Annotated in this window: 105 protein-coding genes and 2 pseudogenes (2 of these 107 running past the window's edge); 97 read left to right on the top strand and 10 right to left on the bottom strand. The window is 42.2% G+C overall.

The features are described from left to right. Both gltA and DW650_RS02610 read left to right on the top strand, forming a co-directional pair. Positions 1-1,059, top strand: the 3' portion of a protein-coding gene (gene gltA, locus DW650_RS02615; RefSeq protein ID WP_118208999.1) for an NADPH-dependent glutamate synthase. The gene continues 327 nt to the left of window position 1, outside the view; 1,059 of the gene's 1,386 nt are visible here — the last part of the coding sequence; its start codon lies off the left edge, out of view; it ends in the stop codon at positions 1,057-1,059. A gap of 258 nt (positions 1,060-1,317) precedes the next feature. Next, on the top strand, positions 1,318-3,855 hold the full coding sequence (locus DW650_RS02610; protein ID WP_118208998.1) for a cation-translocating P-type ATPase: 2,538 nt from the start codon (positions 1,318-1,320) through the stop codon (positions 3,853-3,855). 106 nt (positions 3,856-3,961) lie between these two features. Here the strand turns inward: DW650_RS02610 and DW650_RS02605 are convergent, their stop codons facing one another. The 3 genes from DW650_RS02605 to DW650_RS02595 are packed head-to-tail and all read right to left on the bottom strand — an operon-like array spanning position 3,962 to position 5,855. Beyond that, a complete protein-coding gene (locus DW650_RS02605; protein ID WP_117919129.1) occupies positions 3,962-4,795 on the bottom strand; it encodes a hypothetical protein in 834 nt (277 codons plus the stop codon). Then, positions 4,789-5,487, bottom strand: a complete 699-nt coding sequence (locus tag DW650_RS02600; RefSeq protein WP_199536174.1) for an ABC transporter ATP-binding protein — start codon at positions 5,485-5,487, stop codon at positions 4,789-4,791. Before DW650_RS02600 ends, DW650_RS02605 begins: the two co-directional genes overlap by 7 nt. Further along, positions 5,487-5,855: a GntR family transcriptional regulator gene (locus DW650_RS02595; RefSeq protein ID WP_117919133.1), complete on the bottom strand. Its 369-nt coding sequence runs from the start codon at positions 5,853-5,855 to the stop codon at positions 5,487-5,489. Before DW650_RS02595 ends, DW650_RS02600 begins: the two co-directional genes overlap by 1 nt. A 309-nt stretch (positions 5,856-6,164) precedes the next feature. On the opposite strand from DW650_RS02595, the gene DW650_RS02590 reads away from it, so the two are divergent. The 11 genes and pseudogenes from DW650_RS02590 to DW650_RS02540 all read left to right on the top strand — a co-directional run bounded on the left by DW650_RS02590 (position 6,165) and on the right by DW650_RS02540 (position 16,931). Further along, the gene (locus DW650_RS02590) at positions 6,165-6,926 is read left to right on the top strand and encodes a flagellar filament capping protein FliD (protein ID WP_241070967.1); all 762 of its coding nucleotides are present in this window, start codon (positions 6,165-6,167) and stop codon (positions 6,924-6,926) included. Continuing rightward, the gene (locus DW650_RS02585; protein ID WP_117919137.1) at positions 6,926-7,636 is read left to right on the top strand and encodes a hypothetical protein; all 711 of its coding nucleotides are present in this window, start codon (positions 6,926-6,928) and stop codon (positions 7,634-7,636) included. Before DW650_RS02590 ends, DW650_RS02585 begins: the two co-directional genes overlap by 1 nt. A gap of 311 nt (positions 7,637-7,947) precedes the next feature. Continuing rightward, positions 7,948-8,930 (top strand): annotated as a pseudogene (locus tag DW650_RS02580) (hypothetical protein). 431 nt (positions 8,931-9,361) lie between these two features. Beyond that, on the top strand, positions 9,362-9,841 hold the full coding sequence (locus DW650_RS02575) for a DUF2975 domain-containing protein (RefSeq protein WP_117919139.1): 480 nt from the start codon (positions 9,362-9,364) through the stop codon (positions 9,839-9,841). 93 nt (positions 9,842-9,934) lie between these two features. Then, the gene (locus DW650_RS02570; protein WP_117919141.1) at positions 9,935-10,153 is read left to right on the top strand and encodes a helix-turn-helix domain-containing protein; all 219 of its coding nucleotides are present in this window, start codon (positions 9,935-9,937) and stop codon (positions 10,151-10,153) included. 101 nt (positions 10,154-10,254) lie between these two features. Beyond that, positions 10,255-11,766: a DUF4153 domain-containing protein gene (locus DW650_RS02565; RefSeq protein WP_243102842.1), complete on the top strand. Its 1,512-nt coding sequence runs from the start codon at positions 10,255-10,257 to the stop codon at positions 11,764-11,766. Between the two features lie 111 nt (positions 11,767-11,877). Then, positions 11,878-13,095 (top strand): BMP family ABC transporter substrate-binding protein, encoded by a 1,218-nt coding sequence (locus DW650_RS02560; RefSeq protein WP_118208997.1) that lies wholly within the window; start codon positions 11,878-11,880, stop codon positions 13,093-13,095. A gap of 14 nt (positions 13,096-13,109) precedes the next feature. Beyond that, positions 13,110-14,816, top strand: coding sequence for a methyl-accepting chemotaxis protein (locus tag DW650_RS02555; protein WP_243102841.1), 1,707 nt, complete (start codon positions 13,110-13,112; stop codon positions 14,814-14,816). A gap of 42 nt (positions 14,817-14,858) precedes the next feature. Then, positions 14,859-15,368, top strand: a complete 510-nt coding sequence (locus DW650_RS02550) for an NUDIX hydrolase (protein WP_118208995.1) — start codon at positions 14,859-14,861, stop codon at positions 15,366-15,368. Positions 15,369-15,560: 192 nt separating this feature from the next. After that, complete coding sequence (locus DW650_RS02545) at positions 15,561-16,040, top strand: methylglyoxal synthase (RefSeq protein ID WP_117919149.1); 480 nt, start codon at positions 15,561-15,563, stop codon at positions 16,038-16,040. A gap of 15 nt (positions 16,041-16,055) precedes the next feature. Then, positions 16,056-16,931: a DegV family protein gene (locus DW650_RS02540; protein ID WP_117919151.1), complete on the top strand. Its 876-nt coding sequence runs from the start codon at positions 16,056-16,058 to the stop codon at positions 16,929-16,931. Positions 16,932-17,096: 165 nt separating this feature from the next. Here DW650_RS02540 and DW650_RS02535 read toward each other — a convergent pair whose 3' ends face one another. Further along, the gene (locus DW650_RS02535; protein WP_118208994.1) at positions 17,097-18,446 is read right to left on the bottom strand and encodes an MATE family efflux transporter; all 1,350 of its coding nucleotides are present in this window, start codon (positions 18,444-18,446) and stop codon (positions 17,097-17,099) included. Between the two features lie 159 nt (positions 18,447-18,605). Here DW650_RS02535 and DW650_RS02530 point away from each other — a divergent pair, with 159 nt between their 5' ends. From DW650_RS02530 to DW650_RS02495, 8 genes are all read left to right on the top strand, one after another. Then, on the top strand, positions 18,606-19,487 hold the full coding sequence (locus tag DW650_RS02530; protein WP_118208993.1) for a LysR family transcriptional regulator: 882 nt from the start codon (positions 18,606-18,608) through the stop codon (positions 19,485-19,487). Positions 19,488-19,652: 165 nt separating this feature from the next. Beyond that, positions 19,653-20,933 carry an adenylosuccinate synthase gene (locus tag DW650_RS02525; protein ID WP_117919157.1) on the top strand — a complete coding sequence of 427 codons (1,281 nt, stop codon included), beginning with the start codon at positions 19,653-19,655 and terminating at the stop codon, positions 20,931-20,933. Positions 20,934-20,950: 17 nt separating this feature from the next. After that, positions 20,951-21,553, top strand: a complete 603-nt coding sequence (locus DW650_RS02520) for an HAD family hydrolase (protein ID WP_118208992.1) — start codon at positions 20,951-20,953, stop codon at positions 21,551-21,553. Positions 21,554-21,734: 181 nt separating this feature from the next. Further along, positions 21,735-22,682 carry an ABC transporter ATP-binding protein gene (locus DW650_RS02515; protein WP_118208991.1) on the top strand — a complete coding sequence of 316 codons (948 nt, stop codon included), beginning with the start codon at positions 21,735-21,737 and terminating at the stop codon, positions 22,680-22,682. Beyond that, positions 22,682-24,802: a Gldg family protein gene (locus DW650_RS02510; RefSeq protein ID WP_117919163.1), complete on the top strand. Its 2,121-nt coding sequence runs from the start codon at positions 22,682-22,684 to the stop codon at positions 24,800-24,802. The genes DW650_RS02515 and DW650_RS02510 overlap by 1 nt, the downstream gene beginning before the upstream one ends. After that, complete coding sequence (locus tag DW650_RS02505) at positions 24,802-25,452, top strand: DUF4340 domain-containing protein (protein WP_117919165.1); 651 nt, start codon at positions 24,802-24,804, stop codon at positions 25,450-25,452. The genes DW650_RS02510 and DW650_RS02505 overlap by 1 nt, the downstream gene beginning before the upstream one ends. A gap of 268 nt (positions 25,453-25,720) precedes the next feature. Beyond that, complete coding sequence (locus tag DW650_RS02500; RefSeq protein ID WP_241070969.1) at positions 25,721-26,167, top strand: MarR family winged helix-turn-helix transcriptional regulator; 447 nt, start codon at positions 25,721-25,723, stop codon at positions 26,165-26,167. Next, the gene (locus tag DW650_RS02495; protein WP_118208990.1) at positions 26,164-27,525 is read left to right on the top strand and encodes a citrate/2-methylcitrate synthase; all 1,362 of its coding nucleotides are present in this window, start codon (positions 26,164-26,166) and stop codon (positions 27,523-27,525) included. The genes DW650_RS02500 and DW650_RS02495 overlap by 4 nt, the downstream gene beginning before the upstream one ends. A gap of 22 nt (positions 27,526-27,547) precedes the next feature. On the opposite strand, the gene DW650_RS02490 is transcribed toward DW650_RS02495, so the two are convergent. Then, positions 27,548-27,763, bottom strand: a complete 216-nt coding sequence (locus DW650_RS02490) for a hypothetical protein (RefSeq protein ID WP_241070970.1) — start codon at positions 27,761-27,763, stop codon at positions 27,548-27,550. A 239-nt stretch (positions 27,764-28,002) separates the two neighbouring features. On the opposite strand from DW650_RS02490, the gene DW650_RS02485 reads away from it, so the two are divergent. The 18 genes from DW650_RS02485 to DW650_RS02400 all read left to right on the top strand — a co-directional run bounded on the left by DW650_RS02485 (position 28,003) and on the right by DW650_RS02400 (position 45,690). After that, positions 28,003-28,506, top strand: a complete 504-nt coding sequence (locus DW650_RS02485) for an SEC-C metal-binding domain-containing protein (protein WP_117919172.1) — start codon at positions 28,003-28,005, stop codon at positions 28,504-28,506. Between the two features lie 74 nt (positions 28,507-28,580). Then, positions 28,581-28,805 (top strand): hypothetical protein, encoded by a 225-nt coding sequence (locus DW650_RS02480; protein WP_241070971.1) that lies wholly within the window; start codon positions 28,581-28,583, stop codon positions 28,803-28,805. A gap of 173 nt (positions 28,806-28,978) precedes the next feature. Next, positions 28,979-29,296, top strand: coding sequence for a DUF1540 domain-containing protein (locus tag DW650_RS02475; protein ID WP_117919176.1), 318 nt, complete (start codon positions 28,979-28,981; stop codon positions 29,294-29,296). 217 nt (positions 29,297-29,513) lie between these two features. Next, positions 29,514-30,101 carry a zinc dependent phospholipase C family protein gene (locus DW650_RS02470; protein ID WP_118208988.1) on the top strand — a complete coding sequence of 196 codons (588 nt, stop codon included), beginning with the start codon at positions 29,514-29,516 and terminating at the stop codon, positions 30,099-30,101. A gap of 181 nt (positions 30,102-30,282) precedes the next feature. Beyond that, positions 30,283-30,450: a Spo0E family sporulation regulatory protein-aspartic acid phosphatase gene (locus DW650_RS02465; RefSeq protein WP_117919180.1), complete on the top strand. Its 168-nt coding sequence runs from the start codon at positions 30,283-30,285 to the stop codon at positions 30,448-30,450. 269 nt (positions 30,451-30,719) lie between these two features. After that, positions 30,720-31,154 carry a division/cell wall cluster transcriptional repressor MraZ gene (gene mraZ / locus DW650_RS02460; protein ID WP_117919182.1) on the top strand — a complete coding sequence of 145 codons (435 nt, stop codon included), beginning with the start codon at positions 30,720-30,722 and terminating at the stop codon, positions 31,152-31,154. Positions 31,155-31,165: 11 nt separating this feature from the next. Then, positions 31,166-32,104: a 16S rRNA (cytosine(1402)-N(4))-methyltransferase RsmH gene (rsmH, locus tag DW650_RS02455; protein ID WP_118208987.1), complete on the top strand. Its 939-nt coding sequence runs from the start codon at positions 31,166-31,168 to the stop codon at positions 32,102-32,104. 15 nt (positions 32,105-32,119) lie between these two features. After that, positions 32,120-32,623, top strand: a complete 504-nt coding sequence (locus DW650_RS02450) for a hypothetical protein (protein WP_118208986.1) — start codon at positions 32,120-32,122, stop codon at positions 32,621-32,623. 44 nt (positions 32,624-32,667) lie between these two features. Then, a complete protein-coding gene (locus DW650_RS02445; RefSeq protein ID WP_118208985.1) occupies positions 32,668-34,719 on the top strand; it encodes a peptidoglycan D,D-transpeptidase FtsI family protein in 2,052 nt (683 codons plus the stop codon). Positions 34,720-34,798: 79 nt separating this feature from the next. Beyond that, positions 34,799-36,526 (top strand): peptidoglycan D,D-transpeptidase FtsI family protein, encoded by a 1,728-nt coding sequence (locus DW650_RS02440; RefSeq protein WP_243102840.1) that lies wholly within the window; start codon positions 34,799-34,801, stop codon positions 36,524-36,526. Between the two features lie 74 nt (positions 36,527-36,600). Then, on the top strand, positions 36,601-37,554 hold the full coding sequence (gene mraY, locus DW650_RS02435) for a phospho-N-acetylmuramoyl-pentapeptide-transferase (protein ID WP_118209043.1): 954 nt from the start codon (positions 36,601-36,603) through the stop codon (positions 37,552-37,554). A 30-nt stretch (positions 37,555-37,584) separates the two neighbouring features. Continuing rightward, positions 37,585-38,949, top strand: coding sequence for a UDP-N-acetylmuramoyl-L-alanine--D-glutamate ligase (gene murD, locus DW650_RS02430; protein ID WP_118208983.1), 1,365 nt, complete (start codon positions 37,585-37,587; stop codon positions 38,947-38,949). A 47-nt stretch (positions 38,950-38,996) separates the two neighbouring features. Continuing rightward, positions 38,997-40,115, top strand: coding sequence for an FtsW/RodA/SpoVE family cell cycle protein (locus DW650_RS02425; RefSeq protein WP_117919193.1), 1,119 nt, complete (start codon positions 38,997-38,999; stop codon positions 40,113-40,115). A 2-nt stretch (positions 40,116-40,117) separates the two neighbouring features. Then, positions 40,118-40,873 (top strand): cell division protein FtsQ/DivIB, encoded by a 756-nt coding sequence (locus DW650_RS02420; RefSeq protein ID WP_117919195.1) that lies wholly within the window; start codon positions 40,118-40,120, stop codon positions 40,871-40,873. 115 nt (positions 40,874-40,988) lie between these two features. After that, on the top strand, positions 40,989-42,188 hold the full coding sequence (ftsZ, locus tag DW650_RS02415; RefSeq protein ID WP_118208982.1) for a cell division protein FtsZ: 1,200 nt from the start codon (positions 40,989-40,991) through the stop codon (positions 42,186-42,188). A 208-nt stretch (positions 42,189-42,396) separates the two neighbouring features. Next, the gene (locus tag DW650_RS02410) at positions 42,397-43,188 is read left to right on the top strand and encodes a sigma-E processing peptidase SpoIIGA (RefSeq protein ID WP_330414569.1); all 792 of its coding nucleotides are present in this window, start codon (positions 42,397-42,399) and stop codon (positions 43,186-43,188) included. A 31-nt stretch (positions 43,189-43,219) separates the two neighbouring features. Beyond that, positions 43,220-43,951: an RNA polymerase sporulation sigma factor SigE gene (gene sigE / locus DW650_RS02405; protein WP_117919201.1), complete on the top strand. Its 732-nt coding sequence runs from the start codon at positions 43,220-43,222 to the stop codon at positions 43,949-43,951. A gap of 128 nt (positions 43,952-44,079) precedes the next feature. After that, entirely contained in the window at positions 44,080-45,690 is a 1,611-nt protein-coding gene (locus DW650_RS02400) for an MBL fold metallo-hydrolase RNA specificity domain-containing protein (protein WP_118208981.1), read from the top strand. Here DW650_RS02400 and sigG read toward each other — a convergent pair. Next, on the bottom strand, positions 45,687-46,466 hold the full coding sequence (gene sigG / locus DW650_RS02395; RefSeq protein ID WP_118208980.1) for an RNA polymerase sporulation sigma factor SigG: 780 nt from the start codon (positions 46,464-46,466) through the stop codon (positions 45,687-45,689). The two genes, DW650_RS02400 and sigG, sit on opposite strands and share 4 nt — an antisense overlap. A 155-nt stretch (positions 46,467-46,621) precedes the next feature. On the opposite strand from sigG, the gene DW650_RS02385 reads away from it, so the two are divergent. The 21 genes and pseudogenes from DW650_RS02385 (at position 46,622) to DW650_RS02285 (ending at position 70,301) form a co-directional block, all read left to right on the top strand. After that, positions 46,622-46,930 (top strand): hypothetical protein, encoded by a 309-nt coding sequence (locus DW650_RS02385; protein WP_241070973.1) that lies wholly within the window; start codon positions 46,622-46,624, stop codon positions 46,928-46,930. Between the two features lie 54 nt (positions 46,931-46,984). Next, positions 46,985-47,830, top strand: a complete 846-nt coding sequence (gene dapF / locus DW650_RS02380) for a diaminopimelate epimerase (RefSeq protein ID WP_117919211.1) — start codon at positions 46,985-46,987, stop codon at positions 47,828-47,830. Between the two features lie 21 nt (positions 47,831-47,851). After that, positions 47,852-48,103 (top strand): PqqD family protein, encoded by a 252-nt coding sequence (locus tag DW650_RS02375; protein ID WP_117919213.1) that lies wholly within the window; start codon positions 47,852-47,854, stop codon positions 48,101-48,103. Between the two features lie 13 nt (positions 48,104-48,116). After that, complete coding sequence (locus tag DW650_RS02370) at positions 48,117-50,294, top strand: NAD-dependent epimerase/dehydratase family protein (RefSeq protein WP_118208978.1); 2,178 nt, start codon at positions 48,117-48,119, stop codon at positions 50,292-50,294. Further along, complete coding sequence (locus tag DW650_RS02365; RefSeq protein ID WP_118208977.1) at positions 50,291-51,202, top strand: hypothetical protein; 912 nt, start codon at positions 50,291-50,293, stop codon at positions 51,200-51,202. Before DW650_RS02370 ends, DW650_RS02365 begins: the two co-directional genes overlap by 4 nt. A gap of 8 nt (positions 51,203-51,210) precedes the next feature. Further along, a complete protein-coding gene (locus tag DW650_RS02360; RefSeq protein WP_118208976.1) occupies positions 51,211-53,613 on the top strand; it encodes an amino acid ABC transporter permease in 2,403 nt (800 codons plus the stop codon). Positions 53,614-53,643: 30 nt separating this feature from the next. Beyond that, positions 53,644-55,518: a DUF2194 domain-containing protein gene (locus DW650_RS02355; RefSeq protein WP_243102839.1), complete on the top strand. Its 1,875-nt coding sequence runs from the start codon at positions 53,644-53,646 to the stop codon at positions 55,516-55,518. 2 nt (positions 55,519-55,520) lie between these two features. Continuing rightward, entirely contained in the window at positions 55,521-56,963 is a 1,443-nt protein-coding gene (gene pelF / locus DW650_RS02350) for a GT4 family glycosyltransferase PelF (protein WP_118208975.1), read from the top strand. 3 nt (positions 56,964-56,966) lie between these two features. Further along, positions 56,967-58,421, top strand: coding sequence for an exopolysaccharide Pel transporter PelG (pelG, locus tag DW650_RS02345; RefSeq protein ID WP_118208974.1), 1,455 nt, complete (start codon positions 56,967-56,969; stop codon positions 58,419-58,421). Beyond that, positions 58,418-58,801: a DUF2304 family protein gene (locus DW650_RS02340; RefSeq protein ID WP_118208973.1), complete on the top strand. Its 384-nt coding sequence runs from the start codon at positions 58,418-58,420 to the stop codon at positions 58,799-58,801. The genes pelG and DW650_RS02340 overlap by 4 nt, the downstream gene beginning before the upstream one ends. Beyond that, positions 58,773-59,996 (top strand): glycosyltransferase, encoded by a 1,224-nt coding sequence (locus tag DW650_RS02335; RefSeq protein ID WP_118208972.1) that lies wholly within the window; start codon positions 58,773-58,775, stop codon positions 59,994-59,996. The genes DW650_RS02340 and DW650_RS02335 overlap by 29 nt, the downstream gene beginning before the upstream one ends. Positions 59,997-60,031: 35 nt before the next feature. Then, positions 60,032-60,829 (top strand): glycosyltransferase family 2 protein, encoded by a 798-nt coding sequence (locus tag DW650_RS02330; protein WP_118209041.1) that lies wholly within the window; start codon positions 60,032-60,034, stop codon positions 60,827-60,829. Next, on the top strand, positions 60,804-62,042 hold the full coding sequence (locus tag DW650_RS02325) for a DUF4874 domain-containing protein (protein WP_118208971.1): 1,239 nt from the start codon (positions 60,804-60,806) through the stop codon (positions 62,040-62,042). Before DW650_RS02330 ends, DW650_RS02325 begins: the two co-directional genes overlap by 26 nt. Positions 62,043-62,060: 18 nt before the next feature. Continuing rightward, a complete protein-coding gene (locus DW650_RS02320; protein WP_243102838.1) occupies positions 62,061-63,047 on the top strand; it encodes a glycosyltransferase family 2 protein in 987 nt (328 codons plus the stop codon). 42 nt (positions 63,048-63,089) lie between these two features. Continuing rightward, positions 63,090-64,634, top strand: a complete 1,545-nt coding sequence (locus DW650_RS02315) for a lipopolysaccharide biosynthesis protein (protein WP_118208970.1) — start codon at positions 63,090-63,092, stop codon at positions 64,632-64,634. Further along, complete coding sequence (locus DW650_RS02310) at positions 64,618-65,883, top strand: nucleotidyltransferase domain-containing protein (protein ID WP_118208969.1); 1,266 nt, start codon at positions 64,618-64,620, stop codon at positions 65,881-65,883. Before DW650_RS02315 ends, DW650_RS02310 begins: the two co-directional genes overlap by 17 nt. 14 nt (positions 65,884-65,897) lie before the next feature. Next, a complete protein-coding gene (locus DW650_RS02305) occupies positions 65,898-67,319 on the top strand; it encodes a DUF4832 domain-containing protein (RefSeq protein WP_118208968.1) in 1,422 nt (473 codons plus the stop codon). Between the two features lie 60 nt (positions 67,320-67,379). Next, a pseudogene (locus DW650_RS20565) lies at positions 67,380-67,496 on the top strand (glycosyl transferase); the annotation flags it as partial. A 107-nt stretch (positions 67,497-67,603) separates the two neighbouring features. Beyond that, positions 67,604-67,984: a hypothetical protein gene (locus DW650_RS02295; RefSeq protein WP_117919237.1), complete on the top strand. Its 381-nt coding sequence runs from the start codon at positions 67,604-67,606 to the stop codon at positions 67,982-67,984. A gap of 106 nt (positions 67,985-68,090) precedes the next feature. Next, complete coding sequence (locus tag DW650_RS02290; RefSeq protein ID WP_243102837.1) at positions 68,091-68,396, top strand: hypothetical protein; 306 nt, start codon at positions 68,091-68,093, stop codon at positions 68,394-68,396. Between the two features lie 138 nt (positions 68,397-68,534). Further along, entirely contained in the window at positions 68,535-70,301 is a 1,767-nt protein-coding gene (locus tag DW650_RS02285; RefSeq protein WP_118208966.1) for an ABC transporter ATP-binding protein, read from the top strand. An 11-nt stretch (positions 70,302-70,312) separates the two neighbouring features. Here the strand turns inward: DW650_RS02285 and DW650_RS02280 are convergent, their stop codons facing one another. Further along, positions 70,313-71,506, bottom strand: coding sequence for a PqqD family protein (locus DW650_RS02280; protein ID WP_118208965.1), 1,194 nt, complete (start codon positions 71,504-71,506; stop codon positions 70,313-70,315). Between the two features lie 127 nt (positions 71,507-71,633). Between DW650_RS02280 and DW650_RS02275 the strand changes: the two genes are divergently transcribed. From DW650_RS02275 to DW650_RS02235, 9 genes are all read left to right on the top strand, one after another. Beyond that, positions 71,634-72,080: a S24/S26 family peptidase gene (locus tag DW650_RS02275; protein ID WP_118208964.1), complete on the top strand. Its 447-nt coding sequence runs from the start codon at positions 71,634-71,636 to the stop codon at positions 72,078-72,080. A gap of 136 nt (positions 72,081-72,216) precedes the next feature. Next, positions 72,217-72,711: a QueT transporter family protein gene (locus tag DW650_RS02270; protein WP_015520593.1), complete on the top strand. Its 495-nt coding sequence runs from the start codon at positions 72,217-72,219 to the stop codon at positions 72,709-72,711. A 279-nt stretch (positions 72,712-72,990) separates the two neighbouring features. Further along, positions 72,991-73,689, top strand: coding sequence for an N-acetylmannosamine-6-phosphate 2-epimerase (locus DW650_RS02265; protein ID WP_015520595.1), 699 nt, complete (start codon positions 72,991-72,993; stop codon positions 73,687-73,689). Positions 73,690-73,691: 2 nt separating this feature from the next. Beyond that, positions 73,692-74,969 (top strand): transporter, encoded by a 1,278-nt coding sequence (locus tag DW650_RS02260; protein WP_118208963.1) that lies wholly within the window; start codon positions 73,692-73,694, stop codon positions 74,967-74,969. Positions 74,970-75,005: 36 nt separating this feature from the next. Next, a complete protein-coding gene (locus DW650_RS02255) occupies positions 75,006-77,156 on the top strand; it encodes a hydantoinase/oxoprolinase family protein (RefSeq protein ID WP_118208962.1) in 2,151 nt (716 codons plus the stop codon). Further along, positions 77,119-77,841: a hypothetical protein gene (locus DW650_RS02250; RefSeq protein WP_118208961.1), complete on the top strand. Its 723-nt coding sequence runs from the start codon at positions 77,119-77,121 to the stop codon at positions 77,839-77,841. The genes DW650_RS02255 and DW650_RS02250 overlap by 38 nt, the downstream gene beginning before the upstream one ends. Continuing rightward, positions 77,825-79,141, top strand: a complete 1,317-nt coding sequence (locus tag DW650_RS02245; RefSeq protein ID WP_015560674.1) for an FAD-dependent oxidoreductase — start codon at positions 77,825-77,827, stop codon at positions 79,139-79,141. The genes DW650_RS02250 and DW650_RS02245 overlap by 17 nt, the downstream gene beginning before the upstream one ends. Positions 79,142-79,237: 96 nt before the next feature. Next, the gene (locus tag DW650_RS02240; RefSeq protein ID WP_117919254.1) at positions 79,238-80,137 is read left to right on the top strand and encodes a MurR/RpiR family transcriptional regulator; all 900 of its coding nucleotides are present in this window, start codon (positions 79,238-79,240) and stop codon (positions 80,135-80,137) included. Beyond that, a complete protein-coding gene (locus DW650_RS02235) occupies positions 80,130-81,089 on the top strand; it encodes an ROK family protein (protein WP_117919256.1) in 960 nt (319 codons plus the stop codon). The genes DW650_RS02240 and DW650_RS02235 overlap by 8 nt, the downstream gene beginning before the upstream one ends. A 111-nt stretch (positions 81,090-81,200) precedes the next feature. Here DW650_RS02235 and nagB read toward each other — a convergent pair whose 3' ends face one another. After that, positions 81,201-81,920 (bottom strand): glucosamine-6-phosphate deaminase, encoded by a 720-nt coding sequence (gene nagB, locus DW650_RS02230; protein ID WP_117919258.1) that lies wholly within the window; start codon positions 81,918-81,920, stop codon positions 81,201-81,203. A 209-nt stretch (positions 81,921-82,129) separates the two neighbouring features. Here nagB and argS point away from each other — a divergent pair, with 209 nt between their 5' ends. The 13 genes from argS to trxA all read left to right on the top strand — a co-directional run bounded on the left by argS (position 82,130) and on the right by trxA (position 93,625). Further along, entirely contained in the window at positions 82,130-83,917 is a 1,788-nt protein-coding gene (gene argS, locus DW650_RS02225) for an arginine--tRNA ligase (RefSeq protein ID WP_117919260.1), read from the top strand. A 131-nt stretch (positions 83,918-84,048) separates the two neighbouring features. Continuing rightward, positions 84,049-84,741: a hypothetical protein gene (locus DW650_RS02220; protein WP_117919263.1), complete on the top strand. Its 693-nt coding sequence runs from the start codon at positions 84,049-84,051 to the stop codon at positions 84,739-84,741. A gap of 121 nt (positions 84,742-84,862) precedes the next feature. Beyond that, positions 84,863-85,768, top strand: a complete 906-nt coding sequence (gene spoIIIAA, locus DW650_RS02215; protein WP_117919265.1) for a stage III sporulation protein AA — start codon at positions 84,863-84,865, stop codon at positions 85,766-85,768. After that, positions 85,762-86,280 (top strand): stage III sporulation protein AB, encoded by a 519-nt coding sequence (locus DW650_RS02210; protein WP_118208960.1) that lies wholly within the window; start codon positions 85,762-85,764, stop codon positions 86,278-86,280. Before spoIIIAA ends, DW650_RS02210 begins: the two co-directional genes overlap by 7 nt. 52 nt (positions 86,281-86,332) lie before the next feature. Beyond that, positions 86,333-86,527 carry a stage III sporulation protein AC gene (gene spoIIIAC, locus DW650_RS02205; protein ID WP_006857619.1) on the top strand — a complete coding sequence of 65 codons (195 nt, stop codon included), beginning with the start codon at positions 86,333-86,335 and terminating at the stop codon, positions 86,525-86,527. 79 nt (positions 86,528-86,606) lie between these two features. After that, the gene (gene spoIIIAD, locus DW650_RS02200) at positions 86,607-86,990 is read left to right on the top strand and encodes a stage III sporulation protein AD (RefSeq protein ID WP_186899561.1); all 384 of its coding nucleotides are present in this window, start codon (positions 86,607-86,609) and stop codon (positions 86,988-86,990) included. Beyond that, on the top strand, positions 86,987-88,153 hold the full coding sequence (locus DW650_RS02195; RefSeq protein WP_118208959.1) for a stage III sporulation protein AE: 1,167 nt from the start codon (positions 86,987-86,989) through the stop codon (positions 88,151-88,153). Before spoIIIAD ends, DW650_RS02195 begins: the two co-directional genes overlap by 4 nt. Before the next feature lie 37 nt (positions 88,154-88,190). Then, positions 88,191-88,760, top strand: a complete 570-nt coding sequence (locus DW650_RS02190; RefSeq protein ID WP_118208958.1) for a stage III sporulation protein AF — start codon at positions 88,191-88,193, stop codon at positions 88,758-88,760. After that, positions 88,757-89,362, top strand: coding sequence for a stage III sporulation protein AG (locus DW650_RS02185; protein WP_117919272.1), 606 nt, complete (start codon positions 88,757-88,759; stop codon positions 89,360-89,362). The genes DW650_RS02190 and DW650_RS02185 overlap by 4 nt, the downstream gene beginning before the upstream one ends. Further along, positions 89,359-90,183 (top strand): SpoIIIAH-like family protein, encoded by an 825-nt coding sequence (locus tag DW650_RS02180; protein ID WP_118208957.1) that lies wholly within the window; start codon positions 89,359-89,361, stop codon positions 90,181-90,183. Before DW650_RS02185 ends, DW650_RS02180 begins: the two co-directional genes overlap by 4 nt. Positions 90,184-90,441: 258 nt before the next feature. Next, positions 90,442-91,599, top strand: a complete 1,158-nt coding sequence (locus DW650_RS02175; protein ID WP_118208956.1) for a phosphopentomutase — start codon at positions 90,442-90,444, stop codon at positions 91,597-91,599. A gap of 24 nt (positions 91,600-91,623) precedes the next feature. Then, positions 91,624-93,213 (top strand): peptide chain release factor 3, encoded by a 1,590-nt coding sequence (locus DW650_RS02170; protein WP_118209040.1) that lies wholly within the window; start codon positions 91,624-91,626, stop codon positions 93,211-93,213. 85 nt (positions 93,214-93,298) lie between these two features. Further along, a complete protein-coding gene (gene trxA / locus DW650_RS02165) occupies positions 93,299-93,625 on the top strand; it encodes a thioredoxin (protein ID WP_118208955.1) in 327 nt (108 codons plus the stop codon). Positions 93,626-93,726: 101 nt separating this feature from the next. Here the strand turns inward: trxA and DW650_RS02160 are convergent, their stop codons facing one another. After that, positions 93,727-94,098 (bottom strand): DUF3783 domain-containing protein, encoded by a 372-nt coding sequence (locus tag DW650_RS02160; RefSeq protein ID WP_118208954.1) that lies wholly within the window; start codon positions 94,096-94,098, stop codon positions 93,727-93,729. Between the two features lie 1,020 nt (positions 94,099-95,118). Here DW650_RS02160 and DW650_RS02155 point away from each other — a divergent pair. The 13 genes from DW650_RS02155 to groL all read left to right on the top strand — a co-directional run bounded on the left by DW650_RS02155 (position 95,119) and on the right by groL (position 109,868). Then, positions 95,119-95,889 (top strand): SDR family NAD(P)-dependent oxidoreductase, encoded by a 771-nt coding sequence (locus tag DW650_RS02155; protein WP_118208953.1) that lies wholly within the window; start codon positions 95,119-95,121, stop codon positions 95,887-95,889. A gap of 484 nt (positions 95,890-96,373) precedes the next feature. Then, positions 96,374-96,733 carry an ArsR/SmtB family transcription factor gene (locus DW650_RS02150; RefSeq protein WP_117922636.1) on the top strand — a complete coding sequence of 120 codons (360 nt, stop codon included), beginning with the start codon at positions 96,374-96,376 and terminating at the stop codon, positions 96,731-96,733. Between the two features lie 44 nt (positions 96,734-96,777). Further along, a complete protein-coding gene (locus DW650_RS02145; RefSeq protein ID WP_117922635.1) occupies positions 96,778-96,996 on the top strand; it encodes a cation transporter in 219 nt (72 codons plus the stop codon). A gap of 236 nt (positions 96,997-97,232) precedes the next feature. Continuing rightward, entirely contained in the window at positions 97,233-99,116 is a 1,884-nt protein-coding gene (locus tag DW650_RS02140) for a heavy metal translocating P-type ATPase (RefSeq protein WP_118208952.1), read from the top strand. Between the two features lie 169 nt (positions 99,117-99,285). Then, positions 99,286-99,618, top strand: a complete 333-nt coding sequence (locus DW650_RS02135) for a DUF6110 family protein (RefSeq protein ID WP_117922633.1) — start codon at positions 99,286-99,288, stop codon at positions 99,616-99,618. Between the two features lie 157 nt (positions 99,619-99,775). Continuing rightward, positions 99,776-101,851 carry a heavy metal translocating P-type ATPase gene (locus tag DW650_RS02130; protein WP_118208951.1) on the top strand — a complete coding sequence of 692 codons (2,076 nt, stop codon included), beginning with the start codon at positions 99,776-99,778 and terminating at the stop codon, positions 101,849-101,851. 63 nt (positions 101,852-101,914) lie between these two features. Further along, positions 101,915-102,625: a fibronectin type III domain-containing protein gene (locus tag DW650_RS02125; protein ID WP_118208950.1), complete on the top strand. Its 711-nt coding sequence runs from the start codon at positions 101,915-101,917 to the stop codon at positions 102,623-102,625. A 153-nt stretch (positions 102,626-102,778) separates the two neighbouring features. Continuing rightward, complete coding sequence (locus tag DW650_RS02120; RefSeq protein ID WP_118208949.1) at positions 102,779-103,915, top strand: hypothetical protein; 1,137 nt, start codon at positions 102,779-102,781, stop codon at positions 103,913-103,915. Positions 103,916-104,059: 144 nt separating this feature from the next. After that, complete coding sequence (locus DW650_RS02115) at positions 104,060-105,508, top strand: 4Fe-4S dicluster domain-containing protein (protein WP_117922629.1); 1,449 nt, start codon at positions 104,060-104,062, stop codon at positions 105,506-105,508. A gap of 213 nt (positions 105,509-105,721) precedes the next feature. Next, positions 105,722-106,504, top strand: coding sequence for a Cof-type HAD-IIB family hydrolase (locus DW650_RS02110; RefSeq protein WP_117921725.1), 783 nt, complete (start codon positions 105,722-105,724; stop codon positions 106,502-106,504). 21 nt (positions 106,505-106,525) lie between these two features. Then, on the top strand, positions 106,526-107,671 hold the full coding sequence (locus tag DW650_RS02105; protein WP_118208948.1) for a DUF2974 domain-containing protein: 1,146 nt from the start codon (positions 106,526-106,528) through the stop codon (positions 107,669-107,671). A gap of 227 nt (positions 107,672-107,898) precedes the next feature. Then, entirely contained in the window at positions 107,899-108,183 is a 285-nt protein-coding gene (gene groES / locus DW650_RS02100) for a co-chaperone GroES (protein WP_006857823.1), read from the top strand. A gap of 62 nt (positions 108,184-108,245) precedes the next feature. Next, positions 108,246-109,868 carry a chaperonin GroEL gene (groL, locus tag DW650_RS02095; protein ID WP_117921728.1) on the top strand — a complete coding sequence of 541 codons (1,623 nt, stop codon included), beginning with the start codon at positions 108,246-108,248 and terminating at the stop codon, positions 109,866-109,868. A gap of 302 nt (positions 109,869-110,170) precedes the next feature. Here groL and DW650_RS02090 read toward each other — a convergent pair whose 3' ends face one another. Continuing rightward, positions 110,171-111,259 carry a pyridoxal phosphate-dependent aminotransferase gene (locus tag DW650_RS02090; protein ID WP_118208947.1) on the bottom strand — a complete coding sequence of 363 codons (1,089 nt, stop codon included), beginning with the start codon at positions 111,257-111,259 and terminating at the stop codon, positions 110,171-110,173. An 88-nt stretch (positions 111,260-111,347) separates the two neighbouring features. Between DW650_RS02090 and DW650_RS02085 the strand changes: the two genes are divergently transcribed. Further along, entirely contained in the window at positions 111,348-114,881 is a 3,534-nt protein-coding gene (locus DW650_RS02085) for a DUF5717 family protein (RefSeq protein ID WP_243102836.1), read from the top strand. Positions 114,882-114,905: 24 nt separating this feature from the next. Beyond that, positions 114,906-115,343, top strand: partial view of a DUF5716 family protein gene (locus DW650_RS02080; protein ID WP_117921732.1) — the start only. 801 nt of this gene lie beyond the right edge of the window; only the first 438 of its 1,239 coding nucleotides appear in the window; the start codon lies at positions 114,906-114,908; its stop codon lies beyond the right edge, outside the window.

Genomic DNA, 115,343 nt, shown 5'->3' with positions numbered 1-115,343 from the left:
GTTGCAATTGGTAAATTGGAACGTTTTGTTGCTGACTGGGCAAGAGAACACGGCATTAAACCGAAAAAAGCAGAGAAGTTAAACGGACATAAAGTTGCAGTCATTGGTTCCGGTCCTGCAGGTTTAACCTGTGCCGGTGATCTGGCAAAACTTGGTTACGATGTAACGATCTTTGAAGCACTTCATGAGGCAGGCGGTGTATTGATCTATGGTATTCCGGAATTCCGTCTTCCGAAACAGAAGGTTGTTGCAGCAGAGGTTGAAAATGTAAAAGCACTCGGTGTTAAGATCGAGACAAACGTTGTCATCGGTAAATCTGTTACGATCGATGAACTGATGGAAAATGAAGGGTTTGAGGCTGTATTTATCGGTTCCGGTGCCGGACTTCCAAGATTTATGGGTATTCCTGGAGAACAGGCAATGGGTGTATTTTCTGCAAATGAGTTTCTGACCAGAAATAACCTGATGAAAGCATTTAAGGATGAGTATGATACACCGATCAAAGCCGGCAAGAAAGTCATTGTTGTCGGTGGTGGTAACGTTGCTATGGATGCTGCAAGAACGGCAAAGAGACTTGGGGCAGAGGTACACATTGTATACCGTCGTGGTGAGGAAGAACTTCCGGCGCGTGTTGAGGAAGTACATCATGCAAAAGAAGAGGGAGTGATCTTTGATCTGCTCCAGAACCCGACAGAGATCCTTGTAGATGAGAATGGCTGGGTTAAAGGTGCGAAGGTCATTAAGATGGAACTCGGTGAGCCGGATGCATCCGGAAGAAGAAGTCCGGTAGAGATTCCTGGATCTGAATATGAGATCGAGGCAGATACCGTGATCATGTCACTTGGAACTTCCCCGAACCCGCTTATTTCTTCTACTACAAAAGGTCTTGAAATCAACCGCAGAAAATGTATCATCGCAGAAGAAGAAAATGGTGCTACTTCAAAGGCAGGTGTATTTGCCGGTGGTGATGCTGTAACCGGAGCTGCAACTGTAATTCTTGCCATGGGTGCAGGAAAAGCTGCCGCAAAAGGTATTGATGAATATTTAAGCAATAAATAAAAATAACTGCGAAGAAAGATATATTTAAGAAAAATGCCGGAATCAGTGATAAAAAGCTGATATCCGGTACTTTTTTGTTAGAAATTGTATCAGATATCTAATTTTTTTATAAATGTTTCTTAACACATCTAAAATATTCATTAAATCTTACCTAAAACCCACTTTTTTTCAAAATAATGGTTATACTTGTAAGCAAAGTTATGATGAATTGTAAATGCGCCAGAGTGATAGTGAGTAAATACTAAGAGGTATGGCTATATGGAGGAAAACGTGAACCAGACAGAGAAAGAAATGGCAGAAAACGAGAAGCAGAAACAGGCAGAAAAAGCAGTGACAGAAAACAAAAATCAGAAACAGGCAGAAACAATCCGGGGACTGACCGCACAGCAGGTGGCAGAGCGAATGGAAAAAGGTCTCTGGAATAAAAAAGCAGAGTCGGCTACAAAGACGACAAAAGAAATTATAAAATCAAATGTATTTACATATTTTAACCTGATATTTTTAGTGATCGCGTTATTGTTAATCGGCGTTGGTGCTTTCCGTGACCTGACTTTTCTTCCGATCATCATTGCAAATACATTGATCGGTATTGTGCAGGAAATCCGTTCTAAAAAAGTACTGGATGATCTTTCTATTTTAAACAGTCCTAAAACAAGGGCGATCCGGGATGGCAGTAAAAAGGAGATTCCCGCGGATGAACTGGTACTGGATGATATTGTGGAGCTTTCTGCGGGTGGACAGATACCAGCGGATGCGGTTGTGTTAAACGGACAGTTAAATGTCAATGAATCACTTCTTACCGGTGAGTCAGATGAGATCGTAAAGAAAAGCGGGGACGAACTTCTGTCCGGCAGTTTTGTGGTGTCAGGAAGCTGTCTTGCACGACTGACAAAGGTTGGAGAAGAGTCTTACATATCGAAATTGACCCATCGGGCAACCCAGACAAAAGAAGGGGAACAGTCAGATATGATCCGTTCTTTAAACCGTCTGGTACAGGCAGTTGGTATTGTAATCATTCCGATCGGTGTGGTTCTTTTTGTGCAGCAGTTTGTGTATGCAGGTACTCCTTTGCGGGACAGTGTAACAAGCATGGTGGCTGCGATCCTTGGTATGATACCGGAGGGACTTTATCTGTTAGCAAGCGTTGCTATGGCGGTAAGTGCCATGCGTCTGGCAAAACAGCAGGTTTTAATTCACGACATGAAATGTATTGAGACGCTAGCGAGAGTGGATGTACTCTGTGTGGACAAGACGGGAACGATCACAGTTCCTGACATGGAGGTAGATACTTTTGTTCTCACAGAAGATCTGATGAAAACGGTTCCGGATGGAGATGATGGTACCAGGGTTTATGTCGATGCAGGAGACAGGGAAGAACAGGAACAGAAATATCGACAGGTCAGAGAAAAAATCGCTGAATTTGCTGTAAACATGAATGCAGATAATGCAACGATGGAGGCGGTCAAAGCATACTTTAAGACAGGGAATACCGTGAATATAAAAAAAGCAGACAAAGTGTTTGCATTTTCATCCAAAACAAAGTACAGCGGAATCATTTCCGGGGGAGACAGTTATCTGATCGGGGCACCAGAGTTTGTGCTTCGGGAAGATTATGAGCATTATAAAGAAAAAATTGAAGCATACAGTGAGAAAGGATATCGTGTCCTTGTGTATGGCAGATACGAAGGAGTTTTAGACGGACAGAAACTTACAGAAAAGGCATTGCCGGTTGCATTTATCATGCTGACAAATGCCATTAGAGAGGGGGCAAAGGAAACCTTTTCCTATTTTACAGAGAGAGGTGTTGAGATCAAGGTAATTTCCGGTGATAATCCAAAGACAGTTGCAGAGATTGCACAAAAAGCCGGAATCTGTGGTGCAGATAACTACGTGGATGCTTCCACACTGACGACGGATGAGAGCATTGCGCAGGCAGTGATGAAATATCAGATTTTTGGCAGGGTGACACCGGATCAGAAGTTAAAATTTGTGGAAGCACTGAAAGCACAGGGAAGAACAGTTGCCATGACAGGCGATGGCGTCAATGATGTGTTGGCACTAAAGGATGCGGACTGCAGTATTGCGATGGCATCGGGGAGCGAGGCGGCATCACAGGTGGCGCAGCTTGTGCTGCTGGATAATGACTTTTCGAGGATGCCATCAGTAGTGATGGAAGGCAGAAGAGTGGTAAACAATATTCAGCGTTCAGCAAGTTTATATCTGGTAAAAAACATATTTTCCATGCTGCTGGCAGTATTTTCCATGATTTTTATGATCAATTATCCATTGGAACCATCTCAGATATCATTGATCAGTATGTTTACGATCGGCATACCATCCTTTGTGCTTGCGTTAGAGCCGAATAAAGACCGTATACAGGGACATTTTATGACAAATGTATTATTAAAGGCGTTGCCAGCCGGACTTACTGATTTTCTGGCTGTCAGCAGTCTGGTGCTGTTTTGTCAGGAATTTGGTGTAAACGAAGGAGATATATCAACGTCCTGTACGATCCTGGTCGCCATTGTTGGATTTATGATCTTATATCAGATCGCAAAACCAATGACAATCGGGCACCGCGTGTTAATGGTGGGAATGGTTGCCGGATGGCTGTTCTGCATGATATTTGTCAGCCATCTGTTCGCAATCAGGGATATCTCAATGCAGTGTATGATGCTGACAGCGGTATTTGCAATCGCAACGGAACCGGTTTTACGTTATCTGTCGAAATTTGTGGAGTGGCTGCGTGGAAGTCTGCTGGTATTGAAAAAGAAGATACACCGGGTGACAGCATAAAATGGGATAATGCTTTGGTAAGAAATAACAAGATAAAGAAATAGCCGCCCCGGTTTGAAAGACGGAGCGGCTGTTCAAGTGAAAGTAGTGATTTTGGAATGAACGGTTATTCCAGATTCAGATGTTTTTTAATAATAACCATGCACACGATATAGAAAATCACACATTCGATGATCGAAAAGAGCAATCCGGAATGCAACATAGAAGAAAAGGCTGTACCGAATGCAGCGTTTTCAGAGACATCATAGACAGCGACATTGATGTTATTCATGAAACCGAAATATCCGGTAAGTACCATGAGGATGGAAGCTGCGATCTGACCTAACATGTAAAACACAATTCCGGCACCGATGGAAGCACCTATTTTATGTTTTGTAAAAAGCTGGCCGATAGAACCGCTGGCGAATACCATCAGAAGATACTGCAGGCAGGATATGATCATGGAAAGAATCATATAAATAATAAAGGTATGAAATGGTATGCCAAACAGATTTTTGAAATCTGCCATAGCCATATAAAAGTCTGAATCAAACGAAAATCCTCTGTTTGCTGCGCAGCCTAAGAAAATGATCGACAGAAACAGGATGATTAAGGATAACATCAGCCAGCAAAAGGAAACGAACAGTTTTACATTGAACGTCGACATCTGACCAACCGGCAGTGTGTGTGTCAGGTATCCCTGATCGGAATACATGGTTTTATAAAAATGAACACACATATATACGTAGCTTACCACGAAAAGTGCAAATACACCAAGTACATAAAATACCATAGCTGCTGTAAAGAAAATCTCCTGTATCTGGTTCGTCATACCTGCAGGATCACTGTTACTGTACATGGCAATGCAGCCGAGAATGGTGACGAATGCCATGATGCCGTAGATGATGAACATTAATTTGTATGTGTTTTTAAATTCGTATTTCAATAATTTTCCTAACATCTGAATACCTCCCGGAACAGTGCATCGATGGATTTGCCTTCCTCGGCGCGGATATCATCAACGGAAGAGGAAAGACGGATCTGTCCATTCTGGATAAAAACGACCTGATCTAAAATATTTTCGATATCAGCGATCAGATGTGTGGAGATCAGGATAGAAGCAGACGGATCATAATTGGTTAAGATCACATCTAAAATATAATCTCTTGCAGCAGGATCGACACCCGCGATCGGCTCATCTAAAATATATAATTCCGCTTTCCGGCTCATGACAAGGATAAGCTGTACCTTCTCTTTGGTTCCTTTTGACATGCTTTTTAGAGAATCATTTGGATTAATATTCAGTTTTTGCAGCATATCGTAGGCGCGTTCCCTGTCGAAATCTTCATAAAAGTCCTGAAAGAAAGCGATGACTTCTTTCACACGCTGGTTCATGTTCAGGTAAGTGTGATCCGGCAGGTAGGAAATGTGGCGTTTACTCTCGACACCGATCGGATTTTCTTTGTAATAGAGTGTGCCGGAAGTCGGGGTTAAAAGTCCGTTGATCATTTTAATCAGTGTTGTTTTTCCACTGCCGTTTGGACCGAGAAGTCCTATGATATGACCACTTTCGATCGAAAGATCAATGTGATCGATCGCAGTTTTATTGCCAAACTTTTTCGTAAGATCTTTACATTCAAGTAATGTGTCCATCATTTTTCTCCTTTCATGGTCTGATCGATCATAGCCAGAATTTCATTTTCCTGAAAGCCGAGCTGCTGCATAAATGAGAGCAGTTCTGTAATTTTATCTTTTGCAAGTGTTGATTTTAATTCATCGATCATGGAAGTGTCCTCCGTAATAAAGCGTCCTGTTGTCCGTTGTGAGAAAACAAGACCGGTTCGTTCAAGTTCTGAAAAAGCCTTCTGCATCGTATTTGGGTTTACCGCTGCTTCGGCAGCAAGATCACGGACGGAAGGCAGTTTGTCTCCGGGTTTATATTTGCCGGAAATGATGTCCATTTCGATCCGCTCTACGATCTGTATGAAAATAGGGCGGTCGGAATTAAGGTTCCATGCCATCGTATCACCTCGTTTCTTTGTACTAATGAAATAATACAATAGTACAAGAGGAGTGTCAAGAATTTTTTTGTAAAGTATTTTTAATTTGTGACGATATAAATGATATAACAGAAGAAAGCTAAGGATGGCGTCTGATTTTCAAGGAATGAAATAACCGGGAAACAGGCGCCATTTTTGCGTTGCTTTCCAGCGCATTTCAAGTTTGTGCGTAAGCACAGATCTTGCGTGTGAAAAATGTATTTTTATACTGAACCCTCCGGGGGAGCGCTTATCTGTTATAAAATGAGTTGTGAAATGGGGAAAATGAGTATGAGAGTTGGGAACAGATTAAACAGCACCATTGTGCGTGCGCGGATGAACCGTATTGCAAAGACAAGAATATTTTCGACAAAACAGCAGAGAACAAAAAAGAGTATTTCAGGAAGTTCGGGTCAGTCGATCAGTCAGCTTCTTTCAAAATTAAATGCAAATAGTGGGAAAACATCATCTGCGGCGCAGTTGATCGCAAACAGAGACCAGACACTTTTATACAGTGGAATGGAGACGGCTGCGGAACGTGTGGAAAAACGGTTGGGGAAGTTTTTAAAAACAGATGGTACTTCTGTATTTGACGGGGAAGATGAGGCAAAAGTGAAAGAGAATGTGACAGATCATATAGAGTCATTTGTAAATGACTATAATTATCTGATGAAACGTCTTACACAGTCCGGCGACAGCGTGGATTCAAATTTTGCCAAAAAGCTGAAGAATTATGCAAATGCGGAAAATAAAGAACTCCGTGAGATCGGAATTACGATAAATGGTGACGGAACATTAGAGCTGGATGAAAAGAAATTAAAGGCAGCCGACATCAGCCAGATAAAGAAAATGTTTGCCGGTGAAGATGGGTTTGCCGAAAAAGTGTCAGATCTGTCAGGACAGATCAGCAAATATGCAAAAGAAAAGGTGACGGAACTCGAAAAATCAAATGTGACGGCGAGCAGTAACTATAACCGTTATGCACGCTATACAAACGGCACACAAAATAGCAGCAGTTATTATAACAATGGCTATTATAACAGTAAGGCATAATGACAGAGCAGTTTTATGGGGATGACTCTGTCAGAATAAAAAAGACCGCAAAAGAAGAATGGGTGCAGTCCGAATTCAGGGAACAGGAGAGATACCGGAGGAATTATTATGGTACGATTTTTCTTGAGATTTTGTTAGATAAGATGCAACAGAAAGAAAGGGTACTGTATATTGAGACGGTAAAAGCACCTCGGGTCGTGCGCATAAAGCGGAGAAAAAAAGATCTGGATCCGAAAAAATGTGATGAAGTGGAGCGGCAAAAAGAGACTGTCACAAAAAACTGTGATGCGCACAAGCCAAAAGAATCGATGGTATCCGGAACACGGTCTGTGCCGCCTGCACAGAATGTGCAGGATATGCCGGTCGTACCGGAAATAAGATTGTCAAATGGATCGGAAGAGCAGAGAAGGGGTTCGCATGCGGAGCTTATGATAAGTACTGGTATGTCACAGGAAAGTCGAAACGCAGGCAGCAGTCCGGGTGGAAATCAATGCTCTACGGCGTATTCCATGGAATGTTGTTCTGTGAAATATTGTTCCATGGAAGGGTGTTCCATGGAATCTTCCGCGAGTGTTTCAAAAACCGGACTTACTCCGGTTCAAAAAGAAACGATTCTTGTGTGGGCGTCGGGAGATATTTTAGAATTGACTGTGATGTCAGAACTGCCGGAAATATCGGGAACTTATAATGCGCGGGCGTGTATGGTGTAGGTGCGGCTTAACTGCCGTTGCCTGCATTACAGGTGCGAACAGCAGCGCTTTTTGTGTAAATTGCACAAGAAAATTCAAATGAGTTGCATACTAAGGATGACGTATGATAAAATAACTCAAAGCATATTTCTACGATGCAGACATCTATCCGGTGCTATAATTACGAATCCGGCAATTCTGTCTGTATGACTATCAGGATGTATACATCCGTCTAAAATTCAAAAAAACATTTCAGAAATCTATGCTTTTTATCCACAAAAATGAAAAGCGGGAGATCTGGATGAGCCTCCTGCACACAGGAGGAACCGAATATGAAGAAGAGCACACAGGTATCAGAAAAGATACCGACAGCCAACCGTCAGTACAAAGACACTGTATTCCGCATGCTGTTCTCAGAGAAAGAGAATCTCTTATCCCTGTACAACGCAGTGACCGGAAACCATTATCAGAATGCGGAAGCCCTTAAGATCGTCACGTTGGAAAACGCAATCTATATGGGAATGAAAAATGACCTGGCATTTATGTTAGAGACGAATATTTATCTCTATGAACATCAGTCAACGATCAATCCCAATATACCATTGCGGGATCTGATCTATATTGGGATTGAGTATCAGCAGTTTGTGAACGATAAGTCACTGTATTTGTCAAAGCTGCAGAAGATTCCGGCACCGAAGTTTATGGTGTTTTATAATGGAACGGATGCAGTGGACGACCGGGTCGAACTGCGTTTGTCTGAGGCATATGAGCATCTGGCTGGAGAGCCGGATTTAGAGTTAAAAGTTCTGATGCTGAATGTGAACGAAGGACACAACAAAGACCTGATGGAACAGTGTCAGACATTGAAGGAATATGCCATTTATGTTGCGAGAGTCCGAAAATATGCATCAGCGCTGAATCTGAATGATGCAGTTGAAAGGGCAATCACGGAATGCATCAAAGAAGGAATCTTAGTCGATTTCTTGCGGAAGAATCGCTCGGAGGTAATGTGAAAAATGAGATTTTTCACATGCAAGTTTGTACTTACGTCCAAACTTGTTATGCGCAAAAGACAGCGTAAAAAGGAGAAAAGATGGTAAGTATATTAGAGTATGATAAAGAATGGGAAGAAAAGAAACTCCGAAAGGCAGAATATGAAGCTGGTAAAGAGGAAGGCAAAAACGAAGGAATTGAAATAGGCAGAGAAGAAGCTATGGCAGAAATGATTCACAATATGATTAAGTCCGGCTTCCCAATAGAAAAAATCATAGACGCAACTGGAAAAACACTCTCAGAAATAGAACAATATTTATAATCGAGCAGATAAAGACGACGTTATTCGGAATATGTACAGATTGGGTTATTCTACAGAAAAGATTGCCGAAGATGTTGATAAAACTATAGAAGAAGTGGAAAAAATATTTAAGGAATAATCAACGATGATATCGGATTAAAAAATAATGCAATGAGCGGTAAATAACAAAATCCTCTATAAACAGAAAAACAGGTGGCAGGTAGCATCTGGCTGTTTATAGGGGATTTTATTTGTTCTGACGAAAAAGGATGAAAAAGTACAAATATTATTTTATAATAAAACTTTATTGATATACGATAAAAACATATTGCAAAAAATAAAATATATGTGTATAATAAAATGCAGGAAGAAGCAAGTTTGGATTCAGCATTTTTGCAGTCAAAAACTTGAAAGCTGAATTGAAAAATGAATCAGAAAAAGGAGAAGTATTTATGCAGCAAAAAGAAATTTCACGATGGTTAAAAGCAATCACAATTGTACTGGCACTGATGGGAGCGGTGTTTTTTCTGTATATTATGCCGGTACTTGCGATATCATGGAGAGATGCGGATGAAACACTGGCGTATCTTTTTATGCCGGGACTGTTGTACGGCTGGTGCATAGGGGTGATCTGTTATGCGATTCTGTACCAGTTCTGGAAAGTATGTGTGCAGATTGGAAAAGATAATTCATTCTCGAAAGAAAATGCAAGATGTTTTCGAAATATCAGCCATTTCGCATTACTGCTTGCGGTTGTGTGGTTTGCAGGAATTGTTTTTCTGGTATTTTTAGCAGTCAGACAGCCGGGAGTCAGTATTTTTATGATTACTGCGGTTTTGATTTCAGTTATGATATCCATTTTGGCAGCAGCATTATCACATCTGATTCTGAAGGCTTATGAATTAAAACAGGAAAATGAACTTACGATATAATGAGAGCAAGAGAGTCAACATGCTTGTATGATTGACGAACGACGAATTGGATCATGTGCTGATTTTGCACATGATATAGTGAAGGAGAGAAAAATGGCAATTATCATAAATATAGATGTAATGCTTGCAAAACGGAAAATGAGTGTGACCGAACTTTCGGAAAAAGTAGGCATTACAATGGCAAATATTTCCATACTGAAAAATGGAAAGGCAAAAGCAATCAAAGTGGACACTTTAAACAAGATCTGCCGGGCATTGGACTGCCAGCCGGGAGATATTTTAGAATATGTTAAAACAGATGAGGAAACTTAACGTTTTGTGTGAAATGAAGCGGAATCATAACAGGTTATGGAAAGATGAAGCGGGAACATGACAGTTTATTGGAGAAGGAAGAAGAGAAGGGAGCATAAAAAATGGATCAGAATCTTACAGTCAGTTACGAGGAGCAAAAAGCGCAGTGGCAGGAAAAAAGAAAACAGCAACAGAAAGAAAATGCGGAGATTTTTAAGAAACTTGCGCCGGCAAGTTTTGTTTACGCACTGATCTATACGGTCTGTATTTACAAAAATATGACAGGAGCTGCAGTGCTTCTGTGGGTTGCGGCAACGATCGGATATATTTGTTACATCGTTAAAACGGTAAAAGAAAGGAAAATTTTTAACACAACAATATTTTTCGCTGCATATATGCTGATTCTGGCGGTCAATACATTTACGACCGGAAATGAGTGGATTATCTGGATGAATTATTGCTGGATTTTTGCATTCACAGTGTGCTTCCTTATACGAAATCTGGCAGATAAAAATCAATGGGATTTTTGGGAGTATCTGTGCAGTGGAGTAAATGCTGTATGTGGAGCGATTAGCAGTATTACAAGACCATTTGGTGATGGAAACGATTTTATCCGTTTACGTGAGAAGAAGGAAAATGGAAAAGTGCGTGAGATCCTGATCGGAATTGCAATAGCAATACCGGTGGTTCTTCTGATCGGTGGATTGTTAGTGTCAGCAGATCTGGTATTTTCAAGTATGATCACAAAATTTTTTGCAGGAATCAGGATTCCGGCAAATCTGGCAGGAATTTGCTGCATGTTATGCTTTGGTTTTATTTCATCTTACTGTGGTGTCAGATATTCGGCATATAGAAAAGAACGGCAGGACAGGAAAACAAAAATTTTTACAGAAACGACAGCGATGCTTACGGTAACAGTCCTGGTTGCAGTATTATATGTTGTATTCTGCGGCATACAGATCATATATCTGTTTGGCGGTGGCGGGGAGCTTCCGGAAGGAGTTACCTATGCCGAATATGCAAGACAGGGATTTTTTCAGCTTCTTTTGGTATGCATCTTAAATCTTGGAACAGTTCTTGTAATGGAACATTTCTTTCAGAGGAGCAGGGCAGCAGATATCGTCTGGACTGTGATCTCCGTATGTACGATGATTATGACGGCATCAAGCGCATGGCGAATGATCCTGTATATCAGGGCATATCAGCTTACATTTCTGCGTGTTGTTGTACTGACGGTGCTGGCAGTGATCGCGTTTCTTATGGCAGGAACGATCTGTTATATCTGGAACCGCAGGTTCCCGTTGTTTACGTATGGAATGGCGGTTGTGTGCATCAGTTATGTGCTGTTTGCCTTTGCCCATGTGGATGCTGGGATTGCCGCCTATGATCTGGCGCAGATTGAAAATGGAAATGCCGCGGGAGATTACAGTTATCTCTCATGCTTATCAACCGATGCGGCACCTGTGATCGCAGAGTACTTAAAAGATCATCCGGAAAACATTTATTATGGGGATGAAATGTATAACTGGAAGTGGGAATATATGCAGGAAAATAACAGAATGAACCAGCCTGTGACACTCCGGACATTTAATCTGTCTTATCTGCATGCCCAAAGAGTATTTTCAGAAAAATAGGTCAAAAGTATCAATTTATTGTTATAAAACCAAGATTTATTTACAAATGTTCTCCTGTTTTGTATAATGAAACAAAGTTGTTGTGAAAATTTGTGATGAGGAGAACAAAGGATGAAAGGAAAAAGAGTTGGAAAGCTGATTGTATTGTTTGCAGTGACAGGCATACTTGCAGGATGCGGCGGAAAAACAGGTGGTACGCCGGATGATCATGCAACAAACGATGGTTATTTAACGACGGAAGCAGCCGGAAACGGCAGCGGCAGTTCGCAGTCGGAAACGGGACAGACATCAGGTACAGCAGGAATTGCCAAAGAAGATATAAAAGTTGGTGTACTTTATATCTCAGACCCGGATGAGGGGAGCGGATATTCTTACACACATGATCTGGGCATCGTGGGAATGCAGGAAAATCTGGGATTAAGCGATGATCAGATCGAGAGAAAAATTGTGGACGATTCAGATGCAAAAGCAACGGAGGAGGCAATTGAAGTCTGTATTTCGGATGGATGTAATATTATTTTTACAACCAGCTGGGGTTATATGGAAGTGACGGCAGAGATGGCGGAAAAATATCCGGATATCTATTTCTCACATGGAACCGGCTATATGTCAAATGGAAAGAATTTTAATAATTATTTCGGCCGCATCTATCAGGTAAGATATTTGAGTGGTATCGTAGCAGGTATGAATACAAAGTCGAATAAGATCGGTTATGTGGCGGCACAGGATTCATCAAACTCGGAGGTGACAGGAGGAATCGATGCATTTGCAATCGGGGTTGCATCTGTAAACCCTGATGCAAAGATCTATGTGGCAGTTACAAACAGCTGGTATGATCCGGATAAGGAAAAGGCGGCGTCCGAGCAGCTTTTGGATATGGGGTGCGATGTGATGGCACAGCACTGTGATACGTCATACCCTCAGACTTTAGCACAGGAACGCGGTGATTATGGAATTGGTTACAACTCTGATATGAGTAAGGAGACGCCGGATGCCTGCTTAACGAGTGTGATCTGGAACTGGAGTGCATATTATACTTCAGCGGTTAAGAGCATCATAAACGGAACCTGGGATGGCTCAAATTATTATGGAGGTATGGCAGAGGGACTCGTACAGCTGACGAATCTGGCATCTTTTGCGGCCGAGGGTACGCAGGAGAAGGTGGATGAAGCGACAGCAGAGATCCTAAGTGGAAGCAATAATGTTTTTGATGGGGTGATGGAGACCAATACAGGGGAGACGGTTGGAACAGAGAATGGAACCTTAGATGATGCAACGATTACCGGCGGCATCGACTGGTATTATAAAAACGTTGTGATTGTGGACTAGGGGAGGATAAAATTATGAAATTAACAATTCGGAAAAAAGTTTTACTCTGTTCTTTGATTCCACTGCTCCTGTTAGGCGGGATTATCCTTCTGATCGCATCAACGATCGTAAAAGGTGTGATCATTGATCAGGTGGAAAATTCGTTAAAGGGAACTGCGATCGCAACGCAGGCCGCTTATGACCAGAATGCAGGAACTTATTTACAGGCAGAAAATGGGGATATCTGGAAAGGAAGTTATAATATTTCCCAGTCGGAAAAACTGGTTGATACGATTAAACAGGAGTCCGGGATGGATGTAACATTTTTCTACGGATCGCAGAGAATCATGACCTCCGCAGTTGACAAAAATGATAACAGGATATTAGGAAGTCCGGCGGGGGATAAAATTGTTGAAAAAGTATTAAATGGCGGCGAGGGGTATTTCAGCGATAATGTATCCATGGATGGTACGATTTACTACGGATACTACGTTCCAGTCTATCAGAAAGGTGACAGCAGTACTCCGGTCGGAATGGTATTCGCAGGTGCAGAAAAAGAGAAAATATCCAACAGCGTCATAAAGATCATCAATACGATCGTAGCGATCGTACTTGTGGTACTTGTCATCTGTATTATAATCGTGGAGATCAGCGCAACTTCCATTACACGTGCATTAAAAAAGGGAATCGCCAGTGTGCAGGAAGTGTCAGCAGGACATCTTGATGTAGCGTTTGACAGTAAAATTTTAGAGCGGAAAGATGAAGTCGGTGATCTGACGAAAGCAATACAGAATCTGCAGAATGAGCTGCTAAAGATCATTAAGGGTATCAAGGAAAGTACGGATATGCTGATGGAGGCATCCAATACGTTAGAAGATACCTCCCATCAGACTTATGATGGAATGCGTGAGGTGGAGGCAACCGTTGATTCTGTTACAAACGGTGCAAATTTACAGGCAGAGGATGCGAAGAAGGCGTCAGATAATGTGAAATATATGGGAAATCTGATCATTGAGACAGGAAAGGCAGCAGATGAGCTGAATGACAGTGCAGATCAGATGAAGCAGTCAAGCGATGCAGCAGTTGTTACGATCGATGAATTAAAACGTATCAGCGAAGAGGTAAAGGAGGCTGTTGCAACGATCGCAGACCAGACGAAACAGACGAATATCTCGGCACAGAATATTCAGAATGCATCACAGTTTATTTCTGAAATCGCGTCCCAGACAAACCTGCTTTCTTTAAATGCAAGCATTGAAGCTGCACGCGCAGGTGAAGCGGGAAAAGGTTTTGCAGTTGTGGCATCAGAGATACAGAAACTTGCAGAACAGTCCGATACGGCGAGCGGTAATATAGGTGAAATTGTAAATACTTTGATCGCAAATTCCGAACGTGTGGTTGAGACGATGGGCAGGACACAGGAAATTATTGAAAAACAAAATATGCATATTGAGAGTACGGAACAGATGGTAAACGGTGTCATGGGTGAGATTGATGCATCTATCGAACGGATCCGTCAGATTGAGAGCCGGACAAGAAAATTAGAGAGTGCAAGAGCAGAGATCATAGATGTCATCGATTCCCTGTCGGAGATTGCACAGCAGAACGTTGAGGGAACTATGCAGACGAGTGCATCTATTACCGAAATAACGGACAGCTTTCAAAATATTGAAGATTCCACAGAAAATCTGCGTAATATGGCAGATATGCTTGCACACAATATCAGACATTTTAATATATGATAAAAATACGGCCCTAAGCTGCAGAATACGGAGGCAGAAAAGATGGAAGTGCTTGCTGTTTTTGATGAGAAAAATTATGATGACACAACGAAGGTATATGAGAAATATAATGTGCGTGGAGTAATCTTCCGGGATGGAAAGATTGCAATGCAGTGCAGTACGGATGGCGAATATAAGATGCCGGGCGGTGGAATGGAAGAGGGGGAGAAGTTGTCAGAAACCCTGAAACGCGAGATCAGTGAGGAAACCGGACTTACAGTTTTAGAGGATTCATGGCATGAACTGGGAGAAATCCTTGAGATGCGCCGTGACATATTTGATCCGTCCTGTAAATATATCTGCCATTCATATTTCTTTTATTGTAAGGTGTCAGAGAAAGAAGGAGAACTTCATCTGACTCCAAGTGAAGTGGCAAAAGGGTATTACCTCAGATGGGAGCAGCCGGAAACAGTATATGAAACGAATATGCGGATGGCGAAAGATCCATGGGTCATCCGGGATACGGCGTTTGTGAAAATGATACTGGATGGAAAAGTAAAGCTGCCGGAATAAAAGATTTCGTATCATAATAATAGAATGGCTGGTGTTCACATATCGCTACTGGTCACACAGTATGGGTGAACACCGGTCATTCTATTATTTTTTTGTGGAAGAACGAAGAAAAATATGTTATACTTAACGATATGTATTGCAGAAAAATTGAATTGGTATGCAATAGATACAGGCACAGACAGATAACGGAGGATGGCGCATATGAATGAAAATTATGTAACACTGACCATTGGAAAACAGAAAAATATAGCACTGATCGCGCATGACAATAAAAAGGCAGAGCTGATCGCATGGTGCGAAACAAATAAAGAAATCTTGAAAAATCATTTCCTTTGTGGAACAGGAACCACGGCACGCATGATCACGGATCAGACAGGACTCCCGGTTCGTGGATATAACAGCGGTCCTCTTGGTGGAGATCAGCAGATCGGAGCAAAGATCGTTGAGGGAAAAGTTGACTTTGTCATTTTCTTCTCTGATCCATTGACTGCACAGCCACATGATCCTGATGTAAAGGCATTGCTTCGTATTGCACAGGTATATGATATCCCAATCGCAAACAATAAAGCATCTGCAGATTTTATGATCAAATCAGAGTACATGAATGAAGAGTACGAGCATGAGGTGATCAACTTCAAAGAAAACATCAAAAAACGTTCGGAGACATTATAAGGGGGAACATTTTTCATGAGCAACGTAGCAATCGTATCAGACAGCAATAGTGGAATCACACAGAGTATGGCAAAAGAACTTGGAATTACCGTGATGCCGATGCCTTTTTTTGTGGGAGATAAGACACTGTATGAAGATATTGATCTGTCACAGGAAGAATTTTACCAGATGCTATCTGAGAAGACAGACATCCATACATCCATGCCACTTGTAGGAAATGTCACAGACACCTGGGATGAACTGTTAAAAGAGTATGATGAGATCGTGCATATTCCAATGTCATCCGGACTCAGCGGTTCCTGTGAGACTGCCATTATGCTTTCACAGGATTACGATGGAAAGGTACAGGTGGTTAACAATCAGAGAATTTCTGTTACACAGCGGCAGTCCGTTTTAGACGCGATCGCACTTTCGAAACAGGGAAGATCTGCATCTGAAATTAAAGAGATCTTAGAGCGGGATAAATTTGAATCGTCTATTTATATTATGGTGGACACACTTTATTATCTGAAAAAGGGCGGCAGGATCACACCGGCGGCTGCAGCACTCGGAACATTGTTAAAGTTAAAACCGGTACTTCAGATCCAGGGGGAAAAATTAGACGCATTTGCCAAGGCAAGAACTGTAAAACAGGCAAAGAGCATGATGATCGAGGCAATGAAGAACGATTTTGCCAACCGCTTCAAAGATCCAGCCGGAGAGCATATGTATCTTGAGATGGCATACACGCATGACTTGGAAGCGGCAGAGAACTTTAAGAAAGAAGTGCAGGAAGCATTTCCAGGCATGGAGATCCGTATGGATCCGCTTTCACTTAGTATTTCCTGCCATATCGGACCGGGAGCATTAGCAGTGGCATGTTCAAGAAAGATTCCGGAACTGGAAGAGTAATCAGAAAATAAAAGAAAGTAAAAAATATATAAGAAAATCGGTTGGAGACTGAATTTCATAAGAAATTTAGTTTTCAACCGATTTTTATTTAATACATTCCTATTCTTCCCATTGCCTGAAAATAAGAAAAATCTAAGTGTCTGATTTAGATTATATTGTTTAGGATCATGATAAAGTATGACCGTGCAGTTTGATTTTTTTATGTTTCCATATGATATAAGTGATCATCAGAGGAATACCGGCGCCCACCCAGGCAGCAGGATCAGCAAGGCAGATCCCCTGATAACCGAGTGGTTTCTGCAGGAGTGCGATCGCAACAAAGCGGCATACCAGCTCGATCACGCCACTCAACATTGGAACAAGTCCTTCGCCTAATCCCTGTAAGGCATTGCGGTATAAAAAGATCATGGCAAGCGGGAGAAAAAACCAGCTCACTGTTTTTAAATACATCATGGCGTAGGAGAAAATCTCATCGGAAGGATTGCTTACAAACCAGCTTACGATAAATTCTCCACCGAAAATACAGATGGCAGCACCGATGGCTGCTGCAGCGATACAGATGAAAAATCCTTTGCGCATACCGTCGAAAATACGGTTGTATTTTCCTGCACCGAGATTCTGACCACAGTAGGTTGCCATGGCGGTACCGAGCGTCGGCATGGTCTGAGTTGCGATATTGTTGACCTTAGAGGCAGCTGTAAAGGAAGCAACCACACTGGAACCAAACACGTTGACAGCACTCTGCAGGATCATGGTTCCAATGGCGGTGATGGAGTAATTTAATGCCATTGGGATACCGATCGAGAGCATGTTAATGACACCCGGGCGATCCAGATAATAATCCGCTTTTGTTGTGCGAAGGATCTCAAACTGCCGGAACATATGGATAAAACATAAAATTGCGGAGATTCCCTGCGCAATGATGGTGGCATAGGCGGCACCGGCGGTCCCTGCTTTTAGTATCACAATAAATAAAAGATCCAGTACCACATTTAATATAGAAGAAAAAATCAGGAAGTAAAGCGGTGTTTTGCTGTCCCCGATTCCCCTTAAAATACCGGCTGCCACATTGTAGAGCATCGTTAAGATGATACCTGCAAAAATAACTTTGATATAGGCATCTGCCATGGAAAGTATATTATCCGGTGTGTGCATCCAGACTAAAAACAGACGGGATGCCGCAACAGTCGGAATTGTGAGGATTGCCGAAACGATCACGGTTAAGATCAGAGAGAGCGCAACATAGTGTTTTAACAAACGAAAATCTTTTGCACCGAAAGCGTGTGATATCATGACGCCAAATCCCTGTGCGATACCGGTTGCAAATCCGAGCACCAGAAACATGATGCATCCGGTAGAACCAACGGCGGCAAGTGCTTCTTCACCGAGATATCTTCCCACGATGATCGTGTCTACCATATTATAAAATTGCTGGAACAGATTCCCTAATAAAACCGGAATAGAAAAAAGCAGTATAATTTTAAGTGAACTGCCGGTGGTCATATCTTTTGTCATGCTACTGGAAACTCCTTTCAAACTTTGGTATGATAATAAACATGTAAGGCTTAGTATACGTCAGGAAAATCAGAAATACAAGCGGAAAATATGACTTTTTTCCTAATTTTAAAAATGGACAGCTCCTTCACAACAAGTTGCCCGGAAATGAGGATTAAAATGGATATTAATTTGGAATACTATAAGATATTTTATTATACAGCAAAGCAGAAAAGCATTACTCTGGCGGCAGAAAAACTTTCTATCTCACAGCCTGCGGTCAGTCAGGCAATCAAACATTTAGAAAAAGATCTTGGCTGTGCATTATTTGTAAGGACGGCAAAGGGAGTTCGCCTGACAAAGGAAGGGGAGATGCTTTTTTCTTATGTGGAGCGCGGCTACGAGGCAATTCTTTCCGGGGAGAGGAGGCTTCTTGAGATGCTCAATCTTGAAAAAGGAGAGATCTGCATCGGTGCAAGTGATATGACGCTAAAATATTATCTGCTGCCTTATCTGGAGCGGTTTCATGAAAAATATCCTAATATCCGGGTAACCGTGACAAATGCGCCGACACCGGAAACCCTGCAGCATCTTGCAGATGGCAGAATTGATTTTGGAATCGTAAGTTCTCCGGTTGAACCGCAGGGCTGGCTTAAGATCATTCCGGTCAAAGAGATCCGGGATGTTTTTGTAGCAGGGAAAAAATATAAAGAGCTCTGTGGGAAAAAGATGAAATACAAAGAACTTTCGGAATACCCCCTGATGTGTTTAGAGGGAAGCACCTCAACGAGACATTATGTGGAGGCATTTTTAAGGGAAGAAGGTGTGACGGTGTCCCCGGAATTTGAACTTGCCACCAGTGATATGCTGATTCAGTTTGCGCTCCGTAATCTCGGGATCGCAAGTGTGATGGAAGAATTTGCAAAAGAGTATGAGGAGGATGGCAGACTTTTTAAGCTGCAGTTTGAAAAAGAGATTCCGGCACGGAAATTCTGTATCGTGTTAAATGAGAGGATCCCGATGTCTGCGGCTGCGGCAAAGCTTTTAAAAGGACTTTTATAAATTCACATAATGAATGATTATATCAGATATAAAGAATATTAATTTTACTTATAGAAAAACATCATGTATAATCAGTAAGTAAAAACAGGGAATGGGTGACAGTTTTTACGCTGCCACCTTTTTTTCCGGACAGGAATAGCATAGAAAAACTAGGAGGATATTCAAATGGTAAAAGCAGTCGTTGGAGCCAACTGGGGCGATGAAGGAAAAGGAAAGATTACAGATATGCTTGCAAAGGAAGCAGATATTATCGTACGTTTCCAGGGTGGTGCAAATGCAGGTCATACGATCGTAAATGATTACGGAAAGTTTGCACTTCACACATTACCGTCAGGCGTATTTTACGGACACACCACAAGCGTGATCGGCAATGGTGTCGCTTTAAACATTCCGGTACTTATGAAAGAAATCCAGTCTATCGTGGAGAAAGGCGTTCCGAAGCCAAAGATTTTAGTTTCCGACCGTGCACAGATGGTGATGCCTTATCACATTTTATTTGACCAGTATGAGGAAGAGCGTTTAGGCGGTAAATCTTTCGGTTCCACAAAGTCAGGTATCGCACCATTTTATTCTGATAAATATGCAAAGATCGGTTTCCAGGTCAGCGAGTTATTCGATGAGGAACTGTTAAAAGAAAAGGTTGTCCGTATTGCAGAGACAAAGAATGTACTCTTAGAGCATTTATATCATAAACCACTGATCAATCCGGATGAATTATTAGAGACATTGCATGAGTACCGCGATACTATCGCACCTTATGTATGTGACGTTTCTTCTTATCTTGATCAGGCAATCAAAGAAGGCAAGACTATTTTATTAGAGGGACAGCTTGGTACTTTAAAAGATCCTGATCACGGAATTTACCCGATGGTTACATCTTCTTCTACATTAGCAGCTTACGGTGCGATCGGAGCAGGTATCCCGCCATATGAGATCAAACAGATCGTAACAGTATGTAAGGCATATTCTTCTGCAGTCGGAGCAGGTGCATTTGTCAGCGAGATCTTCGGTGATGAGGCAGATGAGCTTAGAAGACGTGGTGGTGACGGCGGTGAGTTCGGTGCGACTACAGGACGTCCGAGACGTATGGGATGGTTCGATTGTGTGGCAAGTAAATATGGCTGCCGTCTGCAGGGAACAACAGATGTTGCATTCACGGTACTTGATGTACTTGGATACTTAGATGAGATCCCGGTATGCGTTGGCTATGAGATCGACGGAGAAGTGACCACAGATTTCCCGACAACTGCAAAATTAGAGAAGGCAAAACCGGTATTAAAGAAACTTCCGGGATGGAAATGCGATATCCGCGGAATCAAAAAATACGAGGATCTTCCGGAAAACTGCAGAAAATATGTAGAATTTATCGAGGAGCAGATCGGATACCCGATCACCATGGTATCAAACGGACCGGGAAGAGATGACATCATTTACCGCACCAAATAAGAAAAAGGATATCTGGTATGATAAAAAATATTATTTTTGATGTAGGCATGGTGCTGGTCAACTGGGATCCACATGCGGCATTTCAGAAGTTAGGTTTTGATGAAAAGACGGAGGAAGCAGTTGGGAATGCGACTGTTTATTCGGATGCATGGAATGAATCAGACCGCAGTGTTCTAGATTCTGATGAACAGCTTGTGGTATTTGTTCAGAATGCACCGGACTACGAAAAAGAGATCCGTATGTTCTGGGACAATGTTGGAATGGCGATTTACCAGTATGAATATTCACGTGCATGGATTCAGGAACTGAAAAAGAAAGGTTATCATGTATATATCCTTTCTAATTATGGAAAATGGACTTATGAGCACACTACGGAAGCACTGTCGTTCTTAGAAGATGTAGACGGTCAGGTGTTCTCCTTTGAAGTTCACCAGATCAAGCCGGAACCGGAAATCTATCAGACTCTGCTGGACAAATTTAAACTGACGGCAGATGAATGTGTATTTTTAGATGACCGCAGGGAGAATGTCGAGGCAGCAGAAGCGCGGGGGATTCATACGGTATTATTTACAACGTATCAGGAAGCCTTGGAAAAATTAAAAACATACGGTGTTGTGTAAGAATTTACATGATCCTGCCTGTTATAAGGGCATATAAAACAAAGAGCTGTTTTCACAGATGTGGAGATGGCTCTTTGTTTTTACGTTCACACTTTTATCACAGATTCATCCACTTTTAAACACAATTACACGTTACCCTTATAAAGTAATATTTAGGGAATGGAATAAGGAGGAGAAAAACGTGATTGAAATCAATCATCTGGTAAAAAAATACGGCAGTCATGTCGCCGTTGATGATTTGTCGCTCACAGTAGAGCCTGGCAGAATTTACGGCTTTTTAGGACCGAATGGTGCCGGAAAATCAACAACGATGAACATTATTACCGGCTACCTTGCAGCAACAGGCGGTGAGGTAAAAATCAACGGATTTGATGTGTTAAAACAGCCGGAGAAAGCAAAAAAGTGTGTGGGGTATCTGCCGGAGTTGCCGCCTCTTTATATGGATATGACGGTAAAAGAATATCTGGATTTTGTGGCTGAATTAAAGAAATTAGATAAGAGCCTGCGGGCAGGTTATGTGAAAGAAGCCATGAAAATTACAAGAACGGAGGAAGTATCAGGAAGATTGATCCGCAACCTGTCAAAAGGTTACCGTCAGAGAGTCGGTTTTGCACAGGCGGTACTTGGATATCCGGAAATACTGATCTTAGATGAACCGACGGTAGGATTAGACCCGAAACAGATCATTGAGATCAGGGATCTCATCAGAGAACTTGGAAAGAAACATACAATTATACTCAGTTCTCATATTTTGTCTGAAATCTCTGCTGTCTGTGATCATGTATTTATTATCTCTCATGGAAAACTGGTTGCCAGTGATTCGACAGAGAATCTGCTGGAGCGGATGACTGGTGCACAGGAGATTGAACTTTTGCTGAAAGCGGAAGAAAATGAGGCAGAGACGGCAATCCGCGAGATTGCACAGGTAGAACGGTGTGAAAAAACAGAGGCGAAAGAGGATGGTACAGTAGGGCTTCTTGTGACAGCAAAAAAAGATGCGGATGTAAGGGAAGCAATTTATCACACCTGTGTGGAACATCATATGCCGATCTTAGAGATGAAAGCAGCATCGAAGTCCTTAGAGGATGTATTCCTTGAACTTACCGCACAGGAAGGAGGAACAAAATAATGTTTGCAATTTTTAAACGTGAGATCAGATCCTATTTCCAGACTGTGGTGGGATGGCTTTTCATAGCGGCGGTACTTGCTTTATATGGTTTATATTTTTATGCTTATAATTTAAGATCCGGTTCGCCTTACGTATCGTATTCACTTTCGGCAGTCGCATTTATTGTTATGATCGCAGTACCGGTACTTACGATGCGCAGTTTTGCGGAGGAGAGGCATACAAGAACCGATCAGCTGATGCTGACATCTCCTGTTCCGCTTGGTAAGATCGTGTTTGGCAAATATCTTGCCATGGTCGGAGTATTTTCCATTGCTATGGTCATCGTTGCACTGACACCATTATTTTTATCAATTTATGGCTCGGTTCCGCTTGGAGAAAGCTATGTTGCTATCTTAGGATTCTGGCTGTATGGCAGTGCGTGCATTTCGGTCGGTATGCTGATGTCGGTTGTAACCGAAAGCCAGGTTATTGCAGCAGTTTTAGGGTTTGCAGCACTGTTTCTGGGTTATATGATGTCAAGTATTACCAGTATGATCTCGCAGAGCGGTAATATTCTGACAAAAATATTAAATGCATATGATCTTTATACGCCGCTGGATAAATTTATGAACGGCTGTCTGGATCTTACAGGCGTTATTTATTTCCTGTCTGTGATCGGGATCTGCCTGTTTTTAAGCTGCCAGCTGATCCAGAAACGCAGATATTCTGTCAGCACAAAAAAGATCGCACCGGGTGCGTTCTCAATTGGTATGATCGTTGTTGCTTTTGCAATCGCAGTTGTTGTGAACCTGGTGGCAGATGAACTGCCATCCACAGCCACAGCGATCGATGCGACATCTACAAAGTTATATTCTATTACAGATACAACAAAAGATTACTTAAAGACGCTTGATTCGGACGTTAATATTTATGTGCTTGCAGCAGAGAAAAATGCGGACAGTACACTTTCCGAAACGCTGCAGCGTTATGAGGATCTGTCTGACCATATAAAAGTAAGCTATATCAACCCGTCAACAAACCCGACATTTTTCCAGAAATATACGACGGAAGCACCGACCTCAAACAGTCTGATAGTGGTGAGCGATGCACGTTCGAGGGTGATCGATTATAATGATATTTATGAATATTCCTATGATTATTCTTCTTATACAAGAAGTCTTGACGGATATGATGCAGAGGGACAGATCACAAGTGCACTCCAGTATGTGACAAAAGATTCAAGTGAACTGCCGGTTGTTTATGAGATTACAGGACATGGTGAAACTGCACTGTCCGGTGGATTTACTGAGGCAGTTGAAAAAGCCAATATGACACTCACAGAGCTGACATTGTTAAAAGAAGATGCAGTGCCTGAGGATGCATCGGCGATCATTATCAATGCACCAACATCAGACTTTTCAGCAGATGATGCAAAGAAAGTGACAGATTATCTGGAAAAAGGTGGAAAGGCACTGATCACGACAAATTTCCAGTACAAGGATCTGACAAATTTTGAAAGTATTTTAAAAGCGTATGGCATTGAGCGTGTGGACGGTATTGTCATGGAAAATGACAGTTCCTACTATTATAATAACATTCCGTATTATCTGCTTCCGGAAGTAGAGAGCAGTGATTATACATCATCTGTCAGCGGCAAATATATTTTTGCACCGTACAGTGAGGCGTTCAGTTATGACGGATCTTCCGATGATGTGACATACACAGCGCTGTTACAGACAACGGATAAGTCTGTTTCGAAAATTGATGCCGGCAACGCGACAACTTCTGAAAAAGAGGATGGAGATATTGAAGGTCCGTTTACGATCGCACTTGCTGCAGAAAAAACAGTAGATGATACATCGTCCCAGATTGTTGCCATTGGTTCCATGGAATTGTTTACGGATTCTACGGATCAGATCGTATCAGGAAGCAACGTATCCATGTTTACGGATATCGTGACGAATCTGACCGGGGGAGCAGATAATGATACCAGCGTCATTCCGGTAAAAGATTATAAGATGAGCACGATCACGATCACATCAATTTCCACGATTATCGGCGGACTGGTGGCAAGCATTTTTATACCGGTTGTTCTGATCGTCATTGGAGTTGTGATCTGGGCAGTAAGGAGGAAAAAATAATGCAGAAACAGAAAAAACAGATGGTCATTCTGGTCATTTTGCTGATATTACTGATCCTTGCCTATATAGGTGTTCATTTTTACAGTAAAAAGCAGGAAGAAAAAGAGGAAGCAAAGACGGAGGCAGAAAAGATAACGGTAACAGATATTGAAGTTTCTGATATCACACAATTTTCTTATGTGCTGGATGGAACAACGCTTTCCTTTACAAAAAATGGAACGGAATGGATTTATGACGATGATCAGTCCGTTGATATTGATGAAAGTGCATTAGAGACACTTCTGAAAAAAGCAGCGAAGATCACAGCGACAGATGAGGTTACAGAGTACGACAGTCTTACTGATTTTGGACTGGATGATCCTTCTAATACGATTACACTAAAAACGGATGCCGGACTTACCACTATCTATATTGGAAGTCAGAATGAGATCACGAATGAGTATTATTTAAAAACAGGTGAAAGTGATACTATCTATGTTGTAGACAGTGCAACAGCAACCGGATTTGATAAAAGTATTGAGGAGCTGACAGCAAAATCCGATGATACGGAAACAGAAGAACCGTCAGAAGCCGTGGAGGAAACAGAAACAGCAACAGTGGTGCCAAATGATACAGAGACATTGGAAATAGAAGAAACAGAGACGAAATAGCAGAATTGCATGATAAACTTGCAGAGCTGCTGTTGTAAATGAAAAAAGTACCGGATTGCGGATGAATGCAGTCCGGTATTTTTTTGATAATCGCTGTTGGTTGTACAGTATGTGTGGACAACAACATTTACATAAGTTCATAAATTATTAATTTGACACATTTTAGAAAAAGGGGTAACATAAGTATTAGAAAGTTCATTAATGAACTAATCCAAACCGCAAAACAGTGAAAAAATATTTGCCATAAGAAAAAGAATGTGGAGCAGGGATGATGTACAGTGAGTATGAATTGTTTGGAACCAACCAGCAGATGAGAAAAGTGATCGAGCAGGCGTGTGAACGGCTGATGGAGACCTATGGACTGCGTCACGTGGAACTGGATATCCTTTATCTGATTTCCCATGAAAAGCAGAAAGATACTGCAAAGGATCTGATCGAGATACAGCATTTGTCCAAGGCTCATATTTCGAAATCAGTGGATAATTTAAAGCAGCATGGTTATATTGAACTGATCGCAGATGAGGAAGACCACAGAAGGATACACATTCGCATGACTGGTAAGGCAAAACCTGTGCTGGAAGAATTTGAGCAGATCCGGGCGGATATTTTGGAACGTCTGTTTGCGGGAGTGACAGAAGAAGAACGCAGCTGCTTAAAGCGTGTAATGGGTAAGATTATGAAAAACATTCAGGCAGAACAGGAGGATGGGGTATGAACCAATATGGAGATTTTGGAAAAGAAACGGAAGAACTGATGATGATATGTGAACGTAACGACAGGATCCCGCCGGAGCTGTTTAAAGAGTTCGGTGTAAAACGTGGTTTAAGGGACGTAGATGGAACCGGTGTACTTGCAGGAATCAGCAATATCTCAAGAATTGATGCATTTAAAACAGAAAATGGAAAAAAGATTCCGTGTGACGGACAGCTCTGGTACCGTGGTTATAATGTGATCGATCTGATCCAGGGATTTGAAGGGAAACGTTTTGGATTTGAGGAAGTGGCATATCTTCTTTTGTTTGGTGAACTGCCGGATACTGCAAAATTAGGAGCATTCAAGAGCATGCTCGAAGAGTGCAGACAGCTTCCGACAAACTTTACCAGAGATGTCATTATGAAGGCACCGAGCAAGGATATCATGAATTCACTGACAAGAAGTGTGCTGACACTTGCTTCCTATGATGAGACGATCGCAGACCAGGAACTTCATACACAGTTAGAACAGTGTATCAAACTGATCAGTGTATTTCCGATGCTTGCGGTATACGGCTACCATGCATATAACCATTATATCTGTGATGACAGCCTTTATATCCATCGTCCGCAGGAGGGGCTGTCTGCAGCAGAGAATCTGCTTCTTATGCTCCGACCGGATAAGGCATACACGGAACTGGAAGCGCGCGTGCTCGATATAGCACTGGTGCTTCATATGGAGCATGGTGGAGGAAATAACTCTACATTTACAACAAGAGTTGTAACATCCTCCGGATCTGATACATATTCTGTCATGGCAGCAGCACTTTCTTCCCTGAAAGGACCAAAACACGGTGGTGCCAATATCAAGGTTGTAGAAATGATGGATGATATGAGAAGCCATGTAAAGGACTGGGGAGACAGGGATGAAGTTAAAAACTACTTAGAGCAGCTTGTTGACAAACAGGCATTTGACCGCAAAGGCCTGATCTATGGCATGGGCCATGCCGTTTATTCGCTTTCTGATCCGAGAGCACGCGTGTTCAAAAGTTTTGTGGAACGGCTTGCTGTGGCAAAGGGAAGGGAAAAAGATTTTGCACTTTACAGTATGGTGGAGAATCTTGCACCGGAAGTGATCGCAGAAAAACGTCATATTTACAAAGGAGTTTCAGCAAATGTTGATTTTTACAGTGGATTTGTATACAGCATGTTAGACATTCCGTTAGAACTTTATACACCGATCTTTGCGATCGCCCGTATTGTCGGATGGAGTGCACATCGTATGGAAGAACTGGTAAATATGGATAAGATCATTCGTCCTGCATACCGGAGCATTATGCCGGAGAAAGTGTACGTGCCGTTAGAAGAGCGAGAACAGTAACAAAAAATGAGCAGAAGAAAGATTATTCTTCCTTCTGCCCGTTATTTTTTTTGATCATCTTATATACAAAGGAATATGCCCAGACCAGAACTGGGATGATCACAGTTGCATAAACCGAAGCCATCAGCATATCCATGTAGTTCTCATTGGAAGAGAGCGCACAGAAAATGGTGGAAATATAAAGCCCGGCTAAGATGACGGCGCCGGAAATGGCGAGGATACGTTTTATTTTTTTCAAAGTAAGACCTCCAGTTTTATATATGTTTACCGGCATGATGTGAGTCAAAGACAGACAAAATACCGCAGCTGTACTAAGATTATCCTAGCCGAAAGTATCAGAAGAGTCAAGAAAAATAAAGACGGCATGAAATGCAAACATCATAAATTAATGAATTGCAAAAACAGTGGATGTTTGCTATAATAGTACATGCATGTTAAATGCAACCACAATTCACATAGAAAACGAGGAAACAGACTATGGCATTATTAGAACAGTGGCAGAAAATTGCCTATAATGAGAAAACAGACAGAGGGGAATTACAGAGATTCTGGCAGAGATATTTCCTTTTGGAAAAAGGCGTATATGAGAAGCTTCTTACAAACCCGGATGAGAAGGTTGAGGGAACTGTAAAAGAGCTTGCTGATAAATATAATCTGAGCATCATGGAGATGACAGGTTTCCTGGATGGAATCAATGACAGTTTAGTAGAGCCGAATCCAATCGATACCATGGAGGAGGATACAAAAGTAAGCCTTGCATTTGATAAAGAAAAATTATACAAGAACATGGTAGATGCAAAGGCTGACTGGCTGTATGAGCTTCCTCAGTGGAATGAGATCTTCGATGGTGAGACAAAAAGAAGACTGTACTTAGAGCAGAAGAAGTCTGGAACTGTTATTGTTGGCAAAAAGATCGGACGTAACGATCCATGCCCATGCGGATCTGGCAAGAAATATAAATACTGCTGTATGAATAAATAAGTAAAACAAAATCCCGGTGTTTTGAAGATTATCAGAACACAGGGATTTTTATGTATCTGAAAGGAGAACATTGTATGAAAAAATTAAAAGAATTTTTTGCAGATATGACAGAGAGCGTTTCTGTTACAAAACTGGATGGAACTTTGATCGTTGCAATAGCAGCACTCTCCGGTGTGATCATCGGAATGTTGATCTCACCGCGCAAGAATGCAAAATATGGCTGTGATAATGGCACAACTTATATCACCAACAATGGAGAAGAGGACGACTGGGACTGGGATGAAGAGGACCGGGAATAAAATTTTATGATAAAAATCCGGATATTGTCAAAAAAATATGCTCTCTAATCTGCCGGAAAGGCATAAATTTCCCCAAAAGAGAGAAACTAATACCAGACAGTCAGATCATTGCGAAAGAAATGATAAAAATACGAAAGACTGTCCCCTTTTTATAAGGGATGAAAGGAGAAAAAATGACAATTCTGGATTGTTCAGTTACAGGCTGTATTTACAATGAGGCAAACTGTTGCCACAAAGGCAGTATCAAAGTGGAGGGAGAAGACGCAAAAGAATGTGAAGATACCTGCTGTGGAAGTTTTGTGGAGCGTGGGGATAAATGCGCAAAGAATGTAACGAAAGATGCACCGAAAAATATTGATGTATCATGCTGTGCTACAAATTGTGTCTTCAATAAGGCAGAAAAGTGTGATGCAGAGCATATTGGTATCGCGGGCGGTGATGCATGTAACTGCAGGGATACAGAATGTGCAAGTTTCTGCTGTAATTCATAACAACAGATTTGCATGGAAAACCGGAGATTTGTATTGGAAAGTCTCCGGTTTTTCTTATGGTAGATATAAAATCCGACACAGAACGTACAGAAAATGTTCAGAAATTCTTAACTTGTATTTCAATCAGATGGGACGTATAATGCGAGTAGGAAATAAGTCATGATCATAGCTTACATTTTTGTATGACAGGGATGTACTGGAATGGGAGGCTTTTAGAATGAGGAAAAAATCTCATATTTCTCTTGCGAAATATATCGTAAACAGTCTTGACGACAAAGAATTAAAAAAACATAGGTTGTCGTTTTACATTGGAAGTGTTCTTCCTGATATCAAACCTTCTTTTGTTTATAAAAGGCATGAGATCAATGGAACGTTCCCTTATGTGAAAAAGCATATTGCCCGGTTGTCGGAAGGACAGAAGGTTATGAATAAAAAGGGTGGAAAATATTACAGGGATTTAGGACAGGTCAGTCATTATCTTGCAGATTATTTTACATTTCCACACAACAAAATATATCCGGGAGGATTCAAGGATCACTGCTCTTATGAAGAAAAATTAAAACGTGATCTGAGATCTTATATCAAAAGCGGGGAAGCTGAGAGACAACATGTGCCGGGTGGACATTTTATGGATGCAAAAGCTCTCTGCGATTATATCCAGAAAGCGCATGATGATTATATTGAGCGAAAACATGATGTTTCAGATGATATTACACATATTGTTGAGGTGAATCGTAAGGCGATTGAAGGAATGATAGAAGTTCTTGCGAGAAAGAGCGAAAATCACCGTCTGAAACACTCATAAAGTGGAAAATTGCAATAGCTGCTGTCGAAAAATGGGGAGAAGTGGCATGCTGTTTTGATTGATTTTTGCATGATTTAGGAGTAATATGTAAATATCAGAGAAAAGGGTGTCATAAGTACTATAAACCGCCAGCAACGCGATGAAAGTGGCATAGGAATCTTGGCAGTTAAGGAGGATTCATATGAACAGAATCGAAGAAATTCAAAGAGAAATTGAGTCTGTCAGATCAGAACTCAATCAATCATTTTTACAGAACGATGAATTCGAGGAATATTATCGAAAAAGTACGGAACTAGACAAGCTGATCGAAGAATACTTAGAGAGAAAACAGCAGGTACAGATGAGCTGACAGACAGTCGAATATGGAAAATATTATTTATAAGAACGATAGGACAAAGGTACTACCGTTCTTTTTTTGTGCAACAAATTAGCGACATTACCATAAAAAACCACTGGAAAATCAAGGAAATTCTTGATTTTTTCTTAAGAGTGGTTTAAGATGTATATAAATGTGGAGGAAAGTGGTACGAAATGGTACAAAGTGGTAGATGAGATCCTGTTTGGTGGAAGATCAGATCTTTAGGATTTTAGTTCCACTTAAAGGCAGGTGTTTGTGTTATGTTCATGGGAGAATACAATCACACAGTGGATCCAAAAGGCAGACTGATCATCCCTGCAAAGTTCAGAGAGCAGCTTGGCGATGAATTTGTAGTGACAAAGGGATTGGATGGATGCTTATTTGTGTATACCAAAGAAGAGTGGCACAACATCGAAGAAAAGTTCCGGGGGATTTCCATGACCTCTAAGGACGCCAGAAAATTTTCGCGTTTTTTCTTCGCAGGAGCAGCGGCACTAGAACTGGACAAGCAGGGAAGAATTTTACTTCCGCCGGTTTTGAGGGAATACGCTGATTTACAAAAAGATGTCGTCTTAGTCGGCGTGCTGAGCCGTGTGGAAATCTGGGATAAAGACAGATGGCTGGAAAATACTTATGATGAGGACGAGATGGATGATATCGCAGAACATATGGCAGAGTTAGGATTTAGCATTTAGAGGTGAGGACAGTGGAATTTCATCATTATTCTGTATTATTAAATGAGACAATCGAAAATTTAAATATCAGACCGGATGGAATCTATGTGGACGGAACCTTAGGCGGTGGCGGACATTCTTATCAGATCCTGAAGCATTTGGGGGAAAATGGAAGACTGATCGGCATTGATCAGGATGCAGATGCGATCAGGGCAGCCGGGGAACGCCTTACAGAGTTTGGAAATAAAGCGACACTGATCCGCAGCAACTATGCCAATATGAAAGAAGAACTGCACGCGATCGGAGTGGACAAAGTAGACGGTATTGTACTTGACCTTGGTGTCTCTTCCTTCCAGTTAGATACACCAGAGCGTGGATTTACTTACCGGGAACCGGATGCACCGCTTGATATGCGTATGGATGACAGACAGAGCCAGACAGCAAAAGATATTGTCAATGGATACAGTGAAATGGACTTATACCGTATTATCCGTGATTACGGGGAAGATAAATTTGCAAAAAATATTGCAAAACATATTGTAGCGGAACGTCAAAAGAAAACGATCGAGACAGCAGGAGAACTGACAGCTATTATACGGGCAGCTATTCCGATGAAAGTACAGGTAACCGGAGGGCATCCGGCAAAGCGTACATTTCAGGCGATCCGTATTGAGTTAAATCACGAACTTGAAGTGCTTAGAGATCATTTAGATGAGATGATCGATCTTTTGAATCCGGGTGGAAGGATCTGCATTATTACATTCCATTCGTTAGAAGACCGTATTGTAAAATCAAATTTTAAGAGAAATGAAAACCCATGTACCTGTCCGAGTGATTTTCCGGTCTGTGTCTGTGGAAAAGTTTCAAAAGGAAAAGTGATTACAAGAAAGCCGATTCTTCCATCGGAGAAGGAACTGGAAGAAAATTCGAGGTCAAAAAGTGCAAAACTTCGTGTATTTGAACGAAGATAGTTAGGGAGGAATATTATGAGAGATCAGACGGAGAGGAGAGCTTCCGGAAGAAATTATTATGTGGATGGCAATACGGTGCGCCGCATGGAAGCAGTACCTGATTACCGAAGAGAAAGACGGGAAAGAGAAGAAAGAGAACGGGAAGAACAACTGCGTAGAAGAAAACGTCAGGTAAGAAGAAATCAGGAACGTCAGCTTCGGATGAGCAAGAGTTATGTGATATTTCTTACCATGGCAGTGATCGTATTTGGCGTATTTGCAGGAACCTACATAAAAATACAGTCAGATATGACGGCAAGAATGAATACGATCAGCAATTTAGAAAGCCAGATCGCTGATTTAAAGGCAGATAATGATGAGGCATATAAGAGAATCCGTATGTCTGTAGACCTTGACAGTGTCAGGGAAAAAGCATTAAATGAGCTTGGAATGTCATATGCAAAAGAATCCCAGATTATCTATTATACTGTTGACAATGATGATTTTATGAACCAGTACAGTGAAATACCGCAGAAATAGAATGCATGTTTTGATACTGTGATATAAGAAATGCAGGGGTAAGGATGGCAGCAAAGAGAAGAAGAAAACCATGGTTGAAGTTTCCGAGACGCATGCAGAAAAAACTGGTCGTTATGTTCAGTGCAATTGCAGTTTTACTGACAGGGCTGATCGGGAGACTTATGTATATTGAACATACCAGCGGTGATAAATACGAAAAAATTGTTTTGTCACAGCAGGAATATGACAGTCAGACCATTCCGTATCAGAGAGGCGATATTGTGGACAGCAAGGGTACTGTACTTGCAACCAGTATCGCCGTTTATAATGTCATTTTAGACTGTTCGGTCATGACCAGCAAAGAGGAGTATATTGAGCCTACAATTCAGGCGCTTACAAGCTGCTTTGAGGATATGGACAGCAATACATTGTATGGTTACGCGAAAGAGCAGAATGACAGCCGTTATATCGTGCTGAAGAAAAAGGCATCTTACGAAGAAATACAGCCATTTGTTGAAATGCAGGAAGCTGTGGATGAAAAAGGAAAAAAGATAAATCCCAATATCAAGGGTGTGTGGTTTGAAAAGGAATATCAAAGGGAATATCCGTATGGTGCACTTGCGAGCTCTATTGTAGGATTTACAGCTTCCGGAAACGTTGGTGTGAACGGTCTTGAACAGTATTACAATGAAACTTTAAACGGTGTGGATGGAAGAGAGTACGGATATTTAAATACAGATAATAACTTTGAAAAGACCATCAAAGCTGCGAAAAATGGTAACACAGTTGTGTCTACGATCGATTCCCATATCCAGTCTGTGGTAGAACAAAAGATTGCAGATTTTAATGAAGCCTATACCGGGAATTACCGCGAGGGAGAGCCTGGGGCTAGCCATGTCGGAGTACTGGTCATGAATCCGAATAACGGGGATGTTCTTGCAATGGCTAATTATCCGAATTATGATCTGAGCAATCCAAGAGATCTTTCGGCATATTATACGCAGGAAGAGATTGATGCAATGGACGAAGATACACAGATGGATGCCTTGAATAAAATCTGGCAGAATTTCTGTACAACATATACTTATGAACCTGGATCTACTGCAAAACCATTTACGGTGGCGGCAGGACTTGAAACGGGCAAGGTTTCGACGGGAGACAGTTTTTACTGTGATGGATATGAGCATGTGGGTGGACATGATATCCACTGTGTAAACAGAAGCGGACATGGGATGGAAACACTTGAACAGACACTTATGAATTCCTGCAATGATGCGATGATGCAGATATCCTATCGTCTGGGGAGTGATATTTTCACCAGATATCAGCAGATATTTGGCTTTGGACAAAGAACGGGGATCGATCTTCCAGGAGAAGCAAGAACAGATTCCCTGATCTATACGGCAGATAATATGGGACCAGTCGATCTTGCAACCAATGCGTTTGGACAGAATTTCAATACGACGATGATACAGCTTGCCACGGCATATTGTTCTCTGGTCAATGGTGGAAGTCTTTATCAGCCGCATGTTGTGAAAAGGATAACGGATGAAAGCGGAAATACGATCAGTGAAGTGACACCAACCCTTTTACGGGAGACGGTATCGAAGTCAACGAGTGATGCCTTAAAACAGTATATGTATTCTACGGTCACAGGCGGTACTGCAGTAACTGCAAAGGTAGATGGATATTCCATGGGAGGAAAAACCGGTACAGCCCAGAAAGCAGGACGTGATGGCATTAATTATCTGGTGTCGTTTATCGGATTTGCGCCGGTGGAAGATCCGCAGTTTGTCATTTACTGTGTTGTGGATGAACCGAATGTTGCAGAACAGTTCCACAGTACTTATGCACAGAATATCGTAAGAGAGATCTTAGAGGAGGTTCTTCCTTATATGAATATATACCGGGATGAAGATACTACCGGTATTCATGAAGGATGGGGAATCAAAGGTGAAGACGAAGGCGATGTCGGTGATGTGACGGCAGCCGATGTTGCAAACTCTACGGCTGAGGAGAGTCTGGATGTGCCGGATACGACGGATGAACTGCCGGAGAATACGGGGGAACAGCCAGCCGAAGATATTGATCCGGGGGCAGATGAAGGTCAGCAGTAAAGAAAAGTATAAAACAAAATACATAACCTCACAAAAGTAAGAATAAAATGCTATGAAAACTTTTGTGAGGTTTTTATATATGCAGCAGGAACTTCCTTTTTATAGAAGTAAAACATTTCATCGGAAAAAGATCATGGTAATGTTTACGGTTGTATTTCTGGCACTTTTATTTTTACTTGGAAGACTGGTGTATCTTATGATATTTTGCTCCGGATATTATGGACAAAAGGCGCAGAATCTGCATGAGAGGGAGCGTGATATTAAGGCAGCGAGAGGAAAAATTTTAGACAAAAACGGTGTGGTACTTGCAACTAATAAGTCGGTCTGCACCATATCGGTCATACACAGCCAGATCGAAGATAAAGAGGCAGTGATCACTGCACTGGTAAAAGAACTTGAACTACCGGAGAAAACAGTGCGGAAACGTGTGGAAAAGGTGAGCTCCATAGAGCGCATAAAGACAAATGTCCCAAAAGAGACAGGAGATAAGATACGGGCATATAAACTTCCGGGGATCAAAGTAGACGAAGATTATAAGCGGTATTATCCCTACGATACGTTAGCATCAAAAGTATTGGGATTTACGGGTGGTGATAACCAGGGAATTGTGGGACTTGAAGTAAAGTATGATTCTTATCTTCAGGGGACGAATGGGAAAATACTTACACTTACAGATGCAAGGGGGATTGAGATTGAAAATGCAGGGGAGACGAGACTTGAACCGGTCAACGGATACGACCTTAATATTTCCATGGACTATAATATACAGTTATACTGTGAACAGGCGGCAGAGAAGACCTATATCAAAAAAGATGCAAAATATGTGTCTGTTATTGTGATGAATCCGTCAGATGGAGAAATCTATGCGATGGTAAATTATCCGGAGTTTCATCTGAATGATCCGTTTACACTGATCAATGAGGAAAATGTTCCTGCGGAGAAAAAACAGGATCTTTTGAACCAGATGTGGAGAAATCAATGTATCAGTGATACTTATGAACCGGGTTCCACATTTAAGATCATTACAGCGGCAGCAGCATTAGAACAGGGAGTCGTTAAGCTGACGGATAATTTTTACTGTCCCGGATATAAACTGGTGGAGGACCGGAGGATACGGTGTGCCAAGACGACCGGACATGGGGCAGAAACGTTTGAAACAGGAATTATGAATTCATGTAATCCGGTATTTATCGAACTTGGAGAAAGACTTGGGGTTGACAATTTTTATAAGTATTTCAGACAGTTTGGACTGCTGTCGAAAACAAATGTGGATCTGCCCGGAGAAGCGGCAACGATCATGCACAAAAAAGAAAATGTCGGTCCGGTAGAGCTTGCAACCATATCGTTCGGGCAGTCCTTTCAGATCACGCCGATGCAGCTTGTGACTACTGTTTCTTCTATTATAAATGGGGGACACCGTATCACGCCGCATTTTGGGGTAAAAATCACAGGAGAAGGGGGAAATGAGGTAGAAACATTGAGCTATGAAACAAAAAATGACATCTGCAAGGAAGAAACGTCGGAAACAATGCGTTATCTGTTAGAGAGGGTTGTCTCTGATGGCAGTGGAAAGAATGCTAAAATAGAAGGTTTTTCCATTGGAGGAAAAACTGCTACTTCACAGACACTTCCAAGGAGTGAACATAAATACATCTCGTCATTTCTTGGATTTGCCCCTGCGGATGATCCGAAAGTTTTAGTGCTCGTTGTAATCAACGATCCGAAAGGAACTTATTACGGAGGGCAGATCGCGGCACCTGTTGCAAAAGAAATTATGGAAAACATTTTGCCGTATCTTGCGAAATGATAAAAAATGACGTATACTATTGTGTTGTTAAAAAAGTACATGAGCGCAAAACCGGCGCAAGAATGGAGATTATTATGACATATGAAATTGTAATACCGGTAATTATTGCATTCGCAATCAGTGCACTGTTAGGACCAGTTGTGATTCCTTTCTTAAGAAGACTCAAGGTAGGTCAGACAGAACGAAAAGAACTTGAATCCCATTTAAAGAAAAACGGAACCCCGACAATGGGGGGACTGATGATTCTTGCAAGTATTATCATAACATCCCTGTTTTATGTCAAAGATTATCCGAAGATCATTCCGATTCTGTTTATGACAGTCGGATTTGGTGTGATCGGATTTTTGGATGATTATTTAAAAGTTGTGCTGCGCCGTTCAGATGGACTGCTGGCATGGCAGAAGATGATTCTTCAGATCATTGTCACAGGTGTATTTGCTGTATACATGGTGAAATATTCCGGTGTGGCACTTACCATGCTGATCCCGTTCTCAGGGGGAAAATACTTAGATCTTGGATGGCTGGCAATTCCGGTTCTGTTTTTTGCGGTAGTCGGCACCGTAAACGGAACGAATTTTACGGATGGACTTGACGGATTAGCATCAAGCGTTACGATCATGGTTGCAACATTCTTTTCAGTTGTAGCAATCGGAACTAATGCAGGAATTGCACCGATCACCTGTGCTGTTGTGGGGGCACTGCTTGGATTTTTACTGTTTAATGTATATCCGGCAAGTGTATTTATGGGAGATACCGGATCTCTGGCACTGGGTGGCTTTGTAGTATCAACAGCATATATGATGCAGATGCCTCTTTTTATTCTGATCGTGGGTCTGATCTACCTGGTGGAAGTTTTATCCGTTATCATTCAGGTGACTTATTTTAAGAAAACCGGCGGGAAGCGTATTTTCCGTATGGCACCGATTCATCATCATTTTGAACTTGGCGGATGGTCTGAGACAAGAGTTGTTGCTGTATTTTCTATCACGACAGCAATTTTGTGCCTGATCGCACTGCTTGCAATGTAATAAAAATCACATGTGGAAATGGAGTAATGCATGGATCTGACAGGAAAACAGGTATTGGTGGCAGGACTTGGAAAAAGTGGGATTGCCGCCGGGGCGTTACTAAAGAAACTTGGGTGCAGCGTCTTTCTGTTCGATGAAAACAAAAAATTCGATACTGCTGCCTGGAAAAAAACGTATCCGGTATTTTCGGACTGCCCGTTGTGGGTAGGAGAATTGCCGGATGAGGCAGTTGATAAAATGGAGCTTGCTGTGGTAAGCCCAGGCATACCGCTTGATTCTTTGGCAATGCAAAAGATACATAATGCCGGCATACCGATATGGGGAGAGGCAGAACTTGCATACCGGCTTGCAAAAGGGCGGGTTGCAGCAATTACGGGTACAAACGGAAAAACGACAACGACAACACTTGTGGGAGAAATCCTAAAGAAATGTTATCCGGAAGTATTTGTTGTTGGAAATATTGGTATCCCATATACTTCGATCGTTGAAAAAACCACAGAACAGACCATTGCAGTGGCAGAGATCAGCAGTTTTCAGTTAGAAACAATGGAAACTTTCCATCCCTCCGTTTCTGCAATTTTAAATATCACGCCGGATCATCTTGACAGACATCACACCATGGAGGCATATATCCGGGCAAAGGAAAGCATTACAAAGTGTCAGACAATGGATGATGTATGTATACTCAATTATGAGGATGAAATACTTCGTTCTTTTGCAGAAACGCTTAAAACAAAGGTATTGTTTTTCAGCAGCAAAAGATCATTAGCAGAGGGAATATATCTGAAGAATGACGCGATCTGGATAGCTCAGAAGGAAAAAGAACCGGAAAAACTGATAGACATAGATAAACTGAAACTTCTTGGAACACACAATTATGAAAATGTCATGGCGGCTTCCGGTGCTGCGCTTTGCATGGGAGCACCGGCTGATGTGATACAGAGCGTGTTAAAAGAGTTTCAGGGTGTAAAACACCGCATTGAATTTGTGCGGGAATTGCATGGTGTTATGTATTATAATGATTCTAAAGCGACAAATCCGGATGCGGCAATTCGCGGAATCAGGGCAATGAACCGGAAAACGGTGCTCATCGGCGGTGGGTATGATAAAGAACTTGAATTTGATGAGTGGATTGACAGCTTTGAGGGAAAAGTAAAATATCTTTTGTTAATTGGACAGACGAAAGAAAAAATCGCAGAATGTGCACAAAAGCATGGCTTTGGGAATATCGTATGTTGTGATACATTAAAAGAAGCGGTAGACAACTGTTACAGACTGGCAGAAACCGGGGAAGCAGTATTGCTCTCGCCTGCATGTGCAAGCTGGGGAGATTTTAAGGATTATACGCAGCGTGGAGATCTGTTCCGGCAATATGTCATGGAACTGCCGGAATAAAGAATCAGGGTTTGATCAGACAGGTTTTATATAAATGAGGAAAAATTATGGCAAGAAGACGGGAAAATGAAAAAAAACAAAAAGCGATCCGGTATTTTGATTACAGCCTGTTATTTCTGATTATATTTTTGCTGTGCTTTGGGCTGATCATGTTATACAGTACCAGTTCTTATTATGGATCGACAAGATTTAACGATGCAGCATATTATGTGAAAAGGCAGATGTATGCAAGCGCACTTGGAATAGCAGCAATGTTATTTATTTCGAAAATTCCATATAAGTTCTGGATGCAGGTTTCAACGCTTGCGTATTTTGTGGCCTTGACGTTATGTACAGCAGTTATTTTTGTCGGAACAAGTGCAAAAGGACAGTCGCGATGGTTCAGGATCGGACCGATCCAGTTCCAGCCATCTGAGATTGCGAAAATCGCGGTTATAATTTTCCTTGCGACGATCATCTATAAAACACCAAAACGTATTGGTGAATTTAAAAGCCTGGTTAAGATCATGCTTTTTATTCTGCCGATTTTTGCGGTGGTTGCGTATAATAACTTAAGTACGGCAATTATTATCCTTGGAATTGCTGTCTGCATGTTATTTGTTGCAAGTCCGAAATATTTACAGTTCATCATCATGGGAATAGGAGTAGGTCTGGCTGGCACTCTGTTTATTCTGCTGGCATCTTACCGTGCAGAGCGTGTTATGATCTGGCTGCATCCGGAGGACTATGAAAAAGGGTATCAGACGCTGCAGGGATTATATGCGATCGGTTCCGGAGGGCTTTTTGGCAAAGGATTGGGAGAGAGTATGCAGAAACTGGGATTTATCCCGGAGGCACAGAATGATATGATCTTTTCTGTTATATGTGAAGAACTTGGTCTTTTTGGCGCAGTCTGTCTGATATTGTTGTACCTGCTTATTATCTGGCGTCTGATGATCATTGCAAATAATGCCTCTGATCTTTATGGAGCATTGATCGTAGTTGGAATTATGGCGCATTTGGCGATTCAGGTATTACTCAACATTGCGGTTGTTACGAATACAATTCCAAATACGGGTGTATCACTGCCGTTTATCAGTTATGGAGGAACATCCATATCGATTTTGTTGGCAGAGATGGGTCTGGCGCTTTCTGTATCGAGGGGAATTAAATTAGAGGTTGCCTGATTATGAGAATCAAAGAACAGAGAAAAAGAAAAAAAAGAAGAAAAATTGGAGCCTGTATATTCTTAGTGGTTCTGATGCTGGCAGCACTTACTGCACTGATCGTGGTAAAGGTGTTTACAGTTCAGAATGTGGTTGTAGAAGGAAACAGTCTTTATTCAGCCGATCAGATTAAAAATATGGTGCTGGATGATGATTATTCGTGGAACAGCCTGTATGTAGACCTGAAATACCGGTTTGTGGACATCGGAGAGGTGCCGTTTGTAGATACAATGGAAATTTCACTGGATGATCCACATACACTGCGGATTTCTGTTACGGAAAAAGGCATTCTCGGAAGTTTCTATATAGATACACTTGGGCAGTATGCATATTTTGATAAAGACGGATTTGTTGTGGAAACTTCATCGGATGTAATCGAGGGAGTGCCAAAGATCACAGGCGTTACCTGCGACAGTGTGGTTTTATATGAAAAACTGCCGCTTGAGGATTCGAATCTGCTGAGAAATCTTCTGACATTGACACAATTATTGAAAAAATATGAGCTGGAACCGGAAGAGATCCATTATGACAGTGCAATGCAGCCACAGCTTACCTACGGAACGATTACAGTCAATGTTGGTTCAGAGGATTATCTGACACAGAAAATTGCAAGACTTTCCGCAATTATGCCACAACTGTCGGGACTGTCCGGTATACTTCATTTAGAAACATGGACGCCGGATACGACAGATATTGTGTTTGACCGTGCAGATCTGTAAAAAAAAGTGTAATCTTTTTTGAAAAATCAGTTGATTAATTGTAAGAAAAATTATATTATAGTGTATATGAGTTTTTTAGCTGTAAATTTTTAAGCTAAATGAAGGAGGAACTACCTTGCTGGAGATTAAGACAACAGAAGCGGATACCAGTGCAAAGATCATCGTGATCGGAGTAGGAGGAGCTGGTAATAATGCTGTAAATAGAATGATTGATGAGAGTATCGGGGGAGTCGAGTTTATCGGGGTAAACACGGATAAACAGGCTTTGGCACTCTGCAAAGCACCGACACTGATTCAGATCGGTGAGAAGCTGACGAAAGGACTTGGAGCTGGAGCACAGCCTGAGATCGGTCAGAAAGCCGCTGAGGAGAGCATGGAAGAATTATCTGCAGCAGTAAAAGGCGCGGATATGGTTTTTGTAACCTGTGGTATGGGCGGTGGAACCGGAACAGGTGCAGCACCGGTTGCTGCTAAGATTGCAAAAGAGCAGGGAATCTTAACGGTCGGCGTTGTGACAAAGCCATTTAAATTTGAAGCAAAACAGCGTATGTTAAATGCACTTTCCGGTATTGACCGTTTAAAAGAGAGCGTTGATACTCTGATCGTGATCCCGAATGACAAACTTTTGGAGATTGTTGACAGACGTACAACTATGCCGGATGCTTTGAAGAAGGCTGACGAAGTGTTGCAGCAGGCTGTTCAGGGAATTACAGACCTCATTAATCTGCCTGCATTGATCAATCTTGACTTTGCCGATGTTTCCACAGTTATGAAGGACAAGGGTATGGCACATATCGGTATTGGTAATGCAAAGGGTGATGACAAGGCGATCGAAGCAGTTAAACTTGCAGTTGCAAGTCCACTGTTAGAGACAACGATCAATGGTGCATCTCATGTTATCATTAATATATCCGGTGATATTTCCCTGATGGATGCGAACGATGCCGCAAGTTATGTTCAGGATCTTGCAGGTGATAATGCCAATATTATTTTCGGTGCGAAGTATGATGAGTCCATGACAGATGAAGCAACCATCACGGTTATCGCAACAGGACTTGAGAATGCCCAGGCGGCACCAAAGAGCAAGATCATGCCGGATCTCCGTTATGGAAATACTGCGAACGTTACAAGACCGGTTGGAACACCTGGAATTAACAGACAGGCAGCAAATCTTGGTGCAAGTGTACAGGCACATACGCAGACACAGGCAACAACACCGACATTCTCCGGTATCCAAAGACCACGCCAGCCAGAGAGTACGGTACAGCCGATGGATATTAAAATCCCGGATTTCCTTAAAAATTCAAGAAAATAAATATAAGATAATTATGTACATCAGAAAAGAGATTTATGCATTGACAAAATGTGTAGATCTCTTTTTTCGTATAGCACAGATGATCACTTGTCGAAAATAAGGGATGATTTTTAGGATTTGCAGTTCCTGTTTTGACAAAAAAGTAATGTTATACGTTTTATAATGGCAGTAAAGATGCAAAAGAATCTGAGAAAAGAGGTGAGGCGAGATATATGTATTTTATGCAGATGTGTTCCTGCTTGAAAATCTGTTCATGGATTATATGGCAATACTTGGATGCAACTGTCTGCTGAAACGGAGAATACATGCCGGGCGGTTGTTTGCAGTATCGCTTATATTTTCGCTGTTTCATCTGTTTCTGGTTTGTTTTATAAGAAACAGGATACTGTATTTGCTGATCGCACATTTTGTTTTAAATACGGGGATGGTATTTTTGTGTTTTGGCTGGGAAGGAAAGCGCAGCTATCTGGAAAACTGGGTTGTAACCTATTTTATGTGTGTGATACAGGGAGGAGCACTGGAATGGCTCTTAGAACAGCAGATATTTACACAAAATGAGGTTTTACAGATATTTGTTGTGACGGCGGCAGTGGTTACGGCAGTGATCTGTTTTGGAGAAAGACGCATTTACGGAAATCATATATATCCTGCGGAGTTAAAAAAAGGGGAAAGACATATCAGACTGCATGCATACTGGGATAGCGGAAATCAGCTGATGGACCCGTATACAGGACAGGAAATCAGTATTTTATCGGAAACCACAGCAGAAAAGATCTTTTCAAAGGAAAAAGATCTGGTACGGTTTGTGCCCTATCGGTCACTGGGAGAAAAGAATGGGTTAATTGCGGTAACAAATGTGGATGAAATGATAATTTTCCAGGGAAAACATGCGGTAAAGATCCAGAATGCGGCGATCGGAACGGCAGATAAAATGTTATTTGACGGTAAGGAATATGAAATGATTCTGAATGCATCAAGCATTATGCCGCATGGCATATAGTGTGAAAATAAAAATTAAGGTGGAATTGGGAATGTACATAAAATTTGCGATACCAAAGATAAGAACAATGATATTTCCTGGTATTTTTCGAAAGAAAAAGAATGAAGTGCATTATATCGGAGGTGCAGAGGTACTTCCACCGCCACTTGCAGGTGAAGATGAGGCGGTATGTATAGAGATGCTCACAAGTGATGAAAGCGGGCAGCTTGCGAGGAAACGCCTGATCGAACACAACCTGAGACTTGTGGTTTATATTGCAAAGAAATTTGATAATACCGGTGTTGGGGTGGAAGACCTGATCTCGATCGGCACGATCGGCCTGATCAAGGCGATCAACACATTTAATCCAGGAAAAAACATTAAACTGGCGACCTATGCATCGAGATGTATTGAAAACGAAATCCTGATGTATCTGCGGCGAAACAGTAAAACAAGAATGGAAGTGTCTATTGATGAACCCCTAAATGTTGACTGGGATGGAAATGAACTGCTGCTTTCAGATATTTTAGGAACTGACGAGGACGTGATCTACCATGACATTGAAACGGATGTGGAACATCGGCTGCTTAAGACCGCAATTGGAAAGCTTTCCGGAAGGGAACGGATGATCATTGAACTGCGGTTTGGATTAAACACGATTGACGGTGAAGAAAAAACACAGAAGGAGGTTGCGGATATGCTTGGTATTTCCCAGTCTTATATATCCAGACTGGAAAAAAAGATCATGGGAAGATTGAAAAAAGAAATCGTGCGTCTGGAATAAAACACCATTTTATGTTGTTGTGCAAAATGACAAAATGATTAAAAAATTTATAAAATATGAAATAATATTGTGCATATAGCTGAAAAATAGTATAATGAAAGAAAAGCAGACAGAATGGGGGACTTCATATGGTATTGGAATTTTTAGGCGCAGCACATGAGGTAACGGGCAGTTGTCATTATCTGTCATTTGCAGATAAGCATATACTGGTGGACTGTGGAATGGAACAGGGACCGGATCTATACACGAACCAGGATATACCGGTTAATGCGGCAATGATTGATTATGTGTTTGTGACACATGCACATATTGACCATTCCGGATTATTGCCTCTTTTATACAATCATGGTTTTCGCGGCAAAATTTACTGTACGTTAGCGACTAATGAACTGTGTAACATTATGCTCAAAGACAGCGCACATATCCAGATGTTTGAGGCAGAGTGGCGTAACCGGAAGGCAAAACGAGCCGGAAAACCGGAAATAGTTCCTCTTTACGATATGAATGATGCGATGAGCGTGCTGAATCATTTTGTGCCGTGTGATTATCAGAAAAAGATTAAAGTCTGTGACGGACTTGAAGTAAGATTTGTGGATGCCGGTCATCTGCTTGGATCTTCAAGCATTGAAATGTGGGTACAGGATGATGACGGAACAGAGGTAAAACTGGCATTTTCCGGAGATATCGGGCCGGGCAACCGTCCGCTTATCAAGGATCCGGAATATATCAAAGATGCCGATTATGTGATCATGGAGTCAACTTACGGTGACAGAAAACACAATACACCTCTGGATTTTGCGATCGCCCTTGCGAAAGTGATCAAAGAGACGCTGTATGAACGGGGAGGCAATCTGGTCATCCCGGCATTTTCCGTAGGCAGAACGCAGGAGATGCTTTATTTTATACGCAGGATCAAAAGCGAACATCTGCTGCCTGAATTTGAAAATTTTGAGGTATACATAGACAGCCCGTTAGCGGTTGAGGCTACAAGTATCTTTAATAAGAGCGTGGAAGAATGTTTTGATGAAGATGCGAGAGCACTTGTGCAGCAGGGGATTAACCCGATCGGATTTCCGGGACTTAAAATGGCGATCACAAGTGATGAATCGAAGATGATTAACTTTAATGATGATCCGAAAGTTATTATTTCTGCATCCGGAATGTGTGAGGCGGGACGTATCCGCCACCATTTGAAACATAATCTGTGGAGAAAAGATTCCACGATTTTATTTGTAGGATACCAGGTACCTGGAACGCTTGGCTTTTCCCTTTTAAATGGTGCGAAAGAAGTCAGGCTTTTTGGAGAGACGATCGAGGTCGCAGCAACGATCGAGAATCTTCCGGGTATCAGCGGACATGCGGACGTGGAACAGCTTACAAAGTGGGCGGCATCATTTGAAAACAAACCGAAAAAAGTATTTGTGGTACATGGGGAGGATAAAGTCACAGAGCAGTTTGCAGACCATCTGAAAGATGCTCTGGGATATGATGCATATGCACCGTTCCCGGGAGACGCATTTGACCTTGCAACAGGTGAACTGGTGCGTGAAGGTTCCAGGGAACGGGCAGAGAAAAAGACGATGGAGAAGAGCCGTGCGTCAAGCAATGTATTTGCAAGACTGCTTGCTGCGGGACAGAGGCTTCTTACGGTTATCAATAAATGCGAAGGAATGCCAAACAAAGAACTTGGTAAATTTGCAGATCAGATCAATGCCCTGTGTAATAAGTGGGAACGTTAAAGCGACAGATAATGACGGATGGATTTTAAGGCGGATTTTTCCAGACGGCTGACCTGAGCCTGTGAGATATGGATCTCGTCAGCCACTTCCATCTGCGTTTTGCCTTCAAAAAAACGAAGTTTTAAAATATAATTTTCGCGTTCGTTCAGCCGGTTAAGAGCGTCGTTTAAGGATAGTTCTTCGATCCAGTTTTCTTCCCGGTTTTTTTTGTCGCTGATCTGATCCATGACATAGAGTGTGTCACCGCCGTCAGTATAGACCGGATCATAAAGACTGAGCGGGCTTTGTATGGCATCAAGGGCAAAGACAATATCCTCTTTGGAAATGCCGGATTCGGCTGCGATTTCGTCAAGAGTCGGTTCTTTGTTTTCAGATTTTGAGAGAATCTCTTTTGTATGGATTGCCTTGTAGGCAGTGTCGCGCAGGGAACGGCTGACACGGATAGAGTTATTGTCGCGCAGGTAGCGCCGGATTTCACCTATGATCATTGGTACTGCGTAGGTGGAGAATTTTACACCGATCGTTGGATCAAAGTTATCGATGGATTTGATCAGACCGATACATCCGATCTGAAAGAGATCATCAACATTTTCGTGGTTGCCGGAAAAACGTTTGATGACACTTAATACCAGTCTGAGATTGCCCTTGATATATGTTTCTCTGGCAGCGTTGTCTCCCTGCTTGATTCGCGCAAACAGAGCATCTTTTTCCTCTTCTTTCAAAATGGGGAGTTTTGCGGTATTGACACCGCAGATTTCTACTTTATAAGAAGCCATGCTGTTTTCCTCCGGAATTTCGTATTTACCATAAAGAGCATGCTTCAAACAGATGAATTTTATTCAGAAATTAACTTTTTTTCCAAAGAGTTTCGTGCTAAAATAAAAAGGTATCAAAAACCAGAACAGAGTGTGGTGCAGTGATGATGAAAGATATGATCGATAAAAGAAATGAGCAGGAACGGATTGCGAGAAGTATTATCAAGTACTGGAATGTGAATTATATTCCGAGAGCACAGACCGATCCAATGAAACAGATGCAGACTGGGGAAACAGAAAGTAAGCAGGAACAGACTGCAGACGAAAATATGCAGGAAGACTACAATAGAGCAACAAATGCATATTCAGGTCAGTATGGTCAGGAGAAAGACTTAGATGGTGTGAAAAGAGAACAGATAGACAAGATCCTTCATGAAAAGGCAGAGAATATCCATCGTCTCTTTGAAAATGGGGGAGTAGAGTAACCGTTATTTATTTTTTGCATATGATATCATAAGGAAAATAACAGAGGAATCAGAATGTCTGAAATCATACTTCGCAAATATCATGGGGTTGGCAATGATTATCTGATTTTCGATCCAAAGAAAAATGACGTTGTTTTAAACGAAAGACTGATAAAGCAGTTATGCAGACGTAATATTGGCGTCGGTGCAGATGGGATTTTGTACGGACCGCTTATTGAAGATAAAAAAATTAAAGTACGAATTTTTAATCCGGATGGAAGTGAAGCTGAAAAAAGCGGCAATGGCATCCGGATTTTTTCAAGATATTTAAAAGATGCCGGCTATGTAAAAGAAAAAAAGTATTATCTGACCACAAAGGCGGGGGATACGCTTGTAACTTTTCTGGATGATGCTGGAGAGCGCATGCGTGTGGATATGGGATATGCGGTATTTGAGGCAGAACAGATCCCGGCACTTGGATTTGAAGGAGAAGTCGTGGGAGAATCGATATTTTTCTGCGATAATTTTTATAATGCAACCTGTGTATCCATGGGCAATCCTAACTGTGTTATCATGCTTGAACGGGTAGACCGCAAGAAGGCAATGCAGTTAGGACCGTATGTGGAAAATGCAAAATATTTTCCGAATCGTATCAATATGCAGCTTTGCCAGATCGTGGATGAAAAAAATATACAGGTTGAGATCTATGAACGTGGAGCAGGTTATACGTTTGCTTCCGGCACCGGGGCCTGTGCGGCAGCAGCAGCTTCTCACCGTTTAGGGCTGGTGGGAGATGAAGTGACCGTACATATGCACGGTGGAGATCTTTTTATAGAGTTTGGGGAAGACGGTAGAATTTTTATGACGGGTTCGGTTGTATATATTGGAAAAATTACTGTTGCAGAGCAGTTTTTTTCATGAAAGAGAAAGGAAATGATTTAGATGAAAGAACGGTATCAATTACGTCATGCGGCAGGGGCGTACTGGCTTTTGGATATGGAGCAGGGAAAACAATATAAAAAACCGTTCATGTTAAACGAGTGTGGTGCATATATTTATCGTGCGTATATTTCAGGAATGTCCGAAGATGAGATCGTACAGGCATTTGCAAAAGAATATGAATTATCATTCTCCGGTGCACAAAGTGATGTGAAACAGTTTATGATGGAGTTAAGACAACAGGGTATTATTTGAGGATGGGACAGATATGAACATATTGCTGGTTGGAAATGGCGGAAATTTCATGCGCCTTATGATTAACAGGCTGAATAAAGAAGGACACAGGGTATTCGTTCTGACGGAGGAACCAAAGAAAGGGTATAGTTTAAAGAAAGTATTTGAAGTGTATCATTTTTCGTATGAGGATGCCTGTGTGCGGGAGGTATTAGAGAGCATCATGCCACAGGTGGTTGTTTTTTGGGGGGCATACGACCATAATTTCTCCTGGAACAAGGTGGAAAATACAGCGGCATCCTACGCGGCCGGACTTACGAATATTTTGATGAATTATATAGCTTTAAAGAAAGGCAGATTTGTCTATCTTTCTTCGGAGAGTGTTTTTGATGGTGAAAATGCCCGTCTTATGAAGGAGGACGATCTTACCGGGGCATGCAGCAAGAGAGGGCAGGCAATTGCCATCGGAGAAGAAATCTGTAAAAATTATGCACGGATGGGGAATGACATTGTGGTTCTCCGGCTTGATCATCTGTATGGGGAGATACGAAAGAAAGAAGATACCGATACGATCTGCGCAAAGATGTGCTTAGAGGCTGTAAATACCGGTGAGATCATTGCGTCACAGAATGAAAAAATAATGCTTTTGCACGAGGCTGATGCAGTGGAGTTTATTTACCAGATGATGGTGACAAAGGAGCATAAACACACATTGTATCAACTGTCTTCCGGGGAAAAAATATCACGGTATGACCTTGCTAAGGCAGTTGCTGCGGGAATGAAGACCGGGGTCAGTGTCATAGAAGAAGAAAACGAAAAAGACCGGGAAGTTATGCTTTCCGGTAAAAGATACGAGGAAGAGTTCGGGCTTCGTGTGATTCATCATGCCGGGACTGATGTGGAAAAGATTGCGGCTTATTTTGGCAGGCATGCAGCAGAATTTACGGATATAGTGAGAAAAAAGGGGTATTTGTTTCAAAGATTTGGCAGCAGAACAAAGGAAATCATAACGAATCTGATCCCTTTTATGGAAAACCTTATTTGTTTTATCCCATTTTTTATGTTAAATAACCGGGCAGTTGGAAGTGAATATTTTCAGAATATTGATTTTTATCTTCTGTATGTGCTGTTGTTTGCACTTGTGTATGGACAGCAGCAGGCAACGTTTTCTGCGCTGCTTGCCGTGGCGGGATATTGTTTCCGGCAGATGTATCACAGAAGCGGATTTGATGTCATGCTTGACTATAATACCTATGTCTGGATCGCACAGCTTCTGATCTTAGGTCTGGCAGTAGGTTACTTAAGGGACCAGCTTCGCGCGATGAGAGAGGAACAGCAGCATGAGGTATCATATTTAACCAAGCAGCTGGATGATATTTCAGATATTAATGTCAGCAATGTCAGGGTAAAAGAGATTCTTGCAAATCAGATCGTAAATCAGAATGACAGTTTTGGAAAACTATATGAGATCACGTCAAGTCTTGAGCAGTATGAACCATGTGAGGTACTTTTTTATGCAGCGGAAGTGCTTGCAAGACTGATGGGAAGCAAGGATGTGGCAATTTATACAGTGGCGAACCGTTCTTATGCACGTCTTTTTTCTGCAACATCAGCAAAAGCACGCAGTCTTGGTAATTCGATCAATTACAGCCAGATGGATGCCATGTATACGGTTCTTGCCGGGAAGAAGGTTTATATTAATAAAAATATGGATGAAAGGTATCCGCTTATGGCGAATGCCATTTATTCAGAAGATGAGATGCAGCTGATACTGATGATCTGGGGGATTCCGTGGGAAAGGATGACGTTAGGACAGGCAAATATGCTGACAGTTATCGGCTATCTGATCCAGAATGCGGTGGTGCGTGCAAACCGTTATATTGCCGCGTTAGAGCAGCAGCGATACATACAGGGAACAAATATATTGGAACCGGAAGCCTTTTCATCCCTCGTAAAGGCATATTTAAAGGCAAGGGATAAGGGTCTGACACAGTGTGCACTGCTTTCTGTGGACACAGAGAAAAAAGACCGTGAAGAGACTGGCAGACGGCTTACAAAACTCTTGAGACAAAGTGATTATGTCGGTGAACTTGAAGACGGAAAAATGTATGCACTTCTTGCAAATACCAGTACAAAGGATGCAGATATGGTAAGAGAAAGGTTTGAAAAAGAGGGAGTGTACTGTCAGATTCAGGAGGATATATTTTTATGACAGTTACGGAAAAGAGATTTTGTATCGTCCTTTTGATCAATATGGCGGTTACTATTTTTTACGTGGTATGGAGCAGTCTGGGCAGACGTGAAGGGAAAAAAACAGATATACTGATGAAAGGCATCGTTATGTTTCTGTGTCCGGTGGTGGGACCGTTGTTCTTTTTTGCCGGACTGGTGTTTAATAAGGTCTTTTTCAGACAGAATGTAGATCTTGAGGATGTTATTTTCAGTAAAGAGCGTGTAAAGACACATCTTCGTGCTGATGAGGAGAGGGAAGGAAATTTAGTACCGATCGAGGAAGCACTTGCGATCAGTGATAAGGACAGTTTGAGAACACTGGTAATGAACGTAGTACGTGGAGATGTACAGAATTCCCTGGCATCCATTTCACTTGCATTAAACAGTGAGGACACAGAAACGTCACATTATGCCGCCACGGTATTAAGGGATGCACTGAATGATTTCAGAAAGCGTTCGCAGGAACTTTACCTTCAGATGAAACAGGATGGATGCGATGCGGCAGAAGCAGCATGTATCCTGATCGAGTACATGTATGGAGTTTTGATCCAGGAGGTGTTTCATGAAAAGGAACAGCAGACCTATATTGACATGATGGAAGAGGCATGCAGCTTCCTGAATGAAAAATATCAGGAAAAACTGCAGGTTTCCTATATTGAGGGGCTTTGTATGATGCTTCTTAAGATAAAGGATTTCAAGCGCATGAAATACTGGTGCGATAAGAGCAGGGAACTTTATCCGGAGGAGTTATCAACCTATACCTGCTACTTAAAACTTTATTTTACAGAGGGAAACAAAAAAGATTTCTTTGATGAATTGGAAAAATTAAAAAAATCCGATATTGTAATAGACAGAGAAACATTGGAATTGATTCGTATTTTTAGCTGAAGGAGGTGATGGCAGTGTCGATGAAAGTTCTGACTGTATTACAGTTTATCAGCATTTTTGTGATCTATACCGGGCTTTTTATAGCGGTTCCGGCACTGCTTTTGCATCGCAGGCTGAAAGATGAAATATTTAGTGTCAGGTTTTTCTTTTATATTGTATTAGGTCATTTTTATCTGATCAATCTGGTATTATTTCTTCAATTACTTCATATTTCTGGAAGATTCACACTGATTTTGGGCAGTGTTCTCCCGGTTATTGTATCCTTGATCCGTACGAAAAGAGTTTCACCAAAAAAAATCGGGCACGTCATAGGAAACAGAACATCGCATGTCATCCGGGAGACGCTTGGCATCAAGCTGCTCCTTCTTGAGATAGTCCAGTGGATTGGCAGGAAGGTGAAGAAGCTGTGCAGAAGAATGTGTGGACTGATCATCAGACATTTTGCTGATGGAGTGCTGTTTATTGTATTTACTGCAACGGTTCTTGTGATGTATGGCACCAATATGATCCATACATACGGTTATTGTGCATCCGATATACCTGTGCACAATTACTGGATCAATGCAATGGGAAATAATGATGTATTTGTAGCTGGGATTTATCCGTTTGGATTCCATTGTGTGATCTATTATATTCATGCTGTAACAGGAATAGAAACATATGTTCTACTCCGGCTTTTTTATGTAGTGCAGGTTTTATATATCCATTATGCACTGCTGGCATTTTTGAAAGCATGCTGCAGAACATCATATTGCGCATGGGGAGCTGTGTTTTTTTATGTGCTTGCAGCATTTTTTAACAGGAATACCTATTCCCGTTACTACAGTTCCCTGCCACAGGAATTTGGTATGATATTTATTCTGCCGGGAATTTACTTTATGTTTGCCTTTTTAAGACAGCGGAAAGCAGAAGTGGATCAATGCAGAAAAGAAAAAAATATTGCCGGATTAAAAACCTGGAAGTGCAAAAGTACCCGTTATCTGATGGGATTTGTTGCAGGATTTGGTCTTACACTTATTGTGCATTTTTATGACACCATGGTAGCAGGTCTGTTCTGCATCGGTATCGCAGGGGGATATCTGTTTCGTATTTTTAAGAAGGAATATTTTTTCCGGGTACTTGCGACCGGTATCTTAAGTATTTTCTTAGCAGTGCTGCCGATGGGAATCGCATTTTTACAGGGAACACCATTGCAGGGATCACTTGGCTGGGGACTTAACGTGATCAATGGCAGCAGTAATACAGGCAATGAGGAAGAACAAACAGATGTTACAGATAATGAAAACGAAGAAATGAATACAACGGGTGCACTGAGCCAGGGCACGACGGAAAGCATGGGTCCGGCCGGAAATACAATGAATCAGACAGTGTCCGGTAATAGCACAGACAATGTACAGATGCCGGAAACAACGCAGGTAAAAACGTCAGCGTTTGCTGCGCTGGTGGAAAGGGTACGGTTCCGGATCACTGATATTGCAAAGAACGGTCTGGATTATCTTTGGACGGGAGTGCACAATGTTGTAATGCTTCAGGCAAGTGACCAGTGGATGATGTTCATTTTTGGCTGTGAGGGATTTTGTCTGGCAGGAGGATTATTATTTGTGCTCATTGGAAAACGTGACTACGGATCAATGCTGATGTCCACCGGATTTGGACTGCTGCTTCTGATGATTTTTCTTAGTGCATGGCGTTTTGGACTGCCGCATATTATGGATGCAAGCAGGTGCAGTATATATGTGGCTTACATGATACCGGCAGCGATAGGGCTTGGAGCAGACGGCATAGTGGCACTGGTCTTTGGATTTTTTAAGCATGATATCTGGATGAATCTGGTCTCACTGCTGACCTCAGCCGCCCTGGTTGCGGTACTGGTCAATGGAAACCAGATCCGTACACCGTCGATCGTAACAGCACTGCAGTCAAATTCGGCGATCACTTGTCTGGCAAATATAAAAAGAGAAAACGAAAAGTATAAATATACGATCTGTTCTGCAAATGATGAACTGCGAATGATGGAAGATTATGCGCGTCACGAGGAGACGATCACATTTTTACGAAGTATGGAAGGAAATGCGGTAAACGGAAATCTGACATTGCCGACAGACCGTGTATATTTCTTTATTGAGAAGATACCGCTTGATTATACTGTAGCATATGAGGGAAGCGGACAGCGGATCTCGGAAGAAGGAGCAAAAAAACCGCTGCCGACAGCAAATGATATTTCCGTTTATGAGGGTGAAAACAGATGGATCATAATGTCAAGGATGTATTACTGGGCACAGGCATTTATGGAACTGTATGGAAAAGAAATGCAGGTGTATTATGAAACAGATGATTTTGTCTGTTATGTGGTAGAACAGAATACCTACAGTTTATATGATTTTTCGATTGATTATGGATATAATGAATGACAATAGGATGTTTGAAGATCATATATTCTATTGCCGGCAGAAAAAATAGCAGATGCCAAAAGAGATGGATCTGGAAAGGAAAATGTGATGGTATCCCGGAGAAATTTTGCTACGATCACTATCATGCTCGTTATTTTATTGTTTATGTTTCAGTTTACGGGTGTGATGAAAGATAAACTCAGTAAATATGGAATCAATGAATATCAGGAGAGTGCCCGGACAGAACTTACGGAAAAGGATATGTTTCCTGCATCCGGACAGAGTGAACAAAAAACGGCAAAGGTTTTTTATGCCGGACAGAGTGAAAAAACAAAAAACACGGTAAAATGGTGGTGTACATACAGTAAGCGGGATTTTCAGACCGCAGACTCCCTGAATGTTATCATGGATGATGAAGATGATCTGCCGGATGTTCTGGTCTTAGATGGAACATATCTGGAAAACAGGGAGAATATAAATGCGGTCAGTGATGCGGTTGAAAATGGTGTAAATGTTGTGGTTTCAGGACTTCCGGATGCGGATGAGATCGAGAAGAACAACAGTTTGCGAAAACTGCTTGGAATCCGTTATGTGGAACAGAAAGAAGTAACACTCGAGGGCATACATCTGTTTGCAGGATTTCTGCTTGGCGGGGAAGTCATCTATCAGGCGGAAGATGAGGAAGAAGAAAAAAATAAGGATATGGATCTTACGGTTCCGTGGTATGTGACGGGTGAGGGAACCAAAAGCTATATGGTTGGAATGTTAGAAGATGTCCGGCCGGACAGTGGAAGACAGCCTGCGATCATATGGAGAAACGGACTGGAAAATGCCTGTGTGTTCTGTGTGAATGGTGATTATCTGGAAGATAATTCCGGTATTGGAATCCTGGATGCAATGATGGCAGAAGCATCTTCCTTTGAGATTTATCCGGTGGTTAATGCACAAAATCTTGTGATCGCAAATTATCCGGGATTTGCATCAGAAAATGAAAATAATATGGAAAAAATATACAGTCAGTCACAGAAAGCGTTGTTTCGGGAGATTATCTGGCCGTCTCTGGTTTCAATTGAACGAAAGATCGATGCAAAACTGACTTGTATGATGACACCACAGTTTGATTATAATGATGAAAATGAACCGAGGGAGGGAGAAGTTGCATATTATCTGAAATTATTGAAAGAGGAGTATGGGGAAGCCGGGCTTTCCTCCGGTAATGTGTCGGATACCGGATTGTCTGAAAAAATGGAGCAGGATGAACAGTTCTGGAAAAGAGAGGCACCGGATTACGGTTTTCAGTCTTTATTCCTGGAAAATGAAAATGAACTTGGTGATGCCTTAGAAAATGATAAACTTGGCGGAATAAGGACAGTTGTAACCCCGGAATCACAGACTTACGATGAACCGGTCATTTCTTTTGCCAAGGAAAATGTGACGCTGCAGCGGGCTACCGGGGACGGCGTAAATCACACATTTATGGATGATTTCAGACAGAGATGCATTCAGACAGCGCTGGGATATTCCAATACAGTGTGGGATCTGCTTGTGGCAGCGTATCCGGAGAAAAAAGCTGATGCATGGGAGGTCCTTTCGAAGGAAGCGGCGTCTAACATCTGTACTTATCAGAAACCGTATATGGTGTTTGATGAGACGACTCTTTCAAAGAGTGACCAGAGAATCCGCAGATTCTTTGCACTTTCCTATTCCGTGGAATCTGAAGATAATACGATTTCGCTGCATGTGGATGGATTAGAGGAGCAAGCATGGTTCTTACTGCATACGGGAAGCCGTGAAATAGAAGAAATGCATGGCGGAAGTTTTTCTGCAGTTGAGGATGGTGTTTACCTGATCTGTGCAGAGAATGATGAGGTAACGATCCGGTTGAATGAGGAAGAAGAAAAACAATTGTTTTTTTACGAGGATTGAGAATGAAAGTATGTATTGTAGCAGAGGGATGTTATCCTTATGTGGTAGGTGGTGTGTCGAGCTGGATCAACAGCATGATAAAATCTTTTCCGGAGATCAAATTTGTGGTGCTTTCGATCGTGGCAAACCGTTCCTACCGGGGAAAATTTGTGTATGAACTGCCGGAAAATGTGTCAGAAGTTTATGAACTTTATCTGGAAGATTATGACTGGGTAGAACAGAAGAAAAATAAAAAACTGCACTTAAATCAGACAGAATATGAGGCGCTGCGATCCTTACTTTTAAACCGTAACGTTGAGTGGGATACATTGTTTACATTATTTGAAAAGAAAGAATTTTCACTGAATGCTCTTTTGATGGGAGAAGATTTTTTAAAGGCAGTGCGGGAGTGTTATCAGCTTAAGTATTCACAGGTTGTCTTTTCTGATTTTTTGTGGACGATGCGGTCCATTTATCTGCCGCTATTTCTGACCTTAAAGATGGAACTGCCCAAAGCAGATCTGTATCACTGTGTTGCAACCGGGTATGCAGGGGTGATCGGAAGCATGGCAAAGAAAAGATATGGATGTGCGCTTATGGTTTCAGAACATGGAATTTATACCAGGGAACGGGAGGAGGAACTGATCCGTGCAAAGTGGGTAGGTGGTATCTATAAAAATATCTGGATTGAACAGTTTAAAAAAATGTCACTGCTTGCATACCGGTATGCAGATCAGGTAACATGCCTTTACAAGCATGCCATGGAACTTCAGATCGAACTTGGATGTCCCGCAGAAAAAATAAAAATTACGCCGAACGGTATTGATGCACAGAGATTTGTCAGATGTCTTGAGGAAAAGAGAGAAGATGATGATATGATCAATATCGGGGCTGTGCTCAGAATTGCGCCGATCAAGGATGTGAAAACGATGATCCGGGCATTTGCTTATGCAAAAAAAGAGGCACCAAAACTTGCGTTATGGATCATGGGACCATCGGATGAAGAAAAAGAATATGCAAAAGAATGTTTAGAACTGGTGGAACTGCTTGGTGTGGAAGATGTGATCTTTACGGGAAAAGTTGACGTGACAGAGTATCTTGGCAGAATGGATATGACCATACTCACGAGTATCAGTGAGGGACAGCCGCTTACGATCCTGGAAAGTTTTGCTGCGAAAAAGCCGGTGATTGCAACGGATGTAGGAAATTGCAGAGGACTGATCTATGGCGAAGGGGATTCGTTTGGGGAGGCAGGAATCATCACACATATCATGAATGTGGAGGAGATTGCCGCCGCGATGGTAGATCTTGCACGGCACAGGGAGAAGAGAATCGGTATGGGAGAAAACGGTTACCGGAGACTAAGGAGCCGGTATCTTGTAAATGACATGAGAGAAACGTACCGGCAGATCTACCGGCAGTTTGAGCATGCAGACAGAGAGCAGGGAAAGAAAGGGGATGTGTGATCTATGGCTGGAATTGGTGTAAAACTTCAGAAAATATATGACAGGCGCACGATCCTTGCAAATCTGGCGGGCTTTGGGTACAGTACCATGGTTACGATCGCACCAATGTTTGTTGTGATCGGCAATGTGATGCTGATGAGTCACTTCCTTGGCTATGAGACGGTGGGATATGCGAGAAGAGGATTATTTTCAGGCACGGTACTTTATATTTTTATATTTTCCCTGCTGGTTGCGGCGCCGTTTAATGCTGTATTATCGAGATATATGTCCGATATTATTTATGAGGAGAAATACGAAGATATCCTGCCATGCTATGAAGTCGGACTGTTTCTGAATATCGTGTTTGGGTGTCTGTTTGCGATTCCGTTCTGTATCAGAGAGTATCTGAAGGGGCAGGTGGATCTGGTATTTGTGTTTACCGGATTTTGTGGATTTATTTCGCTTCTGCTGGTATTTTATTCCATGCTGTATCTGTCAATCTGCAAAGACTACCAGAAAATATCTTTATTTTTCCTGATGGGAATGGCGGCAGCATTTGGGCTTGCATGGCTGCTCGTAAAAGTCTTTCACAGAGATATCATATACAGCATGCTGCTTTCACTTACGATCGGATTTTTTCTGACAGCATCAATATCAGCAGCAACCATAAAGAGTTACTTTAAAAGAAATAGTCATCAGTACCGCAAGGTGCTTCGCTATTTTAAAATTTACTGGCATCTTGTTGCAACAAATCTGCTGTATACGTTAGGACTTTATATACATAATTTTGTATTCTGGACGACGGATTTAAAGATGACGGTGGCAGATACATTTGTCTATGCGCCGGCATATGATATGGCAACCTGTCTGGCAATGTTTACGAATCTTTCGTCGACTATTATTTTTATCAGCCGCGTGGAAATGCATTTTCATGAGAGATACAAGGCTTATTCGGAGGCTGTTATCGGTGGAAGATGGGAAGATATCAACAATGCCAAAAACAGAATGTTCCGCCAGCTTGCCGCCGAGCTTATGAATCTTGTGAGAATCCAGTTTATCGTTTCGGTTGTGCTTTATCTGCTCTGTGTGATATTGCTGCCGGGAATGGGATTTTCAGGGCTTGTAATGCAGATTTATCCTTGTCTTGCAGCCGGATATTTTATTCTTTTCCTGCTGTACGCGGAACTGATTTTTCTGTATTATTTTAATGACATGACAGGAGCACTTTTAACAGCGGTATGTTTTTGCATGGGTACTTTTTTTGGAACGCTGTTTTCAAAGGAACTCCCTGACCTCTGGTATGGTGCGGGGCTTGTCATGGGAAGTTTCCTTGGGTTTACCGTTGGATATTTCAGACTTCGCTGGGTGGAACGACATATGGATGTGCATATTTTCTGCCAGGGTGAATTATTTAAAATAAAAAGAGGAAAAAAACCTTCCGCAAAAAGTTATGACAGAAAAGAGGGGATCAGGGCATGATATTAAAAGTGTTGATGATAGATTTTGGTATATTTCTGCTTATTATGGATTTGTTTATGTACGCAAGACAGAAACTCACAGATGGGATCGGACTTGGCTGGGCGATCGTTTCGCTGGCATTACTTGTGGCGGGTATCGTTGTAAGCCTGGATGATGTCTGTTATCTGTGGAGTGGGGCAAAAAATATCGTTTTGCTTATGTTTACGGTGTTTGCTGTTATAATTCTGTTTTTGTTTAAGATCAGTATGGCAGTGTCAGTTGTGGTAGTAAAAAATCAGGAACTGGCGATGCAGGTATCGCTGCTCAATCAGGAAAATGAAAGAATATTGCAGGAGCTGAAGGTGCTTGTGGATGAAAAAGAAGATATTGTTCGTAATTAATACGTTAGGCGGAGCCGGTGCGGAGATGGCACTTTTAGAACTGCTTGAAAAACTGATAAAGGAAAATGAAAAAACAAAAGATGTACAGTATGAAATATCTCTTTATGTCCTGATGGGGCAGGGAGAACTGGTAAAGCGGCTGCCGGGAGAAGTGATACTGAAAAATAAATCGTATCAGCCCTTGTCTGTTCTGCAGAAAGAGGGAAGATATTTCATGTACAGGACAATATTAAAGACCATGTTTGTCCGTGGAACCATATTCCGCCTGATGCCGTATCTTTTGTCATTGCTTGCAGATATGTTAAAGAAACGTAAGATTTTACCGGATAAACTGCTTTGGCGTGTGCTGTCTGATGGAGGAGAGCGGTTTGCGGAAGAATATGATCTTGCGGTTGCATATTTAGAGGGGGGATCGGCATATTATGTTGCAGATCACGTCCATGCAAAGAAAAAGGCTGCGTTCATACATATTGATTACACGAAAGCAGGATATACAAGGAAGTCAGACCGTGACTGTTATCTGAAATATGATGCTGTTTTTCCAATCGGGGAAGAAATAAAGCAGCAGTTTTTGAAGGTTTATCCGGAATGCAGTGGACGGACAAAGGTTTTTCATAATATCATCAATACAGAAAAAATAAAAACAAAGGCGTTGCAGCCCGGTGGATTTTCTGATGATTTTGACGGTATCAGGCTTTTGACGGTCGGCAGGCTCACAGAACAAAAATCTTATCCAACAGCAATACGTGCAATGAAAATGATAAAAGAGAAACATAAAAATGTCCGCTGGTATGTTCTTGGGGAAGGACCAAAACGAAGGGAACTCGAACGGTTGATCGGGTCACTTGGCTTACAGAAAGATTTTATTCTGTGTGGATCTGTGGAAAATCCGTATCCGTATTATAAGGGTGCAGATATCTATGTACATGCAACCGGATTTGAAGGAAAAAGCATTGCGATACAGGAGGCACAGACACTTGGACTTCCGGTAATTGCGTCGGAGAGCAGCCGTGAACAGATCAAAGATGGTGTGGATGGTATTTTATGCAGATTAGAACCAGAAGCAGTCAGTGATGCTGTATGCAGAATGGTGGAAGATGTGGCAATGAGAAAACGGTACGGGGAGGCATCTCTCAAAAAAAATGTTGTCTTTGAGAAAGATATGGAACTGTTGACCGGGTTACTGTCAGATTGACGGAAAAGATACATGCAGCAAAAAAGAGGATTGGAATGGAAATGAAAAAGCAAAAAGAGTTATTGATTATTATGCCTGCATACAATGAGGAAAAGAATATCGAAGCAGTGCTCTGTGAACTTGAAAAGCCGGAAATAGCGTCTATTGCCGATATTCTTGTTATGAATGATGCATCTTCGGATTCAACAAACTGGGTGGTAAAGGCGCATGGACATACGTTAGTTACGCACGTGTTTAACCTTGGTTACGGCAGTGCCTTACAGCTCGGTTATAAGTATGCGATACGAAGGAAATATAAGTATGTGATACAGATGGATGCAGACGGACAGCATGATGTATGCAATATTCCCCAAATTTATGAGAGACTCCGGCAGAAGGATGCGGATGGCAGATATCCGGACATTGTGCTTGGATCAAGATTTATGGAGGAAAGTTCTGATTTTCCGGTTTCCATGACAAAAAAACTGGCATATGCGCTGTTCCGTAAGATGATCAAAATGACGACAGGACGTCATATATATGATCCGACAACCGGACTGCAGGGACTTAGCCGGAAGGCATTTTTATATTATTCGAAATACAAGCATTTTGATGATAAATATCCGGATGCAAATATGATCATTCAGATGCTGCTGCTTGGATTTAAGGTGGAAGAGATACCGGCAGTCATGCATAACAGGCAGACGGGGGTCAGTATGCATTCCGGACTGAAACCGGTTATTTACATGTTTCGTATGGTGTTTTCAATTATCGGAGTAGTATTCCGTGTAAAAGTACTAAAAATTGATGCGGGGGCAGGGAAAGAAGATGTTTTTCTGGAAGAACAGAAATAAAAAACATTTTACAGTAAGATTCCCGGAAGAGAGCAGAAAAGAATGTGCAAATCCGGGCAGAGGATGGTATCATATTTACACATTTACACTGGATAAGAGAGATACGGATGGGCTTTTATATCAGCCTTTCTGGGATGACGAGACACTGGTGCTGGTACGATTTGACATCGGGGCATATCGGGGAAAAGAGCTTCCGCAAGAAGCACTTGCGTATGCTGATGAAATTTTAAAATGTTTTCACTGTTACGGGAAAGAGGTCATTTTGCGTGTCTTGTATGACACAAAGGGGAAAGGAATGGAACGGGAACCGACGTTGTTTTCCATGATTTTAACACATATGAGGCAGATGGGAGCGGTTGTGCGTGCACATGAGGATGATATCTTTGTAACACAGGGATTATTTATCGGTAACTGGGGGGAAATGCATGGATCTAAGTTTCTGGATCAGGAATACATCAGGAAACTCTATGCAGCGTGGAGAGAGGCGATAGGACCGGACATTAAGATCGCACTCAGAAAACCGTCTTTCTGCCGTATGGCAGTGGCAGGAGAGGATGGCGAATTGGCGCCTGGAGTATTTGATGATGCGATCTTTGGCTCAGAAAATCATATGGGGACCTTTGGACAGAAGCATCGTGATGACAGTGTGTGGACAGAGGACTGGTGCATTGAAGATGAACTGGTTTATATGCGGGAAACATGTGGATTGGTTCCGTTTGGTGGGGAAGTGCTTTTTGGGCAGGAGGCACCTGTGAAAGAAATGCTGCTTTCGCTGAAAGATTTGCGGGTTACATATCTCAACAGCATTTATGAGGGGCAGATATTAGACCAATGGAAACAGATGGGATATGGGGAATGGGGCAGTTTCTACCAGTATATTGGTGCACACCTGGGATATCGTTTTGTGGCAGAGAAAGCTGTATTTTATACAGACAGAATAGAAATTGAGATAGCCAATACCGGATTTTCCAATATCTGTGATAAAGCAGAACTTGCATTGGTTAAGGAAAATGTGGACGGAACAGAAGATGTTTATACGGCAGATTATGATATCCGGACATTATCCGGACATGAAACAGCAAAAATTATATTTCCACTGTCAGGATTGCAGGATGGAAAGGGAAAATATTATCTGAAGCTGACAAGATGCAGAGGAAAAGCGGAGATACGTTTTGCAAATGAGGGGGCAGGAGAACAGCTATATCTCAGATAAAAAGGGAGTATGAAAAACATGACAAAAAAGACAGACAAGATCAGTGTGATCGTGCCGGTATATAATGTGAAAAATTATCTGGAAAGCTGTGTGCAGAGTATTATGGGTCAGACATATCCGGATCTGGAGATACTTTTGATCGATGATGGATCTAATGACGGTTCTGCAGAGATATGTGACAGGCTCCAGGGTGCAGATGCGCGTATAAAAGTATATCACGAAAAAAATAAAGGAGTGTCTGGTGCGAGAAATAAAGGTCTGAAGGAGGCAACAGGTGCATATATTGCATTTGTTGATGCGGATGATATATTAGATCCGGATATGTATACCTACCTGACCGGGCTTTTAAAAACATATAAAGCACAGATCGCCACATGTTCCGGATGGTACAAATATGATTCCGGTGTGGAAAAAAGGTTTGAAAGTCCAAGAAATGTGGTCTGTTTAAACGGAAGAGAAGCACTTGGTGTTTTGCATGAGAGATGCTATCTGCGTGCCTATGTCTGGAATAAACTGTTTCGACGGGAGGTTCTTGACGGAATCCGTTTTTCAACGGAACTGTCTTTTGCGGAAGATTATGAGATGTTCTGCCGGGTACTAGAGCAATGTGGCAGAATCGTATGCGGAACAAAAACGAAATATTATTATATGCAGAGAAAATCAGGTGTATGCAATTGTGGATATGACAGAACATACCAGAAGGCAATGATGATGTTTGAGGATTACTGCAGGATCTATTCACGCAGGTATCCACAGTATAAAAAATTATTTGAAAACCACTATCTGTTTGATCTGATGGGGATGGCTGCTGCAATGAGCCGGAACGGTAATTATGTTGCCGCTGACTGCAGAAAAATAAAAAAATATGTCAGACAAAAACTGCCCCAGTATCTTATGGATAAAAAGGTTTCACTTCATTTAAAGGGAAGCGCCTGTATGATCAGTGTCAGCGTAAGGGCATTTGGCGCAGTCTACCGGTTACTGCACGGTGTGGAATCTGAATAACCGGGCACATTTTGTGAAAATAGGAGAGAGGTGAGAATACAGATGGAAAAGAGCAGAACAGAATATTCTACCATGAATACCATGGTTGCAATGATCTCAAGAATCGCTGCGATCCTGATGGGATTTGTGACACGTGTGGTATTTACACATACACTCAGTGAAAGTTATGTCGGAATCAACGGACTTTTCACAGATATCTTAAATGTACTCTCACTGACAGAACTTGGTGTGGAGACGGCGATCAGTTATGCGCTCTATCGCCCGATCGCGCAGGGGGATATCAAAAGACAGCAGATTCTGATGCGGATGTTTCAGACATTCTACCGTATTACAGCAGGCTGTGTGGCAGTGTTAGGACTGTCGATCGTCCCTTTCTTTGATATTCTTATGAAAAACCGGCCGGATGTGGATCATCTGATGCTTATTTATTTTTTATATCTGGCAAATTCGGTCGTATCGTATCTGCTGGTATATAAAAGAACATTGATCGAAGTGCATCAGTTGAACTATATCGTTCTTTTATATCAGACGGCTTTTTTGATTTTGCAGGATATCTGTCAGATCCTCATTTTACTTACAACACACAATTTTATATTATTCCTGATCATTTATATTGTCTGTACACTGCTTTCAAATATCTGTATCTCGTTGAAGGCGGATCGGATGTATCCCTATCTGAAAGAGAAAACAAAAGAAAAACTGCCGGAAGAAGAGAGAAAAGATATATTCCGCAATATAAAAGCCATGCTGATGCATAAACTTGGAAATGTAGTGGTCAATAATACAGATAACCTGCTTATTTCCTCCTTTGTGGGGGTTGTCAGTGTAGGTATTTATTCAAATTATTACCTTTTGATCGGATCAGTCAGACAGGTGCTGGATCAGATTTTTCAGGGAATCACAGCGAGTGTCGGAAATCTTGGGGCAACGGAAGACGAAAAAAGAGTAAAGAGTATTTTTGAGACGGCTTTTTTTATCGGAAACTGGCTTTATGGAGTCGCTGCGATCTGTCTGTATGAATTGTTAAATCCATTTGTGGAACTCACATTTGGGAAGCAGTATTTGTTTCAGATGCCTGTAGTTTTGATCTTATGCATCAATTTCTATATCAATGGAACGAGAAAAGCGGTACTGACATTCAGAGATTCACTTGGATTGTTCTGGTTTGACAGGTATAAAGCATTGGTAGAAGCAGTGTTAAACCTTGTCATTTCGGTGATTCTGGTATGGAAAGCAGGAACATTTGGAGTATTTGCAGGAACGTTTCTCTCTACCATGCTCACATCTGTATGGGTGGAGCCATATGTTCTGTACCGGCACAGACTGCATGCGAAAGTATCTTCATTCTTTGTCCGTTATGTGATCTATGCAGCAGTGACAGGATTGACATGGTATGGAACAGACAGGATATGTGCATTTTCAGGCGGCAGTGTCATTGTTGTATTTTTGAAAAGACTTTTCATTTGTGCGGTAGTGCCACATCTTGTGATGCTTTTATGTTTTTGCCGTACAAAAGAATTTGGGATTGTAAAGAGAAAGGCACTTGCTATCTGGAAGAAGAGGTGGAACGATGGAAGAAAAAAATGAAGAAAAAAATGAAGAAAAAGAACTTATATTGTGCAGCCTTCTGGATGCAGCTCTGCATGCAGAGTTGCATGAGGATAATCCGGCAGATATAAAACAAAAATGTGAAAAGATAAAACAACAGAAAACAGACTGGAAAAGCATTCTTTCGATAGCGGATAACCATCGTGTGCTGCCGCTTTTATATGATGTATTGGAAGACATCCTGCCTGAAAACGGGGAAGACTGGAAAAGGGTGGAAGAGAAAAGTATACAGACTGTAGGGCAGTCTTATCGCCTGCTGTTTATGAGCAGGTATGTGACCGGACTTTTGGAGGATGCAGGGATGCATACGATCTTACTGAAGGGAAGCGGTATAGCAGGACTTTATCCGGTGCCGGAACTGCGTAAATCAGGGGATGTTGATCTTTTATTTGAGGATGAACAGACGGCGCAGAAAGCGGGCAGTTATCTGTTAGCGCATGGTTTTATGGCGGAAGGTGGTCATCAGGAAAATCATCATCTTACTTATATAAGTCAGGAAGGGATTCGCCTGGAACTGCATAGTGCGCTGGTGGAGCCATTTGATTCACAGGAAGTGAACGCTTTTATGAAAAAATGTCAGAAGACTTTCTTTGAAAACAGAGTTACGGAAAATGTGATGGGGGTGGATTTTTTCCTGACATCACCACCGTATCAGGCATTTTATCTGCTGTTACATATGCTTCAGCATTTTCTGCGTTCGGGGTTTGGATTAAAACTTTTATGTGACTGGGTTGTGTTCTGGGAACATGGATGTACGGCAGAGGAAGATAAGATATTTTTAAATCTGGTCCGGGAATGCGGAATTTTAAATTTTGCATGTGTCGTTACGGAATTTTGTATCAGATATCTGGGATTATCAGAACAAAAGGTGGAGTTTCTCAAAAATCAGGGCGAAGCTGACGGTATGAAGGATGAATCTTACCTGAAAGAATTTTTTACAGAGATCATGGAATCTGAAGAGTTTGGTGAGGCGGCCCCGGAGCGGATGGTAGCCATGAGGGGGACTGGATGGATGGATTATATCCGGGAGTTCCATCATCAGATGCATTTAAGCCATCCGAAAGCCGGAAGGTATAAAATACTTTATCCCATTTTGTGGGTAAGGACATTCTTCGGATTTGTATACCGTAACCGGAAACTTCGCGGAATATCGAGCATAGCTATCTTAAAAAATGCAAAAAAACGGAGCCGTCTGGTAACAAAAATGAAACTGTTTGAAATGGACTAAAAAAGAGGAGTAGAATGAGAAAAAAATTACTGTTTTTCATTCTGTTTGTGCTTGTGATTGCCGGGATTATTGCCGGAGTACATGACTATTTTCACTGGAAAGTAATGCTGCCGGAAGAAAATTTTACGGAATCTTCAGAGGAAATATGGAATCCGGACCGGGGTTTTTATCATATTTATGGGTTTTTGATATCGGACGAACCGGTGGATATGGGGAAACAGTTAGACACACAGATGGAAAAAGATTCAGATCATGCACTTGCCATGGTGCAGATCAATTTAAGGGAATATCGGGAAAAAGAAATATCAAAAGAAGGTCTGCAAAATATAGAAAAACTGTTTCAGGCGATGTCAGCTGCAAAAGTACACTGGATCGTACGTTTTTTGTATGACTGGAATGGAGAAAATGAAAAGTATGAGCCACAGAGTATTGACATTGTGTTAAAACATATGCAGCAGACGGGGGAGGTATTGGCAAAATACAGGGATTCAGTTTTTACGCTACAGGGGCTTTTTGTCGGCAACTGGGGGGAACTGAATGGAACAAAATATGCAGAAACGGATTCTTTGCAGCAGCTTGCAAAACAGCTTGTACAATCGACAAATGGTCAGATGTATATTGCTGTGCGGACACCGGTACAGTGGCGGAAGATCATGGAAAGTGCAGATGTTTCCAGAAAAAATGGTCCGAATGATCCTTTATATGATATGCTGGGACTGTTCAATGACGGAATGTTAGGAAGCGGCAATGACTGCGGAACTTATGGGGAGAAGAGTGCTGCAGAAGCCGGGGTGGATCAGGCATGGAACCGCAGTGAAGAACTTGCATTTCAGGAAAAGTTATGTTCACGTGTGCCAAATGGCGGGGAGGTCATTATTGACAACGGATACAATGATTTCGAGCATGCCATTGCGGATCTGAAAACCATGCATGTGACCTATCTGAATGAGGATTATGATGAAGCCGTATTGGAAAAATGGGCATCATCTAAGGTGCAGACAGAGGATTGTTTTGATGGTATGGATGGCCTTTCGTATATACGCAGACATTTAGGCTATCGTCTGCTGTTGTCAGAAGTTTCCATGCAGCATGATTTCTGGGCAGATACGGCAGAGATCACAGTGGCATTGCAAAATGTCGGTTTTGCACCGGTCTATAAAGAATATGAGCCGGTACTTCTTGTGAAAGATGAAACCGGACAGACGATTTATGAGGAAAGTCCATCAGGAGATGTCAGATCGCTTTTGGGAGGAAATGAAGCAGACAGAAAAGAGAGCTTTTCTGTCAGTGTACCGCTTCGGGAAGTAAAAAAGGGATGCTACAGTGTGTATTTTGCACTGCGTGATACAGCAGACGGCAGTTTTATCACATTTGCCAATGAACAGAAAATAGAAAATGAAGGATATAAGATCGGAACCATTTTACTCGAATCGTAAAATGGTTCCGATTTTGTTTGAGTTTTTCCGTAAGATAAACTGTGAAAGGAAGGAAAAATTATGACAGAGAACAGAAAAATATATCTTAACTTTGTAGTTCCATTCTATAACTCTGAAAGTTACATGACAAGGTGCATTGAATCTCTGCTGCCGGGTGGAGAAGATGTGGAGATCATTAAAAAGTCGATTTTGGGAGAAAAAAGACGTGTGGTGATGCTTGACAGTACAGACGGATATGGGTAAAATTATAGAATAAGACTAAAAACAGGGAGAGGGAAGTTCATATGAGAGAGTATATGAAACCGATGTTAGTTACCAGTGATGAACTTGCAGAAGGGGTGTATCTGGCAAGTGGGGCAGGATGTTATACAGCATCTGCTTATATACATCAGACTCCGCAGGACGGAAGAGGAGATTACCGCATTCAGGTTAATGGTAAACATGATGCAGATCATACCAGGGAAGCACAGCAGTTGAACATTTCGTTTAACCAGCCGGTCAGTTATGTATCCGGTGGTACAGGATGTACATCAGGTGACGGAACAAGTTCCCTTTGCATTGCTTTGGGATATCATCAGAATCCGACGGATAATATTGGGTTTGGCGATCTGGTCGTACAGTCAGATGCAGGTCTTGCAATTACAGGGGTAAGTATTACAGACTAAGGGACAGATCCGGTAAGATAAAATAATAAATGAACTGAGGAATATAGAAGTAATCAACAGATATGAAAGACCAACGATCATCGCATATCAGGATACGGCAGAAGGCGTGTATCTTGCAAGCGGTGGTGCAAACGACAATGTAGCAAGCGGCATAAAATGTGACAGCCAGTATATGAATGGCAACTGGCAGGCACCGGACTATTCTTCATGGAATGGGGGTACCAGAGGTTACAGGCAGCAGTTCGGATGTCTGGGATGTCCGGCTAATACAGCTTCAGCCTGTGGACTTAAGACACATTACGTGGATTCCGGATACGCTGGAAGCTATGATACCGATAATGGAAACCGTAAGCCAACATGGGAAAAGAAAGGATACGGACCGGATGATACGGTAACGGATTGGTCTATGTAGAGCATATAGAAATCAGAACAGGGTTATCATATGGCATGTGTTTGGGCGATTATCTGACACATATCCATGTGGTAACCTCTTTTTTTTGTGGTACAGATTTGTTATAATAACCGGGAATGGAATGAAATGGAGATTATTATGTTAGACAGTCTGAGACATTATCATAAAAGGATCAAAGAGGGCGTATTAAAAGATATGTGGCGGGAAACTGTCTGGATCTATGAGTATGCGAGAAAGTACTGGAAACAGATAATTTTTTATACCCTTCTTGGTCTGTCGGGAACGGTCATTTCACTGATATCAAGTCTGATCTCAAGGGATATGGTCGATATTATCACTGGACAGCAGGCAGGACTTTTAGTGCGTACATTCTGTCTGTATATCGGATTTTCCATAGGAAATATGCTGATCTCACAGGTTACAAGTTATTTTTCCAATAAGATCAGTATCAGTGTGGACAATGATATCAAAGCAGATATTTTTGATAAAATGCTTGTGACGGATCTTGAAGAGATCCAGAAGTATCATACGGGTGATCTTCTGACACGCTGGAATTCTGATGCCTCCAACATTTCGAATGGTATTTTAAGCTGGATTCCAAATCTGGTCATCTATACGGTGCGATTCATCAGTACATTTGCACTTGTCTTTTACAATGATCCGATGTTTGCACTGCTTGCCATGCTTGGCATGCCGGTCAGTATGCTTATGTCGAAACGGATCTTAAAACGCATGAAGGGCAATAATGAAAAAAGTGCAGCCATGAATGCGAAGATGTCAGGATTTAACCAGGAAGCATTTTCTAATATACAGACGATCAAAGCATTTGATCTGGTGCGTCTCTACGGAGAACGGCTGCGCGGTCTGCAGAAAGAATACCTTAGCATGAAATTAGAGTTCCAGAAAATGTCCATGGCAACTTCGATCTTATTATCGGTTGTCGGGCTTGCAGTGTCATATAGCTGTTATGGATTTGGTATTTACCGTGTCTGGAGTGGTGCGATTTCCTATGGTACTATGACGATGTTTTTATCTTTATCCGGTTCGCTGACAGGAACATTAAATCAGCTTGTGTCGCTGGTACCGACGGCAATTTCACTGACCACATCTGCGGGAAGGCTGATGGATATCCTTGGAATGCCGAAAGAAGATTATTCGGATGCAGAACGTGTAGAAAAATTTTATGAGGAGAACAGGGAGCGTGGTATCGGTCTTTGTTTTTCTAAGATGTCTTATACCTACCACAATGGAACAAGAGTATTTACAGAAGCGGATTTTGAAGCACATCCACACGAGATCGTTGCGTTAGTGGGACCTTCCGGTGAAGGAAAAACAACACTTTTACGTATCATGCTTGCTCTGTTACATATACAAGGAGGTGTGGAGGATCTGGTGGGAGAGAAAACAGGAGAAGTACTTGCAATCACACCAGCAGCACGTCGGCTTTTTTCTTATGTACCACAGGGAAATACAATGTTTTCCGGAACAATTGCAGAAAATATGCGCAACGTCAGACCGGACGCTACGGATGATGAAATCAGAGAGGTTCTTATAGCAGCCTGCGCATGGGAGTTTGTGCAGAAACTGCCGGATGGAATATACAGCAGAGTAGGAGAGCGGGGAGGAGGATTTTCAGAGGGACAGGCGCAGCGCCTTTCCATCGCAAGGGCACTGCTTCGCCGTGCGCCGATCCTGCTTTTAGATGAGGCAACAAGTGCACTTGATGTTGCAACAGAGCGAAAGGTTTTGAAAAATATTATGCAGACAGATGAGCCGCGCACCTGCATTGTGACCACACACCGTCCGACAGTATTATCAGTATGTGAGAGAGTGTATGGTATCCGTGAGCAGAAGTGTGTCGTGCTGACAACACAGGAAGTACAGAAAATGATGGATGATTTTTAAAAGAAAACAGCTCAGACAGACAGATCGATAGCTGCTTTCATGACGGCTGCAGCTTCGGGATCTTTGGTACAGTTCAACCGGAAAATCCGTGTCAGCGGGGCAAGCTTTTCTGCAAATGCAAGGCTTTTTAGCACCAGATCTTTTGTCCAGGACGGAGAGATCATGCGCTGCACCAGACAAAGTGCCTGTTCATCCAGAGAGAGAAAATCGACACGATTAAAAGGAGCCTGCTTTAAAAATACAATGCCGCCAAGTGGATAGGTCGTGGTGGTGTATATTTCAGATGTTCCACACCAGGGCAGACCGTATACGCAAGGCATTCCGTCTTTTATGCCAAGGATGTTCAGATCTCCGTTTAAAACCGGAGTCTGGTACTGATTCATCCAGAGGTCTGCATGTGTGGATTTGCCGGTGCCGGAACTGCCGGAAAAGAGCCAGGCTTTGCCCTGATATAATATGGAAACCGAATGCAGGACAAAAAGGTCATGCAATGCTGCAACAATCAGGAAAGCAAAACGCAGTGCATGAAAGATATCATCTGCGTGGTTTGTGGTGTAGTCGTCGGTGCAGTAGAGGACGGCGGCGGAACCGTCTTTTTTTACACGCATTTCATGAATACCCCAGTGGGTGCCAAAGACAAAACGGTAAGTGTCTGTAACGTCGAAGATAGTAAGCTCGGCAGTACTAAGCAGCAGTGTTCCTTCTAAAAGCCCCGACGGCTTTCCGGTCTGTACCAGAATGGACTGATCAGCCACAGCGGCTTCGCAGGAAAAATCTTTAAAATAAGTGTCAAACAAAACATCCGGACCGGACCATGAGAAGCAGAGAGTACCGATCTTAAAATATTTAAGTGCGTGATTGTCGGAAAAAAGTGCAGGAAAAGTATTGCCGGTCCAGACATGATCCGGGCAGGCAGTTTGTGTCAGTGTATTGTCAGAAAGCATGCCAAGTTTTTTTAAGGTGGAAAGATAACTGTCCAAGTCAGATTCGAACTGTGGCAGCATAGTTTCATCTGCATTATAGTGGTTTTTCATGATTGACAAAAGTGTGCTTTTATCCGCACCGGTGGAGAGAGCGTCCCATAAAAGGGCACCAGACTCATTCAGACGCAGAGAACGGGCATGGTCAGCAATTTTCTGCCCATAGGGAAGAACATAGGGGACAGAGGAAAGTGTTGTTTTAAAAAATCCGTCAGATATTTTCATATGGCTGCGGCTCCTTTACATGAAAATGAATTGGAAATATTATAGCATTAGCAAAATGGAAATGCTACAATATTTCCGGATGTCATGAAATTAAAAAAGACGGAGTGATTTTAACGGGGGGAATGTAATGAAGTACGATATCGAGCAGTTATTAGAAGCGAGGGAAGTAATACAGATTTATCCCGAAGGATATAGTATGTACCCGATGTTTGTACCGGGGCGGGATGCTGCAGTCATAAAAAAGGCAGATGTAAAAAAAATTCGGCGTGCAGATGTCGTGTTATATCGCAGAAAAGGAAGTATCCTGGTTTTACACCGTGTCGTAAAATGCAGGGATGGTCAGTTTTATATGGTCGGTGATAATCAGATGGAGATAGAAGGACCGGTGCAGGAAGACCAGATAAAGGGGATTCTGACTGCGTTTGTAAGAAATGGACACCGCATCAGCGTGAAAAATCCATTTTATGTAATTTTATCAGGTATGTGGCTGCTGCTGCGACCGGTGAGAGGGATATTTTGGTCATTTACTGCATGGGTGCGAAAGCTGCATATAAATAAATTTATACAAAAATAAATAAAATATATAAAAAAAGCAAATGTTTCTGCCGGGGTGTTGCTTTTTTCCAAAAGTTATGTTAGACTCAGGAAGTTGCAGTAATATCGAGTGTTCGAGACCTTCCACTCGTAAAACAAAACTAAAGGAGAAACAAATGAGAAACAAAAAAGTATTACTTATCGTGCAAGCTGCACTTATCGCAGCTATCTATGTTGTACTGACTTATTTTATCAGTGCATTCAATCTTGCTTCCGGCGCAATTCAGGTCAGGATTTCCGAGGCACTTACCATTTTACCGGTATTTACACCGGCAGCTATTCCGGGACTTTTTATAGGATGCCTGCTCAGCAATCTGCTCACCGGCTGCATGCCGCTTGATGTTGTGTTTGGCAGTCTTGCGACACTGATCGGGGCATGTGGAACTTATGCGTTAAGAAAGCACAAATGGCTGGCTCCGTTACCACCGATCGTGGCAAATACGATCATTGTACCGTTTGTTCTGGCATATGTGTACATGGCAGAGGGGACGATCCCATTCTTTATGCTGACTGTCGGAATCGGCGAAGTGATTTCCTGCTATGTGTTAGGTATGATCTTATATAAAGTGTTAAATAATTACCGCAGTGTGATCTTTAAAAACGAAGATTAGTGAGGGCAGAAAAGGAGTACTGATTATAAGTGCAGCTTGTGATCAGTACTCTTTTTTTGTCAATTTTGATGAACCTTCTTCTGATGTTTGTGCAAAAGTGTACAAAAGAAACCGGAATTTTGAAAGAATTTTGTGAAAGAAGTTTCGCAAAAACAAAAAATATCAATTTTGAAGGAAAGTAGATTCAGTATCGGGTAAAATCGTTGAAAAAACCGGAAATTCGGGGTATAAAATTTATATCACAGAGGATCCCAAAGGTGATGTGAAAGGAGTAAGAGAATGGAAGCGCAGTTTGAGAATTTGCGAAGCAAGCTGATTGTATCGTGTCAGGCACTAGAAGATGAACCTTTACATTCATCATTTATTATGGGGCGGATGGCCAAAGCCGCATATGAGGGTGGAGCAGCAGGAATTCGGGCAAATACGGTAGAAGATATTCTTGAGATAAGAAAGAATGTTTCACTTCCAATCATCGGTATTATCAAGGAGGTGTATGACAATTCAGAAGTATATATTACACCGACCTTAAAAGAGGTAGATGCATTGATGGAGATAAAACCAGAAATTATTGCAGTGGATGCAACAAAGCGCATCAGACCAGATGGAACTTATCTGAAAGAATTTTTTGAAAAAGTGAAAGAAAAATATCCGGATCAAAAATTTATGGCAGACTGTTCAACGGTGGAGGAAGCATTATTTGCAGATGAAATTGGATTTGATTTTATTGGAACAACACTTGTGGGATATACGCCGTACAGCGTAAATGACAAAATTGAACAGAATGATTTTGAAATTATACGCAAGATATTAAAACAGGTACATCATCCGGTAATTGCTGAGGGAAATATCGATGTGCCGCAGAAAGCCAGACGAGTAGTTGAACTTGGATGTTATAGTGTCGTTGTGGGTGGGGCGATTACAAGACCGCAGCTCATCACGAAAAAGTTTACAAATGCACTGATTGAAGGAGGAGAATAGGTATGCAGACGTTACAGGTAATAGTAATTTTGGCAATCTTCTTAGCGGGAGTTGCTCTTATGATGACAAAAAAGATGCCAGCGATTTTAGCACTTCCATGTATGGGAATTTTAATCGCAGTAGTAGCAGGAGTTCCATTTATATCAAGTGATGCAGAAACACAGAGTATTACTTCTTATGTAATTGCAGGTGGAGCATCCCGTCTTGCGAGCACCATTATTGTTACCGTATTTGGTGCAATTTTTGCAAAAGTAATTCAGAAAGAGGGAATTTCAGATGCCATTATCCGTAAGGCAGCAGAGCTGGCAGGGGATAAGCCGGTTATGATCGCTTTGGCACTGACTGCTGCAACGGCACTGATCTTTACTGCTATGAGTGGTGCAGGTCCTGTTATTATGGTCGCTCAGATTGCAATTCCGCTGTTACTGTCTGCGGGAATTGAGCCGATCGTGGCAGCAAGTCTCGTACTTTTTGGATTAAACATTGGACTTCTTTTTAATGTATCGCAGTACCAGATTTATGTAGATACCATTGGAATGGATATGGAGGTTATTAAAACATCTTCCATCGTGATGGGACTGATCTGTGCGGTTGTGACGGTTGCATATATTTTAATCAATGTAAATAAAAAGACAGTCAGAAGTACATGGGCAATGAATGCTGGAACCAACTCTAAAAAGGTTAATCCGGTTGCCATGCTGATGCCGCTTCTTCCTATCGTACTGGTATTTTTCTTTAAGTGGAATGCGGAGACAAGCTTGGTGGTAGCAATTATTGTAACAGCATTAATTACGAAGCCGTCTTCAAGTATTCAGGTTCTTTCAAGCTCCATGGTAGAGGGAATTAAGGATGTGGCAGGAGTCATCGGTCTGATGATTGGTATTGGAATTCTTTTAAATGGAGTGGCAGCACAGAAAACATCTGCTCTGATGCAGCCAATCATTAGTGTGATTCTTCCATCAAACCCGATTATGTACATTGTAATTTTTACAGTTCTTTCTCCACTGGCTCTGTATCGTGGACCGTTAAATATGTACGGTCTTGGCTCTGGTCTCGCAAATATTTTCCTGACAGCAGGAAAACTGAGTGCACCAGCAGTTGGTATGGCACTTCGTAGTACCAGCGTGGTACAGTGTGTATCAGACCCGACAAACACACAGAATGTCATCGTAGCAGATTATGCAAAAGTCGATGTTAATGATATTTTGAAATCAACACTTCCATACACCATGGTAATGGCACTTGGAATCTTGATTTACGCAGCAGTAGCATTATTCTAAACAGTAAGGATCATTCAAGGAGGGTATGTTTCACATATGGATAACAGAAAGGTAAGGATCGGAATCGATGTCGGAGGAACATTTACGGATGCCGTAGTCGTAGATAATGAGACCTATGAGGTCATTGCAAAAGAAAAAGTGCCGACGACACATCATGCCGAGCGCGGTGTGGCGCAGGGAATCATTGAGGCGATCAATACGGTACTCACAAAAAATGGAATTTCTCCGGATAATGTTATATTTATCGCACATGGAACCACACAGGCAACCAATGCCCTGTTAGAGGGAGATGTGGCACGTGTTGGTATTGTTGGCATGGGAAGTGGTATGGAGGCAGAACGTTCCCGCAAGGAGACGACAGTCGGAAATATCGAGCTGGCACCGGGAAAATATTTATATACAGAGCATGAATTTATAGATGCAGCCTCACTTACCGATGAGGCTGTAAAAGAGGCAATCGATGCACTGAAACTGAAAAATGTGGAGGTGATCGTGGCTTCGGAGAGTTACTCTGTTGATAATCCGGAAAATGAGCAGAAAGTTATTGGCCTGGCGGTAAAAGAAGGACTGGTCGCTACAGGTGGACATGAGATCTCCCAGCTTTACGGACTGCAGGCGAGGACGAGGACAGCAGCAGTCAATGCGGCATTGATCCCCAAAATGATGGAGACTGCCAACATGACGGAAAATGCGGTAAAAGATTCCGGTATTAAAAAACCGCTGATGATCATGCGCTGTGATGGCGGCGTCATGAGTATCGATGAGGTGCGGAAGAGACCGATTCTTACGATGCTATCCGGCCTGGCAGCAGGTGTGGCAGGAGCACTGATGTATGAAAAACTGACAGATGGCATTTTCCTTGAGGCAGGTGGAACATCGACCGATATTTCAGCGATCAAAGATGGCAAGGTTATGATCAAAAATGCACAGATCGGGGGAAGAAAGTTATATCTGACTTCTTTGGATGTGCGTACACTTGGAATTGCCGGAGGCAGTATGATCGTGGTGCGTGGAGGTAAGATCGCAGATGTCGGACCAAGATCCGCACATATCGCAGAGAAAGAGTATGAGGTCTTTACTGACACCGATAAGATGAAGAATCCAAAGATAGAGCTGATCGCACCGCGCGAGGACGATACATCGGATTATGCGGTTGTTGCCTGTGCAAATGGCGAGAGCTATGCGCTTACACTGGCAGGTGCCGCAAATATTCTGGGTTATGTGCCGGCGGATGACTATGCTGCCGGAAATGTGGAATCAGCGAAGATCGCATGGGGGGCATTGGCATCTATGACGGGGAGCACGGTGGAAGAACTGTGCCGTCAGGCAATGGATATTGCGATGACGAAAGTTGGCGAGATTGTAAAACAACTGATTGCAGATTATAATCTGAATCCGAACCTGATCTGTCTGGTCGGTGGTGGTGGTTCGGCGTCGGTTGTCGTACCATATTTGGGAGAAAAAATGGGAATCCGGCATAAGATTGCGGAAAATGCACCGTACATTTCTACGATCGGTGTCTCTCTGGCACTTGTGCGTGAGCAGATGGAGCGAAATGTTGCAAACCCTACGGATGAGGATATCCGTAAAATCCGCCATGATATTATGGAAGTGATCACCAGGGCAGGCGCAGATGCAGCAACGGTTGATATTTCGATTGAAATCGACAGCCAGAAAAATATTTTAAGAGCGATCGCAACAGGAGCGACAGAGCTGCGTACCAAGGACCGCAATGCAAAGACCATCTCGGAGGAAGAACAGAAGCAGATTTTAGCGGATGCCGAGAAGACAACGACAGATATGGTTGAGCGGGCAGCAGCGGCAGGAAGATGGCATGCGTACTATGTAAATGTGGCAAAAGGCGGCTTTCTAGGATTATTTAAATCAAAGAAAAAACTGGTGCGCATGATCGATGAGGAAGGCGTTATACGTCTTCAGAAAAATATTGCAAAAATTGGAGTATTTCACAAAGATCAGATTGGAACAGATTTCATGGAATTTGTGGACAGTATGACACAGTATACGGACGCTGGTGCGACATTGCCGAAAACGTACTTATTTTTTGGTCAGAAAATGAGTGATTTAAGTGGTGTCTTAAACAAAGAGCAGCTGCTCGGTCTAGCTGAGATGGAACTGGAATTTGTTGAGGATGATCAGGAAATTATTGCAGTCGCTGCAAAGGATTGAGACAATGTATGATCTTAAATCAATAACAGAAGAACAATATGCGATGATGGAACTGATGAATGACCGGCTGGCACCCTGTATCCCGAAGGAGAAATGCAGGGATTATGTGACGGAAGCGATCGCATGCGGACAGGAGGCATTTGAGCAGTATAAAGATGCGGATATTATGGCAATACTGGTGAATTCCGGTGTTGCCATTCTGCAGGATGAACGGGAATTTACACATCATGGGCAAAACTATGAGGTATGGGCGCAGATCACCTGTGGCGGGAAGGAAAAAAAGATTGAACTTTTTATGCCGGATCTGCGCAGAAAGCAACAGATTCTGAAGGAAAACGGAGTGGAGACAGGGGAACAGTGGCTCATAAAGCTGCATCTTGCGCATGAGTTTTATCATTTTCTGGAATTTACAACGCTTGGGAAAGTCGGTATGCGGCTTGATCCTGTGCAGAAAAAGACGATTTTTGGTACGGTGCAAAGACCGCTTACAACAGTCAGCGAGATCGCTGCACACAGTTTTGCGGGAAGATATATGAAGAGTGAGATTCTTCCACAGATGACAGATTATATGGTAATGCTGTCGGAAGGCATATTGCCGGAAGAGACATTGCGGGAACGGATGCAGGAAGCAGAAGAACGATTACGGAAAAATGAGGGTGGAAAACAGAATGTATCAATGGGATAAAATAAAGGTGATTGGAAACTACGACACAGTTGTAGTTGGCGGTGGCACTGCCGGGGCGGCAGCGGGAATCCGTGCGGCAAAAGAAGGAAACAGGGTTTTGATCGTGGAAAAAAGCCTTGCACTTGGCGGGGCGGCTGTCAATGCGCTGGTGAATCCGATGATGGAGTCTTTTGTTGAACATGGAGAGATATTTCATGAGATTGAGAGACGCCTGAAAGAAAAAGGGGTCACTACCAGAGATGGCATTATGGAATATGTACATTCCACAGCAGAGGCAAAAGCACTTGTGTTAGAGGAGATGTTTCTGGAATATGGAGGCGGGATATTATATGATGCAGTGCTGACCGACTGTCAGGTAAAAGATCAGAAAATTGAAAAGATTTTTGTGACGACTGAGGAAGGTGTATATGCGATAGAGGCAGAACAATTTGTTGACGCCACCGGGGATGCGGTTCTTTCAAGAATGGCGGGAGTAGCATATACCGCCGGGGATGAGAACGGAAATAACCAGATGACATCGCTGCGTTTTGAGATGGGTGGCATTGATGTCGAAAAATACCGGGCATACTGTTTGTCTTTAAATGATGAATTTTCTCCGCTGGTAAAAGGATACTTTTTTGAATCTGCAATGGTGCGGAATAAGAATTTTAAACTTGAACCGGTTTTTCGAAAAGGGGTGGAACTTGGATATCTGAAAGAGGAAGATCTCGTTTACTACCAGTGTTTTTCCATTCCAGATCAGCCGGGTTGTATGACATTTAACTGTCCGCATATCAGTAGTATGAAGAAGAATACCGATGTGTGGGCACGGAGCAGAGCTGTAACGGAAGGACATCAGATGATCTTCCGGCTGGTTTCATTTTTAAAGGCATGTATGCCGGGATTTGAACATGCGTATCTGATTCGGGAAGCATCAGCACTCGGTGTCCGGGAATCCTACCGTATTGTCGGAAAATATGTGCTGAGTGAAGACGATTACATAAAGAGGGCAAGATTTGAAGATGCAGTGGCAAAAGGAGACTGGTATATTGATGTACACTCTGCAACGAAAGGACTTGTCCATATGGAGAAGTATCAGAGGGGAGAATACTATGAGATTCCATACCGGTGTCTTATCAATGAGCAGGTCGACAATCTGTTAACAATCGGCAGATGTATTTCTACAACATTTCTGGCTCAGGCGAGTATCCGTATCCAGCCGACGGTGATTGATATGGGAGATGCGGCAGGAAAGGCATGTGCGGATGCACATACAAAGCAGACTGCACTGAGTAAGTTTGAGGGGAAAAATTTGATATAATGGATACCGTTGTCCTCACAGATTGTTTGTGTTTTGCGTGAAAAAAGAATATAATGGGAACATTATTGTAATAAAACAGGAACAGGTGATGGAACCTTGAAGAATAGCAGATATATAATTTTTAACCAGAATGAGACGAAAGGCCAGATTGAGGCTGCGCAGTCGGATATGACGCAGGTAGAGCACACGATTGCCAATTATTTTCTAAATAATGAGGAGCTGACAGATTTTTCATCCAAGCGGATATCAGCACTGCTCTATGTATCCGAGGCAACATTGTCACGCTTTGCAAAAAAATGTGGATTTAAGGGATACCGTGAATTTATTTTTGCATACGAAAAGGACTTAAAAGAGGAAAAAAATGGAACAGTCAGTGAGAAAGATATCAGTCTGTTTACCAAGAAGGTACAGAGCAGTTATCAGAAGCTGCTGCAGGAAAATTTTAAATTGCTTGATGAGAACCAGATCCGCCGGATTGCCGGACTGTTAAATGTAAGCCGGCGTGTGTTTGTCTATGGAATGGGAAGTTCCGGCAATGTCGCAGAGGAATTTCAGCTCCGTTTTATGAGGATCGGACTGGATGTGACTGCGGTAACAGATTCACAGATGATACAGATGAGTGCAGCACTGGTTGAGGAGAGGATGCTTGTCATTGCAATTTCTCTCAGTGGAACGACGAGAGAGATTGTGGAAAGTATCCGCATCGCAAAAAGCAGAAATGCAAAAGTAATCTTTATCACTGCGAATCCGGCACCGGAGACGGCGGCAAGATGTGATGAAGTGTTAAGGGTTGCCTATCTGAAAAACCTGGATACAGGTACGAAAATTTCACCACAGTTTTCGATTCTGGTCATGATCGATATTTTGTATTCGTATTATTTTGCAAATGATTCGTATTTTAAGGCACAGAAATATAAAGAGACTTTATCTGCCATACAAGGAAAACATAAGGGTGCAATGGAAGATGTAAAAAAGGAGAAAATCCGGAATGAGTAACGGAAAAACATATTTGGGTGTGGATATAGGTGGTACATCCGTAAAACTTGGGCTTGTAGATGAACAGGGTGTAATCCGGTATAGTGAGGCTTACGATGTTGCATTTGACAGGTATGAGACACCGATTCTTAAGACAGTTTTAAAAAGTATGAAATTGTTTCTTGCGGAACACGAGGTGACGGAACAGGAGCTGGCGGGAATTGGTGTGTCGGCTACCGGCGGCATTGATACGGTAAATGGTGTTGTCATCGGATCAGCAGGGCATATTCAAAACTGGGAAGGAAGCCGGATCAAAGAGGAGATGGAAAAAATGTTTCATCTCCCGACGACGGTATTGAACGATGCCAATGCGGCGGCTCTTGGAGAAATGTGGATCGGAGCTGCAGCAGACCGTCGGAATGTTATTGTAATGACGGTTGGGACTGGTGTTGGAGGTGGAATCATTGTAGATTCTAAGATCCTTCTGGGCGCAAATGGTCTTGCCGGTGAGATCGGACATATTGTGATAAACAGTGATGGTGAGCTGTGTTCGTGTGGCAATCATGGCTGTATGGAGCATTATGGTTCAACCACTGCTCTGATTCGCAGAGTCAGAGATGCGGCATCCTGCGGGAAGATAATACTTCCGGAAGAACAGGAACTGGACGGAAGATTTATTTTTTCGGAAGCAGAAAAGGGCAGCACTGCAATGTTGGAACTGCTTGATTCCTGGATCGATGACATTGCCTCCGGTCTGGTCGGACTGGTTCATATCTTTAATCCCGAACTGATTTTGATTGGTGGGGGAGTCTCGGCACAAAAGGAGCTGTTTATTGACCGTCTGAGGGAAAAAGTGATGGCAAGATGTATGCCTCATTTTGTGAAGCATCTTGAACTAAAGGCGGCTGAACTTGGAAATGATGCAGGCTTGATTGGAGCAGTATATTATTGTATACAACAGAATATTCTGTAGCATAAAACAATAGAATGCACGCTCTGCGAACATTCTATTGTCATGAATTAATCGCGTGAGCCGAAATAATGAGTTTTGGCTCACGCGATTATGTTTTGTAAGAATTTATCGTTATCTAAGAGCTGCTTCATCTGCAACGATGGAAACATTTGGATGGAGCTGTAAGATGGAAGCCGGAACCTGTGGTGTGATCGGACCATAGATTGTCTTGTAAAGTGCGTCGGCTTTATCAGCACCACTTACAACTAAAAGGATGCGTTTTGCAAACATGATACTTCTGATTCCCATTGTGATTGCCTTGCGGGGAACGTCATTAATGCTGGAAAATAATCTTGCATTTGCCTCAATGGTGTTTTGGGATAAGTGAACGAGATGTGTGCCTGCGGTATAGGAATCGGACGGCTCGTTAAAACCGATGTGTCCATTATGACCGAGCCCAAGAAGCTGTAAGTCAATGCCGCCTAAAGATCCTATCATGGAATCATAAGTGTTACATTCAGTCTCGATATCCAAAGCGGTTCCATCTGGCAGATGAACCTTTTCTGCATTAATGTTGACTTTAGAGAACAGATGTTTATTCATAAAATAGTGGTAACTGTTCGGATCGTTGGCAGCAAGTCCTAAATATTCGTCAAGATTTATGGTTGATACTTTTGAAAAGTCAAGATCCCCCTTTTGATACCATTCAATGAGCTGATCATAAGTACCAATCGGTGAAGAACCGGTTGCCAGCCCAAGGACGCTGTCTGGTTTCTGGATGATCTGTGCGGAAATGATATTTGCAGCTCGGCGGCTTACGGCGGCATAGTCTTTTTCCTTATAAATGTTCATGTGATAATTTCCTTTCTGTATCATTTGTTTATGATAGGATTATTATAGAAAGTGAAACAGAACTAGTCAAAAGAATCGGGGCAAATGGAAAGTACTTTCATAAAACAAGGAATTGCGGTAAGGGTTTTGCTTGAGAAATAGTTAAATTATGATATAATAGACGAGAAAAGGACTAATTTAGACAGAAATACTTTGGAAAGGAAAATACAATGAAGAAAATCTTAGATTTGATTACGGATGAAGTGACCAAAGCATTCACAGACTGTGGTTATGATGCAAAATATGGAAAGGTTACTTTATCTAACAGACCGGATCTTTGTGAATATCAGTGCAACGGCGCAATGGCAGCTGCAAAAGAGTACAAAAAAGCACCGTTTATGATCGCAGATGAGGTTGCAGCAAAACTTGCAGAGACATCCATGTTTTCCATGGCAGAATCCGTAAAACCGGGATTCTTAAATTTAAAACTGGATGAGACATTTTTAGCATCCTATGTGGCAGACATGCAGGCAGATGAGGGACGTTTTGGATGTGAAAAAGCAGAAAATCCAAAGACCATCATGATCGATTACGGCGGACCGAACGTGGCAAAACCATTGCATGTCGGTCATTTACGTTCCGCGATCATCGGAGAGAGCATCAAAAGAATTGGTAAATTTGTCGGACATAAGGTGATCGGAGACGTACATTTAGGAGACTGGGGACTGCAGATGGGACTGATCATCACCGAGTTAAAGCTGCGCCAGCCGGATCTTGTCTACTTCGATGAAAACTTTGAGGGGGAATATCCGAAAGAAGCACCGTTTACGATTTCTGAATTGGAGGAGATCTATCCGACCGCAAGTAAAAAGTCAAAAGAGGATGAGGCATACAAAGAGGCAGCCATGCAGGCAACTTATGAGCTGCAGAATGGAAGAAAGGGCTATCAGGCATTACTTTCCCATATCTTAAACGTGTCTGTGACAGACTTAAAGAAAAACTATGAGAACTTGAACGTATCTTTTGAACTCTGGAAAGGTGAGTCTGATGCGCAGCCTTATATTCCGGCAATGGTGCAGAAAATGAAAGATGACGGCTTTGCCTATGTCAGTGACGGAGCACTGGTCGTCGATGTAAAAGAAGACACCGATACGAAAGAGATCCCGCCTTGTATGATCTTAAAATCAGACGGTGCATCCCTCTACAATACGACCGATCTTGCAACGATCGTATGGCGTGAGGAAGATTATGACCCGGACGAGATCATTTATGTGGTAGATAAGAGACAGGAACTTCATTTCGTACAGGTATTCCGCTGCGCAAGAAAGACCGGACTGGTAAAACCTGAGACAGAGTTAAAATTCTTAGGATTCGGTACCATGAATGGCAAAGACGGAAAGCCGTTTAAGACCAGAGATGGCGGTGTTATGCGTCTGGAATATCTGGTATCTGAGATCGACAATGAAATGTTGAAGAAGATTACCGAGAACCAGAAATCCAAAGAAAATCTTGGAATCAGTGAGGAAGAGGCAAAGGAGACCGCAAAGACGGTTGCACTTGCAGCAATCAAATATGGAGATCTTTCCAATCAGGCAGGCAAAGATTATATTTTTGATATTGACCGGTTCACCTCCTTTGAGGGAAATACCGGACCATATATCCTGTATACGATCGTTCGTATCAAATCCATTCTGCACAAATATCATGATTTAGGAAAGAGCGCCAAAGACGCTGTGATCACGGCGGCACATTCTGAGAGTGAGAAAAATCTGATGTTAGAACTTGCTAAATTTAATGCAGTGATCGAAAGTGCATTTGTGGATACGGCACCACATAAGATCTGCTCCTATATTTATGATCTTGCTAATGCATTTAACAGTTTTTATCATGAGACAAAGATCATGTCAGAGGAAGATGAAATGGTTCAGAAATCCTATATCCGTGTGTTAGAACTGACAAAGTCTGTGCTTGAGACAAGTATTGATCTGCTTGGATTCTCTGCACCGGAGCGTATGTAGGAAAAAGGTCCTATTCCCTGCCAAAAGAAAATATGGTATACTATTTTAAAAAGTAAAAGAAATAAAACAAGGAGGAAAAACCCCTGCTCGTCAATGAGCTCGCATTTTCCTTCGGAAAACAAGGAGGATTTATGAGAAAGTTAAGTAAGAAAGTAATTGCATTTGCACTTGCAGTTGTGATGTTTGTTACAGCCGGTGCAGCAGCACCGCAGGGAACTGTCGAGGTACAGGCAGCGAGCAGTAAGGTTTATATTATTGATAGTAACAAAAATATGGTATTTACTTATAAACCAGGGGATGGTTATACAGGATACTATACACTAATTACTATCATGGGCTGCAACAAGGCATCACAGATTAAAAAGTTAAAGAGCAGTAGTAAAGATGTTAAGGTTTATGCAAAAAACGGTTATATTCGTGCAGAATTTGGTAAGAAGGCAATTAAAAAAGCAACCATTACCTGTAAGGTTAAGGGCGTAAACCTGAAAGCTACATTGTCGGTTAAGAAGTACACCAATCCATGTTCATCTTTTAAACTTGGAAAAACCAATCTTACATCAAAATTCAGCAAAACAGATGTGTTTAAGACGAACAAGAATTATAAAAACCAGAAGCTGACCATTAAAATGAACAAAGGCTGGAAGATCACGAAAGTATATGTACAGAAAAAGAGTGGATCTTATACAACAGAAAGAATGAATAAAACCAGTTATTCTAAAAAGATCAGTTTAACAAATAACAGCGGTTATGTTTATGTGTACTGTTACAATGAAAAAACAAAAGTGTCAGAGTGTCTTGAAATCCGGGATGCAAGCTGGTATTAAAAATTATTTATAAATAACCATACAGGAAGAAGAACTATAGGCGAATGTTCTATAGTTCTTTTTTTATGCATAAAAATAAGCCTGTCTCATAGAATGAATTAAAAGAAACGGGGGGAGGCATATGGAAAATCTGAAAGTTTTGTTTCCGGTACATATCAGAGAAAAAATAAAGGATGATGGGTGGATGGACGGACTTGAAGAAATTCGTATCCGGGTAAATCAGCCAATCGAGCTTGAATATGCAGATGAAACACGCTGTCTGACAAATGCAGATGATAAGATAACAGGTGCTGATATTGCAGAGATGTTAAGCTATATCAGTGAGTATTCTCTGTATGCATATCAGGAGGAATTGCGGCAGGGCTATATTACGATCGAGGGGGGACACAGGATCGGAATTGCAGGGGAAATCGCAAAAGACAGGGAAGGGATTGCAGGGATAAAATATGTCAGCTTTATGAATATTCGTGTGGCACATGAAAAAAAAGGATGCGCAAAAGAAATTCTGCCCTATCTGAAAAACGGAAACAGTATCTATAATACATTGCTGGTATCAAAACCGGGAGCTGGAAAAACAACCTGTCTGCGTGACTGTATCCGCAGTCTTTCAAACGGGAAAGAGGGATGGGATGGCATGAAAATCTGTGTGCTGGATGAGAGGTCAGAGATCGCAGCCTGTCATTTGGGCATTCCGCAGAATGATATGGGAATGCGGACAGATGTTTTGTCCGGATGTGAAAAATCGGATGGAATGATACTCATGCTGCGTTCCATGTCCCCACAGATCATAGCAGTGGACGAACTTGGTGGGAAAAAGGATTTTGAAGCGGTCGAACAGGCAGCATATTCGGGAGTGCATATTCTTGGCACAGTGCATGCGGACACGGTGGAAGAATTATGGGAAAAGCCTTATCTGAGACAAGGAATAAAGAAAGGAATTTTTGAGCGGTTTATTCTGATCCGGCGCAGCCGGTCCGGAGAACGGGAGTTTCAGGTCTTTAACGGGAAAAGAGAAAGATTATGCTGAAACTGATAGGTGGTATTTTAGTTGCGGGTTCCGGAGTCGGACTTGCCGTAAGCATGATAGGTGAGATCAGACAGCATCTGCAAAGGCTGTACGAGATCCGGCAGCTTCTGTTAAATATTTCCGGGGAGGAGGCACTTGCATTGCTCCCGATGGAGCATATTCTGGATAAACCGGGACTGACAAAAGATGCCGCGCTGCAAAAGGTATGCAGGGAGATCGCAGAAAGTCTTGCCGCGAAAAAAGAGGGAAGCGGAAGTGAGATCTGGCGGGAGGCATTTTGGAAAAACCAGAAAGAACTGGGGCTTCACGCGGCGGAACTTGAAATTACCGCAAATGCAGGTACCGCTTTTTTTGGCAGAAATATCAAAGAGAACGAGAAAATGCTTTCTTTTTATTTAGAGAGACTTGATTTTGTGATCGGACAGGAGCGGAAAGAGCAGAGAGAAAAGCAGAAAGTGGCGGGGACCGTCAGTGTAATTGGGGGGATGATGTTGGTGATACTTTTGATATAGCATGGGAAAAACAGGTATATCAGGCAGTCAGGAGAGGGGAATTGGATTACGGATGAGTGTTAATTTGATATTTAAAATTGCAGCGGTCGGGATTTTAGTCACGGTCATCAGTCAGGTGTTAAAACACAGCGGAAGAGAGGAACATGCGTTTCTGACAAGTCTTGCAGGACTTTTGATCGTCCTCTTCTGGATCGTTCCATATATTTATGAATTGTTTGAGACCATGCAGTCGCTGTTTGCACTATAAAAATTACCGGGATGAAAACATCACGGGGCAGAGGGATGGTATGCAAACAGGTAAAAACAGGGCAAAAATGAGGCGTGAAATGGACATTTTAAGAATATCGGTTCTTGGTATCGCAGGCGTTCTTCTGGCTGTGTTACTGCAGAAAGAAAAAAGTGAATACAGTATGTTTATCAGTATGGCGGTCTGCATCTGCATTTTTATCTATATTATTGGAAAGGTGGAAACGGTCATTGACTTTGCAAAAAAAATGCAGTCGTTTGCTGCGGTGGATCAGACGTATATCACACTGATCTTAAAAATGGTCGGGATCACCTATGTGGCGGAGTTTGCAATGAATATTTGCAAAGATGCCGGATATGCGGCGGTTGGAAATCAGATCGAACTGTTTGCAAAACTGTCGATTTTAGTCTTAAGTATCCCGGTTTTAACCGTATTTTTAGAGACTGTCGGGAGTTTTTTATGAAGAAAAAGTGGGTTGTGTGCGTGGCATGTATTCTGATATTGTGCATGACAGCAGCAGTACCGGTTTTTGCTGCGGGAAAAAATGCGCAGAATGATAAAACGGATTATCTGGACGAGATGACAGGGGAACTGGACTTCTCGAAACTGGATCATTTTATGGGGCAGGATGCAGGGGATGGTGGGATCACATTCTCAGAGCTTGTGGAAGAATTGCTGCATCAGGAAAATCCGGGAACGGTATATCAGCAGCTTGGCCCCTGGCTGGTCAGCCAATTATGTGAGTCGGTCCGCGAAAACGGCAAAATACTGGTGGAGGTGGTGCTGCTTGCCGTTTGTTTTTCCGTGCTTAAAAATTTTGCCGGTGCGTTTGCGTCATCTTATGTGTCGGATCTTTGCTTTATCCTTGTTTTCTGTGTCCTGGCAGTGCTGATGATGCAGTCATTTCTGACGTTCCGTGGCATTGTGTGCGGTGTGCTGGAGAAGAGTGTGGAATTTTTCCGGATCTTTATACCGACGTTTAGCATTGCGATGGTGTTTTCCGCGGGTGCCGGCAGCGCGTCAGGATTTTACCAGACGGCATTTCTGATCATATATCTGATCGAGTGGCTGTTTCTTACCATTCTGGTGCCGATGATCCACATATACATATTGACGGTATTTATCAATTATTTTTTCGAGGAGGAAAAATTTGCAAATATGATGGAACTGATCGGCGGACTGATCCAGTGGATCATCCGGCTTGCCGGGATCATTGTGCTGGGGTTAAACGTCGTGCAGGGGATCGTGGCACCGGCGAAGGACAGGCTGCTTTACGGGACAGCAGGGCGGGCAATGGCAATGATCCCAGGGATCGGCAATGCGGTGAATGGAGTCAGTGAACTTTTGCTTGGCTCCGGGATCATGATCAAAAACTGTGTCGGTGCGGCAGCTCTGATCGTGCTGGTCATTTTAGTGTCGGTGCCGATGGCGCAGGCGGGATGTATCGTATTTTTTTATAAGGTAGCTGCCGCTGTGGTGGAGCCGGTTGCGGATAAGAGGATCGCTGGATGTTTAAAGGGGATGGCGCAGGGCGGGATGCTCTATTTAAAGCTGATGGGATATTGTGTGATGCTGATCTTTTTAACGATTGCACTGACGGTCGCATCTTCCGGTTTTATATATTGACTTTGATATCTTAGCTCATTTACAGAGAGGAAAATGGATGAACACGTTTGTGAAATATATTCAGAATTTTTTTGCACTTTTTCTGCTGCTTATGGTGGTAAGGCAGCTGATCCCAAATGGCAGATTAAAAAAATACATTTATTTTTTTACGGAACTGGTGTTTGTGATCGGTATCCTGCAGCCGTTTTTTTCTCTTTTTGGTGATGATGCTGATTTGCTGGATAAAATCCGGTATGAGACTTTTACGGAAAATTTAAGTGAGGCATCCAGGGACGTAAGCCGCATGGAATTTTTGCAGAATGATTATTACCGGAAAGAATATGAGGATGCGGCGGCACTGGATGTTCTGAGTACGGCGGATGGATATTTAGATCCATTTGGACTTGCGGGAAAGCGCGCTTCGGTGGAGCTGACGGAAAATTATGAAGTGAAAAAAATCGTGCTTACGGTGGGGGAAAAAGAGGAGGATGACACGGAGGGGATGTTTGTGGAACAGGGAAAAGCACAGGGCAGCAAAGTCGTGCTTGACGGGCTGAAACAGAAACTTATGCAGTATTATGGGGCAGAGGAAGAACAGATACAGATTTCCTATGGTGGTGAAAGATGACGGAGAGACTGAAAGAGTTTTTACAGCAGAAAAAGTGGCGTCAGTTAAAAAAGACAGACTGGATCGCGGCTGCCCTTGTGGGGGTGCTTCTTCTTGTGGTGGCGATGCCTTCCGGTGGAACGGGCGTACATATATCGGAAAATAAAAAAGAGGACACCGCGCAGGAGAAAACGGAACAGAAATACGAAAAAAAGGACTATGCGGAGTATTTAGAGCATAAATTAGAACAGGTGTTAGGACAGATGGAAGGAGTGGGGAAAGTTTCTGTCATGGTCACGGTGGCAGATCAGGGGGAAGATATCATAGAAAAGGATAAGACAGAACATACATCCACAGTCACAAATACGGACAGCGGGAGTATGGAGATGACGACGGAAAAGGAAAGTGGGGAAGAGACGGTATATGAGGAGAGCGGCGGCGAAAAAGCTCCGTATGTCAGCAAAGAAATACTTCCGGAGATCGAGGGGGTGCTTGTGGTGGCAGAAGGGGGAGACAGCCCGCGGATCGTTTCTGATATTTCAGATGCCGTAAAGGCATTATTTCAGGTGGAAGCACATAGAATTAAGGTAGTAAAGATGAGTTCGAAGGAGGATGGAACGTGAAAAAGATATTTCAGAAAAACCAGCTGATTATTACAGCACTCGCGTTGATGATTGCGGTGGCGGGATATTTCAGTTACATGAACAATCACATTGATGACGGTACGGCAGCTGAGACGGCGGCAAATGCAGGTACAGATGCACTGAATGCAGAATATGAGATCTCGGATGAAGATCCACTGGCTGCAGAAGATATTTTTACGGATGAGGGAACCGGGGAGGAACTTGCACTTGTAGATGGAACGGAGACCGCGGATGCAGGAACCGGCGAAGATACATATGATGCGGCAGATGCAGCTATGGCGGATAGCCAGGGTGTTGCGGAAAATGTGGCAGACGGTCAGAATGATGCAGCAGATGTGAGTGCAGATGCAGCGGATGTGGCAGACATGACGTCCCAGGATGCAGAGGAGATTGAAAATCCCGGGGAGGCGGTTCTCACAAGTACCGGCACTGCAAATCTCGACTATGCAGCAAGAATGAAATTAAACCGAGAACAGATCCGGTCTAAAAATAAAGAGGCGTTATTAGAGATCGTAAACAATACATCCGTTGCAGATAACTTAAAGCAGGATGCCGTGAATAAAATGGTGGCAATGACAGATATCGCGGAGCGAGAAGCCGCAGCAGAAATGCTCTTAGAGGCAAAAGGATTTTCAGATGTCGTGGTCAGCATTACCGATGATAACTGTGATGTAGTACTTAATATGGGAGAAGTGACCGATACAAAAAGAGCACAGGTGGAGGATATCGTAAAACGGAAAACCAATATTTCCGCAGACAAGATCGTGATCACACCGATCGTTGTAACAGACGCCGAGTAGGGCGTCTGTTTTTTCATAGGAAATTACTTCCTATGAATCAAAAAGCCCTTCGGGCAGGATTCTTTCTTGGCATTTTACTTGATTTTTTTTTAGTTACAGTTTATCCTAATAAGGATAGAAGAGAGTACATTGCATGAAATGGATTTGCACATGCAGGAATGGAGACTTTAGCGTGAAAAATACATTTTTCACACGCAAGATTTGTGCTTCGCACAAACTTGTGATGCGCTTAAAAACAGCGCAAGAATGGAGATTAATATGAAAAGAGTATTTTTGATCGTACTTGACAGTGTTGGAATTGGAGAAATGCCGGATGCGGCAGATTACGGTGATGCTGGAAGCAATACCATAAGAGCAGCGGCATCCAGTCCGTATTTTTCCATGCCAAACATGAGAAAATTAGGATTTTTTAATATAGATGGAGTTAAGATCGGAGAGAAAGAAAAGAATCCCACCGGTTCCTTTGCAAGAATGACGGAGGTATCGAAGGGAAAAGATACGACCATCGGTCACTGGGAGATCGCGGGCATCATCTCAAACAGTCCGCTGCCGACTTACCCGAACGGATTTCCACAGGAAATTTTAGACGAGTTTACAAAGAGAACCGGCAGGGGAGTGCTTTGCAACAAACCGTATTCGGGAACGGATGTGATCCGCGATTACGGCGAAGAACACATGAAAACGGGAAAACTGATCGTATATACGTCTGCGGATTCGGTATTTCAGGTGGCAGCGCACGAGGATGTCGTGCCGGTTGAGACACTTTACGAATACTGTAAGATTGCAAGGAAAATATTGACCGGGGAAAATGGTGTGGGACGTGTGATCGCAAGACCGTTTGTCGGTACGCCGGGCAATTTCACAAGAACGGTAAGACGTCATGATTTTTCCCTGCAGCCGCCAAAGGTGACGATGTTAGATCAGTTGTGCGGACATGGATATGACGTGCGTTCTGTGGGTAAGATCATTGATATTTTTGCAGAAAAAGGTATCAAAGAGTATGTGCGCACAACCGGAAATGAGGACGGGATCAATAAGACGATTGATTATATGAAACAGGATTTTGAGGGACTTTGTTTTACAAATCTTGTAGATTATGATATGCTCTACGGGCACCGTAATGACGTGGAGGGCTACGCAAAGGCGCTGACTTATTTTGATGAGCGTCTGCCGGAGCTTCTCGCTGCAATGAGAGACGAGGATATCTTAATGATCACGGCAGATCACGGATGTGATCCGAGTACGCCATCAACCGATCATTCCAGAGAATATACACCACTTGTAATGTATGGAAAACCGATCAGAGCGGGTGTTAATTACGGAACCAGAAGCTGCTTTTCGGATATTGCAGCAACCATTCTTGCTTATTTTGATATAGAGCCGGAATGTGCGGGAGAAGCGATCCCGATTTTATAAGGATTTTTGGAGGATAAAAAAGTTTTGGCTGATTTAAGAAAAGAGATAGAAAAAAGACGTACATTTGCAATCATTTCCCACCCGGATGCAGGTAAGACAACCCTGACAGAGAAGTTCCTGCTCTATGGAGGAGCGATCAATCTTGCCGGTTCTGTCAAGGGAAAGGCAACTGCACGCCATGCGGTATCTGACTGGATGGAGATCGAGAAGGAGAGAGGTATTTCCGTTACTTCTTCTGTGTTACAGTTCAATTATGGCGGTTACTGCATTAATATTCTGGATACACCGGGACATCAGGACTTCTCGGAGGATACCTATCGTACCCTGATGGCTGCGGATTCTGCAGTCATGGTTATCGATGGATCTAAGGGTGTCGAGGCACAGACGAGAAAATTATTTAAGGTCTGTGTAATGCGTCACATCCCGATCTTTACCTTTATCAATAAAATGGATCGTGATGCGAACGATACATTTGATCTGTTAGACGAGATCGAAAAGGAGCTTGGAATCGCAACCTGTCCGGTAAACTGGCCGATCGGTTCCGGAAAGAATTTTAAGGGTGTATATGACCGCAACACAAAAGAGGTCATGACATTTTCGGATACGCTTAAGGGAACGAAAGAGGGAACGGAAAAGCATATTGCAGCAGATGATCCTGCATTGATCGATGAGATCGGACAGGACGCATACGATAAGCTGATGGAGGAGATCGAACTTCTCGACGGGGCAAGTGCGGAATTTGATATGGATCTTGTTACAAAGGGAGAACTTTCACCGGTATTTTTCGGATCTGCCCTGACAAACTTTGGTGTGGAGACATTTTTACAGCATTTCTTAAAAATGACATATTCCCCGCTGCCGCGTAAGGCTGATATTGGGGAGATCGATCCGTTTGATGAGCATTTTTCCGCATTTGTATTTAAGATACAGGCAAACATGAATAAGGCGCACCGTGACCGTATCGCATTTATGCGTATCTGTTCCGGAAAATTTACCGCCGGTATGGAGGTTACGCATGTACAGGGAGGCAATAAAAAGATCAAACTGTCACAGCCGCAGCAGATGATGGCACAGGAGCGTCATATCGTAGATGAGGCGTATGCAGGGGATATCATTGGTGTGTTCGATCCGGGCATTTTCTCAATCGGAGATACGCTTACCACAGCAAAACCGTTCCAGTTTGAAGGAATCCCTACCTTTGCACCGGAACATTTTGCAAGAGTGCGTCAGGTAGATACCATGAAACGTAAACAGTTCATGAAAGGTATGCAGCAGATCGCACAGGAAGGTGCAATCCAGATTTTTCAGGAATACAATATGGGTATGGAGGAAGTCATTGTCGGCGTTGTTGGTGTCCTTCAGTTTGATGTTTTAAAATACCGTCTGGAAAATGAATACAATGTAGAGATCCGTATGGACAACCTGCCATATGAGCATATCCGCTGGATCGAGAATGAGGATATTGATATGGACAGGCTTGTCGGAACTTCGGACATGAAGAAGATTCAGGACTTAAAAGGCAGACCGCTACTCCTGTTTGTCAACTCCTGGAGTGTCGGTATGGTGCTTGACCGTAATGAGGGACTGGTTCTTTCTGAGTTTGGACGTGAGTAAAAGGAAAGGTCTGGCTGACCAAATCTGTAATACGGGTATTGTCAGTATTATGTGAATTTAAACATCAGGAAAAGGAAAACAGAAAATGGCAGTTATCACAATCACAAAAGATAATTTTGAAAATGAAGTACTTGGTGCGAAACTCCCGGTTGTACTTGATTTCTGGGCAGAGTGGTGTGCACCGTGCAAGATGCAGTCTCCGGTGATCGAAACGCTTGCAGAAGAATTAGATGGCAAAGTCATCTTCGGCAAGGTCAATGTTGATGAGGAAGCTGCGCTGGCATTGAAATATCAGATCATGAGCATTCCGACACTGGTTGTCATGAAATACGGACTGTTCCAGAACCGTGCAGTCGGGCTGCAGACAAGAGAAGAAATCATGGATATGATCGCACAGATCAAAGAAGATTAGCGATTATTTGCATCAGGCATAGCCATGCGAAACCCATTAGTTTATGAATGCTACCATTATCAGGGCATTCATAAACTGAAAAATGAGTTTTGTTTCCGGACTTATGCCTTATTTTTTTTGTAAGCAGCTTTCTCTGCCTGCATTTCCAGATATAACCGCATTACATTCCATTTCCGGTTTGTCGGGGTTAGAACAGCTTTATAATCAATGGTAACCTGATCTCTGCGGAGCGCAAGCAGAAGTTTATCCATCTTCTTCTCTGGAAAATCACAGAATACGATCAGGCTTTCTGATGGAACTTCCCCGGAAAAAAGGTTTAACAGAGGGGACGAGGTCTTACTTACGATCATTTCTAATGTTTTTAAATAATCAGTGGCAGGAACTAACTCTATCCGGATTTTCAAAGCCCCTGCTATTTGCTTTAATTTCTTTAAATTATCATCATCTAAATGAAATACCAGTAATTTTTCCATACATAACTCCGTTTCAAATTTATAGGACAGGCATATTATAAAATTTTTTGTGCGGGGTGTAAACAACTTTTGATAGTGTGATTTCAATCTATCTTACAAATGCTGGTTTGCGGGTGACATGCGTCGCCCGTCCAAATGGTGTGTCGTAGGTCTGTGAATGGCATTTTGCGCAAAGCCGGAGTTAATTTTGGTTCCGTTGTACGAAAATAAGAAAAGTCTAAGTGTGTCTGAGTTAGATTTTCTCGGAGTGACGTGACCGGCAACAACGAGTCATCCATGACTCGATGCTGCCTTGTTCTGCCATCCGTGGCAGAACATCACTGTATACCTACGGACACACTAAGATTTTCTAATTTTCTCCCAAAGTCACAAAATTACTTCGGCTTTGCGCAAGATGCCAGACTTCAGGTTATGAACACCATTTGGGCGGGCGGTTCATCTCAAAACTGGGGGCGTAGGTGCGAATTTTCCAGTATTATCAAACCAATAATAATCCATTAAACATAGTTATTTGGAAATATTTTTTTTAACAGATTCAGACATAAAAACACTAAAAATTTACACCTGCCAAAGTTGTAAAATGAGTTCCCCGGCTAAGGGTGGTTCACAACCTTGCGGCTGGCAAATCGCATCAAGCCAGGATTCGTTTTGTGACTTTGGGAGAAAATTAGGCAATCTTAGTCTGCCTGTCCGTAACACAGTGTTGTGCTGCCACGGACGGCAGCACAAGTCTTAATGCCCCCGGACGGGGCGTTTAAGACGCACACGTCCCTCCGCCACAACCTATACCAGGCAGCCTTAGATTGACTTATTTTCGTACAACGGAACAAAACGAGTCCCGGCTTGATGCAATTTGCCAATCGAAAACCCCCGGAACCACCTTACACGAGGAAACTCATATCACCCACAAACCAGCATTTATCGGGGAGCCCATAATGTATTGGAAAATGAAACAAAAAAGCTGTATAGAAGAAAAAATGTTGTTATAATTAATAGAAAAAGCAGAAAGGAACATGATCTATGAAAATAGCAATTATAACAGGAGCTTCAAGCGGACTTGGCAGTGAATTTGTAAGACAGATCAGCAGAAAGGAAAAATTAGGTGAAATATGGGTGATCGCGCGCAGAAAAGGACGCCTGACTGCATTACAAAAAGAAAGTCAGACACATCTTAGAATCATTACCGGGGATCTGACAAAGCCAGAGACGCTGCGGGAGATAGAGGCAATGCTCTGGAAGGAGAAGCCGGATGTGCGCATATTAGTCAATGCGGCAGGGTATGGAAAGATCGGTTCCTGGCGGGATATCAAAAGAAGCGATGTGGATGGCATGATCGATTTGAACTGTAAGGCTGCTGTTGCCATGACGCAGATCACACTGCCTTTTATGAAACGTGGGGCACGTATTTTACAGATCTGCTCGACAGCAGCGTTTCAGCCTTTCCCATATCTTAGTGTTTATGCGGCAACAAAAGCATTTTTATACCGTTATAGCAGGGCACTGCGTGTAGAACTTTATGGAACAGGAATCCGTGTGACTGCCGTCTGCCCATACTGGATCAAAGATACAGAGTTTATCGGCAGGGCAAAAAAGAGCAGTGACAGTTCTTACATCCGAAGTTTCCCACTTGCTTCCCGTCAGAAAAATGTAGTACATCATGCATTATCAGATGCGAAACTTGGACTCGCGGTATCCACACCGGGTATCGTCTGCACTCTGCACCGGGCAGCCGCAAAAATAATCCCGGCAGATCTGATGATGGGTATGTGGGCTCTGATACGGAGAATATAAACATAATTTACAATAATGAACGCATTGCATTTTTTTTCTAAGAGGTGCTATATTAAGAATAAAAATAGGAGCAATCGCCCACAAGTGGTTGATCTATTAATGGATTAGTAGAAAGCCACCCAGTAACCGCCAAGTATACGAGGGTGGTTTTTTGCTATGTAAAAATAGCTATTTGCAGAACGTAAAAATAAACGTCAGCAATGCCAGAAGGAAAAGACCAAACTGCATCAAAACCCGAAAATCAAAATGATTTTTCTTCATTGGCACCACCTCCATTCATGTGAATAGAGGTCAACACACCCAGTAACACGATGCTCTGTTTCTATATTTGTATATTAAGATAAGTACATTTTTTATACAATCTATATATATTTTAAAATTACCGTTTATCCCCTTGACAAATCCACATATCGGTATTATCATAAACATATGAACAGATAAGAATATGTTCAAATGATAATGTGAACGACCGGAGGTGTAAAATTTGGCAATAAACGATGTACCATGCTGTGAGGCATATGAAGTCCATGAAGATAAGATCAAAGCGGCAAGTGAACAGATGCCGGACGAGGATGAATTATATGATCTTGCCGAACTGTTTAAGGTATTCGGAGATTCCACGAGAATCCGGATTCTGTTCGTACTGTTTCAGTCTGAGATGTGTGTATGTGATCTGGCGCAGTCGCTGAACATGAACCAGTCGGCAATTTCACATCAGCTTAAGATTTTAAAACAGGCAAAGCTTGTGACCGGACGACGTGAAGGAAAGTCCGTGATCTATTCACTGGCAGATGAACATGTAAGGACTATCATTGACCAGGGAAGAGAACATATCGAAGAGTAAGTAAAAACAAAATTCATATTAAAAAGAAAATGGAGGAAGAGGTAATGAAAAAGAAATTCAAACTTGAGGATCTTGACTGTGCAAACTGCGCAGCAAAAATGGAAGAGGCAATCAAAAAAATCGAAGGTGTTAACGACGCAAGTGTCAGTTTCATGACACAGAAAATGATGGTAGATGCTGTAGATGACAAATTTGATGACATCATGAAAGAAGTAGTAAAAGTCTGCGCAAAGGTTGAACCGGACTGCAAGATCTTACTGTAAGAAAAATCCAAATAAAACAATAACATAGTTGTGTGTGACAATCGGTCTCATACAGGAAAAGCCCGGTTATGCAAAAGGAGTGCTGCACATGAACATATATCTGCGCAAAATAAAAAGACGCAGGAGAAAAGATATCAGGCAGCACGTTGTATGAAATACATGCATACCGGGCTTACAAAAAAGAAAACATATGAATACATGAACATATGAAATAAAAGTAGAAAAGAGGAAACGATATGACATCAAAACAGAAAAAAATGCTGTACCGTATTATCACTGCATTTGTGCTGTTTGTAGTGTTAATGGTTTTAGAACATACCGGAGTATTAGAGCAGTTACCGGGTCAGTGGCTTGTATTTCTGATCTATCTGATCCCATATCTGGTGATTGGTTATGACATTGTCTTTAAGGCGGTAAGAAACATCAGTCACGGACAGGTGTTTGATGAAAACTTCCTGATGATGGTCGCAACCTTTGGTGCATTTGGTGTAAAAGAATACTCGGAAGCAGTTGCAGTTATGCTGTTTTATCAGGTTGGAGAGCTGTTCCAGAATTATGCGGTCGGCAAATCCAGACAGTCTATTTCTGATATGATGAATATCTGTCCGGAGTATGCAAATATAGAGGAAGATGGCGTGTTAACGCAGGTAGATCCGGATGATGTGGAAGTGGGAAGCATCATTGTTGTAAAACCGGGCGAGCGTATCCCGCTTGATGGAATCGTGACAGAGGGAACATCCATGATCGATACAGCTGCACTGACCGGTGAATCTGTACCACGCAGGGCAACCGTCGGTGATGAGATCATCAGCGGTTGTGTGAATGGAAGCAGCACGATCAAAGTAAAAGTAACAAAAGCATTCGAAGATTCTACGGTAGCCCGTATTTTAGAACTGGTAGAGAATGCAAGCAGCAAAAAAGCAAAAGTGGAGAACTTTATCACCAGATTTGCAAAATACTATACACCGGTTGTTACCATCGGTGCAGTGATTTTAGCAATCTTACCTCCGCTGATCTTAGGCGGCGGCTGGGCAGACTGGATACAGAGAGCATGTATCTTCCTTGTTATTTCCTGCCCATGTGCACTTGTTATTTCCGTTCCGCTTGGTTTCTTTGGTGGAATTGGTGCTTCCTCTAAGATTGGTATTTTAGTAAAAGGAAGCAACTATTTAGAGGCAGTTGCCGAGATGACAACGATCGTTTTTGATAAGACCGGTACGCTGACAAAAGGTGAATTTAAAGTTTCTGAAGTCCTGCCATCTGCAGAGAAAAATAACACGATCGGAAAAGAAGAATTATTGGAGATCGCAGCCTACGGTGAAGGGTATTCCAACCATCCGATTGCAAACTCGATCCGTGAAGCATACGGAAAAACGCTTTCCATGGAGCGTGTTACAGATACGGAGGAGATCGCCGGACACGGTATCCATACATTTATTGATGGCAGGGAAGTATACCTTGGTAATGCAAAACTGATGGAGGCGCAGAATATCGCCTACACGGAAAACAAGACTGCCGGAACAGTTGTCTATGTGGCATGTAACAATGTATTTGCCGGAAGTATCGTAATTTCAGATACAGTCAAAGAAGGCAGTAAAAATGCAATCGCTGATATGAAAAAGGTCGGTGTGAAAAAGACGGTAATGCTGACTGGAGACAGACAGGCGGCGGCAGATGCTGTTGCAGCAGAACTTGGCATTGATGAAGTGCATGCAGAACTGCTCCCGGCAGATAAAGTTGGAGAAGTGGAGAAGTTATTAGGTTCACAGAATGAAAAAGAACGGCTTGCGTTCGTCGGAGATGGTATCAATGACGCACCGGTACTCACGAGGGCAGATATCGGAATTGCCATGGGAAGCATGGGATCGGATGCAGCGATCGAGGCAGCGGATATTGTGCTTATGGATGATGATATCCGAAAAATCGCATCACTCGTTAAAATTGCAAGAAAGACACTTGGCATTGTAAAACAGAATATTGTATTTGCACTTGCCATCAAGGCCCTGGTATTATTATTAGGTGCCCTTGGTATGGCAAATATGTGGGAAGCAGTATTCGCAGATGTCGGAGTTTCTGTGATCGCAATTTTAAACTCCATGCGTACGCTGAATACAAAATAGAAAATGAAAGATAAAACATGAAAAAGACGGCAAATGATAAAATTTCTCATTTGCCGTTTTTTAGTTGAAAATGGAAAAATGAGGGTATATAATCGTTAAAATGTTACAGAGAGGGCAGTCGGTTAATGACAGCCAATACAAATAATTTAATCCACAGGAGGTACATAAGATGTTAGATTGTTTTAAAGCAATTAACTGGAAAAAAACAGGTATTTTTGCAGCAGGAGTATTATTTGGAACCGCAGGTGTCAAAGTTCTCTCAAGCAAGGATGCTAAGAAAGTTTACACAAACTGTACAGCAGCAGTACTTCGTGCAAAGGAGTGTGTAATGAACACAGTTACAACTGTTCAGGAGAATGCCGGTGATATCTACGAGGAGGCTAAGAGTATCAACGAGGAGCGTGCCGCAGCAGCAGAGGCAGCAGCTTTCGCAGATGAAGCAGAGAAAGCCGCAGAAACAGAGGACAGTGCAGCAGAGAACGAGGCAGCTGTTGAAGAATAAGGTGTAAAACAAGTAGTCCTGAGAGGATTTCTTCATATAAATAAATGAGGATGAAAATATAAAAGCAGTGGCTTACTTATACCGCGACAGGAAGCACCGGGAGAAAATCCTCAGGTGCTTCCTTTTTTAGAGACAGTCTGGAAATGGAGTGAGAAATATGAAGTTTGTCATCAAACATGAGATCAAAGGGCGTATGCGTATCCATGTGTCCCAGTACAGGATGAGTTGTGGACAGGCAGATACGCTTCTTTATTTTTTACACAGCAATAAATATGTGACGTTTGCAAAAGTTTATGAGCGAACCGGGGATGCGGTAATCTCTTATATTGGAGATCGTGCAGAGATAATCCGTACATTACAGCAGTTTTCTTATGAAAAAGTGGATGTTCCAGCAGGTGTGATCGAAAATTCCGGCCGTGAATTAAATGCGAAATATCAGGAGAAACTGATCGAAAAAGTTGTCTGCCGTTATGCAAGTAAAATGTTTCTGCCATATCCGGTACGGGCATGTGTCACGACGTTCAAATCCGTAAAATATATATGGAAAGGTTTACAGTGCTTATGGCACCGGAAGATTGAAGTGCCGGTACTCGATGCAACTGCGATCGGGGTATCGGTTTTCAGAAATGATATTGAGACAGCCGGCTCGGTTATGTTCTTACTTGGCATAGGAGAACTCTTAGAAGAGTGGACGCATAAGAAATCCGTGGATGATCTGGCGCGTACGATGTCCTTAAATGTAGGAAAAGTCTGGTTAAAGCGCGAAGATCAGGAAGTACTCGTAACAACTTCAGAAATCCGTCCGGGAGATGAAGTTGTGGTTCATATGGGAAATGTCATCCCATTTGACGGTGTGGTAAGCGATGGTGAGGCGATGGTCAACCAGGCATCCTTAACCGGAGAATCTGTTCCGGTCCGGAGGGTAAAAGAAAATTCTGTTTATGCAGGAACAGTGGTAGAAGAAGGAGAACTTACAGTTCTTGTGAAAGAAGTCGGTGGTTCCAGCCGTTTTGAGAAGATCGTTACCATGATCGAGGAGTCTGAAAAATTAAAATCTGCACTGGAAGGAAAAGCAGAGCATCTTGCAGACAAACTGGTGCCATATTCACTGGGCGGTACAGCATTAACATATCTTCTGACCAGAAATGTAAATAAGGCAATATCTGTACTGATGGTTGATTTTTCCTGTGCGTTAAAGCTGGCAATGCCAATTTCCGTATTGTCAGCGATCCGTGAGGCAAGTCTATATCATGTGACCGTCAAGGGTGGCAAGTACTTAGAAGCAGTTGCGGATGCAGACACGATCGTTTTTGATAAGACAGGAACACTCACAAAGGCGCAGCCGACCGTTGTTGACGTCGTATCCTTTAACGGTGCAGATTCGGATGAGTTACTGCGTATCGCAGCATGTTTAGAGGAACATTTTCCTCATTCCATGGCAAAAGCTGTTGTGGATGCAGCACAGCAGAAACATCTGCTGCATGAGGAAATGCACACCAAAGTGGAGTATATCGTAGCACACGGTATATCAACAACGATCGATGGAAAACGTGCAGTGATCGGAAGCAGCCATTTTGTCTTTGAGGATGAAAACTGTACGATTCCGGAAGAAAAGCAGGATCTGTTTGACTCATTGCCAAAAGAATATTCACATCTGTATCTTGCTATCGAAGGAAAACTGGCAGGCGTGATCTGTATCGAAGATCCGCTTCGTGAGGAGGCAGAGGCAGTTGTTAATTCCTTAAAGCGTGCCGGTATCACAAAGGTTGTTATGATGACAGGAGACAGCGAACGTACCGCAGCAGCAATCGCAAAGCGTGTCGGTGTGGACGAGTATTATTCCGAAGTACTGCCGGAAGATAAAGCTGGATTTATTGAGAAAGAAAAAGCAGCCGGAAGAAAAGTGATCATGATCGGTGATGGAATCAATGATTCCCCGGCACTTTCCGCTGCAAACGTTGGTATTGCGATCAGTGATGGTGCAGAGATCGCAAGAGAGATCGCAGATATCACGGTTGGCTCGGATGATCTTTACCAGATCGTAACATTAAAACTATTATCGGACAGCCTGATGAAACGTATCCGCGGCAATTACCGCTTTATCGTAAGTTTCAATCTTGGATTGATCCTTGGAGGTGTAGCAGGAATTTTACAGCCGACTACATCAGCATTACTGCATAATACATCAACACTTTTGATCAGTTTAAAGAGCATGCAGAATCTGCTGGATTAGCAAAGAAAGGATGCGTATAATTCATTTAGCTGGAGCGTATATCTGACTGGTGGACAGTATTATTTGAAAATTGTTACTGGTGATGATATTACTTTGACTGTATCGAAGAATAATCTGAAAGAAAGTTTTACAGAGACACAGACAAAAAATAATGATATGATCGATACTGCAAATGCCATTGATCTGAAAAAGAAGTACAAAGGCGTGATGGCAGCGAATGACAGCATTGATTATTTCAGATTTAAGGTGCCGGCAAAGGGCAAAATCATTTTTAATGCGTTAAATTCTACCGATAATACATTGAAATATCTGTTTTATGATAAAAATTATAATCAGGTTTATAATTTTGAACTTTCTGACGGACGTAAAACAACAGAGACATTTGAACTTGCAGCAGGTAATTATTATCTTGCGGTGACACAGCGTACGGAAGGGTATGGCATCGGCAGTTACAACTTTACTTTGGATTATGCCGCAAGTGCGCCAGCTAAGCCGTCTGTTACCAGCGTAAAAAATGCATCTGGCAAAAAGATGGTTGTAAAATGGAAGAAAGTAAAAGGCATCAGTGGTTACGAGTTACAGTATGCAACGAGTTCTAATTTCAAAAAAGGACTGGTAAAGAAAAATATTTCTTCTGGCAAGACATCTGCAACTTATACAAAACTGGCAAAAAATAAAACCTATTATGTAAGAATGCGCTCTTATGTCAAGGTAAACGGCAAAAAGGTATATGGAAACTGGAGTGCAAAAAAGTGTGTTAAAATAAAAAAATAAGATCATAAAAATGGCTGCTTTCCTGTAAATGGGAGGCAGCATTTTTTTGCTTTATTGGTTTACAAGTGAACGAAAAAAGAATAAAATAAACCGTAAATTAAAATGAATGTGTAAGAATAACGGGATCATTCAGGCTGAAAATGGAGGCTTACAATGGAAATACAAAATGATCATAAGAAATCATTAAAGAAAATATGGATTTTGTCTGCAGGAATCATAGTAGTTCTGGCAATTGTGCTGTTTGCAGGGATAAAAAATGGATTTTTTTTAAGAAAGAGCGATAAGATTTTATATGCTATGTATCAAACGGTCAAGGATCAGCCACAGGTGGCAGACGGTTTGAATGGGGAAGATTATACCATTTCGATAGAAGGGCAGTGGAAGAAACAGAAGATACAGGCAGAGTATGCATCAGATTCTGCACAGAAGCAGTTAAGGGGAACGTTAGATCTTGATAAGCTGCAGGATTTGGAATTTGTAATGGTACTAAATGACAAGGAACTGAAAGCACAGTTTCCGTCACTGAGTTCGAAAGTATTTACATATGATTATAACAGTAACAAACAAAGCGGATATATTGCAAAAAAGATCGGTTCACAGAATCTGGAACGGTTTAATACGGTTCTGGCAGGATTATATGGTGGAAAAGAACAAAAAGGGATTGGAAAAGATATATTAAAAGAAGCACGGAAAGAATTTAATAAAATTAAGATCAATAAAATCGAAAAACAGGAATTTGAAATTGACGGTCAGAAAAAAGATTGTGTGGGCTATCAGTTTGTGATCAGCAGTGATAATGTACAAAATGTGTTAGATGCCGCAGAGAAAGCTGCGAAGAAAAAATATGGAGATGGGACAAAAATATCAGAAGATCCTGCCGGAAAAATATTTATGGCGGTTTATGACAAAGTATCAGCAACGGGGGAGATGGAATGTAAGGTATATTTATTCCGGAATAAGCTGGCTGCGATCGCTGTAAATTATGAAATTGATGGAAATAAGCAGAATCTGGAAATTTTATTTTCAGGCGGTGACTTCCGGATGCAGAACATGAAAATCACATATTTAAAGGGAGAAGAGATACACTCTGTCTGGACTGCTATTACAGGAAACCCTGCAGCGGGGGACGGAACACTCACATTTGAATCCGATGATGAAGATGGTCTGAATGGTAGAATTTCCGTGAAAAAGGGCAGTGAAATGACGGACATTACGGGGGAAGAATGTGATCTTATGGGATTGAATGGATTTGAATTGTTAGGATTATTTGGTGAGTTTGCTGGATTTTGAACTGCTTTTTTCTCAATAAGATGCAAAAAATCAAAGTGTTTCTCAATAAAAACAAGCGAAGTACTTGAATTTCCATACAGATAATATATAATGTCTAAGATGGTTAAAAAGTTAACAAAGATAAGATGAGCGAGGTAAAACACGATGTATGCAGATGAAAATGTGATTAAAATCAAACACGATGTACTCTACACAGTCGCAAAGCTTGCATTTGAAGGCAGACTTGAAGAAGAGAGAGACCACATCGCAACAGAACTCATTCCAGGTCCGACACCGCAGTTTCGCTGTTGTATTTATAAAGAGAGGGAGATCATCCGTCAGAGAGTCCGTTTAGCAGAGGGTAAAGCACCGGGCGCAGAGGATGATGGAAATGTGGTTCAGGTTATCAGCTCCGCATGTGAGGACTGTCCGATTTCCAGTTATACTGTAACAGAGAACTGCCAGAACTGTCTTGGAAAAGCATGTATCAATGCATGTAAATTTGGCGCAATCGAGCCGGGAAGAGACCGTTCCCATATTGATCCTTCCAAATGTAAAGAATGTGGAAAATGTGCACAGGCATGTCCTTACAATGCAATCGCACATTTAAAGAGACCGTGTAAATTCAGCTGTCCGGTCAATGCGATTACATACAATGAGTACGGCATTTCCGTGATCGATAAAGAAAAATGTATCCGCTGCGGTAAATGTATCCACAGCTGTCCGTTCGGAGCAATCGCATCTAAGACTTATATTGTGCCGGTAATCGAGGCTTTAAAAGCAGGTAAGCATGTATATGCAATGACAGCTCCTGCAACAGAAGGCCAGTTTGGTGCAGATATCACAATGGCAAGCTGGAAAAAAGCGATGAAAGAGATGGGATTTACTGATTTCTATGATGTAGGTCTCGGTGGAGATATGACAGCAGCTTATGAGGCAGAAGAGTGGGCAGAGGCTTATAAAGAGGGAAATAAAAAAGTTACTTCCTGCTGTCCTGCATTCGTAAATATGGTGCGTTTACATTATCCGGAATTAGCAGAGTGTGTATCTACAACAGTATCTCCGATGTGCGCAGTTTCACGTCTGATCAAAGCGAAAGATCCTGATGCGATCACTGTATTTATTGGACCGTGTGTTGCCAAGAAGTCAGAAGTTGCAGATCAGAAGATCGAGGGAAATGCAGATTATGTATTAACATACAGCGAGATCCGTGCAATGATGAAAGCAAAAGGCGTTGAGTTACAGCCGTGTCCAAATGATGATCAGACAGCATCTACATTTGGTAAACGTTTCGCAAACTCCGGCGGTGTAACAGCTGCAGTACTTGAGAGCTTAAAAGAGTCTAACGATGAGATCGCAGCAACCGTATGCAAGGCAAACGGTGCGGCAGAGTGTAAGAAAGCATTACTTCTGTTAAAAGCTGCAAGACTGCCGGAAGACTTCATTGAAGGTATGGCATGCGAGGGCGGCTGCGTTGGTGGTCCAAGTGCGTTCAACGATCAGATTTCTTCCAAAAAGAACCGTGATACCCTGATCGGTCAGGCAGATGACCGTACCATCCATGACAACTTAAAGAATTACGACATGGAAAGCTTCTCCATGCACCGTGAGTAATACGAACGGAGCATTGCATCGCGAGTAAGACGAGCGGAGCATTGCATCGTGAGCAAGCAAACAGAATAGTGAGCATTATTATGCCGTGCAGCCTGTAAAAGGGTTGTGCGGTATTTTTGTATACGGTGATATGGATTTTAAAATACTTTGCTTAATGGGAAAATTCTGTTAGAATAAAAAACATCACGACGGAAGGGAAAAATAGACGATATAATGAAAAAAGCAGTATTTTTTGATATAGACGGTACATTATGGGATTTTAAGATGAATATACCGGAAAGCACAAAAGAAGCATTGAAAGAACTAAGAAAAAACGGGCATTATGCCTTCCTGTGCAGTGGAAGAAGCAGATCCAATATCAAAAGTCCCAAATTACTGGCACTCGGGTTTGATGGCATTGTGGCAGCATGCGGCACACACATTGAATTCGAGGGAGAAAAGTTATTTGAACTTTTACTGACCAACGAACAAATCAAACATATTCTTACAGTACTTAGAAAATACCAGATACCAATGGTACTAGAGGGACCAAATTATATTTATGTGGATGAAAAAGACTTCAAGGATGATCCATATGTCATTTATCTGAGAAATGAGCTTGGGGAAAACCTAAAAAGTATTACCGGAATTGCACAATATGAGGTAAATAAGCTGAGTGCGGAACTTGGAAATGCAGATGTAGAACTTGTCAGGAAAGAACTGGGAACGGAGTTTGATATGATCGTCCATGAGCCGGATGGAATATTAGAGATCGGGCAGGCGGGGCATTCCAAGGCAAGTGGCATTGAGCGTCTCTGTGCGTTTCTTGGAATCGCAAAAGAAGATACTTATGCATTCGGGGATAGTGCTAATGATGTGGAAATGCTTGAATTTGTGGCACATGGGATTGCCATGGGAAATGGTACGGATGTGGCAAAGAATGCGGCAGAATTTATTACCACAGATATCCATAAAGATGGGATCTGGAACGGACTGAAACATTATGGGCTGATCTGAATAAAAGACAGGGGGAAAAATATGGCAAATATCATGGATTATATGGACTGGCGCGGGGATTTATCGTTTGAGGCAGATGAATTTAATGAAGTTGATAATCTGATTTTAGCGCAGCTTGCATATGTTGATTTTGAGGGGATCGTTACAGCAGAGGAAAATGCGCCGGCTGTACCGCTTAAGGAGGCATCCGGACAATTTTGGGAAAAGAATGATAAAGACGAAATCTTGGCACGGGTATCCATGACGAAATCGGCCCCGTTTGTTATGGAGAAAATGGCGGAAACAAAACGTTTTTCGGATGTAAAACTGCACTGCTATGTCAATGAGATCCGAGACGATCAACAGTTTCAGTTTTCGGCGGTCTGTGTGGAACTGCCGGATGACAGCCTGTATGTGGCATTTCGCGGAACAGACAACACGATCACGGGCTGGCGGGAAGATTTTAATATGGGATATCTGTCAGAAACGCCGGGACAGCTCCGGGCAGTGGAATATTTGAACCGTGCAGTGACAGACAAAAAGCAGAGGGTGCGTGTCGGCGGCCATTCAAAGGGTGGAAATTTTGCCGTGTATGCCTCCGTAAAATGTGATCCGCAGATCCAGAACCAGATTTTAAATGTGTACAGCAATGATGGTCCGGGATTCCGGAGCGATATGGTGGAAAGCACAGAGTACCAGCGCATGCTGCCGAAGCTGCACACGATCCTGCCGGAATCTTCCATTGTCGGAATGCTCTTAGAACATCAGGAGTCGTTTGAAGTTGTCAAGAGCTCAAACAGCGGGATCCAGCAGCACGATGCCATGTCATGGGAGGTACTCGGAAGATCTTTTGTACATGTGGATCAGGTTGCGGCGCAGAGCCTGTTGTTGGATGAAACGATAAAATCATGGATTTACCAGTTAGACGGGGAAGAGAGGGCACAGATCGTGGAGACGGCATTTGATATGATCGAAAAAGTCGGGATCCGTACGGTAGATGATTTTTACCACAGTAAATGGAAGAAAATACAGGAACTGATGAAAGAAACCAGTAAACTTTCACCGGAGCGGCAGAAACTGTTTTCAAGAGCCTTAAAACTGCTTTGGATGGAAGGAAATAAAGCAATGAAGGAGACAGTAAAACAGACCGTAAAACGCACGGTAAAACAGTCTCCGCTGAAAAAATAAAAAAAGTATAAAATCACAGAAAATGAGTGAACTTATAAAAAAACGAGAAAAAGAGAGAAAATATTAGAAAATATCAGAATAAATGGACATAAATAGAAATATATTTGGTTGCAGATTCAAATATAAAAATCTATTATATGAACCATAAGTTAGCACTCAAAAGAAATGAGTGCTAATAACTACTCAAAAGAAATAAAACAGATGATCATAAGCAGGAGGTAAGCAACATGAAATTAGTTCCATTAAGCGACAGAGTCGTATTAAAACAGTGTGAGGCAGAGGAAACCACAAAATCAGGTATCATCCTTACAAGCAGTGCACAGGAAAAACCACAGGAGGCAGAGGTTATTGCCGTAGGTCCTGGTGGAATGGTTGATGGAAAAGAAGTTACCATGCAGGTAAAAGCCGGACAGAAGGTAATTTATTCAAAATACGCAGGAACAGAAGTAAAATTAGACGGAGAAGAATACATTATCGTAAAACAGAATGATATTCTTGCAGTCGTAGAATAAATAATTGTTCAAAGTAAAACAGATTTTTATTATTAATAAATTTCAGAAAGAGGTAGACAGATATGGCAAAGGAAATTAAATATGGCACAGAAGCAAGAGCAGCATTAGGTGCAGGTGTAGATAAACTGGCAAATACCGTAAGAGTAACATTAGGACCGAAAGGAAGAAACGTAGTACTTGATAAATCTTACGGCGCTCCGCTGATCACAAATGATGGTGTTACAATCGCAAAAGAGATCGAGTTAGAAGATGCATTCGAGAACATGGGTGCGCAGCTTGTAAAAGAAGTTGCAACAAAGACAAACGATGTTGCAGGTGATGGTACCACAACAGCAACTGTTTTAGCACAGGCAATGGTACAGGAAGGTATGAAGAACCTTGAGGCAGGTGCAAACCCGATCATCCTCCGCCGTGGTATGAAGAAAGCAACAGACAAAGCAGTAGAAGCAATTCTTGCAATGTCCTCAAAAGTAAATGGCAAAGACCAGATCGCAAAAGTAGCTGCAATCTCTGCAGGAGATGAGAATGTTGGTAACATGGTTGCTGATGCAATGGAAAAAGTTTCCAACGATGGTGTTATCACGATCGAGGAATCTAAGACAATGCAGACAGAGCTTGATTTAGTAGAAGGTATGCAGTTTGACCGTGGTTATGTATCTGCTTACATGTGCACAGATATGGATAAAATGGAAGCAGTATTAGACGATCCATATATCCTGATCACAGATAAGAAGATCAGCAACATTCAGGAGATTCTTCCTCTGTTAGAGCAGATCGTACAGAGCGGAGCAAGATTACTTATCATCGCTGAGGATATCGAGGGTGAGGCACTTACCACTTTGATCGTCAACAAACTGCGTGGTACATTCAATGTAGTAGCTGTCAAAGCACCTGGCTATGGTGACAGAAGAAAAGCAATGCTTGAAGATATCGCAATCTTAACAGGTGGTCAGGTGATCAGCTCTGATCTTGGTCTGGAATTAAAAGACACAACTATGGATCAGTTAGGCCGTGCAAAATCTGTAAAAGTCCAGAAAGAGAACACAGTGATCGTTGACGGTGCTGGTGACAAAGATGCGATCGCAAGCAGAGTAAACCAGATCCGTGGTCAGATCGAGGAGACAACATCTGAGTTTGATAAAGAAAAATTACAGGAGAGACTTGCAAAATTAGCAGGTGGCGTTGCAGTTATCCGTGTCGGTGCAGCAACTGAGACAGAGATGAAAGAAGCAAAACTTCGTATGGAAGATGCTTTAAACGCAACAAGAGCAGCAGTCGAAGAAGGTATCATCGCAGGTGGCGGTTCTGCATATATCCATGCAACCAAAGCTGTTGCTGAGTTAGCTGACACCTTAGAGGGTGATGAGAAGACTGGTGCAAAAGTTATCTTAAAAGCTCTGGAAGCTCCATTATACTATATCTCTGCAAATGCAGGACTTGAGGGCGCTGTTATCATCAATAAGGTAAAAGAGTCTAAAGACGGTATCGGATTCAATGCAGCAACCGAAGAGTATGTAGATATGGTTGAGAACGGTATTCTTGACCCGGTTAAAGTTACAAGAACAGCATTACAGAACGCAACTTCTGTTGCATCTACACTGCTTACAACAGAGTCTGTTGTTGCTAATATCAAAGAAGATGCTCCGGCAGTTCCGGCAGGCAACCCTGGCATGGGAATGATGTAATAACAGGTCTCTAAGAGAAAAAACAATAGATTGTATGGCTTTGTGATACAATCTGTTGTAATAAATAAGAACGTGAAAAACACAGCAGATTGTAAAGATCTGCTGTGTTTTTTAAATTCATAGGAAATTACGCATCTCGCGGAGAAGAAGTTAGCTGTAAACAGCACCGCTCGAGCGCGAAAGAGTCGCAAGCGACTCTTTGTTCTAGGAAAATGCGTTGAAAATTGTGCTGAAAATAAGATTTTATATTTTGATGAATTACAAAAACAAATGCCGGTGAACAGATTTGTCTGACCGGATATTTACCGGAGCAGGCAGGCAAGCAGTCTGTCATTATCCTCTGGATTCATGATACAGAGCCGGATGTACTTGTTATCCAGAAATGGGAATGTGGAGCAGTCACGGATCATCATTTTTTCACGGATCGCACGGTCAAATAGATCCTGGGAAGTAAGGTCATCTTTTAAAATGCGTACCAGCATGAAATTGCCGCTTGGTTCATATACTTTAAAATCAGGGCTTTTCTGGAATGTCTGATAAATTCTTGCACGCTCTGAAGTGATCAGGTCTTTGGTAGCTTTGATGTATGCAGTGTCACGGAACATCGTCTCTCCGGCAACGACAGCCAGGGAATTGATCGTCCATGGATTTTTTCTGGTATTGATAGATTTGATCAGATCACGGTTGCCTGTGATCGCATAGCCGAGGCGGAGTCCCGGTGCCGCGAAAAATTTTGAGGTACCACGTAAAATGACAATATTGTTATAATAGTTTGTCAGTGGCACAGCGGAGATATCAGCCATATTATCGGCAAATTCCACATAAGTTTCATCCACCATGACATAAATGTCATGTTCCTTGCATGCATCTAAGATGTGACGCATTTCTGTTCTTGTAATGCAGGATGATGTAGGGTTGTTTGGGTTACATATAACGATCAGATCAATGCTTTCATTCAGATGAGAGATAAAATCATCAACATCTAAACGGAAATTATCCTTTTCGCGAAGCGGATAATAGAGTGTCGTACCTCCGCCAAGAGAGATCTCACGCTCGTATTCGGAATAAGTAGGACCGATGACCATTGCCTTTTTCGGGTGCTCAATCTGTATAAAAAGAGAGATCAGTTCTGTGGAACCGTTACCTACGATGACGTTTTCATATTCTGTACCGCAGTATTCTGCGATGCATTTACGAAGAGATGTATATTCCCTGTCAGGATATGTCGTGATCACATCGATCTGCTCGGAAAGAGCGGTACGAAGAAGCGGTGATACACCAAGCGGGTTAACATTTGCAGAAAAACTGACGATCTCTTCTTTTCTGATGCCGTAGATCTGCTCTATTTTTTCTAAATCACTTCCGTGAAAATGGTCTTTGTGTTTTATCATTGCGAACTCCTCCAAATTGGTTTATAATCTATTATAATGATTGTCATTGAAAAAGCAAGCAATTAAAAGAGAAAAAGCGGGTGTCGATTTGCGAAGACGGATACAACAACTGGCAAGGGGAAAATTCGAACACTTAAAGCCATCTCTTTCAATTTCTGTGGATAAAATTGACATTACTGCAATGGAAGGAAATGACGTTTCGGGGGATTTTGTGATCACAAGCACAAATCATGTGCCGATGCGTGGAATCGTATATTCTTCCAATCCGAGAATGGAATGTCTGACACCACAGTTTGAAGGGGAAGAAATAAGGATTCGTTACCAATTTCATAGTTATGGTCTGGTTGAAGGTGATATTCAAAAAGGAGAGTTCTGTATTGTAGTAGAACAGGGTGAATATAACCTTTCTTTTGTTGTGTCTGTTTCTAAATTGTATGCGGAATCTTCTGTCGGGAAAATAAAAAATTTATCCGATTTTGCCAGACTGTCAGAAAATGATTTTGAAGAGGCATTTCATCTGTTTTATTCTGGAAAATTTAAAAATATATTTCATTCCGGTGAAAAAAGAGAAATGCTTTTGTATGAGGGATTATCAAAAGGAACTCCCTCCGGTCAAAAGGTAGAAGAGTTTTTGATCGGTATTCATAAAAAGAAGCGTACAGAGGTTTTGCTAAAAGAGAGCAATACTGTATTTTATCAGGTACATGAAAACAGACTGGAAACTTTTCAGATAAACAGAAGCCAGCACGGTTATCTTGAAATCAGAGTCAGTTCAGATGCAGGTTTTTTAGCCTTGAAGAAGCCAAGGGTTACCGATGAGATGTTCGTGGGGAGCGTCTGCAATGTAGAATATTACATTGTGGCAGAAAAAATGCATGCCGGAAAGAATTTTGGAAAGATATGTCTGGAAGTGCCGGGACAGGAAACGTTAATTTATCATGTATGTGCCACATCAAAGCCGGAAAATGCTACAGAAAATGAACCTGTTTTTTTAGATATCCAGAAATCCAGAGCAAAATTAATGCAGCTTTATCTGGAATACCGCCTGAAGCGGATCGTGACAGGCGTATGGGCGAACCAGTCGGGAGTTATTTTAGACCATTTATCTACTTTGTGTAAGGATGAAAAAATATATGGACTGATGAAAGCACAGGCACTGATCATCAATCGCCAGAGACAGGAGGCATCCTGGATTTTAGATGATTTTAAACGGACATGTGAGGATCATACAAGCCCGGAATGGGGATATTATCTTTATCTGTGCACACTGATGGAACGGGAGCCGTCTTACGTAGATCGTCTGACGATAGAGGTGGAGCAGATTTTTAAAATGCATCCGGATGATTCAATGCTGTTCTGGGTGCTGTTATTTTTAAAAGAAGAGTATTATCAGAAACCGGCAGAAAGGTTAGAAGCAGTCCGGGACTGGATGCGTTATGATAACAGTCCGTATTTTTATCTGGAGGCATATTATCTGATCTGGCAGGACCCTTATTTACTGACAAAACTTGGAACATTTGAAACACGCATATTATACTGGGTTGCAAAATGGGGTGTTATGACAAGGGATATTGCAATACAGGTAACGGGTCTTGTCGCAGGGAAAAAGGAGTATCATCCGTTTCTATACCGTATTTTAGAAGCATGTTATGAGGTAAAACCAGATGATGAAATGTTGACGACGGTGTTGGGATATCTGATCCGCAGCCAGTGCTTTGGTGCAAAATATCATCACTGGTATGAGCTTGGAATAGAACGAGAGATTCGTATTACAAGCCTGTATGAAGCATATCTTTTATCACTGGATGGAAGAAAACTTGAGCGTGTACCGAAGATGATTCAGATGTATTTTCAGTATGACAGTGGATTGTCCTGGCAGCAGAAGGCGGTTTTATTTGTCAATATTATTGCGGCAAAAAAAATACAGCCTGATGTATATCAGAAGTATCTGCCGATCATAGAACGCTTTGCGATGGAGCAGCTTGAGGCAGGTCATGTAGATGATAATCTGGCTGTGATTTATGATGAGATGTTTGCACAGGGTATCATAAATGCGGATATTGCACATTGGGCATCTGAAATTCTTTTTACACATAAGGTGATCTGCACAGATTCACGTGCCGCAAAGATAGAAGTTTATGAATACGCATGCAACAATGCAGATAATAAGGAAGCCGTGATCCGGAACGGAGCAGCATATTTTACCGTACATACAAAGGATTACTGCCTGATCATGGAAGATATTTATGGCAATCGTTTTTGCGGGGATATTGGTTATTACGAAGAGCCGTTGATGGACATTGACGGCTGTGTAAAGAAGTGTATGGAGTTTGCACAGGAAGAATTGCCTTATATTCTTTATTCCATGCAGCAGAAGGGCGGAGAAGAAGTTGATGATCCGGATTTTCCGGGTGTGTGGGCTGTTTTGAAATCACCGTTGGTAAGTGACCGCTATAAAAGAGATGTTGCAGAACAGGTTATATCATTTTATCGGAAAAGAAAGTATGAGGCAGGATGCCTGACTGGTCTGGATCATAAACTCTTATCAACAGCTTCGCGTCGTATGCTGATGCAGTATCTGACAGAAGAACATTTGTATGAAACAGCGTATCGAATGGCAGAAGAATGTGGATATGAGCATATGGATACGGCAGCATGTGTCTCTTTATGCAGTTATGCGATCCATACAGCAGGTTTTGAGGAAGATGATTTCCTGCTTGGATTTGCAGAGTATGTATTTTACAGGGGCATCTATAATGATGTAATTCTTATTTATCTCTGCAAATATTATAATGGCGCAACAAAGACCATGGCGGAAATCTGGAAAGCAGCCGGCGAGTTTGATATAGATACGTTTGATCTTGAGGAGCGTATTTTAAGTCAGATGCTTTATTCGACTGACTATATTGCGGATGTGGAAGATATCTATGAAAGTTATGTAAAAGGCGGGGGACGGGAACTGATCTGCATGGCATATTTATCTTATTTTGCAGATGCATGGCTGGTGCGGGATATGGTGGTACCTGAGTATGTGTTTGAACAGATTTTTGTACGCTATCAGGAAGGTAATCCGCTGAACGATGCATGTAAACTGGGACTGCTGAAATATTTTTCGGAGAAAGAACACTTATCAGATGTAATGTACCGGGCGGCTGATGAGTTGTTGGAAGAGTACACATCACAGAACCGTTACTTTGATTTTTTTCTGGAGTTTGAGAAAAAATTGCGTTTGAAATATCATTTGTATGATAAAGCATTTGTAGAATATCATACAGATCCGGGACGAAAGATTATGATTCATTTTAGTCTGGATGGGGAGCATTATGAGCAATCGCTGCTAAATGAGGTTTATGATGGTATTTTTGTCAAAGAATTTATTTTGTTTTTTGGCGAATCTGTACTTTATTATATGACAGAGCAGGAAAAGACAGAGGAGAAGATAACGGAAAGTGCATGTTTAAATTGCAGAAATGTACTGGATGAAGAAAGTCATGGACGATATGAGATGTTAAATGATATGCTGATGCATCATGCGATGGGAGAACGCGATGCGCAAAAGAGAGAAATGAAACAATACTATGGAATGCAGATGGTAACAAAAGAGGTATTTCATATTTTATAAGTAAGAGGGAGAAAAGTGGAAAAAATGCCGTATTATCTGGGCATTGATCTTGATAATGACAATGCTGTGATAAGTTACTTCCAATTGAATATGAGAGAACCGGAGACGGTCAGTACGGTAGCAGGCAGTGAGGTGTACCAGATTCCTTTGATGCTGGCAAAAAAACATGGAATTGGTCAGTGGTTTGTTGGTGAAGAGGCGAAGCGTCTCGCACTTTTGCAGGGGGAGGAAGCAGTGTCCGGACTGCTTCATGCAGCCCTTTCGGGACAGGAATTTTTCGTGGAGGGAGAAACTTATAAAGCAGAAGAACTGCTGGCGCTTTACATAAAAAAACTGATATATCTGGCAGGAAAACTGGGGAATCCCGTGACACCTGATTTTTTGGTTATCACGCTTGAGCAGTTGTCAAGGGAGGTGACTGAACTCTTTATCCGTGTGGCAGAGCGGATTGGAATACACGAT

Origin of the sequence: Roseburia sp. AM23-20 (assembly GCF_003470905.1) — a bacterium.
GTDB classification, from domain to species: Bacteria; Bacillota; Clostridia; order Lachnospirales; family Lachnospiraceae; genus Roseburia; species Roseburia rectibacter.
Note: the sequence above shows the minus strand (reverse complement) of the source record. Positions and strands in the feature narration are given on the sequence as shown.

Bases quoted from the DNA above. Each gene is read 5' to 3' on its own strand.
- DW650_RS02610 (WP_118208998.1), top strand. From the start codon at position 1,318: ATGGAGGAAAACGTGAACCAGACAGAGAAAGAAATGGCAGAAAACGAG.
- DW650_RS02605 (WP_117919129.1), bottom strand. From the start codon at position 4,795: ATGTTAGGAAAATTATTGAAATACGAATTTAAAAACACATACAAATTA.
- DW650_RS02600 (WP_199536174.1), bottom strand. From the start codon at position 5,487: ATGGACACATTACTTGAATGTAAAGATCTTACGAAAAAGTTTGGCAAT.
- DW650_RS02595 (WP_117919133.1), bottom strand. From the start codon at position 5,855: ATGGCATGGAACCTTAATTCCGACCGCCCTATTTTCATACAGATCGTA.
- DW650_RS02590 (WP_241070967.1), top strand. From the start codon at position 6,165: ATGAGAGTTGGGAACAGATTAAACAGCACCATTGTGCGTGCGCGGATG.
- DW650_RS02585 (WP_117919137.1), top strand. From the start codon at position 6,926: ATGACAGAGCAGTTTTATGGGGATGACTCTGTCAGAATAAAAAAGACC.
- DW650_RS02575 (WP_117919139.1), top strand. From the start codon at position 9,362: ATGCAGCAAAAAGAAATTTCACGATGGTTAAAAGCAATCACAATTGTA.
- DW650_RS02570 (WP_117919141.1), top strand. From the start codon at position 9,935: ATGGCAATTATCATAAATATAGATGTAATGCTTGCAAAACGGAAAATG.
- DW650_RS02565 (WP_243102842.1), top strand. From the start codon at position 10,255: ATGGATCAGAATCTTACAGTCAGTTACGAGGAGCAAAAAGCGCAGTGG.
- DW650_RS02560 (WP_118208997.1), top strand. From the start codon at position 11,878: ATGAAAGGAAAAAGAGTTGGAAAGCTGATTGTATTGTTTGCAGTGACA.
- DW650_RS02555 (WP_243102841.1), top strand. From the start codon at position 13,110: ATGAAATTAACAATTCGGAAAAAAGTTTTACTCTGTTCTTTGATTCCA.
- DW650_RS02550 (WP_118208995.1), top strand. From the start codon at position 14,859: ATGGAAGTGCTTGCTGTTTTTGATGAGAAAAATTATGATGACACAACG.
- DW650_RS02545 (WP_117919149.1), top strand. From the start codon at position 15,561: ATGGCGCATATGAATGAAAATTATGTAACACTGACCATTGGAAAACAG.
- DW650_RS02540 (WP_117919151.1), top strand. From the start codon at position 16,056: ATGAGCAACGTAGCAATCGTATCAGACAGCAATAGTGGAATCACACAG.
- DW650_RS02535 (WP_118208994.1), bottom strand. From the start codon at position 18,446: ATGACAAAAGATATGACCACCGGCAGTTCACTTAAAATTATACTGCTT.
- DW650_RS02530 (WP_118208993.1), top strand. From the start codon at position 18,606: ATGGATATTAATTTGGAATACTATAAGATATTTTATTATACAGCAAAG.
- DW650_RS02525 (WP_117919157.1), top strand. From the start codon at position 19,653: ATGGTAAAAGCAGTCGTTGGAGCCAACTGGGGCGATGAAGGAAAAGGA.
- DW650_RS02520 (WP_118208992.1), top strand. From the start codon at position 20,951: ATGATAAAAAATATTATTTTTGATGTAGGCATGGTGCTGGTCAACTGG.
- DW650_RS02510 (WP_117919163.1), top strand. From the start codon at position 22,682: ATGTTTGCAATTTTTAAACGTGAGATCAGATCCTATTTCCAGACTGTG.
- DW650_RS02505 (WP_117919165.1), top strand. From the start codon at position 24,802: ATGCAGAAACAGAAAAAACAGATGGTCATTCTGGTCATTTTGCTGATA.
- DW650_RS02500 (WP_241070969.1), top strand. From the start codon at position 25,721: ATGATGTACAGTGAGTATGAATTGTTTGGAACCAACCAGCAGATGAGA.
- DW650_RS02495 (WP_118208990.1), top strand. From the start codon at position 26,164: ATGAACCAATATGGAGATTTTGGAAAAGAAACGGAAGAACTGATGATG.
- DW650_RS02485 (WP_117919172.1), top strand. From the start codon at position 28,003: ATGGCATTATTAGAACAGTGGCAGAAAATTGCCTATAATGAGAAAACA.
- DW650_RS02480 (WP_241070971.1), top strand. From the start codon at position 28,581: ATGAAAAAATTAAAAGAATTTTTTGCAGATATGACAGAGAGCGTTTCT.
- DW650_RS02475 (WP_117919176.1), top strand. From the start codon at position 28,979: ATGACAATTCTGGATTGTTCAGTTACAGGCTGTATTTACAATGAGGCA.
- DW650_RS02470 (WP_118208988.1), top strand. From the start codon at position 29,514: ATGAGGAAAAAATCTCATATTTCTCTTGCGAAATATATCGTAAACAGT.
- DW650_RS02465 (WP_117919180.1), top strand. From the start codon at position 30,283: ATGAACAGAATCGAAGAAATTCAAAGAGAAATTGAGTCTGTCAGATCA.
- mraZ (WP_117919182.1), top strand. From the start codon at position 30,720: ATGTTCATGGGAGAATACAATCACACAGTGGATCCAAAAGGCAGACTG.
- DW650_RS02450 (WP_118208986.1), top strand. From the start codon at position 32,120: ATGAGAGATCAGACGGAGAGGAGAGCTTCCGGAAGAAATTATTATGTG.
- DW650_RS02445 (WP_118208985.1), top strand. From the start codon at position 32,668: ATGGCAGCAAAGAGAAGAAGAAAACCATGGTTGAAGTTTCCGAGACGC.
- DW650_RS02440 (WP_243102840.1), top strand. From the start codon at position 34,799: ATGCAGCAGGAACTTCCTTTTTATAGAAGTAAAACATTTCATCGGAAA.
- mraY (WP_118209043.1), top strand. From the start codon at position 36,601: ATGACATATGAAATTGTAATACCGGTAATTATTGCATTCGCAATCAGT.
- murD (WP_118208983.1), top strand. From the start codon at position 37,585: ATGGATCTGACAGGAAAACAGGTATTGGTGGCAGGACTTGGAAAAAGT.
- DW650_RS02425 (WP_117919193.1), top strand. From the start codon at position 38,997: ATGGCAAGAAGACGGGAAAATGAAAAAAAACAAAAAGCGATCCGGTAT.
- DW650_RS02420 (WP_117919195.1), top strand. From the start codon at position 40,118: ATGAGAATCAAAGAACAGAGAAAAAGAAAAAAAAGAAGAAAAATTGGA.
- sigE (WP_117919201.1), top strand. From the start codon at position 43,220: ATGTACATAAAATTTGCGATACCAAAGATAAGAACAATGATATTTCCT.
- DW650_RS02400 (WP_118208981.1), top strand. From the start codon at position 44,080: ATGGTATTGGAATTTTTAGGCGCAGCACATGAGGTAACGGGCAGTTGT.
- sigG (WP_118208980.1), bottom strand. From the start codon at position 46,466: ATGGCTTCTTATAAAGTAGAAATCTGCGGTGTCAATACCGCAAAACTC.
- DW650_RS02385 (WP_241070973.1), top strand. From the start codon at position 46,622: ATGATCGATAAAAGAAATGAGCAGGAACGGATTGCGAGAAGTATTATC.
- dapF (WP_117919211.1), top strand. From the start codon at position 46,985: ATGTCTGAAATCATACTTCGCAAATATCATGGGGTTGGCAATGATTAT.
- DW650_RS02375 (WP_117919213.1), top strand. From the start codon at position 47,852: ATGAAAGAACGGTATCAATTACGTCATGCGGCAGGGGCGTACTGGCTT.
- DW650_RS02370 (WP_118208978.1), top strand. From the start codon at position 48,117: ATGAACATATTGCTGGTTGGAAATGGCGGAAATTTCATGCGCCTTATG.
- DW650_RS02365 (WP_118208977.1), top strand. From the start codon at position 50,291: ATGACAGTTACGGAAAAGAGATTTTGTATCGTCCTTTTGATCAATATG.
- DW650_RS02360 (WP_118208976.1), top strand. From the start codon at position 51,211: ATGGCAGTGTCGATGAAAGTTCTGACTGTATTACAGTTTATCAGCATT.
- pelF (WP_118208975.1), top strand. From the start codon at position 55,521: ATGAAAGTATGTATTGTAGCAGAGGGATGTTATCCTTATGTGGTAGGT.
- pelG (WP_118208974.1), top strand. From the start codon at position 56,967: ATGGCTGGAATTGGTGTAAAACTTCAGAAAATATATGACAGGCGCACG.
- DW650_RS02340 (WP_118208973.1), top strand. From the start codon at position 58,418: ATGATATTAAAAGTGTTGATGATAGATTTTGGTATATTTCTGCTTATT.
- DW650_RS02335 (WP_118208972.1), top strand. From the start codon at position 58,773: ATGAAAAAGAAGATATTGTTCGTAATTAATACGTTAGGCGGAGCCGGT.
- DW650_RS02330 (WP_118209041.1), top strand. From the start codon at position 60,032: ATGGAAATGAAAAAGCAAAAAGAGTTATTGATTATTATGCCTGCATAC.
- DW650_RS02325 (WP_118208971.1), top strand. From the start codon at position 60,804: ATGTTTTTCTGGAAGAACAGAAATAAAAAACATTTTACAGTAAGATTC.
- DW650_RS02320 (WP_243102838.1), top strand. From the start codon at position 62,061: ATGACAAAAAAGACAGACAAGATCAGTGTGATCGTGCCGGTATATAAT.
- DW650_RS02315 (WP_118208970.1), top strand. From the start codon at position 63,090: ATGGAAAAGAGCAGAACAGAATATTCTACCATGAATACCATGGTTGCA.
- DW650_RS02310 (WP_118208969.1), top strand. From the start codon at position 64,618: ATGGAAGAAAAAAATGAAGAAAAAAATGAAGAAAAAGAACTTATATTG.
- DW650_RS02305 (WP_118208968.1), top strand. From the start codon at position 65,898: ATGAGAAAAAAATTACTGTTTTTCATTCTGTTTGTGCTTGTGATTGCC.
- DW650_RS02295 (WP_117919237.1), top strand. From the start codon at position 67,604: ATGAGAGAGTATATGAAACCGATGTTAGTTACCAGTGATGAACTTGCA.
- DW650_RS02285 (WP_118208966.1), top strand. From the start codon at position 68,535: ATGTTAGACAGTCTGAGACATTATCATAAAAGGATCAAAGAGGGCGTA.
- DW650_RS02280 (WP_118208965.1), bottom strand. From the start codon at position 71,506: ATGAAAATATCTGACGGATTTTTTAAAACAACACTTTCCTCTGTCCCC.
- DW650_RS02275 (WP_118208964.1), top strand. From the start codon at position 71,634: ATGAAGTACGATATCGAGCAGTTATTAGAAGCGAGGGAAGTAATACAG.
- DW650_RS02270 (WP_015520593.1), top strand. From the start codon at position 72,217: ATGAGAAACAAAAAAGTATTACTTATCGTGCAAGCTGCACTTATCGCA.
- DW650_RS02265 (WP_015520595.1), top strand. From the start codon at position 72,991: ATGGAAGCGCAGTTTGAGAATTTGCGAAGCAAGCTGATTGTATCGTGT.
- DW650_RS02260 (WP_118208963.1), top strand. From the start codon at position 73,692: ATGCAGACGTTACAGGTAATAGTAATTTTGGCAATCTTCTTAGCGGGA.
- DW650_RS02255 (WP_118208962.1), top strand. From the start codon at position 75,006: ATGGATAACAGAAAGGTAAGGATCGGAATCGATGTCGGAGGAACATTT.
- DW650_RS02250 (WP_118208961.1), top strand. From the start codon at position 77,119: ATGATCAGGAAATTATTGCAGTCGCTGCAAAGGATTGAGACAATGTAT.
- DW650_RS02245 (WP_015560674.1), top strand. From the start codon at position 77,825: ATGTATCAATGGGATAAAATAAAGGTGATTGGAAACTACGACACAGTT.
- DW650_RS02235 (WP_117919256.1), top strand. From the start codon at position 80,130: ATGAGTAACGGAAAAACATATTTGGGTGTGGATATAGGTGGTACATCC.
- nagB (WP_117919258.1), bottom strand. From the start codon at position 81,920: ATGAACATTTATAAGGAAAAAGACTATGCCGCCGTAAGCCGCCGAGCT.
- argS (WP_117919260.1), top strand. From the start codon at position 82,130: ATGAAGAAAATCTTAGATTTGATTACGGATGAAGTGACCAAAGCATTC.
- DW650_RS02220 (WP_117919263.1), top strand. From the start codon at position 84,049: ATGAGAAAGTTAAGTAAGAAAGTAATTGCATTTGCACTTGCAGTTGTG.
- spoIIIAA (WP_117919265.1), top strand. From the start codon at position 84,863: ATGGAAAATCTGAAAGTTTTGTTTCCGGTACATATCAGAGAAAAAATA.
- DW650_RS02210 (WP_118208960.1), top strand. From the start codon at position 85,762: ATGCTGAAACTGATAGGTGGTATTTTAGTTGCGGGTTCCGGAGTCGGA.
- spoIIIAC (WP_006857619.1), top strand. From the start codon at position 86,333: ATGAGTGTTAATTTGATATTTAAAATTGCAGCGGTCGGGATTTTAGTC.
- spoIIIAD (WP_186899561.1), top strand. From the start codon at position 86,607: ATGGACATTTTAAGAATATCGGTTCTTGGTATCGCAGGCGTTCTTCTG.
- DW650_RS02195 (WP_118208959.1), top strand. From the start codon at position 86,987: ATGAAGAAAAAGTGGGTTGTGTGCGTGGCATGTATTCTGATATTGTGC.
- DW650_RS02190 (WP_118208958.1), top strand. From the start codon at position 88,191: ATGAACACGTTTGTGAAATATATTCAGAATTTTTTTGCACTTTTTCTG.
- DW650_RS02185 (WP_117919272.1), top strand. From the start codon at position 88,757: ATGACGGAGAGACTGAAAGAGTTTTTACAGCAGAAAAAGTGGCGTCAG.
- DW650_RS02175 (WP_118208956.1), top strand. From the start codon at position 90,442: ATGAAAAGAGTATTTTTGATCGTACTTGACAGTGTTGGAATTGGAGAA.
- trxA (WP_118208955.1), top strand. From the start codon at position 93,299: ATGGCAGTTATCACAATCACAAAAGATAATTTTGAAAATGAAGTACTT.
- DW650_RS02160 (WP_118208954.1), bottom strand. From the start codon at position 94,098: ATGGAAAAATTACTGGTATTTCATTTAGATGATGATAATTTAAAGAAA.
- DW650_RS02155 (WP_118208953.1), top strand. From the start codon at position 95,119: ATGAAAATAGCAATTATAACAGGAGCTTCAAGCGGACTTGGCAGTGAA.
- DW650_RS02145 (WP_117922635.1), top strand. From the start codon at position 96,778: ATGAAAAAGAAATTCAAACTTGAGGATCTTGACTGTGCAAACTGCGCA.
- DW650_RS02140 (WP_118208952.1), top strand. From the start codon at position 97,233: ATGACATCAAAACAGAAAAAAATGCTGTACCGTATTATCACTGCATTT.
- DW650_RS02135 (WP_117922633.1), top strand. From the start codon at position 99,286: ATGTTAGATTGTTTTAAAGCAATTAACTGGAAAAAAACAGGTATTTTT.
- DW650_RS02130 (WP_118208951.1), top strand. From the start codon at position 99,776: ATGAAGTTTGTCATCAAACATGAGATCAAAGGGCGTATGCGTATCCAT.
- DW650_RS02120 (WP_118208949.1), top strand. From the start codon at position 102,779: ATGGAAATACAAAATGATCATAAGAAATCATTAAAGAAAATATGGATT.
- DW650_RS02115 (WP_117922629.1), top strand. From the start codon at position 104,060: ATGTATGCAGATGAAAATGTGATTAAAATCAAACACGATGTACTCTAC.
- DW650_RS02110 (WP_117921725.1), top strand. From the start codon at position 105,722: ATGAAAAAAGCAGTATTTTTTGATATAGACGGTACATTATGGGATTTT.
- DW650_RS02105 (WP_118208948.1), top strand. From the start codon at position 106,526: ATGGCAAATATCATGGATTATATGGACTGGCGCGGGGATTTATCGTTT.
- groES (WP_006857823.1), top strand. From the start codon at position 107,899: ATGAAATTAGTTCCATTAAGCGACAGAGTCGTATTAAAACAGTGTGAG.
- groL (WP_117921728.1), top strand. From the start codon at position 108,246: ATGGCAAAGGAAATTAAATATGGCACAGAAGCAAGAGCAGCATTAGGT.
- DW650_RS02090 (WP_118208947.1), bottom strand. From the start codon at position 111,259: ATGATAAAACACAAAGACCATTTTCACGGAAGTGATTTAGAAAAAATA.